Source organism: Pedobacter kyungheensis, from assembly GCF_000812965.1.
GTDB lineage: Bacteria > Bacteroidota > Bacteroidia > Sphingobacteriales > Sphingobacteriaceae > Pedobacter > Pedobacter kyungheensis.
Map to the genome: position 1 here is coordinate 113,767 of NZ_JSYN01000015.1, position 115,343 is coordinate 229,109.

Below are 115,343 nucleotides of genomic sequence, written 5' to 3' on the forward strand. Positions count from 1 at the left end.
AAACCATTAGTGTACTGGTGCTATCTGCTGCGGGTCATTATGATGATAAATAAGGCCACACTTAAATTTTCTTTAGTTATGAATTGTTATATTGGCTTTTCTATAGGATGTATCCGTAGCTAATTAATATTATTAATAATAAATGAGGAAATTTATATCCTCCTCCATATTTTTTCTATCTTTGGTTTTTAATGAATTTCCTGTATCCGGGCTTTCTTTTCGCACTAATATCGGTTGCTATTCCGGTCATCATTCATTTATTCAATTTCCGTAAGTTTAAAAAGGTTTATTTTTCTAACGTTCAGCTTTTAAAAGAGGTAGAACAGCAAAATTCTTCGAAAGAAAAACTTAAAAATCTGCTCATCCTGCTTTCGCGGATTTTAGCTTTAATTTTTTTAGTATTAGCCTTTGCTCAGCCCTATATTCCTGCTGATAAAGCTAAAACCAATACGGTAGGCAACATCGCCAGCATTTATATCGATAATTCGTACAGTATGGAAGCCATTAACAAAGATGGTAACCTGCTTGATGAAGCCAAACGCAGAGCGAAAGAACTGGTTAAAGGTTTCGGTATAAATGATCGCTTTCAGTTATTAACAAACGATTTTGAAGGTAAGCACCAGCGTTTACTCAATGCCGACGAATTTTTAAAAGCGCTCGATGAAGTAAAAATCTCGGCGGTTAACCGCAACCTGCAGCAAATTTTAAACCGGCAGGGCAATATGTTAACCGGCCCTGAAAATAAGTATAGCTTTGTAATTTCCGATTTCCAGCAAAATATTTCTGTTGGCAAAAAGCCTGAAACCAAAGCAGATATTCAATATTCGTTTTTAAAATTAAATGCTACAGCGCTGCCTAATGTGGCGGTAGATAGCGTTTGGGTACTCTCGCCTAATCACCAACCCGGTGCTAACGAACGTCTGGTGGTTCAGCTGAAAAATTACTCGGCAGAAGAAGCGAAAAATATTCCTTTAAAGCTAAGCATCAACAATCAGCAAAAAGGTCTTGGTTCCGTAACTATTCCTGCCGAAAAGGTTATCCGCGATACTTTGAACTTTTCGGGATTAAAAGCTGGCTGGCAGAAAGGAATAATCAGCATTAAAGATTTTCCGGTTACGTTTGATGATACCCTTTCGTTCAGTTTTAAAGTAGAAGAAAGTTTTCCGGTTTTGAGCATTAACGGTCCTAATGCCGGTAATTACATCAAAGCTCTCTTTGCAGCCGATAGTTATTATAAACTTACCGAAAATTCAGAAAATAATGTGAATTACAGCGGTTTTGCCAATTATGGGCTTATTGTGTTAAACGGATTAAAAAATCCATCGAGCGGTTTAGCCCAACAGCTTAAAACTTATATCAATGCGGGCGGAACGATTGTGTTGTTTCCCGATCTGGATGTTGATATTAAAGCCTACAATGCTTTTCTAAATACGTTATCGCTGCCATCCATTTTGACATTAAATACCGGCGAAACCAAAATCGATAAAATCGAATTGCAGCATCCTGTTTTTAAAACTGTTTTCGAAGAAATTCCAAAGAATCTGGATCTGCCCGCAGTGAACCGCTATTTTACTTTTGCAGAAACGGCTTCGGCCAATAAAGAAAATATTTTATCGCTGCCGGGCGGTAAAATGTTTTTTGCCAAATACGGTATTGGTAACGGATCAGCTTATCTGTCGGCCAGTAGCTTAAATGCAGCTGATGGAAACCTGGCGCGCCACCCGGTTTTTGTACCTTTAATGTACCGCCTGGCCTTAAGCGGAGGCGCCGAAGTGCCTTTGTATTATAATCTGGGTAATGATAATGCACTGGCCAGCAAAAAAATAACTTTGGGTAAAAACCAAAGCCTGAGCATTACCGCCAATAATTTCGAAGCTACACCAGAAGTTAGACAGGCTGATGGCAAGACATGGATTTATGTAGCCGACCAGATTAAACGGGCAGGTTTTTACAACCTGAAACTTGGCGATTCTGTTCTGGCTGTTTATGCTTTTAACAATGGCAGGTCAGAGTCTGATATGCATTACCTGGATAAAGCCGGGTTAGATCAATTGGCTGGAAAAAGCAATGTAAAAGTATTCGACACCGATAAAGATGCCGTTAAATTAATTGCCGGCGCTAATAAAATCGGGCAGACTTTATGGAAACTTTGTCTAATTTTGTCGCTGGTTTTTATTGCAGCCGAAATCCTGCTCATCCGATTTTTTAATAACACAAAAAAAACAATATGAATATCCTGGTTAAAAATGTAACCATTGCCGATCCGCAAAGTAAATTCAATAATCAACAATGTGATGTTCGGGTAGAAAATGGTAAAATTAAGAACATAGGTAAATTAACTGCCGATAAAAATGAAACGATTTTCGAAGGGCAGGGCGCTTTTTTAAGTCCGGGATTTTTCGATTTAAATTGTGCAGCAGGCGATCCGGGTTTTGAAACCAAAGAAGATATACAAACCCTTACCGCTACTGCACAGGCTGGTGGTTTCACAGGCCTGGCACTTTTGCCTCAAACCAGCCCGGTAATACAGTCAAAATCGCAGGTAGAGTACATTGTAAACAAAGCGAAAAACAATCTGGTTGATGTATTGCCTGTTGGTGCCATTAGTCAGAACCGCGAGGCTAAAGAACTTGCTGAGCTGTTTGATATGCAACAGGCAGGAGCTGTGGCTTTTTCTGATGGAGATAAAGCTTTGCAGGATGATGGTTTCATGAGCCGTGCCCTGCAATATGCCAAAGGTTTCGATGCTTTATTGATGGTTTACCCAGAAAATAAATCTATTGCCGGTAAATCGCAGATTAACGAAAGTAAAAACTCGGTTCTTTTGGGTATGAAAGGCCTGCCCGCTTTAGCAGAAGAAATGCACATCGCCCGCGATCTTTTTTTAGCAGGTTATAACGAAACTAAAATCCACATCAGTAATATTTCTACCGCGGGTTCGGTTGCACTTATCCGCAAGGCTAAGAAAGATGGTATTTGGGTTTCTTGCGATGTAACCGCTCACCACCTGGTTTTTACTGAAGAATTGCTGGGCGATTTTGACAGTAATTATAAAGTTAAACCACCATTACGTGGCAAGGCCGATGTTAAAGCTTTAATTGCGGGCTTAAAAGACGGAACAATCGATGCCATTACTTCACAACACCGCCCCGAAGAAATCGAATTCAAAAATGTAGAATTCGAAATCGCGCATTATGGTATCATTGCTTTGCAAACTGTAGTGCCTTTATTGTTAAAAGCTGGTCTGGATATCGGTCTTATTGCAGAGAAGTTGGCGATTAATCCGCGTAAATTGTTAAATTTAGCTGTTCCGGTAATTGAAGAAGGGGCAGAGGCTAACTTTACAGTTGTTAATGCAGGCGAAAAATGGTTATACAATGCCGCAAGTAACTATTCAAAATCAGCCAATAATCCTTTAATGGGTACGGAGCTTACTGGTAAAGTAAAACTGGTTTATAACAATAATCAATACTGGGGAAGCTAAAAGACCAAAGCCGAAAGTTAAAAGCGTAAAATGTAATATGGATGATGGAAAAGTTCTTGTAACCCAATAATCCTTTTAAAAACATAAGAAAACTAACTATGGACAATAGAGTAAAACAGGCGTTAAGCGCTTCAATCAATAAATATGCTGAAGTTTCGGCAACCAATGTAGCAGGTTTTGAAACAGAATTAGTGGCCGCTTTTGAGCTGGACGTAAATTTTCTGGATAAAGTAACCGCTTTCGATGCTGTTTTTGATTCGCATCCAAAATTCGAAGAACTGCGCGAAGTATTTTTCGATTTGCTGATGGTGAATTTCTTCAGCAACGATGTGCAGAAACTGGAAGACGATTATCTGGAGAGCGATGAATGGGCTAACATTGAAGAAGAGACCATTGAGCGCGGAACTGAGTTATTAAACTTATTGCTTTATATCAAAGAATGTAAAGATGAAGATCTGGATCCTGAACTGGGCGATTTCCTGAAAGAATTCTTATTGGTAGAAGATGATGAGTTTCAGGACGAGTTCGAGATTTACGAAGAGCTGATCAGCAACCAGCAACTGGCCGAAAGCAGCGTAGAGGAAATTTGCAAAACAGCTGCTAAATTAAACATTAGTGAAGAGATGCAGGAGCTGTTTGTGCCGTTTATGGTTTTCTTCCTGGATGTTGAAGGCAGCAGGGAAACTGAAAAAGAATTAATTCAGTTTAGCAGTAACAAAGCTTTCGATGCTGCATCTTATACATTGATCACAACAATCAATAACTAAAATTATAATGGAACAGCAGATACTTCAGGAAGAAAAGAAGCCTAACGCACTGGCGTTTAAAGTAGCTTTGGGTTTTGCCTTATATACTTTGGCAATGATCTATATTTTTAAACTTATAGGAATTGATACTACCAGTGCCGATATCCCAGTGTTTAATAAAATTATAGTTTTTGTCTTGTCGTATGGGATTTTCATACTGGCTATATATTTTACCCAGGCTACACACAAAAAGGAACTTGGCGATTATATTACTTACGGAAGGGCGTTTTCAACTGGTTTTAAGGTTGCCGCATACGCAGGCCTGTTTATTGGTATTTTATATGCGATATATTTTAAGGTATTAGATACATCAGCTATTGATAAAATTGCCGATGCCGCAATAGAAAAGGCAGGAGATAACGAGCAGCAGGTTAAAGGAATTGAAACCATGAAACCTTACATGTGGATTTTTGCAACCTTTACAGCAGCAATAAGCTATACTGTATTTGGTTTAATCGTGAGTTTAATTACTTCATTGGTCTTAAAAAAAGAGCGTAAATTCTAAACTTATTACAAAAATTTTGAACGTGCAGGTTTTATCATTATTTTGATGAAATCTGCACGTTTTAGTTTAAATATACTCCTAATGCGTTCAGACGGTGAGTTGCAATTTATAGCAGAAGGAAATTTGACAGATGAAATAACTATCTTTGAAAAAAATACTTGGTTAAAATTTAATTTTTTACCGAATGGAAAATAAGAATAATGTTGAATTGAGAGATAAAATTCGTTTAGGCCTCAGCATAGCATTTAAAAAACTAGTTGCATATAAAGCTAAAAACGATGGTGTTTTGGTTTTTTCCAATCAGGGAAAGATTGTAAAAGTTAAAGCTAAAGACATAAAATTATAATTAAGATCAAAAATTTTGAACGTGCAGGTTTTATCATTTAATTTGATGAAATTTGCACGTTTTAATTTAAACAAACCTCGCAGGTTTTAAAAACCTACGAGGTTTATGCTTAAAAAATGGATATATCAGTTGTAGTACCCTTATTTAATGAAGATGAATCGCTGCCCGAGTTAACGGCATGGATTGATAAAGTGATGATCGAAAATAATTTCAGCTATGAAATTATACTCGTTGATGATGGTAGTACAGATAAATCCTGGTCGGTAATTGAGGATTTAAGACTTCAGAATCCGGCTATTAAAGGAATTAAATTCAGACGCAACTACGGTAAATCAGCAGCCTTAAACGTAGGTTTCGAAGCTACACAGGGCGATGTAGTCATTACCATGGATGCCGACTTGCAGGATAGCCCGGATGAAATTCCGGAGTTATATCGCCGCATTAAAGAAGAAAAACTCGATCTGATTTCGGGCTGGAAAAAGAAACGTTACGATCCAATTACGAAAACCATCCCAACCAAGTTATTCAATGCCGCTACCCGTAAAATGAGCGGTATTGAGCTCAACGATTTTAACTGTGGTTTAAAAGCTTACCGCAACGATGTCATTAAAACCATCGAAGTGTATGGCGAGATGCACCGTTATATCCCGGTTATTGCCAAATGGGCCGGTTTTAATAAAATTTCGGAGCAGGTGGTAGAGCACCGCGCCCGTAAATATGGTACTACCAAATTCGGTTTCAGCCGGTTTATAAATGGCTTTTTAGATTTACTATCCATATTTTTTGTCGGTAAATTTGGCAAACGCCCCATGCACTTTTTCGGCTCATTGGGTGTGCTAAGCTTTTTTATCGGGATCATCATGGCCTTGTATATTCTGTTCGAAAAGAAATATTTAATCTGGCAGGGATTACCTTATCGCGACGTAACCGACCAGCCATTATTTTATTTATCGCTGGTAGCCATTGTTGTTGGCTCACAAATGTTCCTCGCAGGCTTCATCGCCGAACTTTTATCGCGCAATGCACCAGAAAGAAATCAATATTTAATCGAAAAAGAACTTAAATAAGCTAAAAGACTAAAGCTTAAAGCACAAAGCTTTGGTCTTTAGTCTTTCTGCTTTCAGCTTCAAGACATGTTTTTCTCCATCATAATTCCGCTTTACAATCGTCCGCAAGAGATAGACGAACTGTTGAATACCCTGACCAAACAAACTTATTTACAGTTTGAGGTTTTGGTAATCGAAGATGGTTCTAAAAACAATGCCAAGGCTATTGTCGATACTTATGCAGATAAGCTCGATATCAAGTATTATTTCAAAGAAAACGCCGGACAAGGTTTTGCACGTAATTTCGGTTTCGAACGGGCCAAAGGCGATTACTTTGTTATTTTTGATTCCGATATCCTGGTTCCGGCCAATTACCTCGAAATTGTTAAAAATTACCTCTACGAGCATCATTTAGATGCTTACGGTGGTCCGGATGCGGCACATGATAGCTTTACACCCGTGCAAAAGGCCATTAGCTATGCCATGACCTCTCCTTTTACCACAGGGGGCATTCGGGGCAATAAAAAACATGTAGGGCAGTTTCACCCACGCAGTTTTAACATGGGGGTTTCGCGCCAGGCCTGGGAAAAGGTTGGCGGGTTTATTCTAACCCGTTTAGGCGAAGATATTGAATACAGTATCCGTATTCACGAAAATGGCTTTAAGATAGGATTGATTCCCGATGCCAAAGTTTACCATAAACGCCGCACCAGCTTTAGTCAGTTTTACAAACAGCTGCACTTTTTTGGCAGGGCGCGGATCAATATTTATAAACATTTTCCTAAAGAATTAAAACCGGTACACTTTTTTCCGGCCATATTTACACTGGGTTTTGGTTTCACTATTTTGTGTAACTTTATATATCCTCCATTGGCATATGTTTGTAACTTCTTGTTATTGATTTACTTTATGTTGATATTTTTTCATTCATGGTCAGTAAATAAATCGTTAAAAGTTGCATTTTTGAGTATTATATCGTCCTTTATCCAATTAACTGCTTATGGTTTAGGATTTATACAGGATTTATTTAAACGTGTGCTATTAAAACAACAATGATAAACTATTTAAAAGAAAGTACATTCGCCGTTAATGATGTGATCCAGAAAGCCTGGAGCATTACTAGGAAGCATTATTTCTCTATTGCAACGCTGTGCTTTTTGATGTTCATTACAGCAAGTGCATCGAGTTTGATGGCCTTTTTTATCAAAGATGTAAGTAAAGCTTTGAGCATCATTATGGTTATCATTTTTGTATTGCTGTACTTTACCATTAACCTTTCGCTGTTTAAGTATATTTTCCATTTAATGGATGATGAAGAAGGCGATGTTAAAATTGTAGATACCCTGCCAACCCGTCAGCAGATTATTCGTTTTCTGGTGGCTACCCTTTACTTTGTAGCTTGTATTTTTGGTGTATATCTGGTGGTAATTCTGGTGGCTTTTCCCTTTATTTACACTGGTATTAATGTAGCAATAGTTAAAAATGTGGCGGTTTCGGTAGGTATCATTGCAATTTTTATCACCTGGCTAAGAATTTCTTTCTTTCCGTTTTTTATCATCGATAAAAATGCAACTCCTTTCGATTCTATTAAATTAAGCCTGGCTACTACCAAAGGTAATTTCACTAAAATTTTATTGTTACTGGTGGTTTTGGGGGGTGGTTATTTAATTTATTTGTTATTGAACTACTTGCAATGGCCTTTAGTGGCATTTATCGTAAATATATTGAGCTCTTTTATCATTGTTCCGCTATCGAGTGTAGCCTTGACGGTTGCTTACCGCAAAATTTCGAGCGAGTATAAGGGGGATGAACACCCTGATATTTTACATAATATTGTTTAAACTGAGAAATATGCTAATAGATAAAATACTAAGTAATCTAAATAATTTTGCGGATTTAGGTAGGCAAAAAGCATTTGAACTTGGTAATCCATATTATTATCAAGCGGCTAACGACAATGAATACTGGAGAAAGGAAATGCCTACTGGAGAAATTTTTTTAGTACTTTTCGAAGTTAAATACGATCAGGATGGGCATCCAATTAAAATCGTAGATACTTTTCAGGAAAGAATCTCTTAACTATGCTTCATCCTGAGTTTTTTGTAATTACCGGACCAAATGCAGCTGGAAAATCTAGTTTTATACGATCCAGATTGAATGATTTTGCAGGTTTTGAGGTAATTATGACTGATGTTTATAAAGACAGAACTAAGAGTATATTCGATCAGGCGATCGTTGAACGTAAAAATATTGTATTCGAAACGGTATTTAATAACTCTTCATTCAAAAATGATAGATTAAGTGAAGAGGCGTATCAGATTATTATTAACAATACCAACTTTAAAACTGGTAACTAGAAATGGGATTAAAAGCAGCATTAAGTAAACCCTTTGCAGCATTTGCAGTCTGGCAAATTAACAAGTGGAAGTATAATGCCGTAAATGCCCAAAATAAAATATTTAGAAGACTAATTGATGAGGCTAAACATACCGCATTTGGTAAAGACCATCGTTTTGCTCAAATCAAAAGTTACGATGATTTTAAAAAGTATGTTCCTGTTCAGGATTATGAAGGGCTAAAGCCTTATGTAGATCGTGTGGTTGCCGGAGAAGCCGACGTGCTTTGGAAGGGCAAACCTCTTTACTTTGCTAAAACTTCGGGTACTACATCTGGCGTAAAATACATTCCACTTTCTAAAGAATCGATGCCCGAGCACATTAAAGCTGCCCGTAATGCCATTTTAACCTATATTAACGAAACAGGAAAGGCTGGCTTTGTAAATGGTAAAATGATCTTTTTACAGGGAAGTCCTGTTTTGAGTGTAAAGCATGGCATAAATGTAGGACGTTTATCGGGCATTGTAGCGCATCATGTGCCTGCTTATCTGCAGAAAAACCGTTTGCCCTCTTACCAAACCAATATTATCGAAGATTGGGAGCAAAAGGTTGATGCCATTGTTGAGGAAACCATTAACGAAGACATGACCCTGATTTCGGGTATTCCGCCATGGGTACAAATGTATTTCGATAAACTTTCAGAGAAAACAGGAGGCAAAAAAATTGCGGAGATTTTTAAAAATTTTAGCCTGTTTATTTATGGAGGGGTAAATTTCGAACCTTACCGGGCTAAAATTGAGCAAAGCATCGGCAAAAAGATAGATGCTATTGAAACTTATCCGGCTTCAGAAGGATTTATTGCCTACCAGGATTCGCAAAAGGATAAAGGTTTGTTGTTATTGGCCGATGCAGGTATTTTTTATGAGTTTATCCCGGTAGACGAGTATCACAAACAGCAGCCTAAACGTTTATCGTTAGGAGAAGTTAAACTGGATACCAACTATGCCTTGGTTTTAAATACCAATGCCGGTTTATGGGGCTATAGCATTGGCGATACGATTAAATTTGTGTCTAAAAACCCATATAAAATTGTAGTTACCGGGCGTATTAAACATTTTATTTCGGCATTTGGTGAGCATGTAATTGGCGAGGAAGTAGAACACGCCCTGTTAAGTGTGGCCAACGAAGAAAAGGTAGAAATTACTGAATTTACAGTTGCACCGCAGGTTAATCCAAAAGCAGGAGAACTGCCTTACCATGAGTGGTTTATCGAGTTTTCATCGCCGCCTAAAGATATGGCTACTTTTAGTAAAAAGGTAGATTTGGCCTTGCAAAAGAAAAATATTTATTACTTTGACCTGATTGAAGGCAATATTTTGCAACCTTTAATTATCCGACCTTTGCAAAAAGATGCTTTTGTAAATTACATGAAAAGCCAGGGTAAGCTGGGCGGACAAAATAAAGTGCCGCGCCTGAGCAATGACCGGAAACTGGCAGAGGAGTTGGAACGGTATATTGTTTAAACAATTCGTCATTGCGAAGAGGAACGACGAAGCAATCTCATTAAACAAGTCAGATTGCTTCAGCTCGCTCAGGTTCAGCTTCGCAATGACGGAGCGATACTAGATGTGAATAATAAAGCTTAATCAATTTAAGCGTTACGATATTAAAAGATTTGAAAAGAATAACCATATTAGGTTCTACAGGAAGCGTGGGTACACAGGCATTAGAAGTTGTAAGAGACCATCCTGCAGCCTTTAAAGTTAACGTGCTTTCCGCACTCAAGAACGCCGAATTACTCATTCAGCAAGCGCTCGAATTTAAGCCTGCCGTGGTGGTCATTTGCGATGAAAGTAAGTACAGCGAAGTTAAAAATGCCTTGTCTGCCGTTAACATTAAAGTTTTAGCCGGCGAAGCAGCTTTGGCCGAAGTTGCGGCTTACGATGATAGCGATATTGTGCTCACCGCCTTAATGGGATCGGTAGGGTTAAAGCCTACTATTGCGGCCATAAAAGCGGGTAAAAATATTGCTTTGGCCAATAAAGAAACTTTGGTAGTAGCTGGCGAACTGATTACTCAACTGGCTTCCGAGCATCAGGTTAAAATTTTACCGGTAGATTCTGAACATTCGGCTATATTTCAATGCCTGGTAGGTGAGGAACATAACCCGATCGAGAAAATTTACCTTACTGCATCGGGCGGGCCATTTTTAGGCAAAACAAAAGATTTCTTGTCTGCCGTAAAGAAAGAGCAGGCTTTAAAACACCCCAACTGGGTTATGGGTGCTAAAATCACCATTGACTCTGCTTCGTTAATGAATAAAGGACTTGAAGTGATCGAAGCCAAATGGTTGTTTAACCTCGAGGCCGATCAGGTTGATGTAATTGTGCATCCGCAGTCTATCATTCATTCACTGGTGCAGTTTACCGATGGATCGATGAAGGCGCAAATGGGCGTGCCCGATATGAAATTGCCCATTCAGTACGCCATCAATTATCCCGACAGGCTAAAAAACAATTTTAAACGTTTTAATTTTCTGGATTATCCAAACTTTAGCTTTCAGCAAGCCGATATGGAAACCTTCAGGAATTTAGGCTTGGCTTATCAATCGTTAAGAAAAGGCGGTAATATGCCTTGTATTTTAAATGCAGCAAATGAAATTGTGGTTGCAGCATTTCTGGAAGATAAAATTGGCTTTCTGGAGATGAGCGATGTGATTGAGCAATGTATGGAGGAGATTGGTTTTATTGAAAAACCGCAATTGAGCGATTATTTAGAAACTGATAAACATAGCCGTATCTTAGCCGGCGAATTAGTAACAAAAAGTATAGTTTAACATCTAACCTAAAAATTTTATAAAAAAATATGAATGGATTGATTATGGCGGGGCAGTTGCTGCTCGGATTGTCTTTATTGGTTATTTTACACGAATTAGGACATTTTCTGGCAGCCAGGGCATTTGGTATTAAGGTAGAGAAATTTTATTTGTTCTTTGATGCCTGGGGTTTTAAACTTTTCAGCTTCAAAAAAGGAGATGTTGAATACGGTGTGGGATGGTTGCCTCTAGGTGGCTATGTAAAAATTGCCGGTATGATTGATGAAAGCATGGATACCGAGCAAATGGCTCAACCGGCACAACCCTGGGAGTTCCGTTCTAAACCGGCCTGGCAACGTTTAATTGTAATGCTGGGTGGTATTATCGTGAATGTAATAGTAGGTATCGTTATTTTTTGGATGCTTACCTTTAAATATGGTCAAAGTTATACGGTTAATGGTAAACTTACTGATGGTATTTCTGTAGGTACCCTGGGTAAAGAAATAGGTCTTAAAAACGGCGACCGTATTCTGGCCATTAATGGAAATAAATTAATCCGTTTCGAAGATGCCATTTCGAGTAAAGTATTGTTTGATGGTGCACAATTAACCGTTTTAAGGGGGAATCAAACCCTGTATGTATCTATTCCGGATACCATTTTGAACAAGCTTTCTAAAAACGATAAAGAGAATTTTATCACGCCAAGATACCACATGGCTAGTGTGGCTACTGTTTTGGCACCTGATGAAAAAGCAGATCAACCTTCATTTTTTGATAAGCTTTTCAAAAGGAAATTCGAAAAACCAGTTTATCCGGCTTATGCAGCAGGCATAAAACCTGGTGATAGTATTTTATCGGTTAATGGTAAGCCTGTTACCTTCTTCGATCAGTTTAAAGAAGAAGTTTCTGGCAATAAAAACAAACAGATTTCAATTCAGGCTCTACGTAAAGGAAAAGCAGTTGAATTTAATTTAAAGGTTGGCAAAGATGGTACCATTGGCGTTGGCCCTAACTTTAAAATGCCCGAAACTGCACATGTTGATTTTGGCTTTATAGAATCGTTACCGGTGGGTGCCGGCATGGCCTGGAGTACCTTTGTTGATAATGCAAAAGGTATTGGTAAAATGATAACCGGTAAATTAAGTGCACGTAACATCAGCAGCCCGATTGGTATTGCCAAAGTATATGGAAGTACATTTGATTGGGTTAAATTCTGGACATTAACCGGATTAATTTCGATGGCGCTGGCATTTATGAATTTATTGCCTATTCCGGGCTTAGACGGAGGCCACGTAGTGTTTTTGTTGATCGAAATGGTACAACGTAAGCCGGTGAGCGAAAAAGTGCTTGAGCGTGCCCAGATTGTAGGTTTCGTAATTCTGATTTGTTTAATGGTATTTGCTTTTGGTAATGATATTTTAAAATCATTCGGTAAGTAAAACCTCATTGATCATATAGCCACAGCTATGCAACTCTTTAAGAAAGCATATCTGTAGCTTTTTAATTAAATATCCGGCATGAGTACACAACATCAACCCGATTATTTTGAGTTTTACGGGCTTCCCATACAGTTTAATCCCGATCAGCAGGAAGTGAAAGCTAAGTTTTATGCTTTCAGCAAGCAATATCATCCTGATTTTTATGCTAACGAGAGCGAAGAAAAGCAGGAGGAGGTTTTGGCACTTTCTACACTTAATAATAAAGCCTACCAAACTTTAAGCAATGCAAAGAAGCGTTTAAAATATGTTTTGGAGTTGAAGGGCATTGTAGAGACCGATGAAGGTTATCAGTTACCGCAATCATTTTTAATGGAAATGATGGATATTAACGAGGCTTTGATGGATTTGCAGTTTGAACCCGATGCCGAAAAACTAGCTGAAGTAAGCAATAACATCAGTACAGTTGAAAAAGAACTTAAAGAAGAGCTACAAAGCCTGATGAATCAGTTTGATAGTAATCCAACGGCTGCATCGGAAGTTTTATTTGCTTCGATAAAGGATAATTTTTATCGTCAGAAATATATAGACCGGATCAGGGAAAAGCTCGCGTAACAAATATTTACGCGGGCTTACGCTTTAGTCTTTGTGCTTTAAGCTTTGGTCTTTAAAACACCCGATTGTAAAATCATTTCTTTGTTTTTGAAGGCTAAATACTTTGTTTTACTTTCGGAGCAAACAATCAGATACATGAACAGTTCACTTTCTATTTTTCGTAAGGTAGCCGTGGCCGAAGGGATTTCTTACCTGCTTTTATTATTTGTAGCCATGCCTTTAAAGTATTTCGCTAATATGCCATTGTATGTAAAATATACAGGCTGGGCACATGGTTTGCTGTTTGTGCTGTATGCAGCTACGTTGGTGATGGCCTGGCAAGAGCAAAAGTGGAAATTTGGTAAAACAGTACTTATTTTTGTAGCCTCATTACTGCCTTTTGCGCCTTTTATTGTAGATCGGAAGCTGAAAGACGAAAGGCCTGAAAACGCAAGCCGCATACTGTAAGTCAGTTGCAGGTTATTTTAAAATATTTTTTGCATTTTAAGTTACATTATCTACATTTGCAACCCCGTCCAATAAGAATGCCCGGATGGCGGAATTGGTAGACGCGCTGGTCTCAAACACCTGTGGGAAACCGTGCCGGTTCGACTCCGGCTCCGGGTACTGAATAAGCCTTAACAATCTAATTGTTGAGGCTTTATTTTTTTATGTCATACTTGAATGGCGTTCCCACTTATGTAATTAAAAATTTACAGCCAGTTGCAATGCTGTTTTGGCCAGATCGTTTTGCAGCAAAATATAATACCTTATGTTTGTGCTGCACATTAAAATCGAAATGAGACTTCGGTTGAAAATGCGAAATACAGGTAAATTTCGGATAGCTCAACGCTGTTTTACAATTTTTACTGTTCCGTTTAACCTTCAATCCGTTCTACCATCCGTTTGAAATTTAAATGTGCTTTGACCCGTTTCCCGGTCAGTTTATAGCTTTAGTAATTGAATCAAAAAAGATAGTCAAATGCACTTAAACCGAATTTTTTATATTAGTCTTCTTGTACTGGTGATTAGTGGTTGTGGAACCAACAAAAATGTTAGTCGCCAGCAAACCTCGTTTGATAAGGGAATTCAACAGATTAACCATGTGGTGGTTATCTACATGGAGAACCATAGTTTTGATAACTTGTATGGAGAGTTTAAAGGGGCAAATGGTATAGAAAATGCTAGAAAGGGAAATTATATTCAGGTAGATAAGGATGGGAATCCCTATAAATTCCTTCCCGAAATTCCAAGAAACAATTCTTTCCCAACCAATCTGCCCAATAATTTCTTTAACATAGATCAGTATGTGTCTGCAGATAAGGCCAGCCCTGATGCCACCCACCGTTTTTATCACAACCAAATGCAGATTAATGGAGGCAAGATGGATAAGTTTGCGTTGTATAATGATTCCAAAGGCCTGGCAATGGGTTACTACAATACAGAGAAACTGCCTCTGTATCCTTTTGCAAAGCAGTATACGCTATGTGATAATTTTTTTCAAAGCGGTTTTGGTGGTTCCTATTTTAACCATGTTTATTTAATCTCGGCTGGCGTAGCGGTTTGGCCTGATGCACCAAAATCAATGGTTGCACAAGTCGACGCATCGGGCAAACTGATTAAAGATGGTGCTGTTACCCCTGATGGTTATGCTATTAATACTGTGTTATCCAGAAATAAGCCTTATCCTGCAAAATCAGACACTACTCAGTTAATGCCTGCTCAAACCATACCAACTATAGGCGAGGGTATGACCGAGAAAGGTGTTTCATGGGCCTGGTATTCTGAAGGATGGGATGATGCTGTTGCCGGTAGAAAAAATAACTTTGCTTATAACCATGAACCTTTTCTGTATTTTGCTAAATATAAGGAAGGAACAGAAGGGCGGAAGCATTTAAAAGACCAGAATGATTTCCTTAAGGCTGCAAAGGAAGGAAACCTGCCAAACGTTTCCTTTGTGAAACCAGGTGGTGGTAATGATGAGCATCCGGGTAGTTCGGCAGTATATTCTTCAGAACAATTGGCTGTAAAATTAATCAATGCCGTACTCGAAGGCCCTAATGCAAAAGATGCATTGGTTATTTTAACCTATGATGAGTTTGGTGGGTTCTATGATCACGTACTGCCGCCAAAAATTGATAGATGGGGACCGGGAAGCCGCATTCCGGCAATTGTTATCGGGCCATTTGCTAAAAAAGGTGTAGTAGATCATACGCAATATGAAACTGTAAGTATCCTCTCTTTTATCGAACACAGATGGGGCATTAAGCCTTTGGCTGAACGGGATAAAAATGCAAACCCGTTCCGGAATGCCCTTGTGTTCAAATAATCAGGGCCTGTTAGTCCGGTGATGGTGTTATGTTGAATAAGGTTGGAATTATAGCGTTACTGTTTGTAGCAGTGTTTGCCACCAGTTTTAGCTCGGTCGATTCCGGCTATACTCCACAAAAACCGGCCAGCCAGCGTGAGCTAAAAGTTCAAAAACAGGTTTTAAGTGAGATGCTATCCTTTCGCAACTATCTAAGGGATACCCTTTTTTTTGAAGTTAACAAAGCGCAGCCTGATGAACAAAAGCTTAAGCAGGCCTTCCTGCAATCCAGGTTATTGTATAAAAAATTCGAATGGGCGGCAGCATATTTTAGTGCCGACCTTAATAAAAGATTAAATGGCCCTCCTGTAAATGAGGTCGAAAATGCCGATTTATTAGATGCTTCCTTCATCCGTAGCGTAGATCCGATGGGGCTGCAAGTGGTCGAAGGATTTATCTACCCCGGTTACGATGTTGCCAGAAAAAATGAGCTGATTAGCGAAATAAAGCATTTAATAACCAATACAGAATATGTAATGTCTTATTTTTCTGCCCTTTCACTGGCAGATTGGCGGATTTTAGATGCCGCAAAATTAGAAGTATTCCGGATTATTACTTTAGGGATTACCGGCTATGATAATGCACTTTCGTTAAAAAGTATGGAAGAATCTTCCATGTCCTTAAAAAGCTTACGTCCTATAATCGGCCTTTACCTCAAAGACAAAAACAGCACTCTATTAACTGATCTCGACGGCTCGGTCAGCTATCTTGATACCCATGTTGATTTTGATTCCTTTGACAGGGCTGTGTTCATTAAACAATTTGGCAATAAGATTAGTGCCGGGATTACCGAGTTGGAACAAGCATTGCCCGGGCCTAAGATTAAATATAACCGGATGCTGAACCAGGAGGCTGCAACATTATTTGATGTAGATGCTTTTAATGTAAATGCATTTGCTCCCGGCCCTGAATTTCAGGCTACACCAGCGAAAGTAGCATTGGGGGAAAAACTTTTTTACGATGTCTCACTCTCCGGAACCCTGAAAAGAAGTTGTGCTTCCTGCCATCAGCCTGATCTGGCTTTTACAGATGGGCTCACCAGGAATACAGATATTCACCATGCTTCCAAATTATTAAGCAGAAATGTACCAACCTTGCTCAATGCAGCCTTACAATCAAATTATTTTTATGATAACAGGTCTTTAACTTTGGAAGACCAGGCCCTCGAAGTAATTAAAAGTAAGCAGGAAATGGATGGCTCGATGGAAGCTATCCTGAAATATCTTTCCGCCAATAAATCATATCAGCTATTATTTTCAAAGGCTTTTTTTATAAAAGATAAACAAGCAATTGATGCCGGACAGGTAACGAATGCGCTTGCCAGCTATGTGCGTAGCCTGACTCAAATCAACAGCCGGTTTGATGATTATATGCGTGGCACAGAGAACGCACTATCTGCACAGGAAGTGGATGGTTTTAATTTGTTTATGGGGAAAGCAAAGTGTGCAACCTGTCATTTTATGCCTTTGTTTAATGGGGTAACCCCGCCAAAGTATGTGCAGAGCGAGGTAGAAGTGCTTGGTGTACCAGTTTCGCTAACAGACTCCACTTTGGATGCTGATTTAGGTTATTACAATGTAGTTGGAGTAGATAGTTATAAAAACGGTTTTAAAATTCCCACGATAAGGAATATCAAAAAAACTGCACCTTACATGCATAACGGGATATACCAGACTTTAGATCAGGTTATGGATTTTTATGATAATGGCGGAGGTGCTGGCTTGGGGATGAAACTGCCTAACCAAACCCTTTCGAGTGAGCCCCTTCACCTTACAGTGAAAGAAAAAGCAGCAATCATCGCTTTTATGGAAAGCTTGGAAAGTAAGCCCATTACCCAAAGTAAGGGAGCAGCCTCCATTTTACCAGAAAGATAGCACCATTGATCTTAAGTTTTCCTTTGTTTTTTACCGCAGTATACCAGTTATTAATCGTTTCCCCGAAAATCGAAAATTACACTAAAGTGTAACCGATATTTAAAATGCGATAATGAACTTTACAACTGGAAGTCAAATAAATTAACCAGTTAAATAAAGGTCATTATGGAAACGAAAAAAGCACTTAAATTTACTTTAGCAATTGTAGCCATCATTGTTGGTGTAACCTTGTTTAAACAATTCGATTTTCAGTATTTAAAATTTGAAAAGCCTGCGCTGGCAGCCGTATATTCGATTACATTTATTGGTGCTGTTTATTTTTTGTTTAAAGGCGAAAAGCGTAAGTAAAACTGCTGAAAACAATATAACTGCTCAGGCTGAGTAAGTCATACTATAAATATATTCAAACAGCCAAAAAAAAGACCGATATTGGGCTTACTAAGTGCCAATGAGATTATGCTCCTGTGCTTGCTACTCAGTACTTAATACTTCAGTACCTACAAGCACTACTTTCAACTTACTACCCAATCACCTCTATAATCCCATCTCTTTCCCTTATCTTTGCGGCAATTCAATATTTTCATACTGTGATTAATGTAAATAACATCTCCGTTTCATTTGGCGGAACCACTTTGTTTAGCGATGTAACCTTTTCGATAAACGAAAACGATAAGATTGCCCTGATGGGTAAAAACGGTGCAGGTAAATCGACCATTTTAAAAATTATTGCCGATGTAGCCAAGCCTACCACTGGTAATGTAACTGGTCCGAAAGAGGCGGTAATTGCTTATTTGCCCCAGCATTTGCTTACCCAGGATCATGTTACCGTTTTTGAAGAAACGATGAAGGCTTTTGCAGAGGTTAACCAGATGCAAAAAGAGCTTGATGAGCTGAATGAGCAACTGACCATTCGTACAGATTACGAAAGTGATGACTACATGAAACTGATTGAGCGTGTATCGGAGCTGAGCGAGAAGTTTTACTCGATTGAAGAAACCAATTATGACGCAGAGGTAGAGAAGGTATTGAAAGGCCTGGGTTTTGAACGTAAAGATTTTACGCGTCAAACTTCCGAGTTTTCGGGTGGATGGCGTATGCGTATTGAGCTGGCTAAAATCCTTTTAAAGAAACCTGATTTAATTTTACTGGATGAGCCTACCAACCACATGGATATTGAAAGTATTCAATGGCTGGAAGATTTTTTAATCAACTCGGCAAAAGCGGTGATGGTTATCTCGCACGACCGTGCCTTTGTTGATAACATTACCAACCGTACCATTGAAGTAACCATGGGCCGGATATACGATTATAAGGCTAAATACAGTCATTATTTGCAGTTGCGTGCCGATCGTCGTGTACATCAGCTAAAAGCCTATGAAGAGCAACAACGTTTTATTGCCGATAACCAGGAATTTATTGACCGTTTCAGGGGAACTTATTCTAAAACCCTACAGGTACAATCGCGGGTAAAAATGCTCGAGAAGCTCGAAATTATTGAAATTGATGAGGTAGATACTTCGGCATTGCGCTTAAAATTTCCTCCATCGCCACGTTCAGGGCAATACCCGGTAATGGTCGAAGAATTAACCAAAACCTATGGCGATCATGTAGTGTTTCAAAAAGCATCGATGGTAATTGAAAGGGGAGAGAAAATCGCTTTCGTGGGTAAAAACGGCGAAGGTAAATCGACCATGATTAAAGCCATCATGAACGAAATTGATTTTGAAGGCAGTTTAAAAGTTGGTCACAATGCCAAAATAGGTTATTTTGCCCAAAATCAGGCTGCATTGTTAGATGAAAATTTAACCGTATTCGAAACCATCGATCAGATCCCACTAACGGATGGTACCATCAAAATTAAAGACCTTTTAGGTGCATTTATGTTTAGTGGCGATGATACCACTAAAAAGGTTAAAGTACTATCTGGAGGTGAAAAAACCCGTTTAGCTATGATTAAGTTGTTGCTTGAACCCGTGAATGTGTTAATTCTGGATGAGCCGACCAACCACCTGGATATGAAAACCAAAGACATTATTAAAGATGCCCTGAAAGATTTCGACGGAACTTTAATTCTGGTTTCTCACGACCGTGATTTCTTAGATGGATTGGCAGAAAAAGTATTCGAATTTGGCAATAAACGCGTACGAGAGCACTTTTCAGATATTAAAGGCTTCCTGGCTTATAAGAAAATGGACAGCCTTAAAGAAATAGAACAAAATTAATCTAAAATTGCAGGCTGTAATGTGTATACCTTACAGCCTGCATAACTTATACCTTTGCTATTTTAATACGGCCCTGGTACCTGCCTTGTAATATAATTCTGCCAGTGCCTTCTGGTAACCCGCAACCATACTTTCCTGCTTAATTTTCATCTCTATCAACTTGGTTTCGCGACTGTTGATTAAAAAAAGCGTGCTTTCGCCTAAATTAAACTTCTGGTTTTCGCCATTTACAAGCACCTGCTGGTTTTCGATACTTTTTAACTGTACCGCAAGCTGTGCAGCGTAGGCCGACAGGTCATTGTAAGAAGCCATTACCTGGTTTCTGATTTCCCTGCCCGATTGCTGAAGGTCGTAATTCAGTTCCTGCTGTTTAATTTTTACCTCGCGAAGCTTACCGCGTTCAGCCCTTAAAAAAAGTGGGAAGGCCAGTTCGACACCAACTTTGTAGTTGCTCCAGTTAAAATCGTAATAGCCTGGCACATTGCTGTTAATGCCGGTTCGGCTGGAGATGAGGTTGCCAATAACATTCAGTTTAGGCTTCAGCATTTCCTGACGGTAACTTTTTTCAACGGCCAGTTGCTCACCCTTACTGCGTAATTTTAAAATTTCAGGGTGCTGGTTGGCAGCCTGGCCCAATAAGCTATCCAGTAACTGTGCGTTGGGGCGAGCTGCTTTGTTAACCATACTTTGGGGCAGTGCATCTGCAGGCAGTTCCATCGGGTTGCCCGCTTCGTTCCACAAATGATTGGAAAGTACCAGTCTGGCATTTTGCAGTTCGATAGCTGTTTTTTCCTTCTGGATAATCCGCTCCTGTACGGTAATATAAGCCTCGACTGAGTCTATCCCCGGTTTATCGCCTATTAGCGTTTGCGCACTGAGTGCTTTAAACCGGCGTTGCGCCAGATCAAGCCCTTCGTTAACCAGTTCAAACTGCTTGTGGGTATAGTACCAGTTCCAGTAATCTTTAACAATACCATACCAGGCGCCGTTAATCTGTTTCAGCTGGTCGGCCTCTGCATATTGCACCATGATTTTCGATTGGCGCAGCGTGCTTCTCCGCGCATCAATAATTAAACCTTGCCCCAAAGGGATGCTCAGACCAACGGCCGATAAACCTTCTCCATTTGTACGGCTTTCGGGATTAACATAAGTACCCACATTGCGTTCGTAACCCACTTTTAAGTCGGCGCCAGCAAGCCAGAGCGGTATCTTTAATTCATTGTTCCACCGGTTGTAATACTCGGTGTTGCCAAATAATTTGCGGCTAAACCCGGCTTTTAATTCAGGATCGAAGTAGCCGAGCGATTGCAGCACTTTTGCCCGGGCCGATTCGCTGAGCAATGCCGCCTGCTTAATAATGGGATGGTACCTGAAAACCATCAGCTGCAGATCATCAAGCGCGAAAACTTTAGTGCTATCTGTATGCTTTGATACAGGTAGCGTGATTGCTTTTTGCGCAAAAATTACCTCAGCTGATAGTACGAAAAGTAGGAGTACGCCAGATATTTTTTTCAAAAGAATATTCATAATCTTCCTCCCAATCTATTTCTTATCCTTAGCAAGGCCTGCAGGCTCTTTCTCCAAACTAGGCGGAAAACCATTAAGCTGACGCCATATTTCATACCAAAGGGGAACAGAGCGTAAAATGATGCGGCCATAAACCCCCGAACCCTGCCTCAACTGTGCTGGCCATGGTTCGTCTTTTGATGGAACCGGATTGGTTTGACTCACCAGTAAACGGTATTTCCCGCCTGTGCTGCTCATGCGATCGATAGAAAAAACCTTGCCTGCAAAGGTACCCACTGCTACTGATGGCCAACCAGAGAACTGTACCGATGGCCAGCCTTCAAACTGCAGGCGTACATCGCTGGTATCCAATATTAGGGGCACATCCATAGCACTTACATACAATTCTGCAGCTACCATAGGCGATTTTGGCTGCAAAGTAGCTACCGACTCACCCTCCTTAATGTTTTCGCCAATACCGGCCTTTAAAGTTTTAACAATAAATCCGCTTTGTGGCGCACGCACCACATACAGGCCGCGCCTGATACTTACATTCGAAATATCGTTGCGCAATTTGGCGATATCGCCCTGCGCACTGGCTTTACTCGATATGGCCGAACTCATATCTGATTGTGCTTTCGACATCGATTCCTGGTACTTCGCCCTGATATTATCGAGCTCAATTGAAGCATTTAATAAGCTCTGTGCCGAATTGTTTAGCTTATTGCGTTGGCTAATTACCTTGGCATTGTCTTCCTGCAATTTAAGCCTGCGGGTTTCAATATCTGTTAAAGAGAATAGACCATTTTTATAACCGGTTTCGTATCGTTCTAAACGCACCCTGGTTGTCTCATAAAACTTTTGAACCGCCAGCAGCTCCGCGCTATCAATGCTTACATAGTTTTTAGCCTGTAGCACCTTATTTTCGGCGGCTTTCATCTGAAAGCGTAAGCCGTCACTCAAGGCCTTCATCTGGGCTTTGGTGGCATCAATCTTTTGTACTGCAGCAGTTTCGCTACCGCGCTTGGCATCCAACTGTTCGTTCAGTCTTGTGGGTAATTCAGGGTCGAAATAAGATTGACTGGTTTCTGAAATTACCAGAATAGTATCGCCCTTTTTTACTTCCTGCCCTTCGCGTACGGCCCAATGCTCTATACGGCCACCAATCTGGTTTTGCACGGTTTGTGGCCGGTCTTCAGGTCGAAGTGCGGTAACCCTACCACGACCCGGAATGGTTTGGCGGTAGGGGAGAAAAAGCAACAGTACAAAAAAAGCCATAATAAACAGGAGGATTCTACCCAATCGCTTGGTTCCCCGTGCATCGATAATTTTGCTGTTGGCATGTACCGAAAGTGTTTCCCAGTTTTGTAATTCAGTCAGATTATTGCTATTGAGCTTACCCATGGTTAAAATCTCCTTCCTCCAACTCCAGGTCGGTTACTACGGCAAGTTTCTCGCTACCGGTTATCATATCGAACACCGTATTTAAATTGGTCATCAGTTTTTCGATGGCATAACTAATCTGTACAATAATTACCTCGGCAGCTACAAACTGGCCAAAAGTCATTTGTCTTTCTACGACGAAATAAGAGCCTAAAAGCAGCAGGGCACCCATCAGCATGGTACGCATGGCCACTGCACTAATAAAAAACTTTTTAAGTATACCGAAATGATCATTACGGGCCTGGATATAGTTGGCCGTAATTTTATCCGTACGCTCGATAATTTCCTTACGCTTTGCGGAACTGTTTCTATAGGTATCCAGATCAGAAGCAATATCTTCCAGATAGCCGACCACTTCGTATTTATAGCCCGATTCTTCAATACTGGTTCGCACAGCCTGACGATAATACAACATCAGGATTAAGGCGATTACAATCAGCACAAAAGTGCCGAAAGCCATAAAAACCGGATGATAAAATGAAAGGAGAATTACACTGAAGAAGATCAGTACCGCTGCGGCAATAATATCAACCAAAAGTTTGGTCAGGCCTTTCTGAATGGTAAGGATATCGAAGAAGCGGTTGACAAGCTCAGTAGGGTTTTCGCCTTCGAGCGCTTTCTTTTTAATTCTGGGCAGGCGAAATGCGAACTCCAGCGCTGCTTTGGTAAAAATCTTTTGCTCCAGAAACTCAACCAGGGTAAGCTGGCCAATCAGCAACAGGCCACCCACAACAATGCCGACCAAAATTACGGCGATAAGAATGTAGGTTGAGCTGTACATTGCCCCGTTGGATAACAGGTTGAAAACGGCACTGGTACCCAGGGGCAGAGAAAGGCCGATTAAGCCAATAAGTATGGCATAAATATAAATATAATTGATGGTTTTACGCTCTAAATGGAGCATACGTACCAATCTTTGCCAGGGCGAAGGCGCACCGGCAACATGATGATTTTTCATTTTTTTATTTTAAAATCAGGCACAAAACAGGTTGCAGGGCAACATTATGGGCCTGGGGTAAATTTGAATGTGATTTTTAAAGGCAATAACTAATCTTCAGACTGGCTTAAAGACATTAGTGTATTAGATGGTGTTTATCTAAAATTAAGCAGCCAGATCCGGAGGCGGCGTGGGTACATTTTTAGCCGGCGAATTGCATGGACGCAAGCCATAAAGGTATTGGTTAAGGTTCTGGCAGTTGGTTGGAATTGGGTTTAAACAAGCCGGAGCAGAAGATTCGTAAAGCATGAGTTTCTTCTTTAGCTTTTCGAAAGATTCTTCTTCCTTGGCCTTATTTTCTTCGCTGCTTTTTTCAATGGCATAAACGCAACCCGGAGACAACAAGATGGTTATTGCACTGGTAAAAAATTTAGTAGCAAACAGGACCAATACCAGCATGCCAAAAATCTTTTTCAATAAGTTTTTTCTTAATAACCTCATCATCTGGATACAAATATAGGGTCAGAAAAACCTTCATGAGGCATCTGGAAGCTAAAATCAGGTACTTTTTTAAAAGCCTGACACAAATGTTATACTAGCATTAGAACGGGATTAGAAAATGCCGAAAAACAGATTTTTTTAAAATAGGTATGCTTAATGTGGTGTAAAAAGGAAAGCGTCTGTTAGCATTCAGCAATAAATGAGCTGCATGCCAACAAACGCTAACAGAGGACGTTAATTGGTGTAAGTTTAATTTGGAATAATATCCAGTATCTGCATCAAATGATCGATTACCGCATTTGGTTTGGCGTTTTGCAATTGCTCGCGGGTATGTGCACCTGTTGTGATACCAATGCTCAGGCTGCAACCGGCATTCTGGCCTTCTTCAATGTCGACGCTCGAATCGCCAACTTTCATCACTGCGCTGCCATCGGCAATTTCATATTGTTTCATGGCAAGTAAGATCATATCCGGTTCGGGCCTGTTCTGGCTAACTTCTGAGGCGGTAATCAGGGCGTCAAAATCTTTACCAGGTGTCCATCCAAGCCGGTTAAGTATGGCTTCGGCAGTAGGGCGGTCGTAACCCGTATTCAATACTGTGCGGATGTTTTTTGCTTTAAGTTTTTCGAAAAGATCGGTAGCACCTGGTTGTGGCAAAATAGGTTCAACCTCATAAGCCAGTTTTAACTGTTTAATAAATTTTTCGTAAATATTGTCTACCAGTGTTTCGTTAAAGTCTGCTCCGTATGTTTTAAGTACCGATCTGATGGCCGCTTTCTTTTCTTTTCCGGCAGCTACCGCTAAAACCTGGTCAAGATTGTAAGCAAAACCTGCCGCGTTAATGGCATTCATCAGGGTTTTATAAACCAGGTTATCTTCATTTACTGTGGTGCCGGCCATATCAAACACGACCATTTTAATTTCAGGGTGCATCGCTATTGTTAAATAGAGTTAATTAAATAAGATTGTAAATTCAACTTGCTAAAAGTATTTCGGCAGCAAATATAATCATGTTAGTAATGCTAAACAAATGTTTAGTAAAAGTTAACATTTAAATTAACATTTGTTTACCTTTGTTAAACATTAGATGTTCACTTTTGTAGCGTTGGCCTTAAAAAGGCAGGTAGTGCTAAATTAGTGTAAATAAAATAGCGCTAAGAATAAATTGTTTATGGATAAAGCAACACTTATTGTCTTCAATGGAGCTGGTAAAGCCCTCGAAGAAATAAAAACTGATATCCCTGATTTAAATCCGGGAGAAATACTTGTTAAAAACCTGTATACCACCATTTGCGGGAGCGATTTGCATACCTATTGTGGCTTAAGGCAGGAGACTGTGCCAACTGTTTTAGGACATGAAATTGTTGGCGAGATTGCAGGTTTTCATCCCGGTCACACCAGGAAAGATTATGCAGGTACAGTACTTGAAATTGGCGACAGGGTTACCTGGAGTATTTTTGCTTCTGATGCAGATTCGGTAAAAGCAAAGGCCGGAATGCCGCAGAAAGCTGAAGGCCTTTTTAAATATGGTCATGCGCAGGTTACGGCTACTGATGCCTTGCATGGAGGCCTTTCTACCCATTGTGTGTTAAAACCGGGTACAACTGTTTTAAAGCTCAGTAAAAAAATTCCACTCAAGGTTGCGGCTACTATTAATTGCGCCGTGGCTACTGTTGCAGGTGCTGTGCGCCTGTCAGGAAGTTTGCAGGGTAAAAAAGTTTTAATTTCTGGCGTGGGTTTATTGGGCCTGGTTTGTGCCGCAATGTGTAGCGCAGATGGAGCAACCGAAATTCATGTAGCGGATTTAAACAGCGACCGGCTAAAACTGGCTGAGTCATTTGGTGCCAATGTACAGCATTTGCTGAATCAAAATCCGGTTTTGCCGACTAACATTGATGTAGCTTTTGATATGAGTGGCTCGCCTGATGCGATGGAGATGGGGCTGGAGGCATTAACTGTGGGTGGCATAGCGGTTTGGGTAGGTGCGGTATTTAAAACCCGTAGTGTGGCTGTTAATGCCGAACAGGTGGTAAGGAAACTGAATACCATTAAGGGGCTTCACAATTATAACTATGATGATTTTTTGCAGGCCGTAAAATTTATAGAAACAAATTATTTAAAGTTTCCTTTCGAAGAACTGGTTTCGGCTGAGTTTGCATTGGAAGATGCCGAAAGTGCCTTTAATTTTGCCGTGGCCGATAAGCCCGTGCGTGTTGGTGTTAATATAGCTCATGATCTGTAATGAATAAAGAAAAGGCAATTAGCCAAAAATGGAAGATGTTATTGGTAACCATGCTGTGTTACCTCTTCTTTTATACCGGCCGGCATAACTTTGGCTGGGCCGTAAAGGGAATGGTAGCTTCGCTGAATATTCCTTACAGCACCATTGGCTGGATTAGTTTTTGTATGCTTATCGGTTATGCAATCGGGCAGTTCATTAATGGTAATCTGGCCGATAGGTTAAGCCCAAAACTCATGGTGGTATCTGGTGCTTATCTTTCCATCATAACCAATGTGGCTATTAGTTTTTCGAACAGTGCAACGGTAATTATGATATTATGGGGGCTTAACGGTTTTTTTCAATCGATGGCCTGGGCGCCAGGTGCAAAACTGATTAATAACTGGTGGGATGAGCATGAACGCGGTAAGGCTTTTGGTTTTTATACCATGGCTGCAGGACTTTCGTCGGCAGTGACCTATTTAATCTCAATCATTCTATTACAGCGGGGAATTGAATGGCGTATGCTTTTCAGGTTACCTGTACTTTTATTGCTGGTATCGGCAACTATTTTCCTCATTATTGCTAAAGATAAACCTGAAGCAGAAGCTAATGAAGTTAAAGCGCTAAATACTGAACCAGAGGTTGATTGGCTCGATCGCTACAAAGAAGCGTTTAAAAACCGTAAATTTCTTTTTACCTCACTAGCCTTTGGTTTTGAGAGCATGGCCCGTTATGGATTAATTTTCTGGGTGCCCGTACATTTTCTGGGTAAAAACTGGAAAGATAATCCCGGAAACATTTGGGTAACGTTCCTGCTTCCCATTGGTATGGGAATTGGTGCACTCTGTTTTGGAATTCTTTCTGATACTTTTTTTAAAGGAAACCGTTTAAAAGCCATCGTAGTGGGCATGTCGGCAAGTGCCGTTTTATCGCTGCTTATTTTCTTTGTTCCTGCTCAGCAGCTTGTACTAAGCGGGATTTTGATGCTGTTAACCGGTTTCTTTGTTTATGGACCTCAGGCTTGTTTCTGGCCTTTAAGTCCTGATATGTTGGGCAGCAAGCTAACCGGTACGGGCGTTGGAATTATGAATATGTGCGGCTATCTTTTTGCTGCGGTAGGCGAACCTTTTTTGGGATATGTAATAGACATTACAGGCGATAGCAATAACATTTTTATTGTAACTGCATTGGCTTGTCTGCTGTCGGCAACCATTACATTCTTTGTTTCGCGAACAAGTAAAACCGTTGTCCATAAATTACCTGGAGTAATGGAAGCGGTGTAATCGTAAAGATCATTATGAGTTTAAAAGGAATAAATAAACGTACAGTTTCAAATTTATTGGGTTTGCTCGATCAGTTGGAAGAGCTCGACCGCGCATTAGGGGCCAGTGAAGAAGAGTGCAATCAGGTCAGGGTATTTAGGCAAGATCTGAAAGAAGCCTACCTGCGGTATGAACGTATGCTTACCGAAATAGCGGTGCATGTGGGCATTTGTCAGGATATTTACAATAAAATAAGGTTAAGGTTTGTTCCCGAAAAACTAAAAAGATTGCGGCGCGAAGTTCCGGAAGATAGTTTTGAGTTTATTCTGCTTAGAGAAAGTATCAGGAAAAGCCATTTGTAAAAAATTGAATATTTTTCATTGTATTAAAAGAGTCTGAAATTTATTTTTCAGGCTCTTTTTTATTTAATTTAAATTGCCTAGCTTCATATCAGCCACAAAAAAAAAACATATTTGAGTGAAAGTGTATTGTTGCTCATAACCAGTAAATTAATTTAAATCCAAACTGTTTAAAACTGGATGAGTAGAAATGCGTAGGTACTAATTTTTAGAAAAATGCTCTCTTTGTGGTTCGCATCTGCGATACAAAACGTTTATTCCGAATTAACTATCCTTTCCTTCCATGAATTTTACCTATACCTGGACGATCTCAAAGAAAATATTACTCCTGTTTTTGATCCTCACCATTATTTCTGCCGGGGCTGCTTTCTTTGTGCTTAACAGCATAACAGGTAAACTGGGGAATGTTTCTAAGCTGGCCACCAATATTGAACATGGCCAGTCTGAACCAGAGCAGATTTTGTTGCTCATTCACCATGCCGAAGGCGATTTTCAGGAATCGATGCTCAATTCAGGCAGTAAAAAGTATACCGCTTATAATACTAAAATATCAAAAGTATTCCTGATGATTGATACTTTGCTGAAGGCGCAGGCCGATACGTCGCAACTTACAGCATTGCAAATCAAAAAGGTTAAATTCTGGTATAACAAGAAATCGGCCTTGTCCAATCAGCTTTATTCGCTTAAACACAGTTTCGATTCGCTCTTAACGCTTTACGCCGATTATAACAGGGCCGCCACCCAAGTGGGGCAGGGCACAACAGTAACAGAACACAACTTTGACCGGAATGTAAAAGTAAAGATGGATACCGTGCTTAAAGCCAAACCTGTGGCTAAAAAAGGTTTCTTTAAACGGTTAAAAGATGCCATAAATAATAAAAATGAAGTATCAACTGTCGAAATCACCAAGAAAGAAAGTACGCAGACAGCCACAGTAAGTAAGGAAAAAGAAACGACCAGCAACGACCGTAAAGTTTACTTGAATAAGCTTAAGCTTTTGCAGCGTGAAAATGAAAAACTGTTGGGTATGCAGCATGAGCTGATTGTATTAAATAGTCATATCAGCAATGAGCTGGAAAATATTATCAACAATATGAAAGACATCAATTACCGGATGATTGATGAATTCAAAGTACTTGCCCTTAAAAATTACCAGGAAACGACTGCGCTGTTTAACAAGTTTTATTTGACAGCACTTGTTATTATTGTGGCATTTGCGATACTGTTGATTGTTTTCATTGTTAAGTTAAATAAAGCCGAACTGTTGTTGCGCGCAGAAAATGAAGAAGAAGTAAATAAAGCAAAGCAAAAAATTGACGAACTGGTTAAAAAAATCGAGTTAAATGAGCAAGACCGTTCGCCGGTAAAAATGGAGGAGTTAAAAGAGATTGTACAGCTCGCAGTAGAAAACAACCCTGGCTTTTTGGTTAAGTTTAATGAGTTTGATGCCGATTTCGGTAAAAAATTGCTTGAAAGGGCACCAACATTGGTTGCTGCAGAAATTGAATTTTGTGTATTACTCAGACTGAATTTCGAAACCAAAGAAATTGCCCGCTACACCAAAACTTCGGTAAGGTCGGTAGAAAGCCGTAAATACCGGATCAGGAAAAAGCTGGATATTCCATCAACCGCAGATATCAATGTCTGGATGAGCCAGATTTAAGTGCTAATATCATCTTTTTCTGATTTAATTTATAATTATTATATTTGTAGTATAATGACACTTAAGACATTACATATCGATAACCCGTCGAACAAGGTTTTAGACTTTGTGAGAAAACTGCAATCAGATAAGGAAGCAAAATTAAAGCAACTTGATGCTGAGAGAGAAAAGTATTTCGCAAAAAAGAAATAATCTGAATGGGTGAAAAGCGAATTATCAATGATGAGGTAGATCATTATATTCATCTCATCTCTGCGGCACATAACCTGGCAGATATTGAATTACTCCAAAAAGAAGTGTTGAATAATAAATAACGAGGCTATTTCTAACAATAGTTTGTCATCCTGAACCTGTCGAAGGAGCTTTCTAAAGCGTTTCGACAGGCTCAACGTGACAACCTCGTTAATACTTATTTATTTAACTCAATGGCTTACAGTTGTTAATTGCTTGTTTTTATGCATATACCAAACCCTGCACATTTGCAGGCCGAGCGAGGTAAGGATCAAAAACAAACCGATGTAAAAACTGGTTGAGAGTACCTTGTTTTCTTTATAAATAACAATAGCCAATAAGATAGTATAAAGCGGTTCGAGGTTAAAGGTGAGGCTTACTGTAAACGATGAAATGTGCTTTAAGGCATTGATGATGAGCAGATACATCACCACTGTACACAGGATTGCCAAAACCAAAAGCCAGCCAAAATCGTGTAGCGAAGGTAGTAGCGATGTGGTAGGGGTAAAATATAAAAATAACGGCATAATCAGCGTGAGGGCAATAACGCCACCTATCATTTGATAAAGGATAATGGTTTCGCCACGGTAATTGCCGGCCAATCGTTCGTTATAAACCGTATACAATGCCGAAAATATCGATGATATAATGCCCAGTATAATACCTGTTCTAAAGCTGATATCCATCCCAAATATTAAGGCAATGCCACAAAGGGTAAGGCCGCTTAACAGCAGTTCCTGGATAGATAGCTTCTTTTTGTTAATGGCAGGTTCGAACAGGGCATTGAAAAAACTGGTGAGCGCAAAACAAACTACACCAACTGATATATTTGAGTATTTGATACTGCCATAAAAGAACAACCAGTGAAAGCCCAGGATCGCTCCGGCAGCGCCCATCTTAATTTTTTCGGATAAAGTTATTTTTTGGAACTTGCCGGTTAGTGTTAAAATAATGAGGATAAATACTGCTGAAATAAATGTCCGGTACCAGCTAATTAAGCCCTCGTTTAATGTAATTAAGCGGCCAAATATGCCTGTAAAACCTGCAAGTACCAATGCCAGGTGAAGTTGTATATATGCTTTTTTCATTTTGTTAAGAAAGTAATCTACCCAGCGCAGGTAGTAATTGATAATGTGTTAAAGCTCCTTTAAGAACTTTTGTAAGCTGGATGTTAACCGTAGCTTTTCAGCCCGATATTATTCCATATCCGGTAAAATTGATTGAAAATAAGGTTATTGCAGAGATTGATGCCTTTGCTTGGGCAAAGCACATCGTGGCAATAAATTTTTAACTAAGGCGCTGGAGGCGAAATTACTTTTCTATTCATCATGTTTAGCATTATTTGCCGGTTTAACGGCTTGCTGCAAGCGAAAGTAATCAATTCAGGTTTCGTATCAAAATTAAAATGCGAAAAGGGGAGTGAAGGGGAATCTGCAGATGATGTTAACAATAGATGCAATTTGAAAAAAAGTAGCCTGTCGATAACGCTTTAAAATGGTTAACTAGCGTCCTTCGACAGGATGATAATCATTTAAGTAAGGTAGTAGTTATTTGCTTTTAAACCCTTAACGAACCACGGAAACCACGGGCGGCATAATAAGATTCAGCACCATTGTGGTATACAAAAACCGTATTGTAGCGGCAATCGCAGAAAAGCGCACCACCTAGTTTTCTGATCTCGGCAGGAGTTTGCACCCAACTCGAGGTTTTAGTGTCAAATTTCCCCAGTTGCTGCAAAGCCCGGTATTCGGTTTCGGTTAAAAGTGTAATCCCCATGGCTGCGGCCATATTTAGGGCGCTATCAGCTGGCTTATGCTCCTTTCGGGATTCCAGCGCTTCGCGATCGTAGCAAATGCTGCGGCGGCCTTTCGGGCTCTCGGCTGCACAATCGTAAAAAATATATTCACCTGTTTTTTCATCGTAGCCAACCACATCCGGTTCGCCACCGGTTTGCTCCATATCATCCAATATCCATAATTTGGCATCGTTAGCTTCAAGTTTTGCTTTTACTTGCTCCCATTTAATGGATTTATGACGGTTCGTGTTCTTTTCAAAACGGGTTTGTAAAATGCTTAGCAGTGCTTCTTTCTGTTCGGGCAGTAAGGCTTGTTTTTTCATATTGGCAGATAATTGATAAATGTTTAGTCGTCTAGTCCTTTTCCGTTCATAATTTGCGGCATGTATTTTTCTACCCTGGCTTCGCGGGTTTTGGCCTGCTTAGCTTGCGAAAAGTAGAAAAGATAACCCCGTTGCCGGCCTGGTGTTAAGGCTTCAAAAGCGGCTTTTAATTCCGGAATGCTATCTAATTTATGTTGAAACTCTGCAGGAACTGTAAAATCCTCGGTTTTTTTTAATTCTACTTTCAGGCCTGCCTTTTCAACTTCGATGGCCTGGTAAATGTAGCTTTTCAGGGTAGCCGTCATTTCTACAATATCAAGTGCATTGGTAAAGCGGATTTGACGTGCCGATTGTACATGTTCGGTTTGCTGAATCAAAATGCCTTCCGGATCGCTCAATAAAGCTCCTTTAGAAAACAAAAAAGCGCAATATTCTTTAAATACATGGATTAAAACAACATTGCCTTGCTTGTAGCTATAGCATGGACAGCCCCATTTTAATTCTTCAGTAAGACCACAGTCCAGGGCAATTGTTCTCAGTTGTTCTGTTGCTGTTTGCCAGTTTCCGGCTTTGTTAAAGTAAAAATCAACTTTAGGGTTCATGCTGTACAATTTTAAGTTCTGTTAAAAATTAGACTCTTGGGTAAAATGGCCTGTTTATGGATTAAAATTAGCAATAATAATTTTTCTGCCGGCAGGTCTGAAATACCACGATACCGCTGTAAGTACAATGAGTAATACCGGGCCAAAAAGATCTTTAGCTGCATCGCCCACTGCCAGGTGAGAGAAAACAGCGCCCGACATGGCAAAGAAAAAGCCTGCATAAGCCCATTCTTTTAGCAATGGGAATTTGGGGATCAGGATAGCAATTACACCTAAAATTTTCCAGATACCCAGTAAGGTTAGAAAATAAAGCGGATAGCCCAAATGTGCCATCATAACGGTTTCTTCTTTCATTTTCATCAATTGCACTATTCCGGTCGAAGTCATGCCCAATACCAGCCAAACCGTGGCAATCCAATAGATAATTTTGTTTCTTTTTGTCATGGTTGGTTATTTTAATTGATTAACGATTTGTTGTAATCTGTTATGTGCCATGTTAATACCCTGAGCAAAAGGCATGGCCAGGATCTGATCGCGTACCTCAACTGAAGGGTAGATTACGTGCATGGTGAGTTTGCTGGTATCATCGCTAAGTTTTTCAAATTGTAAATACTCCAGTTGTACACCAAATGGGGTGTTTTCCATTTCGAATGTGCGGGTAATGTGTTGGTCGGGTGTAAATTCGTGAATTACCCCGTTAAAGCCATGTTTGTTACCACGGGGATCGGTAGTTTCGAACTGATAACCGCCGTGTTTCCTGCATTCGAGTTTCAGCACTTTGGTACCCATCCACTGTTCTACAATTTCGGGTTCTACGTAGGCTTTAAAAAGGAGTTCAACCGGAAGGTCAAATGTTCTGGTAATGTGTATTTCCTGTTTGCCGTTTTGGGCATCAATCTTTGTTTTTTGTTCCATGTTAGTCTTTCTTTTTGGCTTGATAAGCTTTCATTACTGATTCGAGTTTGTTAAAGCGCTCGTCCCACATCTGGCGGAAAGGTTCAATAAAATCGGCTACTTCTTTCATTTTTTTTGCATTAATGTAATAGAAAATTTCTCTGCCGTTTTGCTTTTGCTCCAGCAGTTCGCATTCGGTGAGGATTTGCAGGTGTTTAGAAACCGTTGGGCGTGCAGTATCGAAATTTGCTGCAATGGCGCCGGCTGTCATAGCCTGTGAAGCCACCAGCAAGAGTATTGCCCTGCGGGTTGGTTCTGCTATGGCCTGGAAAACATCTCTTCGTAAATTCATTATGTAGCTATTTAACTACAAATATATATGTAGCTATTTAACTACGCAAATTTTTGTTCATTTATTTTTAGTAATGTGCGTTTGCTGTCGTTAAATAAGGATTTTTTGGTTGTTAATAATAGTGGTGTATTGCGCAACAATATCTTTAATGACAGATAATTGTTTGAATTTTATAATCAATTATTTGAATTGCGTAATTTTAAGAAACAAGTCTGCCTTAAATTTGTAGAAGGATAATACTTTAAAATTTAAACTTATGATAGCAACAAAAGGATATGCGGCGCAAAGCCCAACAACAGATCTTGCACCATGGCACTTCGAACGCAGGGAAGTTGGGCCACATGATGTGCAGTTCGAAATACTTTTTTGTGGTGTTTGCCACTCCGATTTGCACCAGATTAAAAACGACTGGTTTCCGGGTATCTTTCCAATGGTCCCGGGGCACGAAATTGTGGGGCGCGTGGTTAAAGTTGGCGACCATGTTAAAAACTTCAAGGTTGGCGATTTAGCCGGAACCGGATGTATGGTAGATGCCTGCATGGTTTGCGAAAACTGTAAACAGGATTTGGAACAGTATTGTCTTGAAGGTAACACCCAAACTTATAACGGTTTGGAACGCGATGGTAAAACGCCTACTTATGGTGGTTACTCAGATAGTATTGTGGTTAGAGAGGAGTTTGTGCTTAAAATTGCCGATAACTTAAACCTGGCTGCAGTTGCACCTTTGTTGTGTGCAGGTATTACTACTTATTCGCCTTTGCGCCATTGGAAAGTGGGTAAAGGACATAAACTGGCGGTTTTAGGCTTAGGCGGATTGGGGCACATGGCCGTTAAATTTGGTGTCGCCTTTGGTGCTGAAGTAACGGTGTTGAGTACTTCGCCTAAAAAAGAAGCAGATGCTAAAAAATTAGGTGCACATCATTTTGTGGTAACTACAGATCCGGAACAAGTTAAAGCTGCAACAGGTACTTTTGATTTTATTCTGGATACCGTTTCGGCAGAGCACGATTTTAACATGTACCTTTCGTTGTTAAGAACCAACGGAACACATATTTGTGTAGGTGTACCACCGAAACCGGCAGAAATTGCTGCATTTAGTTTATTGGGTGGTAGAAAAAGCCTTGCCGGTTCGGGAATTGGCGGGATTAAAGAAACCCAGGAAATGCTTGATTTCTGCGCTGCAAATAATATCGTTTCTGATATCGAGATGATCGATATGAAAGATATCCATAAAGCATACGAACGCATGGAAAAAGGTGATGTACGTTACCGTTTTGTAATTGATATGGCTACACTGTAGGAAGCTTTGATACTTAAAGAAAAACCGGAGCATTAATGTTCCGGTTTTTTTGTTTTTTGCCCTTTGATAAACTATCAAATCGTCATTGCGAGGAGGAACGACGAAGCAATCTTTCATGCAGGGGATCTTTTACTATAAAGATTGCCTGTCTGCTGCAGGCAGGCTTCGTCGGCTGAAAAAGCCTTCTCGCAATCACGATCGGATTACTTTTGCCATTCGACTCCACTACCATTGATAGACCCCATAGAAAAACCGTCATTTCGACTGGAGCCGGCCGGTTCTTCACCGGTGGCGGAATGGAGAAATCTATCTAGACAGATTTCTCGGCTTCGTTGCTCCAGATAGCTATCGGGGCCGCTCGAAATGACGATTAACTAGTGACCAATGAACCAATGACTAATAAACCAGTGGCCTAAAGCGCATAAGCTGTCTCTGCCTTTGATTGCGAAAGCACCAAAAAACTCTGAATATTGCCTACATAAGCCAGGGTACCAATATTATCCCTCAAAAAATTATTATAAGAAACCATATCGGGCATAGCCACTTTGAGCATAAAATCGAAATGACCGGTAAGATGGTAACATTCCATCACTTCAGGGTATTTTTCCATTTCGGCTTTAAAAGCCCTGATCACATCTTCCGAGTGGTGATTAAGCTGGATGTGGGGAAAAGCTATAAAATGCGATCTCAGTTTGTCAATATCTACCAGCGCAACAGTCGATTTGATGTAGCCGTTTGTTCTCAGTTTTTTAATGCGCTCTACAATGTGCGTCATGCTTTTTCTGAGTTTCCCCGAAACTTCCTTGTAGGTTAATAATCCATCACGTTGTAAAAGGTTCAGGATTTCAATATCGGTCTGATCAACTTTTGGTAGCTGCATGTAAATACTTAGTGTATAATTGTATATTTTTTGTTCGCTTTTGTGAAGCCTAAAAATAGGTAAAATAATTATATTTAAGTTAATATATTGCCGATGCTTGATGCTTTGCTTAGTGTATTTATTACAATAATATGCGCTTTTTACTCCAACCAATAAGAATTATATTCTGTTAAGCTCTTTTTAGAATTAGATAAACCAAATTTTTAGGATGTAAGACGGTTTGAAAAAAATAATTTTTACCAAAAAAAATGCTTGTTGCTTTATAATTTGCTTAACTACTGATCTTTATAGCATAAATTATTTCACCAAATATTGTTTCTCTTATGCTTAAAAAACACAACTTCGGCGCCGGTCCGTGCATATTGCCATCGGCTGTAATGGAACAAGCTGCGCAGGCTGTTATCAACTGGAATGGCATGGGCTTGTCTATTTTAGAGGTTTCGCACCGCTCGCCAGAATTTGAGGAAGTAGTGCTTAAAACGCAGCTCCTGGTGCGCGAGTTACTTTCGGTTTCTGATAACTATTCGGTGCTTTTTTTACAAGGTGGGGCCAGCACGCAATTTGCCATGGTTGCGATGAATTTTTTGAGTGAAGGGAAAAAGGCAGCTTACCTGGATACCGGTTATTTTGCCCTGAAAGCGATTAAAGAAGCTAAATTATTTGGTGAAGTGGATGTTGTAGCGACTTCGAAAGATAAAGACTATGCCTATATCCCTGATAACTTTAAGGTGGATGCCGGATCTGCCTACCTGCATTTAACCTCAAACAATACGATAGAAGGAACAGAGATTTTTGATTTTTCGGCCACTGGCGTGCCATTGGTATGCGATATGTCGTCAGATATTTTCTCAAGAAAAATTGAGGTAAAAGATTTTGATCTGATTTATGCAGGTGCGCAAAAAAACATGGGGCCTGCCGGCATGACCCTGGTGATTGCCAAAAACGAATTTCTCGAAAAAGGCAAAAAGGAAATCCCTTCCATGATGGATTACCGCATTTTTCGCGATAACATGAGCATGTACAATACACCACCTGTGTTTTCTATTTATGTTGCTATGCTTAATCTTTTATGGCTTAAAGACCAGGGTGGGGTTAGCGGCATTGAGCGCAGCAATATCGAGAAGGCAAAATTATTATACGCCGAAATAGACCGTAATCCGCTTTTTTATGGTACTGCAGAGGTTGCGCACCGTTCGCGGATGAATGTTACTTTTCAGGCTATTGATAAAGGGGTAGAGCAGGCATTCTTAAAATTTGCCGCGGAAAAAGGCATTGTGGGAATAAAAGGCTACCGCACGGTTGGTGGTTTCAGGGCCTCACTTTACAATGCACTTCCTTTATCAAGTGTAGCCGTATTGGTAGAGGCTATGGTAAGTTTCGAAAAAATATACACTGATAAAACAGTTCTTGAACTCGAATAAATTGATAAGAAGATGATAAAAATTTCTCCTCTAAAGGCATTAAGGCCTGGGAAAGGCATTTTTGATCTGATGATTTCTGACCAGGTTAATGGTAAGGGACATAAAAATGAACAGCTTTCTTTTGAAGATATCATTAATCTGTTTGGATGTGCTTTGGACGATCAGCCAGCCATCTACGTTTATGAAGTTCGTGGCGATGCCGGCCTAATGCGAGGTGTTTGGGCCACTATCGATCTTTCTGAAACCAACGCAGAAGCCATTAAGCGCCACGAGGAAACGGTATCATCGAAAGTTGAATCGCTTAAAGCAGACAGGAGAAGTAAGACAACTGAAAAGTCGCCTATTTTACTGGTGCACAAAAAGGATAAAGCTTTGGATGCACTGATTGATTATGTGGTGCGTACGCGCAAACCTTTGGCTACTGAGTGGTCGCAAATGGGGCATTTTCTTTATCAGGTACTGGAAGCAGAGCTGATTGAAAAATTTATTCACCAGTTTAAAGCTATTGAAGCCGTGTACCTGGCAGATGGACACCACCGGCTGGAGGCTGCCTGTTCGCTCCAAAAAAATATTCCACAGCAAATCAGCTCGCTTTTTGTTTCTGCTGATGTAATTTCTATAGCGCCTTTTCACAGGATGGTTTCGGCTACCGATATCTCCTGGCCTATGCTGATGGAAAAACTTGGTCAGTATTATTACATTTCTAAAATCCCGAATAATAAACCTTATAAACCCGACCAAAAAAACAGGCTTGGGCTTTGTTTTCAGGGAGAGTGGTACCAGCTCGATTTAAATAAAACCTTGGGAGCACTGTCGGCCAAACCCGATACTGTGGTTTTGCAGGATATGATCCTTTCAGAAGTGCTAGGCATACACCAACCCAAGGTAGATGAAAGATTAACCTGCTTTCCGGATTGCAAATGGTCGCAGTTTGTAAGTGAATTAAACAATGATACCCAGGCTATAGGGTTTTCACTTTTTGCGATGACGGCTGATGCTTTTATTGCTGCAGCAGAAAAAGCTGAGTTTTTACCCCCTAAATCTACCTGGATTGCCCCTAAAGTTCCTCAGGGTTTTATGGCAAGCAGTCCGGTAGCCATTACGGCAAAAGGCGAACAAATACGCATAAATTAACATTTAAAACCAGAAATAAACACAATGTTCGATCTCGATTTAGAAAGCATAGGACAGGTAAGCGCCACTGTATTAATTGTTGGCTTTTTTGTAGTGGCCTGGTACAAAAGGAAATATTAAACCTGCTGATTTAATTTTCCCCACAGATTGAAACGCAGATTCATAATGCCAAGTAACATGGATTAACAATGGCCACATACATTTCAATCCGGGTTAAAAATGTATCAATGCGGTTGAAATTGAGTAACAACTGGACTGATTACCGGTAAAATTTATACTTTTGGTTTCTAATCAACCCTTTTTTATGAAATTACTTTTTAGATTTTGCATAGCGGGACTTTTAACTGCTTCATCAGTCGTGGCCAGTGCGCAAACCGTTACACTCGATTATTTTTTTAACCGCGAAACCCGTAAGGATAAACAAGGCAAAGAAATCCGTTTCCATTACCTGTGGAGCGAGCGTGCAAGCAGTGGCTTCTCTATTTTTGGCAATACTTTTAAGAAAGAGGGCTTCAAATTAGATTCGCTCGAAACAGCGCCTACCCTGGCAAATTTAAAAGGCAGCGATGTTTATTTAATTGTAGACCCAGACAGGCCAAAAGAAAACCCGAAACCTAATTATATAGAACAAGAGCACATCAAAGCCATATCTGCCTGGGTAAAGGAGGGTGGAGTATTGGTGATGTTTGCCAACGATAGCGCCAATGTAGAACTGCCACATTTTAATAAACTGGCCAATACATTTGGCATGCATTTTACCAATGAAATGCAAAACCATGTAATAGATGATGCGCATTTTGAAGATGGTGCTATTGTAACCAAAAATAATCCGGTATTTAAAACCGCTTCAAAAATCTTTATGAAAGACGTTTGTGCCATCGAAACAAAGGGGACAGCTAAACCAGTGTTAAAAAACAGTGCCGGTGCAACAGTTATTGCTACTGCTAAGTATGGCAAGGGTAATGTTGTGGCCATTGCCGATCCATGGTTGTACGATGAATATGTAAATGGCCGTTTGCCAAAAGAAATGGGTTTTGAAAACGATAAAGCAGCTGTTGACCTTGTTAAATGGTTAAAAAGCCTTGCCCGTAAATAGTTAAAGCTTATCCAGCCTGAAATAACCTAAATGAATCTCATCTTCAGGTAAGCCTGAAGATGGTTTTATTTCGATGTGGTATCTTTGTTTCGACTCCTCGGTTAAAATATCTTCTATTTTATAGATATCATCAACATCAATACCATACTTTTCGTCAATATGCGAGTTGGCCCCTTTAATTGAATTGGTTTTAAAGAAAACCGTTTTCTTGGCATCTTGTATTGCTTTGGCACGCTCTTCATGTACCGATAACACAATGTAATGCTGCTCACTTAACTTGCCTGCCTGGTAACCCCCAAGGTTGATGAAAAACAACTTTGACAAGGAGGGGGGAATATGGCTATCTCTCATTTTAATGCTGATTTCGTAATCGCCAACCTTGTTCACCTCACGCCAGGCATCAATGTGCAGGCTTGTGCCTGTACCGGGCCAGAATGCTTTAATTTCCGGAACAAGTGCTTTAAGTGATGAGGCAATCCCAAAAAAATAATCGTGCTGTTCTACATTTCTCTTGGGTGCTTTCGATCCCAGTAAAATCATATATAGTTTTAAATCGTTCATGGTTGATAATTGGTCATTAGTTCATTAGTCATTGGTTTGGACAATAGTCAGTAGCTCATAGCCAAATCCAACTGAAAATTGGTTTTTGGTAATTGAATATTGGTCATTCATTAAACAGCAACCACTAAAATTGGTTCTTGCTATTTTAGATTTGTGCCTTGCACTATATCTTCTGACTCCGGACTCCTGACCTCCGACTTTTTCTACCAATTCAAAACAATTTCTGTTTTTTCAGATTATATCCATTATCAATGAAGACTGGAACAACAAAAAAGAAGATCGCAATAATAGGTGGTGGACCCTGTGCCCTGTTTATGTACAAAAGATTGGTTGAAGCAGGAGGAAAAAACCTGCAAATCGATATTTTTGAGCGCAAGAATAAACTTGGTGCCGGCATGCCTTACAGTGCCGAAGGGGCAAATGAAGAACACATTACCAATGTTTCGGATAATGAAATTCCGGTTATTTTTAATTCAATTGCCGATTGGGTTAAAACTGCTCCAAAATCTTTGTTGAAAAAGTATAACATTAGCGCCGAAAATTTTAATGAATATAAAGTGCTTCCACGCTTATTTTTTGGCGAGTACCTTTCTGCACAATTCGATTTGCTAAAGAAATTTGCGGACAAAAAAGGGATTACTACCAATATTCATTTCGGGGTTGTAGTTGAAGATGTAACCGATCATCCGCGCAAAAAGCGGGTATCGGTAAAGGTGCAGGAACAGGCTGCGCAAGAATTTGATAAGCTGGTTATTTGTACAGGCCACAACTGGCCTAAAAAGTATGAAGGTAAAATTCCGGGTTATTTCGATTCCCCTTATCCGCCTAAAAAAATGTTGTTAACGCTCAACAGTCCGGTTGGTTTAATGGGCTCATCGTTAACAGCCATCGATGCGGTTAGAACACTAGCTAAAGCAAACGGTAAATTTGTTGAAAATGCAAATGGTAAGCTCTGTTATGTGCTTAAGCCTGGAAGCGAGGGCTTTAAATTGGTTATGCACTCGCGTAATGGTCTCTTACCTGCCATTCGTTTTCACCTGGAAGACCCGCATTTAGGTAAGGGCGGAACCTTAATTAAAGCTGAAATTCAAAAACACATTAAAGAGAATGGTGGTTTTGTAAGTCTTGACTTTTTATTTGATGAGAATTTCAAGGCCAGGTTCAAAAAAGAAGATCCTGATTTTTACCAGAAGATAAAGGGGCTGACATTAGAAGAATTTGTGGCTCGTATGATGGCCAGTCGGGAAAGAATAGAGCCTTTTGAGTTATTTAAGCGCGAATACATCGAGGCAGAAAAATCTATCCGCAAAAAAGAGTCTGTGTATTGGAAAGAAGCATTGGCCATTTTAAGTTTTACCCTGAATTATCCTGCCAAATATTTATCGGCAGAAGACATGGAGCGTTTGCAAAAAGTACTAATGCCGCTTATTTCTATTGTTATTGCATTTGTTCCGCAAAGCTCGTGCAGGGTTTTGTTTGCCTTACATGATGCAGGTATTTTAGATATTATTGAAGTTGGCGACAATAGTTGGGTTAAACCACTTAAAAAAGGCGGAGTAAATTACCATTATTACAACAACAAACAGAAAAAAGTAGTTAGCCACTTCAATACTTTTGTAGATTGCATTGGTCAGCCTCATCTTTCGGTTAAAGACTTTCCTTTTAAAAGCCTGGTTAAAAGCGGTAAAATTAATCAAGCCAGACTGGCTTTTCGATCAGACGAAGCAGGTTATGCAGCCAAACAGGCCGGCAATAAACAAGTGAGGGAAATAGGTGGCAAATATTTTTTAAATGTGCCCGGTGTTACCATAAACGATTATTTTCAGCCGGTTGATAAAAAGGGAAATAACTGCGAAAGAATTTATCTGATGGCGGTTCCCTACATGGGCGGTTATAACCCTGATTATTCGGGCCTTGATTTTTGTGAGGCGGCATCGTTAGTAGTTAAAAACCAAATTTTAGGCTAAAATTTTTGATGTTTTTAACTAAAAATGTAGATTGAAATGTACACCGTTTTAGGTATATGGGATATTCTTTTTTTGTTTTTTAAAAAATTTAATTATCTGATTTTCAGTTAGTTGTTTTATTATTTTTGTTGTTTGTCTCACTAAAAACAAACGTTTGCGCTCATTTTGTGCGTAGTGAAATTTATTCAGTTTTTTTTCGCGATCACAGCGGGATCAAAAATCTATAAATTAGCTAATTATCTTTAAGTTGCTCGTCCTTCTCAACTAAATTACATTGTTATTTTAACGTTTATTAATTTTTATCCTTTGCTAAAAGGGTAACTCATTAAAAATCGACAAAATTTATAGGGTATTGTTTCGAGCTTCAAAGCTTTAATAGTGCTTTAATCTATTTTAAAGGCATTTTTTAAGCAAACGTTTGCGTTAAGAAAAATAAAAATCGGGTTTTCTTAATCTATATCTTGCATTAACAAAATTAAAACGAGCCAAATATTTTATTAGTACAACCAGCTAATTATGTTTCCTGCTAACCACCTGAAACACGATTAGTAAAAGCAAGTATATAAGCCTCTACCGGGGAATAACAGCAAACAAACAATAACTATGGTTTTTGTTACAGCATTTCTGTAACAACGATCAATAAATTAATCCTAATTAAATTCTATGGTCAAAAATTTTACACTTTGTCTCCAGCTACGCTTTTAAACTAACAAACAACAACTAATTGTTCTTGCTGCAGCTATTTGCGGTTAAGAATTATAACTAATCATCCTAATTCCCATACTATGTTCAAAAAAATTACACTTTGTCCCCAGGCATTGTTGTGCCCAAAATTTTCAGCCAGTACCAATCTGTTACCGGTCTTTTAGCTATTGCATTTTCATTTAAACAAAAAATCTAATAAAAACTATTCAAATGGTTAAAATTTACACAAGCATTTGTTTTGCCTTGTTTTTATCTGTTTTTGGATCTCAAACTTTACATGCCAATACGGTAGTGGTAAAGGGAGCTAACAGTATGTATTTCGCTTTTCAGCAGGATACCACAAAAGCTAAAAAAGAGCCGGCAACATTTTCCGTAAAAACAGATACAATCGGGCAAATGATTAAGGCGTTGCAGAAATTTAAGACTGTGCGCGATACGATTAACATCCGTTCGGCAACACCGGTTCCCAATTTGTCGTTACAACAGGTTATTAAAGGAAATTTAGCCGGCGTTTATGTACAGGAACCCAATGGTGAGCCCGGAACCGAGCAAAGTATTATAGTACAAGGTGCATCAGGTTTATTATTTACAAAAAAAGATATGTATGCGTTGCAACCTGCTGTTTATTTAAATGGGGTGCCTTTGGTTGCCGATAATCCTTTTGCTTTTGATGTACAGAAGTATGATTATAACAGGATTGGTCCGGCAACGAACTTATTGTCTCAGATCAGTATAGATAATATTCAGTCTATATCGGTAATTAAAGATCCGTTTGAGTTGGCTAAACTAGGGCCAAATGCTGCAAATGGTGCTATATATGTTACAACAAAGAATGCAAGGGCCGGATTAAGGGATATTAGTTTAAATTCTTATTTTGGTTTTGTTACCCCGCCGGCTGTGAATACGGTGAATGGTGTTTATGAAAATAATTTCAGAAAACCATTTTACCAAAAATATGCTACTGCCGAAAATTATGCCAATTACGCCTCTTATTTGAGGGATTCGACCAATACGGCATACTATGGCCCATCTAACTGGAATGATATTTACTACAAAACTACGCCTACGTTTTCTGCCGATTTAGGTATTACAGGAGGAGGAGATCGTGCAAATTTCAGGTTCTTTGGTTCAGGTACTAAAAACGCAGGTAATGCCGATGATACGAATATTAATAAGTATAATCTGTTTTTTGGTATCAATATGGCACCTTTTAAATGGTTTACGGTATCGAGTAGTGTTAATGCAGCCCGTTTAGATCGTACCAGAAACAGAAGCTTGCGCGATCGTTTTGCCGAAACCAGGTATATTCCAGATTTAAGTAGCCCCTTATCTCCAAACGCATCTATTTATGAAGGCTTTTTACAAGAAAATGCCAAAAATGTAGACAATAATCGCAATACCATTTTAAATGGTAACCTTACCCTGAGTGCTAAAATTAACAAGATCACGATTTCTTCAAGTTTAATTTTTGATTATAACGAAGGCGTAAGGGATTATTTTACTCCTTCAACTTTAATGGATGGTGTAAGTTACGTATCCAACTATTTTGGCTACAGCCAGCGCTTAATGCTTAACAATAGTGCTTCATATAAATATGAGATTAATAAAAAGCATACCATCGATTTCGAAATTGGTCAAAGCTTTCAGGGCGATACGTATAAATACAATTATGCACGTGCCTACAATGGTCCTAATGATTACGTAAAATTAAACCTGGTTGATGGAAATTCTGGAAATGACGATTATTTAAATACCCTTGCAGCGGGTGGTTTTTATGTATTTAGATATATTGATAAAGAAAAAAACAACCTGATGTCGTTTTACGGATCGGCAAAATACAGCTATAAAAACTTATTGGATCTTAGTGCATTGGTACGTAGAGATGGTTCATCAAATGGTCAACCAGATAGTCGCTGGGTTACTACGCCAGCTTTTAGTGCCACTTTTAACCTTAAAGAGCAATTCTTAAAAAACAATACTTTGTTCAATAGTTTGCACCTAAGTGCCGGATGGGGAAGAAATTTAAGAATCTTTTTGGATGACCGGTATGCTGCAGGCCCTCAGTACCGCTCAGAAAACGGTTGGTTTGAAGAACCCACAATTCCTGGTTATGGTGGTAGATTAGGAATTAATCGTCCTTATGGAAGTGGTTTTATCGGTTACGGTATCAAATTACCTTATGCGGATAGAACCAACATCACTTTAGATGCTTCGTTTTTGAATAGCAGACTTAATGCTGCGATTACTGCTTATAACCGCGATAACAAAAACCAGGTTATTGGCGTGCCGGTACCTTTCGAAACAGGCTATAGCCTGAATTATCAGACTGGTATGGATATCAACAACAAAGGACTTGAATTAATGTTAAATGGGGTTGTAATCCGTAATACTAAGGGATTAAACTGGAATACTACTGTCAATTTTAACTACAACAGAAACAAACTTACTGCTTTACCAAATGGCTTAACAGAGTTGATCAGTGGTGATGATAAATTGGTAGTAGGCAAACCGGTTGGCAGTTTCTGGTTATACAGCAACAATGGCATTTATAATACTAATGCCGAAGTTCCTGCGGGCAGAACATTTAATGGTATTCCATTAAAGGCCGGCGATCCAAACTGGGTTGATTACAATGGTGATAACCGTATTGATAATAAAGATAAAGTGTCAACAGGAGACAGGTTACCAAAATTTGTAGGCGGATGGAACAACACATTAGCTTACAAAAACTTCGACCTGAATTTCAATTTCATTTTTGCGCTTGGTCAGAAAGCTATTAACCAATATGAAGCTACCCGTTATGGCTTCATTAACCGCGAAGCTGGTAACGATATCAATTCGGTTAAAGAGGTTTCTTCCTGGCAGGTATTCGACAACGAAAAAACTTATCCGATTTACAATCCATGGAGTGATGTAGATGCCTATAGGGTAGATCAGGATTTATTCCTTGAAAATGCATCTTATGTAAAATTAAGATCGGTAACACTGGGTTACGATTTTGGTAAAACCTCACTTTTCAGAAGGAGTGGAACAGGTGTAAGAAGAGCATACTTATATGCTACCGCAATGAACCTGTTTACCATTACCAAATTTACAGGTGTAGACCCGGAGTTAGTAAACTACAATGGATATTATGATGGAGCCAATTTAACTATTCCAAGAACATTTGTATTGGGCTTTAAACTGGATTTATAAAATAATTATAGCATTAACATGAATTATATAATCAATAAAAGGAATAGCTTATACAAAATCTCTTTTGCGGTTTTTGTATTGCTGATTGGTTTGGGAAACTTTTCTTGTAAAAAGATTGACGATGTACAATCGACAAGGTTAGCCACCGAAGAAACCAACTGGAAAACGCTTGAGGATGCTAAAGCCAACTTGCTATCCGTATATGGCTTACTTCGTTCGGCTACTGTTGCAGATAATGCGCACTGGTTAATGGGCGATTTAAGACAAGGCGATTTTACCATCACCAACCGTGCAGATTTAAAGGCGATAGTAAATGGCCAGCTAAATGCCTCATATCCGGTAATTAACCGGATTACCAACTGGAGACCATATTATGCAGCTATTAATGCTGCTAGTCTTTTCATCGAAAGATCGAAAGAAATACAGGCGCTTGATCCACGTTACACCAAAATAAACAACGATGTAGACGTAGCACAAGCAAGAATGCTTAGAGCCTTTGCTTATTTTTATATGAGCAGAATCTGGGGTGATGTGCCATTACTGACCTCATCGCACGATGGCGAATTTGTTAAATTAGGCAGAACTTCGCAACAAAAAGTTTTGGCATTTGCCACTAACGAATTATTGGCTGCGGCAAAGGTAGTACCTTTCAGGTATGGCGGTACCGACCCAATTATGCCGGGTTTATATTATGGTGCCAACTGGCCTTCGTGGAATGGTATTGTATTTACCCGTTTATCAGCTTATATCATTTTAGCACATATTGCTGCATGGCAAGGTAATTATATTGATGCGGCAAACTATTCTAAATTCGTATTGGATAATCAATCTACCCAATATTTTGTAGACGGGGCTAACCCGCTGGATTATATTGATATGAATGCCCTAACTGAAAATCAGAACAACTATAGTCCATTTGCATACAAAAGAGCAAACCTAATGGTTGGTTTTCCTTTCGAAGCAGGTAATGGCTTATCAACTGCGAATGGGCATATCGAACAGTTAACACTTGCATATCCCTTTATTCCGAAAACCAGACCGGAAATGTTTGTATCAAAGGATACCATCATTAAAGCATTTACAGTTCCATCTGATTTACGTTTCAGTATAAACCCTCAAACAGGATTGTACAGGACCAACTATTTTTATGGTGTTGAATCTGAACAACCTATTTTCAATAAAATTAAGGTAATCTATCCATCCAATACTTCAGGAAATGTTACCTTATTCAGTTCGTCGATGGTATTTAGCCGCATGGAAGAAATTACCCTGTTAAGAGCTGAGGCCCTTGCTGTATTGGGCCAAAAAGACGATGCACTTAATGCATTAAACAGAGCTTGTGCTTTAAGAGGCTTCAGTTTTACTACTGCTACACCTGATCTGGTAGCTGCAATTTTTCAGGAACGCAGGAGAGAGTTAATGGCCGAAGGCTGGAGATGGTATGATATTGTGCGTTACAACAGAATTAAAAATCCACAAACAGTTTTTGCTACCAAAGGTGGTAAATCAATGACTTTTAAGGAATTTGAAGCTGCCGGTGGTATTTACTGGCCGGTATCACAAGATGTAATTAATGCCAATTCATTAATTACCCAAAATCCATATTGGCAATAATTAACCTAATCAGATTTAGCATGAAAAATTTATTATATCAAAAAAGCACATTTTTTCTATTAGGGTTTATTTGCTTATGCTTTGGAGCGTGTAAAAAAAGCGATTCTCCTTATCATGATTATGTGAATACCCAGCAAACCTTTAATGGTTCGGCGCTCGATTACCTTAAGGCGCAACCCAAAGGTACATTCGATTCTTTGCTATTGGTTTTGGATCGTTATCCTTTCCTGAAAGACTCGTTAACAAATCAAAAAGTAACCCTTTTTGCACCGGTAAACAAGAATTTTGAGGCGGCAGTAAAGTATTTAAACGTGAGGCGTAAAAATTTTGGTAAAACACCAATTTACCTGGCAACTGCAGATTATGACGAGCTAGGCTATATGCTTTGCAAATATATTATCAGGGGTAACAGAACCACCGATGCTTATGTTAATAGTGTAGATGGTGTATTGCTTAAAAACATCGTTATCGACTATCAAATGCATATTAGGTATGTGAAACAGAGCTCATCAGGCTATGTTGGTGGCGGGGCAGCTACTTTAAATTTTAGCGATACCTATGGTTCTATTTTTACCGACTACTGGGTAACTACCACTACAAATGCAGTAAATATTAAAACCAATAATGCTACAATTAACATCCTAACCCCGATACACAATTTTGGTTTTGATGAATTTACCGCACGATTGGATAAATAGACAGGAATGATGAAAAATATTCAATATATATTTAAAGTATGCTTAACCTTAATGATAGGTGGCATTGTAATATCTTCTTGCAGGAAGAACCTGCCCGATGAGCGCTTATCGATCGCTAACGATTCGCAGTATACCCAGTACCTGTACCAACCCGTATTGGGCCGAAATACCTTGTTTGCCAATAATTTTCAATATGGTAACTCCAGTCGTCCCCTCGATTTTAAAATTGTAAACATGCGTACGTTTAACGGTGAGCCAGCTCCTGAGTTAACTACCAATTATCCGGTTACAGTTTGGAAAACCGCTTACGATGGTACCGAAAAATCGATAGCAGAGATTGAAGCGAAACGCACAACTGAAAATCATCCGTTGTTCGAGGTAAGACCACACTCTGGTGAGTTTCTGATGTGGGCTGCGGCGAATTCGAATATGGTTAAGGCACAGCCAGATTCTGGTTATGTTTTCGATGTCGAAATGTCGAACTCCGGCGGTAGAAAATACTATCAGAATTTCCGCTTACGCCCTTTACGCGAGCGTCCTTACGAACCATCTAATTTAGATCCTATTACTGGTCAGGGAACCTCGGTGTCTGTAAACCCTACCAGTTTAAATATTACTGGTATGCGTGGGCAGCCACTTAACACCAGAGATGACGTTCAGGTTCTATTTAAAAAAGCAGGAAATGGTAATAGCATTACTTTCAAGTTTGTAGATACCTTATCTAATCCGATTGATCCGAATAAGTTTGCCGCTACTGATTGGGCTAATCTGGTGCACGGTTTTAACATGGTTAAAGATGCAACCAAAGTAAAATATGAGGTTGCCTATCCAATACCATGCAGTGCATACCCAACCAAGTATACTACTTTATCTGGCGATCAGGCCAGGGTTGTTTTCAGGTTTAACAGACAGTCATTTGGTAATGTACTGCAACAGTGTTTCCTGGCTTTCAATTTTAATATTTACCAAAAAGGAGACTGGGAGATAACCTTCTGGTTTAAGCGCGACAAACCAAAATTTGATAATGATTAATGGAACAGTATAAACTAAAACAAAATATATTTCCGATGAAGTATTTTTACACCATAGTTATTTTATTGATTTTTGGTTTCCAGAATCTAGCTGTTGCCCAGGAACGCATTGTTGTAACCGGGACAGTTATTGATGGTTCATCAAAATCAAAAGAAACCATGCCCGGAGTTAGTGTTACCAGCGGGGGCAGCTCATTGGGCATTACCGATATGAACGGTAAATTTAGGGTAACAGTTGCCAGTAATGCCTCTTTAACTTTTAGTTATGTGGGTTACGAATCTACTACTATAAAAGTAAACAACCGTACCAATATCTCTGTTACTTTAAGTACCGATAGTAAAACCTTACAAGAGGTAAAGGTAACGGCAGGTTACCAGACCAAAAGCCGTACCTTAACTACCGGTTCGGTAGTAACCATTTCGGGTAAGGATATTCAGGGACAACCTTCGGGTGATGCAATCTCTCTTTTACAGGGAAAGGTTGCTGGTTTAAATATCCAGAACAATACCGGTGCTCCTGGTTTCAGGGGGAGTGTAACCTTACGCGGTATTTCCAATATTAATGTATCCGGATCAGGAAACTCTTCATTCTTAACACCAACTTCTCCATTATATGTAATTGATGGGGTACCAGTTGATGATAATACCAATTACTCTTACGGTTTTCAGCAGGCAGGGCCTGGTATTTCGCCTGCTTCTCAAATTCCGGCAGAGGATATTGAAGACATTTCTGTATTAAAGGATGCTGCCGCAACATCATTGTACGGTTCAAGAGGTGCTTACGGTGTAATTTTGATCACTACCAAACGTGGTAACTCTAAGGTGCCGGTAATTCGTTATAACGGTATGGCATTTATGTCAACTGTGCCTCAATTGCGTTCTGTAATTGGTGGTAAAGGCGAGCGTTTGTTAAGAATTGATCAGATTTTACGTTACGACACGGCTTATAACCATGCTATCGATTTAATTAACTCTACTCCGTTTTTATCAGATAGCTTAAATGCATATTACAATAACTCTACCGATTGGCAGTCTTATTTTTATCGTCCGACATTTAACCAGAGTCATACTTTAAACATTTCTGGTGGTGATCAGCAGTTTAACTATAAGGTTGCATTAGCAGCTTATGATGAAAAAGGTGTTCAGGAAAATACCGGTTTATCCCGTTATAACCTTAACATGAACATGATTTATGCTCCTAGCCGTAAGTTCAGGCTTACCGGACAGTTAAACAATTCGATACAAAAGGTGCAAACAGGTAGTGGAAACGGGCTTCAAAATGCCGGGGTAGCCACGGGCGGTAGTTCATCTTCCTTATTGCCTTCACCTTCACTATATTCGTCAGTTAACTCAGTATTAGGTGCACTAACAACCGATAACGACAATAAAATATTAATTACCAGTGCCAATTTAAATGCGGACTATGAAATTCTACCGAATTTAAAACTTGGTACCACTTTGAATTATACCGGCCAGTCGAGTACAAAAGATAATTTTTCACCGGCAGCACTGAATTCAAATCAATCTCAATATTATACTTATACTGATAGGGCTACAACCCTGTATAACCGTAACCAGCTTACCTACGTATACTCAATTAAAGAGGGAGGAGAAGATGCGCACAACTTCAACTTATTTGCATTCTCGGAGTTAAGGGCATCGTTTTTTAAAGCAGATGCAATACTGAATGATAGGGGAGTAAACGATCAGTTAAGAGGTCCGTTAACCAACATGACCGATTATCTGACCTCAAGAGGTGGAACAACCGATTATACTGATTTAAGAACAGTTGGTTTTGCCGGACAGTTTTCTTATAACTACAAACAGAAGTATGTATTGGATTTAAACTACCGTATTGACGGACTTTCGACTAACGGACCTAATGCAGGTTACAAAAAGAACCCGGCTATTGCGTTTAAATGGAATTTTAACAGAGAACGCTTCATGGAGAATTTTAGCTGGCTGGATTTTGGAGCTATCCGTTTAAGCTATGGTTCAAATATCACCCCTAATGGTAACATTTATCAGGCTTATGGTAAATATTATGGGGGCGACCGTTACAACAACAGTAACACAGTTATTGCAGATTTGAGTTATTTACCAAACTTAACTTTAGAACCAACCAAAGCTACTACTTATAACGCTGGTTTTGATATTGGGATTTTGAACGGTAAGTTCTCTATGTCGATGGATACTTATTACAAACAGAACGATAACATATTTCAGGAGAAAGCATTATCAAGCTCAAATTCATTTGCCACAATCGGTTCTACTGAGATCAGTAACGTTAATTACGGATGGGAGTTTCAGGCAACAGCCCGTCCGCTCAGTACCAATAGTCCATTTAAATTATCTTTAACAGGTACACTGGCTATTAACCGTGAGGTACTTGCTGCACTGCCAGATGGCTTGCGCGAAAAGATATATACTGATGCGGCTTTAGGCCAGGATATTTACTACCGTTTGGGTATTAACTCATTATCTAACTATTTGTACAATACCAAAGGTGTTTACAGTACTAACGCTCAGGTTCCGGTTGATCCGCTTACAGGCTTACCATACCGTGTAGGTACCAATGCCAAACTTAACTATTTCAGAGCAGGCGATCCGATATTTACCGATTTAGATGGTAACTATGTATTAAATGAGTACGATAGGGTAATTGCTGGTAACTCACAGCCGCAAATTACCGGTGGTTTTACATCATTACTCCAATACAAAAACTGGAGTATAGAGATCAACACTTCATTTACTTTAAAAAGAGATATTTTAAACAATAGTTTGGCACAGCAGTTTGCCTCTTTTGGTAACCCTACTGCATTGGGCAATATTGTTCCTTTATCAGAGTATAGCTACTGGGCTGCACCAGGCGATATCGCTAAATATGGTAATCCATTAGATTTTGTAAGATCTTCAATTCTTAACCCTTTCAGGTTTAACCAAACTATGTTCCAGGAAGATGGCTCTTATTTTAAGCTTAACTCGGTAAAAGTTTACTACAACTTTAATCAGAGTTTTACCCGCAAATTCGGGATGAACAGGGTAAGTATTAATGCAACTGCTGCCAACTTAGGCTTTATTACACGTTATTCAGGTCCAAACCCCGAAAACGTAACCGCTTTAGGTAGAGATTATGCAGGAGGGTATCCAATATCTAAACAGTTTGCTTTGGGCTTAAACATAGAATTTTAATTTTTTAACAGGATGAAAATGAAAAATATAAAATATTTACTCGTGGCGATGGGCCTGTTATTTATCGGTACCGGTTGTAAAAAGTTCCTCAACGTGGTACCTATCGATGCCCTATCGGGAAATAATTTCTGGCAAACCAGAAATGATGTTGAAGGTTTTACCAATGGTATTTATGCCAGATTACGCAATAAAGTAGGTGGTGGCGTATTAATGCCTGCACTTGATGTGAGGGGTAACTTTGTTAAAACCGTAGGTACCATCGATAATAGTGGTAATAACGTTTTTAACAATTTAATTGCCAATAACTTAAAGTCGGTTACTACAGCTACCACTACGTACGACAATAGATTAAAAGCGATCATGGACTGGAAAGCCTGGTACGATATTATTGCAGCCAGTAATATCCTGTACTATGAGGTAGATAATGTTCCGGCTGGTAATTTATCAGATACGGAGAGAAGAAGATATAAAGCTGAAGCGGTTTTTATGCGTAACTTAAGCTATATGTTTATCTGTAAATTATTTGGCGATGCCATTTATTATACAGAGGCCTACAACAGCAAATCGTTACCACGTACCCCACAGGTAGAGGTAATGAAAAAGTGTATTGCCGATATGAGTGCTGCAAAAAATGATTTGCCAACTGCTTATACTGATGTTTCGTATACTGGTTTCAGGCCTACAAGGGCTAGTGCTGTAGCATTGTTAATGCACTTAAATATGTGGGCAGCCGCATGGGATAATGGCGATAAAACAGGCTATTATAAGTCGGTTTTAACATTGGCCGAAGAAATGGCTACTTATACTAATTATGCTTTGTTGCCAATTAATGAGCAAAATACAAGGCTGATTTTTAAAGGGCGTACTTCAGAAAACCTGTTTGGTGTTTTACAAGATTATAACTACGGCGAAACATTTGTAAATTATTCTAATTATTCATATTTCTTTTCGCATTTCCCTATTCAGGGGGCAACAACTAAAACTACCAGTTTTATGGCTTATGAGAAAGATTATATTGGTAAACTGTTTCCGGCAGGTATACCTGATGCGCGACTAAGCACATGGTTCGAAAATGCCACTTCTGATAACAATACCTTCCAGTTCAAAAAATTCACCAATACCTATCCAACCGGATCGGGTACTTCTTTAACTGCAAATAGTGATGATAGCGCTATTATTTTCAGATTACCTGATGCTTTGTTACTGGCTGCAGAAGCTGCCGCCGAACTTAACGATGATGCTACAGCACGTAGTTATGTGAATCAGGTAAGATTGGCAGCTACTGCACCGGCATTAATTTCTAATGGCAGTGAACTGAAGGACGATATTTACAAGGAACGTTGCAGGGAGTTAATTGGTGAAGGACAGTTTTTCTTTGATCTGGTTAGAACTAAAAGAGCTATTAATACCGAATATTCAAAAGCAGTAATTAGTGTAGGTAATTTTAACGCAGGTGCATGGACCTGGCCATTAATTATCAGTGCCACTGAGCGCAGTGCAAATCCTTATTTAATTGGTAATAATTTTTGGAATTAAGAAGATGAAAATACAAAACAAAAATATAGCATGTTTATTGGTATTAGCCAGTGTGCTCTTCATGTTTGCAAGTTGCAAAAAGTACTATTTTGATACAGGTGTGCATGATCCAAAATATAATGGAAGTAGTTTGCAGTATATGAAATCGAAGAAACCTTTCTTTGATAGTACTTTAACCGTGATTAATCTGGCCGGCATGAATGATGTGTTGGATAAAGAAAATGTAACATTTTTTGCCCCACCCAGTGGTTCAGTTTTCAAGAGTATTAAAAGATTGAACCAGTATTTAAGAAATACCGGAAAGGATACTGTATCTCAACTTAGCCAGATAAAACCTGAGGTTTGGAGAAATACCCTTTCTCAATACATTTTTAAAGGTTCTAACCTGCTAAAAGATTATCCGCAAAGAGATACGCTTTCTTATCTTGCTTATCCAGGGCAGAATTATACTTCTTATTCGGGTCGCATTATGAATGTGGGAGCAATTTTTAGTGATGCGGCAGGGGTTAAATATGCTGGTTACCGTCAGTTGTTCCTGGCGTATATCCCCGACTTGTCTAACCCGCAGGTAGCGTTACAGAATAACCCCGTAGCAACATCTGATATCCAGACCACAAACGGTGTAATCCACGTACTTACTAAAATTAAGCATAACCTGGGTTTTAATACCGATACGTTTATCGATCAGGTAGTTGCATCGGGCATTTTGCCACCAACGCCGTAGCAAATATTTATTAATATAAATGAACTGATATATGTTAACAAACATAAAATATAGAATAAGCTTATTGGTTGCAATGGCGGTTTGCCTTGCCAGCTTAATGGTTGCTTGCAAAAAAAGTAAGGGATTAACCGATGATCCTTATGCAGGTGGTAAACAGGTTTTAGGCATTACTTTTATCTCTAAAACTACCGATCCTGATATTGTAACTGCAGGTACAACTTTAAACCTTCAGGTAAATGGCTTAATGAAATATAAAGATAATTTTAAGCTTTATGTAAACGAGATCGAAGCCGAGGTATTAAACTATACCGATAGTACCATACAATTTAAAGTGCCACTGGTGGCCAGCACTGGCAGTGTTTGGATCACCTCTCAGGGGCAAAGCTTTTTCGGCCCTATTGTTAAAATTGGCGGAAAGGTAAGTGTAGATGCGGCATTTAAAATTGTAAATGGCGCGAGTGCAGTTGGTGGCTCGGGCGGTACAACTGTTTATGATGCAGAAAAATTGCCAACAGGTCTTTTCTGGTTGGGAGGTTCATTTAGCAGTTTTGAGCAAAAAGGTACTACCGCACTACCGAATGGAGGGATAGTGCAGGTTGATGCTGATGGAGCTTATTCTACTTCCGGGATTAATTTTGGAAAGGGTGCAGTAGGAGGAAGCCGGACAATTTATTCTATTAACAGGATTTCTACTGGGTCGCAAAATGGTAAGTTTATAGTTGCGGGTAGTTTTACCGCTTATAACTCTACACGCTCTAACAGGCAAACACTCAATAACATTACCAGGTTAAATGCAAATGGTAGTTTAGATACCATTAAAACTGCCGATAAAGATGCCTTGGGTAACTCATTGGTACCCATTGTTAACCCTAAACCAGAGCAGACATGGAAAAATGGTGATACCGTTGCTGCATTTAATGCTGGTGTTGACGGTGCAGTTAGAAAAACTTTTGTATTTGGCGAACAAATTTACATTGTAGGTAACTTTCAGAATTTCAAACGGATTTATTATCCAAATTCTACTTACGACGAAAAGGTATACGATATCACCAGAATGAGGCAAATGGTACGTGTAAATGCCGATGGATCGATGGATTCGACTTTCCACTACAACAAAACGACAAGACAAAGTGCTATAGGAGGTAATGGAGCCATTATTGATGCTACCATGCAGAGCGATGGCAAGCTGATTTTGGTTGGTAGTTTCAGCACATTTAATGGTGTTGCTGCAAACAGGATTGTAAGGTTAAATTTAGATGGTTCTGTAGATCCCACATTTAGCGCAGGTTCTGGCGCTGATGGTGATATTTATTCGATCAGATACAATGCTACAACCGATAAAATTGTAATCAGCGGTAACTTTTCTACCTATAACGGAAAAGCCTCTTCAGGAGTTGCTTTGTTAAATGCAAACGGATCAGTAGTCACTACTTTTAACGGCTCGCTTATTACCGGAGGTATTGCCACTTTCGCGGGCCAGCTTAACAATGGTAAAATAATCGTTGCGGGTTCTTTTAACAGATATGGCGATTACCTGCGTCAGGGTTTTATGATCCTGGATACTAACGGTCAGCTGGCAGTTGGTTACAACAATACAGGCGGTTTTCAGGGCAGAGTATATGATATGATTGAAACTGGAGTATCAAACGGTTCTCAGGTCGTGTTAGTGGGCGATATTTACCGGTTTAATTCGATATTACCCCATAATGTATTACGACTAATTATTGCTAATTAACTGACTTAATTTATAAGGATATGAAAAAAATTACAAGTTTAGTTTTTGAAATTAAAACTTTAAGTATAACGGCGGTTTTGGGCATTATTTTGCTTGTATCATCTTGCAACAAAAATTTCGATAATGTATTGCCAACTTCGTTCAGAAACGATACACTCGGCTTGGGTAACAATTCGAAAAAAGTATTGTACATTATTTTGGATGGGGTAAAAGGTTCGGTAGTAAGCAGCCTGGCGCCGGCTAACCTGACACAAATTACCACCAACTCAATTTACTCTTATGATGGTGTTGCTGATTACCAAAGAAATGCAATTACCAATGCCGCATCATGGACTACCATGCTTACCGGTGTTGATTATACCAAACATAATGTTACTACAGAGGCTTTTACTGGAATAAATTTACAAACCACACCAACCCTATTTACCGGAATTAAATCTAATTTGGGGAATGTACGCACGGTATCTCTGGCTTCAACAGCCGCATTTAACGATAATCTGGCAGCCGATGCTACCGTTAAGCAAACCCTGGCAGACGATGCTGCGGTTAAAACTGCAGTTGTTGCAGAGTTAACAACCAATAATCCAGCATTATTGGTGGCACAATTTCATAGTGCAGAGGTGGCAGGTTTAGCAAACGGCTATACTGCATCAACTGCAGCATATACAACTGCTATTAATACTTTAGATGCTTATGTAGGAGAAATTTTGGCAGCCTTAAAAGCGAGAAAAACCTACGCTCTGGAAAATTGGCTGGTAGTTGTGGCCGCCAACAAAGGTGGTGCAGCTACTTCTGGTGGTGCCCCGGGTTCAAATATCTATGCTGATGATTCGCGCAATACTTTTGTAGCTTTTTACAATCCGAAATTTCAAACCAATGCCGTTATCAAACCTGATGTAAGTAACCTGCCATATTCTGGCATCGGGGCTAAATTTAACGCAACCAATGGGGCTGTACAAAGCGATGCTAATTTTTTAAATTTAGGTACCAATATCGAGGCTACCATCCGTTTTAATATCCGTTGGGATGGAAGTACAGGCAATTCAGGTTACCCTGCAATTCTCCAAAAAAGGGGGGTTACCGGCGGAATAACTCCAGGAATACCCGGTTGGGCCTTTATCAAAGACGATGGCGGCATTATTAGTTTTAATGCAAGCTTCAGCGGTGCAACCGGAAATACTCAGGCAAAAGGACCAGCTTCTCAAAAACTGGATGATGGAAAATGGCACTCTGTTGCGGTAAGATTTTATAACAGCGGTACTACCCATACCGCCAGTATGTTTGTTGATGGTATTGCTGCGCAACAGCCTAATTTATCATTAACCGTAAGTGGTGGAGCCAATGGAAATTTAAATACCACATCACCTTTAACTTTTGGAAAATACAGTAATGTGGATTGTTTTATTACCGAATTTGCGGTTTACAATATCGCCATTCCAAATGCTGATATTATTGCTGCCAGTAAAAAAACGCCGCTAACACCGATTACAGATCCGTACTATAATAATTTGGTAGCTTACTACAGAACAAATGAAGGTGTTGGAAGTGTACTGAATGATGCTTTAGGGAAATCGCCGGTAATGAATCTGGTAGGGGCAGCCAACTGGACAAATTATGCCGATATCTCTCCAAACCTGTCGCCAGCTATATCGGAGGCAGCTTTTAAAGTGGTACCAAATGGGGTTGATATTCCGGTATTTATTTATAACTGGATGAATATTACCATTCCGGCTCAATGGGGCTTAATGGGTAAATTTTATAACCCTACTGTTAATTTACCTAAAAACTAATTAAACATTAGAAACATGAAACTCAATCATTTCACCATATTATGTGCTGTTACCTTGGTGTTAGGCACAACAGCATGTAAAAAATACGGCTACAATATTCCGGATGGTTATCCTGATAATTCTGAAAATGTTGCAGGTGGCAGTATCGATACCAACATGAAAGTAATCGATAAATCGATGTACGCGAAAGCGAGGGTATTTCCAGGCCTGGTAGATCAGTCTGAGCCTCGCGTTCAAAATGCCAAATTTACTTTAGATTTAAACTTTACCGATCAAACAGCCGATAATTTGAGGATACAGGTAGCCCCTGAACCCCAATATAGTACAGGCTATTATGCAGCACCGGGAGAGCTGATCAAAATTGATGTACCGGCCGGTATTGAAGGTTTAACTGTTCAGATTGGTGGGCATACCGATAATCTTTCAGGTAAATCTCCGTTATTGCGCGATCCGGTTATTTACATGCGCCAGCAACTGTATGCAGGTGCAAACTATGTACGTAATTTATATGGCGGTACCATTTATATCCGTGCAGGCAGGGCTTATCCAAACCCCGTAGAATTTACCATTACGAATGCCTGTGTGTCTCCCGATTTTATTCTGGGCCAAACTGTTGATGCAGATTGGGTAAACAAAGTAAAAGCTTCGCAGGTACCCTGGTTAGAGTTGCGTAGCAAGCGCGTAATTTTCCTGGTACCAAGAGATAAAATTGTGGCTACATTTAGCTCATCTGAGCCCTATACTAATCCAACAGTGGCTTTCGGCAAATGGAACGATGTATTCGATTTAGATTACAATGCCTGGATGGGTTTATCAGATAATGCACCAGATGTAAAAGACAGAAGCCCGCAAGGTCCCTGGAGAGGAGTATTAGATATTCAGTTATCAGCAGGTTATGGTCACAGTGGTTTCCCTTTTGTGGGTTTAAACGACAGTGAGTGGTTTAAAGGTTTTACAAGCTTAACAAACATTACCACCAGTAACGGGATGTGGGGTTCTTATCACGAATTTGGCCACAACTGTCAGCAAACTAAAGTATGGAGCTGGAGTACTTTGGGCGAAACCACCAACAACTTGTTCAGCTTTAAAGTTGCCAACAGGATAGGAGCAAATTATAACATCCTGCACCCTTCGGTTTCAAGCGGTTTCCCGCAAGCTATTACTTATGCATCTGGAACAGGAACCAAAAATTTTGATACAGATGCAGCTATGAACGATCCATTTAAGCGAATGACACCTTTTGTACAGATCTTTGAAAAATATGGTTATGGAGCTATGACGTATCTGTATTCGCAAGCCCGTCATGCCGATCGTTTAAATAGCAGTGATATTACCATGCATAATTTCGTATACGAAAAATTATCAGATTACACACAAACAGATCTGGCTCCGTTTTTCGATGCCTGGGGTATTTCTATCAGCGATGCCGTAGCGGCTAAATTAACAGCCAAATATCCGCTTTTAACTACCCAGATTTGGGGCTATAATCCATTAAATAAAACTGGTGGTACAGCGGCTATTTCTTTTGCGCCAGGCGTAACTGTAAGTTCTAATCAATCAAATGAAGGTAGTCCGGCAGCAATGCTCGATAATAATACCGCAACCTACTGGCACTCACAATACAGCCCTGCACCAAGTGCAGCACAGGGTTACCCATACACCATTGTGTACAGCGAAAATAAAAGAATGACAGTGAAGGGAATGTATTTTGTGCCAAGGAATTCTACAGCTCAACGGGTTAAGAACATCGAAATATTAGTGAGTAGCGATAATGTTAATTTTACCAGCGTGGCCACAACTCAAATTCCTAATGCGTTTTCACGTTACGACTTTACTTTTCCAAACGGACCTGTTTTCGGTAAGTTTTTTAAGGTTTTGTTGAAAGATGGGTGGAATACACCTGTAGCGTCATTCCCGTATGCAGCTATGGCTGAGTTAGGTGTAATTAAATAACCTCTAAATTTAAAGAAGATGAAGAATTCAAATAAATTTAAATATATTCTTGGTGCTGCTTTGCTTATTCCAATAGCTTTTGCAGCTTGTAAAAAGTACGACAATCCTCCACCGGTTTACGAAGAATTAAAACGTGCCACGAACCTGCAACGCAAGGTGTTAATAATCAGCATTGATGGCTTAACCGGTTCTGAATTACAGATCGTTGCGCCAACTAATTTGACCCAGTTACAGAAAAATTCAAAATACTCTTATAATACGTTGAAAACGGCTTCTGATGCGGGAGGTTGGGCATCAATGGTCACCGGTACAGGATTTTCGAAACATCAGATTAGCAATGATAATTTCGAAAGAACTCAGGATACCAATGGCGATGATCACGCTCCTATTGTATCATATAGAAATGTGCTTGATTATGTAACACAATATAAAGCTGTAAAAACTGCAATGGTAACTACCTGGCCTAGTTTACGTAATTATATGCGTAACGCCGATTTTTCTCCTGTTGTTACAACCGATTTAGCAGTAAAAGACAGTACAGTTAATCTCTTAAATAATCAGGCTGGTTTAGGAACTATGTTTGTTAACTTTAGAGATGTTGAGGCTGCAGGTGCTAATGGAGGATTTTTAGCCTCAAATGCCAGTTATAAAAATGCAATTATTAAAGCTGACGAATATGTAGGCAATATTTTAACGGCCTTAAAAGCCAGGAAAAGTTATGCCAATGAAGATTGGTTAGTTATAATTACCACTAACCATGGCGGAAGCAGTGCAAACCCAACCAATGGTTTTACATTGGTCTATAATCCAGCATTTAAACCATTTGAATTAAAGAAATCCGGATTCAATCCTGTACTTTTCTCTACAACATCATCAAGGGCTATCGTACCTAATGATAAAGGGCTTTTTGATATTGGTGATAACAAAAGTTTTACGGTACAGATGGATGTGAAATTTAATGCCGTTCCTGGTGGATATGCAAGCTTCTTTGGTAAGAGTACCAACCTGAGCGGTCAGGTGATTACAGGTTGGCAATGGGCACTCTATCCTGGTGGTAAGTGGGTAGTAACCGTTGGGGGAAGTTTAAATGGTGGAGATGGTAAACAGGAAACATCCTCAACAGATGCGCCGGGTACAGTATGGCGTACATTAACTATGAGTGTCGAATACATCAATTCTACTACCAGAAACTTAATTATGTATATTGATGGTAACCGCCAGAACGCAACAGCTGTAAATATCAGTACTAGAAAAAGTTTAAATACAACAGAACCTTTAAGGGTGGGCCATAGAACCGGAGATAACGACACTCCAACCTCATTTTATGGCGCTAATTTAACTTATTTCAATACAGCGTTAAGTGAAGCTACGATTAAAAGCAATATTGGGTTAAAAGACATTACTCAACACCCGAATTATGCTAACATAGTTGGGTTTTGGCCTATGGATGAAGGTACAGAAGGTACATTTTTTAACAAAGCTCCTCTTGGCTATAATATGCTACTTTCCGGTACTTACAGTTGGGCTAATTTAGGTACGTCTTATCCCCCCGGAACAACACCTGAGCCAATAACATCAACATTGTCAATTCCAACAACAGCAAGTGATGTTGCTGCTTTAACTTTATACTGGATGAATATTAATATACTCTCAGATTTTGGTTTTGACGGTAAGCCTTACCTTAAAAACTTCGAAATCGAATTCTTAAAATAGTAGTTAGTTTAGTTAGTGAAACCCTTGCCTCCGGAGGAGGCAAAGGGTTTTTTGTCGATTTTTTTTAAGCCATACCGCAGGGATTACAATCTCATTCCATTTTGTCATTTTAAATAAAAATTATTCTACAAAAAATATTATTTTTAATTCAATCTTAATAACGCAAAACTTATGAAAATTAAAACATTAAAAGACTTGGAAGATAACTTTGAAGTGTTATCTCACTCAGAAGAAAAACAAACTTTAGGAGGTGTTAACATGATTTCTGCCTACGATGGCAATATTTATGATGTGGTTATGCCTAACATGGGTTACACAACAGGAGTATTTGTTGATACCGACTCTTCTTGGGGTGGAAGTTTCTCTTATCACTTAGATGATGATGGCTATGGTTCGCCTGTAACCATTAATGTAAATGAAACAGATTATGGTATGGGTACATCATCATGGGATCGATTTACGTTACTTTATGTGGGAATGGATTTCGATTCCAATGCCTCCTCTGAAAAAGTTTATTATGATAACTTAACTGGATATACTTTCTCCACTAATAGTTTATATAGAGAGACCAACGGTGGATATAACTATGAAAGCCTACCCGATTTAATAGTTTCTGATAATGATATGGGATCCTTTAGTGGCTATACTATTTTTCAAATTCAGTTACAGGAATATGTGGTGCTGGATGAGTTAACAGGTGCATATCAAGATTTTTCTCAAATTATATCAACTTCAACTCATTATGATGCTGATTATGTTGGAATGATGGCAGCCGGATATCAACAACAAGCTATTGATGCTCAGATTGCTCGTGATAATGCTTCTAGAGCTGATGGGAATTTTATCTCTAGCTTAATGAATAATTTAAATGGATCTAAATTAGCGGCAGCAAAAAGTGCATGGGCAGCGGATCCAAATAACTATGGTCAAGATTTTAATTATGGTACATATAATCAAAATACCATGGCTACACCGGTGCTTAATGTTGGCAGTTCGGCATACGCACTAAAAGATTCTTATGGCTATATTAAGGAACAATTGGCAGCAATGGGGCTTAACTACACCATTAATTTGGTTGTAAACTGGTTTGGATAATTATGATAGAAAGCAATTTTTACTTGTTAACAGGCTATTTAAATAATAGCCTGTTAACAAGTAACTCCTATGAATTGCATGTTAAATTAGCTAATCCTAAGCTTTTCATTAAAGAGATATTTTATTTTTTTGAATATGCTGCAATAAGTCAAAATGAATATTATAATCATCTGGCCTTTTCGTACATAGAAGAATTAATACTTTCGGTTAACAAGGCTAAGGTTGAGCGATCTAATTGGAACGTGGTATTAATTAGCCTCTTTTTAACCAAATTTAATCAATTGGGGTACTTTAATCTGGCTATTCCCAAAATTTACGAAAAGGCTGATGAAATTTGTATTTTAATTGCTAATAATAAACTATTGAAACAAGAACAGCTTGTTTTAATATTAATTTATCTGGAGCAACGGGTAAGGGAAAACAAATCATTGTTGCCTGTTCTAAAAAAGATGAAGAAGAAGCTGTCAAAGGAAAAATTGTTCGATCATGCTTTTTTGTATGATGAATGGCTTAGAAATGCTACATTATTAAAGCTATTAAGTTTCGAAAGTAATGAAACAGCTTATGAGGATAGTATTGATTTTGGTTTGAAACTGTTAGGTGACAAATTTGAAGATGAGGAACGAAATGGAATTGTGTTTAGAAAAATGCTCTTCCTCTTTGAGGATGAATTGAAATTTGTTAGTGATAAATTTTTAATTGATTTTATAGATAAAAATCGGAAATCTATTAAAGAATGCTTTTTATTCTCAGAAGCAATAATGAATAAAAATTTGGGAAGGGAATTTAAAAATCCTGCAGATGAGAAAAAAGTTTCTCTTACAATGGAAAAGGATCTTAATACGATTGATTTTAGTAGTAAGTTAGACCTGGGGTTTGATATTTTGATGGCAGCACAAGAGAGCACTTCAGGAAAGAGGGCTTATTATTCCTTTTTAAATTAAATATTTTGTCAAATATATTTTATTTTGAAACACCATCCGAAGCCTTTGGCCACGGGGTGGGTAGTTATACTGGTAACCTGCTTGGGGCCGTTGAAAGGTTAAATGCACCTTGTAATCTTTATTTTGTACGCTTAAGTTTTGGAAAGAAAACAGGATTTTCTTCCAGAAAAATTAATCATAAGCGCACTGATATTGATATTGTTTTAAACGAAGCAGGCATAAAAAAAGGCCAATCAGAAGTAGGACTAAAGCCCATGATGGCCCGTGCAATTATCTGCCTTTTATCTGGTTTTTTTGATGAAAAAATTAAAACGGTTTTTCATCTGAATACTGTTTTACAATTGCCACTGGCCGATCTGGCTAATGAGTACGACTTCAAGGTAGTGTATACTAACCATGTTTCATTGTGGCGTGTATTTTACAGTAATGATATCAATGCTTTTAAAAAAGACTGGAAAAGTACTGATCCAAAAGAAAAAAAGAATATTTTTTTTCAGTCTATAATTTTCGAAAAGAAGCTTTGCCAGCAAGCCAATCATATTATCAGTTTGAGTAGTGATAGCAGTAGGTTCATGCAGAAATATTATGAACTTTCCGATCAAAATCAGGTACATTTAATTCCTAACGGACTAATATCTGAAGTGTATAATCGTAACCTAAACAAAGAAATTATTAAGTCTAGTTTAGGTTTCAATGAAAATGATTTTATATTTCTTTATGTGGGAAGATTGTCTGAACAAAAAGGAGTCGATATATTAATCAAATCGTTTTCAAAAAAGTTAAAGTCTATGCCAAATGCCCGGCTACTGATTGTTGGTAAAGGAAATATGGAGCATTATCTTAGCATTAGCGCTTCGGTATGTGGCAGGGTTTCGTTTACAGGATATGCAGATAAAGAAAATATTAAACGCTATTATACCATTGCTGATGCAGGATTAATTCCCTCAATGACAGAGCAAAGTAGTTTTACCGCTCTTGAAATGCTAAGCTCGGGTGTTCCCTTAATCGTTTCAGATATACCCGCCTTTGCAAAACCTTTTGAAGATAAGCTAAACGTAATCAAGGTTAAAACAGATATTTTTGACCGTGTAGATGAGAAAAACCTTTCTGCTCAAATGTTAGGTTTGTATCAGAATCAGCAGCTAAGGGCGAAACTAAGCGAAAACGGACAGCTTTTATTTAATATGCATTTTACAGCCAAGCAAATGGCCGAAAAAACGTTGCAACTTTACTTAAGCTAATTCTATTTATTTACCACATATTTCAGGTTATCAAATAATCTTTGAATCAATTTCCGGTCATTGGTAATGATTTCGGCACTACCTTTAGCTTCGGCCTTAAAGTCTAACTGCTTTCCATAATTGGTTTTAAGGCCATTATCAAATTTTACCGAGGCCAGGTAGGTTTCTGTATTACCTTGCTCGGTTTTTTCAGTGTTGCTGGTTAAAGAAATGGAAGCAATATGCCCCTTTATGCTGCCATATTCCATATAAGGGTAGTTGTCTAATTTAACAATTACTTCCTGTCCAATCTTTACCTTACCCGATCCGTTTGCCGGTAATACAACTTGTCCAATGGCTTCTTCATTATTGGGTATAATGGTAAAAACCTGTTCTCCGCTTTGTAAAAACTGATTTTCATGGTAAAATTTTAAGAACTGTACCTTTCCTTTAAACGGCGCACGGAATACATAATGTTGTTCCCAGCTTTTAATATTGTCGATAAGATCGTTATATGCAGAGATGAGCTGTATGTTTAATTCACTGTTTTTTTCGGGTTTTTGAATGCCCAGTTCCTGTATTTTTCCTTCAGTTTGCTGGCTGCTTTGTTTGTTTTGTACCAGGTTGTTTATTGCAGCCTGCAGCGCATCTTTGTTGGAGATATAGTTCATCTCTGTTTTATCCAGTTCGGCTTCACTGATTACTTTATTTTTAAAAAGTGTAGAATCACGCTGGTAAAATTTATGTGCAAAAATCAACGATTTTTTAGCCATTTCAACTCTGTTGGTCGCGCTTACAATCGCTTTTTTTTGCTCCGATAATAAATCTAAAAGGTTTTGTGCCTGTTTATCAAATAACTTATCCTGTTTATAATTGGTATACTCTTGCAGGCTATTTACAAAGGCATAATATTTTCCGTTTAATTCGCCCAAAGATAAATTACCTGGTAATTTATTCTTGAGCATCAGAATTGATTCATGAGAAGGGTTAAAGCCTTTAAGTATACTGTCTATGTAGAAAACAATATCCGGATTGGTAGGGTTTTCAATATAGGCGATAATTTGGCCTTCCTTAACTTCCTCCATCGATTTAATGCTGTTGAGTTTTAATTTTCCATTGCTATTGGCAATAAGTTTTATTGGCGAAATATTTGAATTAACTACAATTTGACCAGGAACAACATCCGGATAACGGACAAGCCAGCCGAAGACAAAAATTAAAATGAAAATAAAACCTACAATTATACTCACCCAAAAGCCAAAACGGGTAGGCATACGCTCAATGATATGTTGTACCTGTTCGGTACGTTGTTTATGATGATATATTTCAGAATCTTGTTGCATTTTACTTTAATTGAGATTAATTTAAAGTCTCTACAGTTTCGGTGATCTCTAATTGCGATTGTACCAGCTGAAAGTATTTTCCCTTTTGAGCCATTAAAGATTGATGATTTCCCATTTCTACAATGGTACCGCCTTGCATTACCACAATCTGATCGGCTTTGCGTATGGTACTTAACCGGTGTGCTATAACAATTACAGTTTTTTCTTTGAAAACGTGGTCGAGAGCATCTACAATCTTTTTTTCGTTTAAGGTATCTAAACTATTGGTTGCTTCGTCGAAGAATAAATAATCAGGGTTTTTATAGAGCGCCCTGGCAATTAAAATGCGTTGTTTTTGTCCGCCACTCAAACCCCTGCCTTGTTCGCCCATCATGGTTTGGTAACCCAGAGGGAGAGCTTCAATTTCTGCTGCAATGTTTGCGGTATCCAGGGCCTTTTTAAGTCGTCCGTAATCAATTTTTTCGTCGTCTAAAACCACATTGTTCAGGATGGTATCATTAAAAATTTTTCCGTCCTGCATCACCGCTCCGCATTTATCCCGCCATTGTTTCAAGCTGATGTTATTAACATTCATATTGCCGATTTTAATGTCGCCATAGCTGGGCTTATATAACCGGAGCAGTAATTTTAACAGGGTCGATTTCCCACTTCCACTATCGCCTACAATAGCCGTTACTTTACCTTCGGGGATAATTAACCTTACGCCCCTGAGTACGGGATTGGAAGTTGGCGTATATTGAAAACCAAGGTTGTTAATGATCAGGCTTTTGTTTTCAGGTAAATCAATGGGGTTGGTACCTACATTTTCGGTTTCATCCTCCAGCTGGTGGATTTCATTTAAACGCAGAAACGAAATCTGTGCAAACTGAAAAGAAATGATGAATTGTATAAATTGCACAACCGGAGCATTCAGCATTCCGATAATGAACTGTGTGGAGATCATTACCCCAAAAGTCATCTCTCCATTAATTACCGCCTTGGCACAAAAGAACGTAATGAAAAGGTTTTTAAGGTTGTCGATAAACTGGGCGCCCAGATTTTGCGTATTGGTTACACTTAAAACCCTTAAGTTAACCTGATAGAGCCTGGCCTGGATATCTTCCCATTTCCATCTTTTGGGTTTTTCGTAATTATTAATCTTAATGTCCTGTATGCTGGCAATGGTTTCTACCCAATAACTTTGGTTTTTACTTACCAGTTCAAAGTATTCCCAATCTAATTTTTTTCTCAGTTTTAAAAAGGCCATCACCCAGGCTACGTAAATAATACTACCCACCAGAAAAATCCAGAATATAACCGTATTGTAAACGAGTAAAATAGCGCCAAATACCAGAAAAGTTAAAGTCGAGAAGATCATATTCAGGGAGTTGTTCATGATAAAACTCCTGATACGTTCATGGTCCTGCGCACGCTGTAAAATATCACCGGTCATTTTATTCTCAAAGAAGGTGATGGGCAGCAACATTAACTTGATTAAATAATCCGAAATTAAGGCAATATTAACCCGCGAGGTAACATGTAATAGGATCCAGTCGCGGGCCATGTTACTTAATAAAATGCTTAAGTAAATGGCAATATTGGCAATAAGTACAATATTGATAAAGTTGATGTCGTGTGTTTGAATGCCCACATCAATAACTGCCTTGCTGATAAAGGGGAGGAGCCCTTGCAAGACAGTGACCAGCAGCATAATCACAAACAAATTGATAAAGCTTTTTTTATAAGGCCTGAAGTAATTGAGGAAATTATAAAAGGTTTTACGTTTATCCAGCTTTTCGTTTGTTTGTCTTTCATAAAAATCGGCCTGTGGCTCAATCGCCATTAAAACCAGTTTTTCAGCCTCACCGTTGTGCGTTTTTTTTATGGTTTTTGAAGCAAACTCTTCGGCTTTATAGCTAACATAGCCTTTAGCCGGATCGGCGACATAAATAGTGCCCTGATTTAGCTCTTTTCCTTTTTTTGCCCTGGTTTTGTAAACTACAACAAAGTGACTGTTATCCCAATGTACTATGGCTGGCAAAGGTATTTTATGCAACAAATCTTCAACAGTACACTTTAACGATAACGTACGAAGTCCGATTGTTTCGCTGGCATGGCTTAAATCAAGAAATGAAACACCCTCCTTTGTGATCCCACATTTGTCGCGCATGTACTGCAAGGAGTAAAATTTGCCATAATATTTGGCTATCATTTTTAAGCACGCAGGACCACAGTCCATCATGTCCATTTGTCTGTCTAATGGAAATCTCGAGATTGGCATTAATCTGGTTGTATAATTTGTTTAGCTTACTAACATAACCAAAAAAGAGACTAAACTCTTCCTATATTTTAGCGCAAACGTTTGTGTGTTTTGGCATGTTAAATGCGGTTTTTGATTCTTAAATTTCATAATTCGAAACAATCAGAGCTATTTTTATATTAAGGGGCTAATATTAAAGTTTAAATGAATGTCAGACCGCCAAAACTGATCTCAGTTAGCTTCATTTCCTATTTAATTTGGGTTTGTAATTAGCGTCCTGCATCTCTTTTTTACCCGTTAAAAATGATGGGTTTTAAGGTGAAACGGCCAAAATTTAAGTTTGCAAAGGATAAAGGCCACTATTTTATTCTTTGTTTAATAAGTAGCTGAGCTTTTATGTTGTTTTTGTCAAATTAGGAAGCAAATACACTAAACTTCCGGCAATGGTAACATATTTAAAACTCAAACGTTTGCGCTAAAACAATTTTACCATTATCACCCAATCATCAGTAATTTGGGGCCACAAAACCTAATATTATAAATACACACAATGAAGAGAAAATTAACCATTTTTTTTACCTCATTATGGGTAGCCGGGCAAGTGAGTGCGCAGCAGCTGCCATCCGAACTGCAAACTCCTGAAGTAGTTTCGGTAAACCGTTTACCCATGCGAGCTTCGGCCTTTGCCTTCGAAAACCAGGAGCTGGCCGCCAAACGAGCCAAAGAAAAATCGGCTTACTTTTTATCCTTAAACGGAACCTGGAAATTTAACTGGGTAAAAGATCCGCGCAAGCGCCCAACAGATTTTTATAAAGTAGATTTCGACGATAAAGCCTGGGATAACTTTAAAGTTCCTGCCAACTGGGAAGTTAACGGTTATGGCCTACCCATTTATGTAAACCAGCCTTACGAGTTTGCCGGCCGTCAGCTTACCGGTAACCGCATGAACCCGCCTTTCGATATTCCCGAAGACAACAATCCGGTAGGTTCTTACCGTAAAAAAATCAATATTCCCGCTAACTGGGGGGATAAACAGGTATTTATTAGCCTGGGTGCAGTTAAATCGGCATTTTACATTTGGGTAAACGGCAAAAAAGTAGGTTACAGCGAAGATAGCAAGCTGGCAGCCGAATTTGATATCACCAAATATGTAAAACCGGGCGAAAATACCATTGCGCTACAGGTATACAGGTGGAGCGATGGTAGTTATTTGGAATGCCAGGATATGTGGCGCATTTCGGGTATTGAGCGCGAGGTGTACTTATATGCCACGCCAAAACTCGATATCCGCGATTTTAAAGTGGCTGGAACACTCGATGCAAGCTATACCAACGGACTTTTAAATGTTGACTTAGCTGTACAGGACTACAGAATAGACCAACGCACCAACCACAGCCGTCCTGATAGTTTTTATGTAGCACTCGATCTGGTTGATGCCAAAGGCAATAATGTTTGGAAAGAAGCTACCAAACTGCAAAAAGTATTGGGTAATTATAAAACCAATCTGAATTTCAAAACGCAGATTAATAATGTTAAAAACTGGTCGGCAGAAGTACCTTACCTGTACACCTTGTACATTACTTTAAAAGATAAAAACGAGAAAATAATTGAAGTGATTCCTCAACGCGTAGGTTTCCGTTCGGTAGAAATTAAGGGTAGCGATTTACTGGTTAACGGTAGACGTGTGTTTTTAAAAGGCGTGAACAGGCACGAACACAATGCTACTCAAGGCCATACCTTAACCCATGCCGATATGGAAAAAGATATGGAAATGATGAAAAAGCTGAATGTTAATGCAGTGCGTCATTCTCATTATCCTCCTGATCCTTATTGGATGGAACTGTGCGACGAATATGGTTTATACGTAGTTGACGAAGCCAATATCGAATCGCATGGTCGTTATTACAGCCTGGAAACCACTTTTGCAAACGATAAACAATGGCGTGTACCCCATTTGGAACGTATAACCCGTATGTATGAGCGCGATAAAAACCACACTTCGGTAATTACCTGGTCGTTGGGTAACGAAGCGGGTAACGGTGTTAACTTTTACGAAGGTTACGAGTGGTTAAAAGCAAAAGATTTCCGTCCGGTACAGTACGAAAGGGCAGAAAATGATTTCAATACCGACATGATTGTACCGCAGTATCCTTCACCAAATTACCTCCCACGCTATTCCAAACAGGAAAAAGAAACCCGCCCATTCATCATGAGCGAGTATGCGCACATTATGGGCAACAGTTTGGGTAATTTTAAAGAATACTGGGATGCCATCGAGAACAATCCAAAACTGCAGGGTGGTTTTGTGTGGGAATGGATCGATCAGGCCATCGATACGGTTAAAAATGGTAAGCGCATTATGGCTTATGGTGGCGATTTCCCGCTAAGTGGCCCGGTTGACGAAAACTTTAGCGATAACGATTTTTGTGTTAAAGGTGTAGTTACAGCATATCGCGGAATGACCCCAATGGCGGTTGAGCTTAAAAAAGTGCATCAGTATATTAAAACTACTTTTAGCGGTACCAACCAGATTAATGTAAACAACAGCTATTTCTTTAAAGATATTAGTAATGTGCAGTTAAACTGGGAGCTGGTTGAAGATGGCAAAGTGGTTCAAACCGGTGTGGTAAACAACCTGAATGTTGGACCACGCCAAACAGAAACCCTAACCGTTCCGTTTAATACCAAATATGTTGCAGGTAAAGAATACTTCTTAAACGTTCGCTACCGCTTAAAAAATGCAGAGCCGTTTTTGGAAAAAGGTTACGAAATTGCTTACGAGCAGATTGCCCTGGCTGGAACACCAAAGGCCAACACTTTTACTGCTGGTAAAAAAGCATTAAAGGTTGAGCAAACTGCAGATCGTGCAATTGTGAAAGGCAGTGATTTTACCATTACTTTCGATCTGAAAAAAGGTACTTTAATCAGTTACCTGTCTAAAGGCCGCGAATTATTGGCTGCCGGACCACAACCGGGCTTTTACAGAGCACCAACCGATAATGATATTGGTGCTGGTTTAAATACCAGATTAAGGATGTGGCGCAATGTATATCAGGATAATGATGCCGAAAATATCAAATCGACTGTAAATTCAACGGCTGATGGCTTTACCTTAACCGTTAAATCATCATTGTTAAAAGGCGATGCGGAAACTAATCAACAGTTTACTGTTTTGGCCGATGGTACAGTTAAAGTCGACAATCAGTTTAAAGCGGTTAACGGCAACTACAAAAGTTTAATGCGTATCGGTAACGATTTACAGCTGAAAAACGAATACAGCAATATCCAGTGGTATGGCCGTGGTCCAGGCGAAAACTACGCAGACAGAAAAACGGCATCATTAATAGGTACTTATAAATCTACCGTTGCCGATCAGTATTTCCCTTACGCCCGTCCGCAGGAAAGCGGTAATAAAACCGAAGTGCGCTGGGTAAATTTTACCGATAAAGCGGGTAAAGGTTTACGTTTCGAATTTGCCGATCAGTTATTGAGTTTTAACGCATTGCCTTACGCGGTTGAAGATTTGGATCCGGAGGCAGAGAAAAAACAATACCACTCAGGCGAACTGGTAAAACGTAACCAGATTTATGTACACATGGATTTGCAGCAACTGGGTGTGCAGGGGATTGATAGCTGGGGGTCTATGCCATTAATCCAGTACCAAATTCCTTTCAAAGATTACCAGTACAGTTATTACATCAAACCAATTAAATAGCGGATCATGTAAAACGGATGATTTAATTACTCAAATCATCCGTTTTACTTTTTTATAAAGTGTGATCGTCATTCCCAACTTGATCCGATAGCTATCGGATGGGAATCCTAAGCTCATAAATTACGATTCACACCTGCAAAGGCAAGAGGAGATTATTTTAAGTATTCCTCATTATTAAAATAGAAACTAACCAAAACAAAAATGAGACTAATCAAAATATGCATGGCACTGTTGTTATTCACTCAGGCGGCATTGGCACAAGAATCCAAATTAGCCGTAACGCCATCAATGGGCTGGATGAGCTGGAACATCATGTCCGAAAATCCGAACGAGAAAGATATTAAAGAAATGGCCGATGCCATGATTAGCAGCGGCATGGTAAAGGCCGGATATCAGTATATTTTTTTAGATGATTGCTGGCAAGGTGGTCGCGACAATAAAAATAACATCATTGCCGATCCTAAGAAATTCCCTTCAGGCATTAAGGCACTAGCCGATTATTTGCACAGTAAAGGCATGAAACTGGGGATTTACTCAGATGCCGCACCTTTAACCTGTGGTGGTTACACGGCAAGCCTAAACTTCGAAGATCAGGATGCCAAAACCTTCGCCTCGTGGGGGATTGATTATCTGAAATACGATTATTGTAACGCACCAGAAGATGTAGAAACTGCTAAAAAAAGATATGGCAAAATAGCCCAGGCCTTGCGCAAATCGGGTAGGGATATTGTTTTGGGCATTTGCGAATGGGGACCGCGCGAACCCTGGAACTGGGGTGCACAGGTTGGCGGACAAAGCTGGCGCACCACTTACGATATCAGGGATAAATGGCTGGATACAGAAGGTAAAGGAGGTGTTGGTATTTACAATGTGGTTGATAAAATGGCCGGATTGGCCAGTTTTTCTGGTCCGGGTAAATGGAACGATGGCGATATGCTGGTAGCAGGTTTGCATGGCACCAAAGGCCCTTCTTCTGCTTTTAAAGGCGTAGGTTGTACAAAAGCCGAATACCAAAGTCAGATGAGTTTATACAGCATGCTCAATTCACCACTGTATGCCAGCTGCGATATCCGTAAAATGGACGATGAAGCCAGAACCATTTTTACCAATGCCGAAGTTATTGCCTTAAATCAGGATGCTTTGGGCAAGCAAGCCGAACGCAAAATTAAAACCGATATCTGGGATGTTTTTGTACGCCCATTGGCTAACGGCGATTTTGCCATAGCCATCTTAAATAAATCGGGTTCAACACAAAATGCCAATGTAAACTTTGCAGATCTGGGCTTGACCGGTAAATACGAGTTAAAAGATTTATGGCAACACAAGATTGTTGGCAAAAACAATAAGTGGAACGGTGAGGTAACTGCTCACGAAACCAAAGTTTTCCGCTTGAAAAAAGTGTAATACAATCAAAAAACTAAAACCATACAAATTAAACACCATGAACCAAACATCAATTAAATCAGCATTAACACTCGCTCTTGTGGCAGGTGGGCTGATTACCTTTGCTCAGGATGTTGCTAAAGATCCGGCAACTATTGTCATTTCGCCCGAACATACGCTTTCTAAAACAGATACTGAATTTAGAAAAGCGATAGCCAAATGGAGTGATGAAACCTTGAAAAGTACCGATTATAAAAGCATTAAGGCACAGCCATCGGCCAATATCTTCCCGGGAACAGTAAAAGAGGGCTTTCAGTTTATTAATAAAACGGTAAGCATCGAACATAAAAAAATGGCCGATAGTCTGGTAACAATTGTATCAACCCTCGGCTATTCTGGTTACGATAATGCCACCATGTACAGCACGGGTTTATATGCTAAAGCTGGCGAGTACATCGAAATTGATGTACCAAAAAATGCCGATGTAAACGAGCTTGAAGTGCAGATTGGTGCACACAGCGACCGTTTGAACTACTGGGTAGCTGGTAAAGAAGATTGGCGCAGGATGCCAATTATTACCAAAAAACAAAAGCTGGTAGTGGGTAAAAACAGGCTGGCTTCGCCTTTTGGTGGTTTAATTTACATTGATGTTAAGCCACAGGCAGCTAGCAGAAAAATTGATTTCAAAATTAGCCATGCTGTAGCCGCACCACTCTTTGTTTTGGGCAAGAGCACGCAAAGCGATTGGGAAAACCAGCTGAAAAACAATAAAGCACCCTGGGGCGAGATGGCAACTGAAAATGTGATTTTAACCCTGCCTGATAGTGTATTACAAACCATTAAAAAGCCTGAAGAAGTGCTTAAACTCTGGGATCTGGTTGTATTGGGTGAGCTCGATCTGGCCAATATGCCTGCTCCGTTTTATCGTGCGCAACGCATGGTACCCGATGAGCATATCGGAGGTGGTTACATGCACAGCGGTTACCCGATCATGATTCACCATTCGCCCTCAAAACACATGCTTTCTAACGAAATTATGGCTAACCCTGAGTTGTTGATGAAACCGAGTAAAGGTGGGGCAAACTGGGGCTTTTTCCACGAAATTGGGCACAACATGCAAAACCTGAACTGGGTTTTTGGTGGAACAACTGAGGTGAGTAACAACTTTTTTTCGCTGTACATGTTCGATAGGTTAATGGGTGGAAGAGATGATTCGCATACGGGCGTATCAAGCGCCAATACGCAGAAAATGATGAAAAAATATTTTGCAGAAGGTGCTGATTACGAAAAATGGAAAAAGGATCCTTTCCTGGGACTCATTATGTTTCGTCAGATGCAGGAAGGATTTGGATGGGAGAGCTTTAAAACTTTCTTTAAAGAATATCAGAAAATTGGTCCTTCTATTGGTGAACTTAACGACCAACAAAAACGCGATTTGTGGGCAAAAACCTATTCGAATATTGTGAAACGTAACCTTGCACCTTTTTTTATTACCTGGGGCGTAGGTATCAGCGAACAAACGCAAAAGGAACTGGCAGGTTTGCCTGCCTGGAAGCCTTTCAATTTTCCGCCGGTAAACTAGTTTAAGTGCTATTTAATCAAAAACAATTAAGATTATGGCATCAGGCGAAAAAAGAACAACAAAAGCAAAGGAGCTCAATATTTATGAGGTTAATCCCATTATTTTCTATTCTGGCGAAGCCGATGAATTGAATATAGAACTGCTTGAATTTAATTATGGCGAATTGATCATCAAATCGTTATCAACAGCTATTTTCGAGGTGAAATCGCTGGTTATGGCCGACGAAGATTTTATCATCAAGTGGAAACAGGATGCTAAAGGATTGAGAATTAGCTTGCCAGATGGCCTAACTAATGACGAAAACAGGGAGAAATGTGTCTTAAAAATTAAGTTTTAAGCCTATTCTAAAAAGCGGACCTATGAGGTTTTAATGGGCATATTGCTTATAAACCTCATAGGTCTATTATTATTAAGAGGTTTAATGGGCATGTCGCTTAGAAATCTCATAGGTCTTTTATTTATCAGCTATAAAAATTATTTCAAACCTATGAGGTTTAATGTGCATATTGCTTATAAACCTCATAGGTCTTTTGTAATAATAGGTTTAATGGGGAAACCACCTGGAAACCTTATAGGTCTTTTATATTAATAGGCCCTATTACTCACCTCATTTAACATATTCTTTAATAAACACCTGCGGATTGTAAAACCGCTCATTGAGCTGTGCCTTGGTAAAGGTTAACCAGCTTGCGCAGCCATAATCATCAAATTTCTTTCTGATTTCGAGATGCAGGTGATGGTAATCGCCACCATATTTTTTGCTTTCCTGTGGGGTAAACAAGCGGGCTAGTTTGGTGTTCTGATCAACGTTTTGGCCATTGCTTACATACACTTCTTTTAAATGTTTATAGGTAGTAAACATGGTTGTGCCATTGGCTAATTTATGCTTTACCACAACCGTACGCTGGTTTTCACCTAAATGTACCGAGCAAACAGTGCCGTTGGCCATGGCATAGACACCAACCAGTTTGCTTTTGGGTTGAGCAGGGTTAATATCAATCGCCGTGTGAATATGCCCTTTAACATAACTATCGCGATGATCGCCAAAAATGCTGATGATTTTAATGTTATTTACCTTTTTGCGGTTGGCTACCTCGAAGGGCAGGTACCATTGATCAGCTGTTTTTGCCGGACTAACCTCACTGTAATAGGGTTTCCAGCGATCGCGGTCTTTTTCAATGGTTGGCGTTTCAAATAACAGGGCCGATAAAATGATCAGTAATAATGCTTTCATAATTGATGGGAATTGGTAAAGCAAGATAAGATTATTTTAAGAAATTAACTATTTTTATAGTTTTAATAGATCGTCATCTCGACTGAAGCGCAGTCCCAATATTAAGTCGGGAGAGAGATCTATCCCGATAGATTTCTCGGCTGCGTTGCACTTCGCTCGAAATGACGATCCTATCAGTGGTGTCAGATGTTAGCATCTGACACTCAATAGAACATTTTTTAATACAGCCAGATGGTAACATCTGACTGCACAGGATTAAGCTATACTAAAACATCCTCTTTCAAAGCTTCAGCCGCAGGGTTCACCAGCGTGCCAATCAATTCCGGTACCGGAACATCGGTGCTTTCGCTGTAACCATGGGTAAGTAACCTCACGCGGTTAATGCATACGCGTGTAAACTCTGGAACAAACAGGTCGAATTTTTCAAATTTTGAAGCTAGTTCAGGATTTTCCTGCTGGAAAGCCAAAATCACATCGGCCACCTGACGCCAGAACTGTTTTTCATCCAAACCTACATAGCTATGGAAAATATTGCCCAGGTACCTGAATACGGCATCAAAAATGCCTGAAAGGATAAAAAGGGGAGCCAACTCGTCGTTAATTTCCCTTAAAACATCAACCAGCTCTTCGGGTAATTTAGCTTTCGATTCTTCTGTAAGTACAATTTCTTCCACAAAATCTTTGATGATAATTCTTTCCGGAGCCCCGTTTTTCATCACCAATATGGTATTTTCGCCATGCGGACTAAAGAAAAAGGCATGTTTGTAAAATATGCGTAGCACCGGCTTTAAGTATGCCGATAAATAAGCATTTAACCAACTCGCGGCATCTAATCCCGATTTTTCGATCAGTGCCTGTACCATGCTTTTGCCCGGATCATCTACATAAAGCAAGCTGGCCATTGTCATGATGTTTTCGCCTTCAAGTAAATAGTTTTCAGCACTCTCGCGCCAAATGGCCCCTAAAAACTCCTGGTACTGGTATGGTGACCCTGGAATTTCGCTGTATTGTGGATGCGTGTAGGCTACTGTTGCCACCTCGCCCAAAAGCACTACGCGGGTCTGCTTTAAATATTCGTCGCCTTGCAGCATATCTTTTGCCCATTGTGTTACCCTTGGTGCTATAGCCAGTTTTTTAGGCGATAAACCCCTGAATATTGAAGTGTTTAAAATAGAAATAGCAGTTTTTACATAATGCTTTTTAGGCTCGCTTACATTAAAAAAGGTGCGGATACTGTTTTGGCACATGTATTCATCAGCACCAAGTCCGACAGGTACAATTAACTGATGGGCAATATCATGCGCCAATTGCAGCACAATTTTATTGTTCCACTGCCATTCGTGCACAGGTATAAAGAAATAATCAGCCGGCTGTAGCTGCTGTTCTAAAAGTACCTGGTTAAAATCGTGTACCTGTTTTAAGCTAAGCTCCTCATTGTAGAACGAAAAGGCCGAAATGCTTTCAATACTTTTAAACGATGCCCTGCTTTGGTGTACCGCCAGCCAGGCCAAACGCGTTTTTTGTGCAGCTTCGGGTGCATATTTACCCTGATCGCTGTGGTTAAAACCTATGCGGCCTTTGTTAATGGTAGCCCACGGGTGCCCATCCATCTGGTGCTCAATGGTCTGGTAATCTGCATTGGCCAGTTCATCAGCAGTTAACCGGCCTTTTTCGTGGATGTAGGCATCAGCATAAAGCGTATTTAAGGTTTCTTCTATAAAATGGGCCAGCGTAAAGGGTTTAATACCGAAAGTTTGTTGCAGCTCGGTATAAAATGCAGGTGCATTGTTTACTGCTACACTTTCGCCGTTAACAAACTTTTTAATGCTCTTTTTATCAATATGCAGGTAATCCAGCGCCCGTTCCTGACCCGAAAAGGTGTAGTAAATATCGGCACTGTCAGTAGCTAAATGGTAATCGGTCCAGGCTGGTTTATGGTTACCAATCTGTTCCGGTTCGGCAAGTTTCTCGTGCATCAGTTCTACAATCGATTTGGCAATATAATTGAGATTTACCTTATCCCAGATTTCTTTTTTTAATGGTTTTATTTGATCGAAGTCGTTGTAATTCATGGTTTTGTTTTCAGTTATAAGTTAGTCCGGATTTGTAATCCGGCTCTCAATTATAGATCTGTCATCCTGAGCCTGTCGAAGGATCTTCTAAATATTTACCTGGCGTTTCGACAAGCTCAACGTGACAGTGTTGGATTTCAAATCCGTTTTTCAGTGATCGGGATTACAAATCCCGACCAACTGTAAATTGTATTTGCTCCTCAGCTAATTCAGGCTCTTGTTTTTCTGTTATACTAAATTGCTGGAAAGCGATGCGTTTTTCTATTTTATAGATTTCGAAACCCAGCACGGCATTGATAATGGAAGCATTGCGGTAAGCGCCCATACCCAAATCTGGAGTTACGAAACCGTGGGTATGCAATTCGGCATTCTGAACAAAAATTTCATCTCCGTTTACATCAATGGCATAATTGCGGTGCACCTGAAAAAGTCCGTCGGTATTGCGGCCAATGCGATCTTGTATTGGGGTTAAAAACTGAGGCTCATTGTATTTGTAACCCGTGGCCAGTATCACAAAATCAGTAGCTACGCTGAAATCTTTTTCGCTCTCTGTATGGTAAAAATCGAGTTGATAAGAACCGTCGTTTTCGATTAAATTGTTTAGCTGGCAGTTGGGCATCAATTCTGCATTTATTTTTTCGCCATCTACGCTTAACTCATACAGTTTATCAAAAATCTGGTTAATCAGATCGAAATTAATGCCTTTGAACAACGAGTTTTGCTTGCTTAACAGTTGTTTCCGTTTCGCATCAGTCAGGTTGTAAAAGTGGTCTACATACTCTGGCGAGGTCAGTTCCAATGTCAGTTTCGAATATTCCATTGGGAAAAACCGGTCAGGGCGCGTAAACCATTTTAACTGTAGTCCGTTTTCTGTTTCAGGTAAAAGGTCGTAAAAAATCTCTGCTGCACTTTGTCCTGAACCTACTATCGTTACCGTTTTTTGCTGTAAAATACTTTGTTTAAACCGGAGGTACTCCGAAGAATGTATTGCATTTTTATGCAAAGCCGGTTTAACAAAATCCGGCACCTTTGGACCAGTTCCGGTACCCAGCACAATTTTTTTTGTGAAAATTGTTTCGGTAGTTCCGGTGTTTTGGTTAATTCGCTCGATCTCGTAAATACCATCTTTGTAATGTATAGCGGTAACTTTTTGCTCAAACTGGCAGTTAGGCAAGTGGCTAATCGCCCATCTGCAATAAGCATTATATTCTTTGCGCAGTACAAAGAAATCTTCCCTGATGTAAAATTTATACAAACGATCTGTTTGTTTCAGGTAATTTAAAAAGCTGTATGAGCTGGTTGGATCGGCTAAAGTAACCAAATCTGCCATAAAAGGTACCTGCAGGGTGGCATCGCTTAGCATCATACCCGGGTGCCAGTTAAATTCGCTGGCCTGATCTAAAAACAGAGTCGATAAACCGTTAATTGGTGCACATAAAGCGGCCAGCCCCAGGTTAAAAGGGCCAATGCCAATGCCTACTATGTCGTATATTTTCTGGTTTTGCATTAGGCTTCCTCCGTTTCAAATGGTGCTAATTTGGCCTGAGCGTAGGCTTTGGCTTCGGGGAATTTTTCCCAGTACCAATCGCGGTAGCAAAAGGTTAGATTTGCTTTTTTATAAGGCATTTGAATTACTTTTTCGAGTTTAAAGCCAAGGCGGGTTACGAAAATATGCATGGCGCGACTTTCAACTGCGGCTTCGCCAATGCATTTACCCACTTCTTTCTGTTCAAAAATAAAGTCCATTAGCGCCTGACCGGTTTCAAAACTGTATTTTTTGTCTTTATCGGTTGGTGCAATGAGCAGGTGTGCGCCGTAATCAGTCGTTAATGCCTCATAGCAGGCGCCAACGCCATCGCGCATGGGCCAGTAAGGCTCAATGGTAAAGGTGGGTTCGCCGTTTATCTCGCCAATAAAGCTGTGCGAGGCATCGTTAGGCAATAAGGTCCGGTAAAAAAGTTCAAGCCCTTTAATTGGCCCGTCCATTTTCCAGATGGGCTTCGCATGTTCCTGATTAAACCAGTCGTGTACCATTTCCAGATCGCGGTCGATATCAAAAGGCCGGATGTTAATCGTTACGTCTTCTTTAGGGAAATACCTGCTGTAAAGCACTTCTTTGGTTTGTGGTTTAATCAGGTTCTCGGCAAAAAGATACTTAGAGAGCGGATTTGGAAATTCGCGGTAAATGGCTGGATTATCAATCGGGGCGCTCGCTTCATCAATATTGCAAAGGTTGGTAAGCAGATTGCCTTTTACTTCCCAGCTACGGCGGTTAATGATGTAATCAACCAGGCCAGTGGTATCGCTGTTTTCGAATTGTTTAAATTCTAGATAAACCAGGTCGATCAATGTTTTTTCATCGGCAAGACCATTGCTTGCCAAAGCGTTTACAACACCTAAAATATTATTGATAAGCAAATAGTAGGTCAGTTTCGGAATAATGTATTCATTCGGTACTATCGAACCGCTTTCTGCCGCAATTTCCGGATATGCCTTTTGCAGTGCTTCAGCTTTACTATCGCTAAAGAAATAACCCTGGTTATCCCTGAAATACAGTTTTGCCGGATAGAAGTCCTTATCCAGCTCTACCATTACATTTTGCTGGTGAAATTCAAAAGCCATTCCGTAATGATTGTACAGGCCAACAATAGGTGCTACGCAAAGGTGCAGGTATTGTTTAAACCAGTTTACGGCAGTATGGGCAAGGCTTTTGTTTTTATTGATCGAGGCCTCTTCAATTACATGTACCAATCTCGGTTTTTGGCCAAGTAATCCATCCTGACATAAAGCAGCAAGGAGGGTTACATTTTTCTCAGCTTCTTCACCTTTAAACGGATTGTGCCTGATGCTGATGTTAAAACCATCGATGTTTTGACCCTGATAATTCACCGTAATAAAAGCCGGGTCGGTGATGAATTCGATTTCGGGGAATTCAGCTTTGGCCGCTTTGCCTAAAGTAGTTTTTAATAGTTTACTTACATCGTAACCCCGGTGCAGTTCTCTAACCAGGTTAACCCGTTGCGAGTTGGTGATTTTAACATGCAACGAAAATTTAAGCATCCAATCGCTCGCCACATTATATACCGTTCTTACTGATGAGGTAGGGGTGTAAGCTTCGCCAAATTGCCCCAAGTAAAACAGTAACTTTTCGGCTTGCATGGCTTGTACAGCAGACTGATTTAACAGATAACCAGCTTCCCAGGGATGCATAGGCACTACTTTATGGTCGGGATATTGATCCAGCAAAGCGATGGTTTCCGCATTGGCAGATTCTGAAAGTTCAATTCTGAATAAATCGGTAATATCAAAACCTTCAGCATTTTTCTCGGTAATGTTAGCTGGGGCAATTAAAAAATAACTGAGCTGAAAACTACCTTTTGTTTCGGGTGAATATTTAAAAAGCTCTTCATCGCTATTAAATCCTGAACGGCCTTTGGGTAGGGGGTGGGCATTGTGACCTAAAAACAGCGATTGTTCTGCTGCTATAAAATTCATTTTGGCAAAGTTTACCGGCTTACCGTTTTGCTGAAAAAAGGAAAGGAATTTTTGGAGGTTTTCTACGCTATTGCTTAAGCGTTCTTTTACCACATCAGCAGCTGCATCCGGAAATTCAGCTGCACTAAATTGTACAGCCAGTTCCATAAAACGATAAATATCAATGCTTGCAATTGCGTCCGTTTCAATATTTCGTGCTATAACCGGAAAATTAAATATATGTCGGCCGCTATCCGCATAAAACTTTAATGGGGCATAAACTTCATAGCCAATGTTGCTAAAATCGAACCTGATGTGTAGGCGATCAGTTGCTGTTACCAGATAATCAGCTAGCGGAGCATCATACTTCGGGATGCCTGCATAGCGGGTCCAGTTGGTAAATTCGCGGCAATAGCTGTTTAGGAGCGCATTGAAGTTAGTTTCTTCTGAAATCTGCTGAAGCTTGATTGAGTCTAACGTATTCGTTTCCATGTTTTTTAATGATTTTAATGATGTTTTCAATATCGCTGATGGTAGTAAGCGGGTTTAGTAGGGTAAATTTGAGGTAGAATTGTTGGTTAATCTTGGTGCCGGCCACCAGGGCTTTACCTTGATTAAACATGGCCTTTTTGATGTATTGGTTCATTGCACATACATCCAGTTGTGCATTTTTAGGGCGGTACCTGAAAACCAATGCGCTGATATCCGATTCGTTCATCAGCTCAATATCATTGTCGGCATTCAATAGGCTGGCTATTTCGGCGGCGGTTTCAATAATGGTATCAAAATAGCCACCCAGTTTATCGCGACCCATCATGCGCAGCGTAAACCAGAGTTTTAGTGCATCGAAGCGGCGGGTAGTCTGGATCGATTTGTTTACCTGGTTGGGTAGGCCGTCTTCGTCGTGGTCTTTAGGGTTTAAATAATCGGCATGGTGCGTAATCAGGTTAAAAAAGTGTTTGTCGCGCACCAGAAAACCACTGCTGCTTACCGGCTGGAAGAAGGATTTATGATAATCAACAGTAACCGAATGGGCCAGCTCAATGCCATTAAGCAGGCTGCGGTATTTATCTGTCAGCAATAAACCACAGCCGTAAGCTGCATCAATGTGGAACCAGGTATTGTATTTCTGGCTAAGCGTTGCCAGTTCTTTCAATGGGTCTACATTTCCAAAATCGGTAGTGCCTGCTGTGCCAACTATGGCAATCGGGATGTTGCCCTGTGCCAGTTCTCGTTTTATGGCATCTTCAAGCAGTACCGTATTCATCCTGAAACTACGGTCGGTTTTAATTTTGATCACCGCTTTTTCGCCCAGACCTAATAGGGAAGCATTCTTCTGGATGCTGAAATGTGCTTTTTCGGAAACAAAAATCCTGAAACGTGATGCTTCTGCAGGTAAGCCATTCACTTTAATGTTGTGATTCAGCGCTGTGATGGCATAATGATCGCGGGCCAGTAAAAGCCCCATTAAATTACTCTGCGTACCGCCACTGGTAAAAATACCATCAGCTTTTTTGCTGTAGCCAATTTGGTCGCAGGTCCATTCAATTAGTTTTTGTTCAATTAAGGTACCGCCGGCGCTTTGGTCCCAGGTATCAATGGAGGAGTTGATGGCCGAAATCATTACTTCGGCGGCAACGGCCGGAATAACAATAGGGCAATTTAAGTGCGCAATGTAGGCCGGATGATGGAAAGCAACAGCATGATTGGTGTACAACTGTTCTACTTCTTTCAGTAGCGCATCGTAGTTGTCGTGGGTTTTTTCAAACTCAATGGCATCGAACAAAGGCTTCAGTTGGGCTGGCGATACCCCACTAAAGGGCTGTTGGTTGTGGTTCAGGAATTTTTTTACCGCCTGGGTAACTTTGCCGACAGCATGCAGGTATTCTGCTTCGTTTTCGTGGTGAAAGATTTCCCTGGCCGGACTTTCGGTAAGGAAATCTAATAATTCGGGTTTTTCTAGGGCTGATGTAAACATTAGTTTTTCAATTTTTCAAAATCATTTAAGGTCAATTAGGTATTACAGTACCAGGCTTAAAAGCCGGTAATTTTTTTACTGATAAATTGGTTAGTTGGGTACTTAAAATAAGCGTGTATTGTAGACTATAATCTCGACTGCTAAGGTATATTTTTATTTAGATTGATTAAAAATAATATTTAAAATAGTTTTAAATATTTGTTAATAAGTGAGTTAAGATGGTATTTTAGTCTAGTTTATGAGGTTTTTCTAAAATATTTGCTTCATTTTATTTGGATTTAATCCAAATAAAATGATTGTTTTGCGGAAAAAATAAATCATTGAATGAAAAATCTATACTTAATTGCAATCCTGATCTGTGGATGTATCCTTACAGGTAAAGCCCAGACCATAACCGGTAAGGTTGTGGGCGAAACAGCCCCCTTAAGCGGTGCGAATATTAAAGCGCAGGGGAAAAATACTGCGGTAACTACTGGTGCCGATGGCAGCTTCGAACTTGCACTAACCGAAGGTGCCCATCAGCTACAGGTTAGTTATGTGGGTTATGTTACCGTATTACAAAAAGTAAACCTTGCTAAAGGGCAAACCCTTAATTTAATTATTAATTTAAGCCCTACTGCCAATATGCAGGAAGTGGTAGTGGTATCGGCCCGTAAACCAACCAAAATTAGCGAAATACCCGGTACGGTTTGGGTAGTTGATGGCGCAAAAGTACAGGAGCAGGTTAAGGCCGGAGTACCGTTTAAACAAGCTTTGGCACAATTGATTCCGAGTTTAGATGCCGGACCCGAAGGCCGCACCAACTACGGACAGAACCAGCGCGGCAGAGATGCCCTGGTGATGATTGATGGGGTATCACTTAACAGTACGCGTGGTGTAAGCCGTCAGTTCGAATCAATTGATCCGTTTAATATCGAAAGAATTGAGGTGTTATCGGGTGCGAGTGCTGTTTACGGTGGCGGTGCTACGGGTGGTATCATCAATATCATTACTAAAAAAGGACAAGACAGTCAGCCAAGTTTTACCACGCAATTGGGTGTACGTAGCGGACTGAAAGAAAAAAGCGATCACGATGTTCGCGTAGCGCAGGCCATTTCGGGTGGTAGCAAAGACTGGAATGGCCGGATTGGTATTGCATTCCAGAAAAACAATGCGGCTTATGGTGCCGATGGAAAACAGATTTTTACCGATATTACCCAAACCGATTTGCAGTACAACCAGTCGTTCGATTTTTTTGGTAGTACTGAATTTAAGTTAACTGATTATCAAAAGTTAACGGTAAACGCTCAATATTACAATTCGGGTTACCGTGGCAGCAAGGACCTATTTTTAGGAACCAATTATGCCGGCTTATTGTCTAATGCTTCGTTGTTAGAGATGAGAAATGGTTATTCATCGGATGTTGATCCTAAAACAAGCCGTGCCAATATCAATGCGAATTATCAGGCCAGCGATATTTTAGGTGGGCAAACGCTTTACGTACAGGCTGCTGCCAGAAATGAGCAGTTTAGTTTTCACCCTTTTCCGGGGCAAGCTGCAATACCAGGCGTATTGTATAGTGGTTCATCAATCCAAAATACAAATTACAGTGCTTTAAAACTGGTATTAAATAAAGACTGGAATAAATTAAACCTTACTTATGGTATTGATGCCGATAACGAGAATTTTAATGCGCAGCAAGCCCTTTATGATCGTGTAAAAGCTGCTACATCGGGCGGATTAATCAATACCACAGTTGCTACTATTGCCCGCTACCCGAATTTCAGGGTAAATGGCTTATCTGGTTTTTTACAGGCACAGTTTAAACTGGCCGATTTCTTAACCCTATCGGGTGGGGTTCGTCAGCAGCGCATGTTTGTAAAAGTTGGCGATTTTGTAGGTATCGCAGCAGCTGTGCCTTTGGCTTATGGTGTTGGCCGTACAGCTGCCACAATTGCCGGTGGAAGCAACCACTACGATGTAAATCTGCTCAACGGTGGTTTGGTGTTTAAAATCAATGCTCCTCAACAGGCCTGGTTTAATTATTCGCAAGGATTTAACCTGGCCGATCCAGCAAAATATTATGGTCAGGGAACTTATACTTTGGCTGGTACCAACTGGAATTTAGGTAATTCGATCAATGTGGGCAGTTCTCCATTAACGGGTATTAAAACTGATCAATATGAGGCCGGTTACCGCTATCGCACAGGCGTATTTAATGCTCAGCTTGCTGCTTTTTATGCTTTATCTGATAAAAACGTGAAAACCAACAGCACTTTCAATATCGAAGTGTATGATGAGCACGTTAGAAATATTGGCCTTGAAGGTTCATTATCGTTAAACCTGAAAAATGGTTTCGAGGCTGGTGCCAACGGTTTGTACATCAAAACCCAGAAACAAAATGCTGACGGAACCTGGTCATTGCAGGATGTAACGGTATCTAGTCCGTCTAAATTGGCAGGTTATTTGGGTTATAACGGAAAAGTATTTGGATTAAAAGCGCAGGTTTTCCACTCGTTTGATTCGAAAGGAATTGCCACTAACTTAAAAGAATACGAACTTAAAGGATATACTACAGTTGATTTATTGGGCTCGGTTAAAGTATTTACCGGGAGCCTGTCTATCGGTGTTCAAAACCTGCTGAATAAAAATTACCAGACAGTTTGGAGTCAGCGTTCATCAATTTTATATGCTGCTTTAGCTAAACCTGAAACCTTTTATTATGCTGGTCGCGGCCGCACGTATAATGTAACCTATACGCTTAATTATTAGAAAATCATATTAGACGGTCGTCATTTCGACTGAAACGCAGTGAAACGGAGAAATCTATCTAAGCAGATTTTTCGACTCCGTTGCCCCGGATAGCTATCGGGGCCGCTCGAAATGACGATCGTTTATAAAAAGCCTTCTAGGAATGACGATTTCTTATCCTTAGTTGCTCTAAGGTGGTAAAAAACAATAAGTGTTACTTCCGCTTCAACTCAATCACTGTAACCTCCGGCCAGATCCCAATCCGTCCGGAAAAGCCTAAGAAACCAAAACCCCGGTTTACATTTAAATACCTGCCATTCTCGGTTTTAATCCCGGCCCAATGTTTATAGCGGTACTTCACCGGACTCCATTTAATGCCAAAAGCCTCAATACCAAACTGCATACCGTGGGTATGGCCTGCCAGCGACAATTGTATGTTGGAAGGATAATTCTTTACCTGTGCATCCCAGTGCGAGGGATCGTGCGATAACAGAATTTTGAAATCATCTGTAGCGGTATTAGCCAAAGCTTTATTTAAATTGCCACGTTCGCCAAAACCAATTCCCCAGTTTTCTATTCCGGCCAGGATAATTTTTTCGCCGTTTTTATGCAGTTCTACGTGTTCATCCAGCAGTAGTTTAAAACCAAGTGTATTGTGGTAAGCTTTTAGCTGATCCAGATTTTTAATCTTTTCCGCTTCGCTGGGCCATTTTGCATAATCGCCGTAATCGTGATTACCTAAAACCGAAAATTGCCCGAATGGGGCTTTAATTTGCGAAAAATGACCAATGTAGGGGACAATCTCAGAAGCAACGTTGTTAACCAGATCGCCAGTGAACACAAACAGATCGCTTTTTTGTGCGTTAATTAAATCAATACCCTTTTGTACCGCTTTGGGGTTGGTAAAACTGCCTGCGTGCACATCCGAAATTTGGGTTAAAGTAAAACCATCGAAAGCCTTTGGCAAATCGTCGAAATACAAGGTGTGTTTAATTACCCTATATGCATATTTACCCTGGGTAATGCCGTAAGCAAACAGGGCAATGGTTAAGCAAAACATCGCAAAAGCAAAATAAACCCAATTGTTACTGCGCGCTAAAAGATGAAAACCATTGCCATTGAAGCTCCCGGTTACACTGAACAGGAAACGATACACATCGCCCAACAGTAAAACAATTGCGAAAACAACCTCTGCAGTAAAAATGATCAGAAAAGTGTGACTTACAATCTGAAAAAATCGGTTAATACCCTGTATGCGCATTTGTTGTATCGCATAAAACAGTGCAAAGGTTAAACCTACTATAAACACCCAGAAAACCGGGCTAAGCCAGGTAGATTGATTTAAGGTGCCCAGACCCGATAAAACGTAGCCATTTAAGGCAAAAAACATAAATGCTACAATAAGGAGCGGTATAATATTGAGTTTTCTTTTCATTACAAATTGATAGGAGGCATAAGTTAAATGTAGGGCTTAAACGCAGATAAATTGCCTGCAGTTTGCAACTTGGATTATTTTTACGCTTCTTTGATTAATTGTATCCTAAAAGATTGAGTTTCTAATTTAAGATAAACTGCTTGCAGGTTGAAAACCAAAACCTGCTGAACGGCGTATTTTAATAATTTACTTTCTTTTATTAGCTTTGTGCGAATATGCTGTCGAAAAAAACAAAATACGCCATAAAGGCACTTGTTGCGCTTGGTAAAAATTTAGATAAACCACCTATGCAAATCTCAAAAATTGCAGAGGAGGAGCATATCCCAAAAAAATTCCTGGAACAAATTCTCCTCGATTTGCGTAACGCCGGCTTTTTATACAGTAAAAAAGGAGCCGGAGGTGGTTACAGCCTGAATAAAAAGCCAGAAGAAATCCTTTTGGTGCACATCATGCGGGTTACCGATGGCCCTATAGCAATGGTGCCGTGTGCGAGTTTAAACTTCTATCATAAATGCGATGAGTGCGAGGACGAAAAAACCTGCGGAATCAGAAGTGCATTTATCGATGTAAGGGATGCTACACTGAAGGTTTTAAGCGAAACCAGCATTGCTGATGTAATTAGCCGTGAGGATACGCTGAAACTGGCAATCGAAAAATTGTAAGAAATTATTTTAATCATATTGTGGAAAGGTTGGTGTCTGCACCAACCTTTTTTTATTGCCCCTTTAATTTGGTGAGGAACCAACCGATAGTGTATTTCTATCATTTAAGCAGATCTTTTCCCCCTTTGATGGGGGCAGGGGGATGAAACGGGTGATGTAAACCAAGAAAAAACTAATTTCATTAAAAGCATAGTTATCATTTTCCGGTCTAATTGTGTAAATTAATTAGATGAACAACAATAATTATAACATTAAACTGAAATCTTTTGCCCGCACAAATCGAAAGGATGGTACGAAAGCAGAAGTAAAAATCTGGTGTGAATTATTGCGGAATAAAAAAATGTTAGGATATCCTTTTTTAAGGCAGCGACCAATTGGAAATTACATCGCAGATTTTCTTTCGAAAGATTTGAAATTAATAATAGAAGTCGATGGACTTACTCACGAATGGGAAACGCAGTTTGAGAAAGATAAGCAAAGGGAACTCGCATTGAATAAAATGGGGTTTCAAGTCATACGCTTTAATGATGAGGGGATAATGCATGATATTGAGAACGTGGAGCGGACAATTCAGGCTTATATTGAGGGGTGGGAAAAAAATCATCCCCCGGCCCTTCAAAGGGGGATGAGATTATCTCAAAGGGAAATAAAAACTTTTGAATCTTCGCTGGAGATATCAACCGATAACGTATTTCTTTTCATCTAAAGCTGATCTTTCCCCCTTTGAAGGGGGTAGGGGGATGAAATTATATCATTCTACTGGTTGGTGTCATCACCAACCAGCTTAGTCTTTACTCAGTCGATGAAATGCTAGGCACATTCTTCAAAAATAAATTTTCACTCATCAAAATATTTTAACAAACGATTGCGCAGTATAATGAAGGCTTAAAATCAATAAAAAACTGTCGCTAAGCGTTTACAGATTAACACCCTATCGTAATTTTTTTCAAGAAAAATTACGACTATTCCTATATACTTTATATATTTGACGGATGAACCTAAATTTTATACTTAACAGAACCGCTATCAGGATGATGCGCTATTGTTGCAAACAACAGTAACAGGGAGCCTATAGATAATTTAAGTATAAAATATTAGATGCTTCCCGGTAAAGGGGAGCATTTTTTGAATAAAGCTAACAACACATATGCAAACTTTCAGAACAGAACTCGAAAACAATATTGTCGAGCAGGACATTATCGATTTAGAGAATAAAATTAAAGCCTTTCGGGATGGTACCATCCACGACGAAAAGTTTAGGAGCCTGCGTTTAGCACGCGGTGTTTACGGACAAAGACAGCCAGGCGTACAAATGATCCGCATTAAACTGCCTTTCGGAAAAGTTACTTTTAAGCAACTATTGCGCATTGCCGATATTGCCGATGAGTATGGAAGCGGCAATTTGCACTTAACTACTCGTCAGGATATTCAGTTGCACTATGTGAGCTTAGACCGCACACCGGAGCTTTGGGCTAAATTGGAGCAAGATGATATTACCTTGCGCGAAGCTTGTGGTAACACGGTGCGTAACGTAACAGCATCGCCAAATTCGGGTATTGATAAAGATGAGCCATTTGATGTTTCACCCTATGCTCATGCTGTTTTTAAATACTTCTTGCGTAACCCGATCTGTCAGGAAATGGGGCGTAAAATTAAAATTTCATTCTCTTCGAGTGATAAGGACACTGCATTTAGCTACATTCACGATTTAGGTTTCATTCCAAAAATTAACGAGCAGGGCGAACGTGGCTTTAAAGTTTTGTTTGCCGGTGGTTTAGGTGCACAACCTTTTTTAGCCAGTGCCGTTCACGAATTTTTACACGAAGATCAGATTATTCCTTTTACCGAATCGGTGCTCCGCGTTTTCGACCGTTATGGCGAGCGTACCAACCGTAATAAAGCCCGTTTAAAATATCTTGTGCAAAAACTAGGTTTAGATGAGGTTTTACGCCTGGTAGCCGAAGAGCGCGTTGCCAATAAAGTAAAAAGCTTTAAAATAGATTTAAATACCATCGCTGAACCTGTTTTGCCAGCTGAGCAAGATTATCCGGCGGTAGAGATATTAAATGAAACCCACTATAAACACTGGTCGGCTACTAACGTGGTAGAACAAAAACAGGCTGGTTTTTATTCGGTTTACGTAAAAGTACAGGTAGGCGATATTAAAACAGATCGGGCAAGAGCCTTTGTTGATGCTATCAGACCTTATGTCGCCGACGAAATCAGGGTTACACAAAACCAGGGTTTATTGTTAAAGTATGTACGTAAAGAAGCTTTACCTGCTTTATATGCTGCCTTAAATAAAATTGGTTTTACAACTGCCGGTTTCGATAGTGTTGCCGATATTACTACATGCCCCGGAACAGATACCTGTAATTTAGGTATTGCCAACTCTATGACTTTGGCCGAGGTTTTGGAAGAGGTAATTTATACCGATTTCCCTGAGTTGATTTACGAGAAAAACATCAACATTAAAATCAGTGGTTGTATGAACTCTTGCGGTCAGCATGGTTTAGCCGAAATTGGTTTTCACGGCAGTTCGGTAAAAGCCGAAGGAAAAGTGGTACCGGCTGTACAGGTAATGTTAGGTGGTGGTACGGTTGGTGATGGTGTTGGTCGTGTGGCCGAACGCGTTATTAAGGTGCCATCTAAAAGAGCAACAAGCGTTTTACATTACATTCTGAACGATTTTAAAGCCAATAACCTGGCTGACGAGAATTTTCACCAGTATTACGATAGAAAAGGTAAAGATCACTTTTATCAGTTATTAAAGCCACTGGCTGATTTAACCAACCTGCAAACCGAAGAATTTGTAGACTGGGGTCACGTAGAGCCTTTTGCTACGGCAATCGGAGTAGGCGAGTGTGCCGGTGTGGTAATTGATTTGGTTGCTACTTTATTGTTAGAAGCTGATGAGAAATTTGACTGGGCAAAACAAAACTTAGAAAAAGGTGCTTACGCCGATGCGATTTACCATACCTACAGTACGTTTGTAAGTGCAGCCAAATCACTATTGTTAGATAAAGGCGTAAACAGCAGCACGCAGGTTGGCGTAATCCGCGAGTTTGACAATCATTATGTTGAAACCGGCGAATTTAACCTGACTACTAATTTTTCTGATTTGGTTTTGCAAATCAATAAAAACGAACCAAGTGCTGAATTCGCTCAAAAATATTTTGAACAGGCCAGTGAGTTTTTAAATCAGATTAAGGAAAAAAGAGCTGTATTGGTAAAATGAGATTGGAGACAATAGATTTGAGAACTGCAAGGCTAAACGTCACGCACCAAACAACTCTTTATCCAGTCATTCAAAATTCAATAATTAAAAAGAAACATGGTTAATCAAAATAAAGAATCAAAAATAACCCTTCTGGGTGCAGGTCCAGGCGATCCTGACTTGTTAACTTTAAAAGGGGTAAAGGCTTTACAAACTGCAGATGTGGTGTTGTATGATGCATTAACCAATGAAGCTTTATTGGAGCATGCGCCTGAAGAAGCCATTAAAGTATATGTAGGTAAACGTTCAGGCGAGCATTCTTATCCGCAGGATACAATCAATAAATTAATGATCGATTATGCTTTAAACTATGGGCACGTGGTGCGCTTAAAAGGTGGCGATCCATTTGTATTTGGCAGAGGATATGAAGAGTTGGATTATGCGGCATCGTACAGTATTCCGGTAAGCGTTATCCCAGGCATTTCGAGTTCAATCGGTGTACCAGGTTTACAACAAATTCCGGTTACACACCGTGGCTTGAGCGAAAGTTTTTGGGTAATTACCGGTACAACCACTTCGGGTGAGGTATCGGCAGATATTTACCAGGCAGCACAATCGAATGCTACGGTAGTGGTGTTGATGGGACTTAAAAAACTATCAAAAATTGTAGAGATTTTTAAAGCTGCCGGAAAGCATAACTTACCGACCGCTGTGGTGCAAAATGGCTCGGCAGAGGATGAAAAGTTAGTTGTTGGGGTGGTAGAAACTATAGAAAGTTTAGTGCAGCACGAAAATATTAAGGCTCCGGCATTGTTAATATTTGGAGAAGTTGTATCATTACATCCGTCATTTAAAAACATCATTAAACAATATGCAAGTATTGCCTAACCAACCCAATAATGCAGAATATTTTTCTGAACAGGAAAAAGGTAACCAGCTGTTTCCGGTTTTTGTGAAGCTGAATAAGCTGCGTACATTATTAATTGGTGCGGGTAATATTGGCCTCGAAAAATTAACGGCGATTGTGAACAACAGTCACCAGGCTAACATAACCATTGTAGCCGAAGTTGTCTCTCCTGAGGTTTATACCTTAATTGCTAACTATCCGTTGGTTAAGGTGAAGCAAAAAAGTTTTGATGTTTCTGATTTACAGGATATCGATATCGTTTTTGCGGCCACAAACAACAATATTTTAAACGAAGAGATCAGAAGAGTAACCAACGAGAAAGGTTTACTGATCAATGTGGCCGATAAACCCGAACTTTGCGACTTTTATTTAGGTTCTATCGTTCAAAAAGGCGATTTAAAAATTGCGATTTCTACCAATGGGAAATCGCCTACTATAGCCAAACGTTTAAAACAAATTCTGAATGAAGGTCTACCAGCTGAGCTGGACGAAACTTTACAGAACATGAGCGCTTTGCGCCAAACCTTAAACGGCGATTTCTCTGCAAAAGTTAAAAAGCTGAATAAAGTTACCCAAAGCTTAATTAACCCTAAAAAGAGTTTTGCCGAGCGCAATATCAAATGGTTAATCTGGGTGGCTTCGGTTTTATTAATCGTGGCCATAGGCTTTTCATTATGGAATACCGAGCCCGAGTTTCAGGCTTTCCTGATCAATATTGATCCTTTGTTCTACTGGTTTTTAGGTGCAGGATTTGTATTTGCCTTGATTGATGGGGCAATTGGTATGTCGTATGGTGTAACCACGGCCTCTTTCTCGCTGGCTATGGGTTTACCTCCGGCTTCGGCCAGTATGGCTATCCACATTTCGGAAGTAATGAGCAACGGAATTGCCGGCTGGATGCATTACCGCATGGGCAATGTAAACTGGAAACTGTTTAAAATATTAATCCTGCCTGCCATTGTTGGTGCGGTGTTAGGTGCTTATATTTTATCATCTTTAGAGCATTATAGCGCTTATGTTAAACCAATCGTAGCCGTATATACCTTGTTTTTAGGGGGGATTATTTTAATGAAAGCCTTTAATATCAAGCGAAAAAAAGCAGATCAGAAAATTAAAAAAATTGGTTTACTGGGCTTCGGAGGCGGTTTTATCGATGCTGCTTTCGGTGGTGGCTGGGGGTCAATTGTACTTTCGAGTTTAATTGCCGGTGGCAGGCACCCATTGTTTTCTTTAGGCACAGTAAAAATCAGCCGTTTCTTTATTGCCACACTCAGCTCGCTAACCTTTTTTACCATGTTGGGTGGTAAACACTGGGAAGCTGTTTTAGGTTTAATTATTGGTAGTGCAATTGCATCGCCAATTGCTGCAAAAGTATCCAACAAAATTTCGGCGAAGACCATTATGGTTGCCGTTGGTATTATTGTAATGCTGGTAAGCTTGCGCAGTGTAATTATGTTTATTTTAAAATTAATTTAGTGATGGAACGTGTAGAAGAGATAAAAGAAGCACTAAAAGGCTTAAATACCATTGAAAAATTAAGATTTTTAGCCGATCGTTATGCAGATCGCATTATTTTTTCAACCAGTTTTGGATGGGAAGATCAGGCCATTACACACCTTATTTTTGCCAATAATATTCCAATCAAGGTTTTTACTTTAGAAACAGGGCGCTTATTCCCCGAAACCTATTACGTGTGGAACCGTACACTCGAGATCTATAACAAGCCTATTTATGCCTATTATCCGCAAAATGAACTTTTACAGGATATGGTAAACAGTAAAGGTCCGAGCAGTTTTTACGAATCGGTTGAAAACAGGAAAGAGTGCTGCTACATTCGTAAAATAGAACCTTTAAAAAGAGCCTTAAAAGATAACGAAATCTGGATTACAGGTATCAGGGCCGATCAAAGTGCCAATCGCGAAGATATGCACGATGTAGAATGGGATGAAGGTAACCAGCTCGTTAAATTCCACCCGATTTTCGACTGGACTTTAGATGATGTTAAAGCCTATATTAAAGAGAACAACATTGTTTACAATACCCTGCACGACAAAGGTTTTCCGAGTATCGGTTGCGCTCCGTGTACAAGGGCCGTACAACCAGGCGAAGATTTCAGGGCCGGAAGATGGTGGTGGGAAGACCAAAGCAAAAAAGAATGTGGTTTACACGCAACTGAGGCGGAAGTGAAGTAGCTAAGTAAGAAGTGAGCTTGTAAAATGGAACGAAAACGTTTCAACTTTACAACATTAAACTTTGCAATAATTTAACAACACAAAAAACAAATATAAGCAGTTGAAAAAAGGAACAGCGCTGGCAGGCAACCTTCCAACATTTCAACAATCAATCATTTCAACATATTATAATGAGTACATATAATTTTGATTATTTAGATGAACTGGAGGCAGAGGCCATTCACATTTTACGTGAGGTTGCAGGGCAGTTTGAGAAGCCAGCCTTATTGTTTTCTGGTGGGAAAGACTCGATTACCTTAGTACGTTTAGCTGAAAAAGCTTTCCGCCCGGGTAAATTCCCTTTTCCATTGGTACACATCGATACCGGACATAATTTTGAAGAAACCATTACCTACCGTGATAAAATGGTAGAAAGAATTGGCGAAAAACTCATTATTGGCTCTGTTCAGGAATCTATTGATCAAGGTAAAGTGGTAGAGCAAACGGGTAAAAACGCAAGCAGAAATGCTTTGCAAACCGTAACCTTATTAGATACTATTGCCAAACACCAGTTCGATGCCTGTATAGGAGGTGCGCGCAGGGATGAAGAAAAAGCACGTGCAAAGGAACGTATTTTCTCCGTTCGCGATGAGTTTGGCCAGTGGGACCCTAAACGTCAACGACCAGAACTTTGGAACATTTATAACGGTAAAATCCATAAAGGCGAAAACATTCGCGTATTCCCGATCAGCAACTGGACTGAGCTTGATGTTTGGAACTATATCCGTCGCGAAAAAATCGAATTGCCAAGCATTTACTTCTCGCATGAGCGCGATGTAATTACCCGTAACGGACAGCTAATGGCTGCATCGCCGTTTTTAAATATGGACGATGAAGATGTTGTATTCCGCAAGCAAGTGCGTTTCCGTACCGTTGGCGATATGTCTTGTACCGCTGCGGTTGAGTCGGAAGCAACACTGATTGACGATATTATTGCTGAAATCAGCGCATCTAAAATTTCAGAGCGTGGCGCCCGTTTAGACGATAAAGTTTCGGAAGCAGCAATGGAAGACAGGAAAAAGGGAGGATATTTTTAAGAAGTAGAAAGTATTTAGTATCAAGACTGGATGCAAATTATAAATACAAATCTTCTAAATCGAAATAAGTTTGAGTTGAATGTGATAGACTTCAATATGTCTTGATACTTGATACTTTATCTTAATACTTAAAAACATGAACATATTAAAATTCTTTACAGCAGGCAGTGTAGATGATGGTAAAAGTACCTTAATTGGCCGTTTGTTATACGATACAGATTCTATTTTAGCCGATCAGCTGGAAGCTTTACAAAGCTCGAACCGTAAAAATGACGACGGAACTATTGACCTGGCTATTTTAACCGATGGTTTAAGGGCAGAACGCGAGCAGGGCATTACCATTGATGTGGCTTACAAATACTTTCAAACCGAAAAACGTAAATTCATTATAGCCGATACTCCGGGGCACATTCAGTACACCCGCAACATGGTTACCGGTGCATCAACCGCTAATCTGGCCATTATTTTAATCGATGCCCGGAACAGCGTAGTAGAGCAAACGATTCGTCACTCGTACATTGTTTCGTTACTGGGTATTAAGCATGTTGTAGTTTGTATCAATAAAATGGATATGGTTGATTATAGCGAAACGGTTTATAATTCCATCATCGAAAAATATAAAGTACTGGCTCAGCAGCTTAAGCTGGAAGACGTAACTTATATTCCGGTTAGTGCCTTAAAAGGCGATAACGTGGTGCAAAACTCTGGTAATATGGAGTGGTACGAAGGCGAAAGTTTATTACATTTCTTAGAGCAGGTAGATACCGATCATTTAGACCGTTCGCAACTGGCACGCATGCCGGTTCAATGGGTAGTACGCCCACAAACCGACGAGTTGCACGATTACCGCGGCTATGCAGGCCGTGTATTGAGCGGAACTTTTAACCTGAACGATAAAGTAAATGTATTGCCTTCAGGAGCAAGCTCAACTATTGAGAAAATCGAATTTTTTGATGAAGAACTGGATGCTGCACACGCGGGCGAATCAGTAATTATCCACCTGAAAGATGATGTAGACATTAGTCGTGGCGATACTATTGTTAATGCTGCTGCATTGCCACAGGAATCGAAACTGATTGAAGCCGATTTATGCTGGATGGATGCACGTGCGCTGGATACCTCGATTATGTATAACATTCAGCATAACAGTAAGGTAACCAAGTGCAAAATCAGCGAAATTCTGCACAAAGTAGATATCAATACGCTTGAAAAACATGCTGCTGATGAATTTAAACTGAACGATATAGGTCGCGTAATTGTTAAAACAGCAGATGCTTTGGCTTTTGATCTTTATGATGATAATCGGGCCAATGGCTCAGCCATTTTGGTTGATAGCCGTACCAATTTAACCGTGGGTGCTTTGATGTTCAGGGCGGCAGTAGAATAAAATAAAGGGTGATGTGAGGTGGATGAATGATATAAAAATCCGGCAAAACCACAACCAAATATAAGATGAAGACGCTATGCCGAAAGGTATAGTGTGAAAGCAATTTCAGCGGGGCATCGTTTTACGGTAGCCCCGCTTTTCATTAATAAACGATTGTTTTATTTAGCTATTAATCGTATTTTCATTGTGGAAATAATTAAAACTTTTCATCTTATTCTTACATTATTATCAGAAAATTTAATCGCAAACAATATGAAAAGAAATCTTTTGTATCTCGCATTTACTGTTATCCCATTTGTTTTTGCCTGTAACTCATCCGAAAAGAAGGCCGAAGCCGAAAAAAAGGATTCATTGATTAACCAAAACTGTTATGCAGCAGCATTTGAAAAAGATAGTGCAGCCATTATTGTTCAAACAATGGCTTCGGGTAAGGTAGCTGGTTCATTATTGATTAAGTACGCCAATAAACCGCAGAATAACGGTAAAATTGACGGTAAATTTAGTGGCGATACCTTATATGTAGATTATCGCTTTAATACTGGGAAAGATAGCACCCGGGTATTTACCAATCCGCTGGCTTTCTTAAAAAAAGATGGTAAACTGATTATGGGAGTAGGGCAGATTGAAACCACACTGGGCCGTTCTTATTTTGTAAAAGGAAAACCGATTAATTACGAAGCCGGAAAATTTATTTTTACAGAAGTGAACTGTAAATAAGTTTATTTAAATGACTACTCTGTAGCCTACTGTGAGGTCAGATGTTCCCATCTGACCTTATTTCCTCAATTTCTTGTACTGTTAGATAGTAATATCTGACAGCACTATTATTTTGCCACGGATGTGCAGAAAACACGGAGGTATTTTTCTTTTTGTTTGTCATCCTGAATACAAATCGTCATCCTGAACTTGTTTCAGGATCTATCGTAGTATCAACCAATGAAGTTCCTAAGCTAATAGCATGTTGCGAATTTGAAGACTTTTTTCGAGGGAGGTGCTTCGTTTTTAGAGATTCTTCACTTCGTTCAGCATGACACGAAAAATTATTTTAAAATAAATTACTACAATTCCTATAGACTTTATATATTTGTAATAATTAACGAATGTGAACCAGCATAAATTTGGTGTTATGATTTTAAATAAAGTAGAAAAAGCGAACATTGAACCACGAATTACTTTAATAGGTGCAGGTCCTGGCGACCCGGATTTATTTAGTTTAAAAGGTGTTAAAGCATTAAAAACAGCTGATGTTGTTTTGTACGATGCAAATGTGAACGAAGCTTTACTATGTCATGCGCCAGATGGTATTCCAAAAGTTTATGTGGGTAAACGCAGTGATGATGAAGATTTCTCGCAAGAGGCGGTAAATAAACTGATTGTTGATTATGCTTTAAACTACGGTCACGTGGTGCGTTTAAAAAGCGGCGACCCGTTTTTCTTTGCCAAAGGTTACGAGGAAATTGATGCAGCCGAATCTTACAGCATTCCAACTGAAATTATCCCGGGTATTTCGAGTGCTACAGGTGCACCAAGTTTACAAAAGATCCCGATGATTTATAAAGACCTGAGCGAAAGCTTCTGGGCAGTAACCGGAACCAACTCCAGGGGCGAAATTTCAGAAGATTTATACATCGCAGCCAAAACCAAAGCTACCATTGTGGTTTTAAACGGAATTGAGAAAGTAAAAGAAATTGCGGCCATATTTCAGGCCGAAAGCAAAAATCTTTTACCGGTAGCTGTAATCCAGAATGGATCGACGCCGCAAGAGAAAATTGCAGTAGGTATTGTTGATACCATTGCCGAAATTGTTGAGGATAAAAAAATCACTGCACCAGCCTTATTGGTGTTTGGCGATGTGGTTTCCTTGCACCCCCAGTTTCAACCTATCCGCGATTTTTACGAAAATTTAGCGGAAGAGTATTAAGTTATTTTTGAACCAAAAATATATTTGTTTTGTTGTTAAAACCGCATGGGCGAGCCAGGCGGTTTTTTTTGTTCCTTGCATCTGCATGTATCAGCGCAATCCACGGGGAACAATCATAAATTCTCCCGCAGATTAAATATGATCATCGCAGATTAAATCCCTGATTTTTATTACCACCACTCCGCATTTACTGCTGTTTAAACCGCTTTCTAATACTTCCTTTTTTTAACGCGAAACATGCTTGCGTACTTTTGCGTAGTTATGGGAAATCAGCTAAAATACTGCCTTTCAGTGCGAAAATAAATGCACTAAACAGGAGATACCTGAGCTCCGAATATTCACCTAAAAATATAATTTACATTATTTGCAATGCTCAAAACAATTAGTAACTTACTTAGGTTATCTACACCAAATATTTGATGGAAATTATACATATAAGTGCCGAGTGTTACCCTGTTGCAAAAGTTGGTGGTTTAGCCGATGTAGTAGGGGCATTGCCCAAGTATCAAAATAAATTAGGTCACATTGCCAAGGTGGTTGTTCCGGCGTACGACACAAAATTCATTCGCGAAAGCGAGTTCGAAGTCACTTACGATGCCTGGTCTAACTATGGCAACCACCATTTTCAATACCGTATATTAAAAGAAAGAACTAATAAACTGGGGTTCGATGTTTATGTAATTCATATTAAAGGGCTTACCGACAGACCCAATGTTTACGGCTATGGCGATGATACCGAACGCTTTGTCGCTTTTCAGATTGCTACTTTAGATTGGATTGCTCAATGGGAACACCGCCCGGATGTAATCCATTGTCACGATCACCATACGGGTTTAATCCCTTTCATGGCATCCAATTGTTTAAAATACGAAAGCATTAAACACGTACCTACAGTTTTAACCATTCACAACGCCCAATACCAGGGGCAGTTTGGCTGGGATAAATTATACTATTTGCCGGCCTTCGATTTATGGAAAGGTGGTTTACTGGGCTGGGATGATGCCATAAACCCTTTGGCATCGGCCATAAAATGTGCGTGGCGCGTAACTACAGTTTCGCCAAGCTATCTGGAAGAGATGATGAACAATGCCCGTGGCTTAGAAAGTTTGTTGAGACAGGAGCGCTGGAAATCGGTAGGGATTTTAAATGGTATTGACAGTGAAGTCTGGAATCCGGAAACCGACCCAATGTTGGGCAAAGGTTACAATATAAAGACCGTTGAAGCTGGTAAGCAGGCAAACAAAACTGCCCTGTGCAATGTTTTTCAGTTAGATGCGTCTAAACCCCTCTTTACTTTTATTGGTCGGCTGGTTGACGAAAAAGGAGCCGATTTGCTGCCAGATATATTTTATACAGCTTTGCAGCAGCATGGCGATAACATCAATATATTGGTTTTAGGATCGGGTGATAATTGGGTGGAAGGGCGTTTAAACCAGTTAAAAGATATTTTTCCGGGTAAGTATAATGCTTATATCGGCTATAACGAGCAGGTTTCGCACGAAATTTATGCCGGTGCCGATTTCCTGATTATGCCTTCGCGTGTTGAGCCCTGTGGTTTAAACCAGCTGTATGCTTTAAGGTATGGTACAGTGCCCATGGTACGGCGTATAGGTGGGTTAAAAGATACCGTGATTGATATTGGCGATGGAGGTTTTGGTATTTGCCACGACCAAACCAGTATTTGGGATGTTACTCACGCCATTAACCGCGCAGTAGAACTGTATAACAATAAAAAGGCTTTTAAAGCAGTGCGTAAAACAATGATGAAGCTAGACCACTCGTGGGATAATGCGGCATTAAATTATATAGAATTGTACCAATTATTAAATTAAGCTTAAACATGACTGACAAAGTTTTAGGCGTTATCCTTGGCGGTGGCCAGGGCTCTAGATTATCGCCACTTACACAAACACGTTCTAAACCGGCAGTTCCAATTGCAGGGAAGTACCGGTTGGTAGACATTCCGATTTCTAACTGCCTTAACTCGGGCATCCACCGTATGTTTGTACTTACGCAGTTTAATTCGGCATCGTTAAATAAGCACATTAAGAATACCTATCACTTTAGTCATTTCAGTAAGGCTTTTGTTGATATTCTGGCAGCAGAGCAAACGGTACAAAATGCAGGCTGGTTTCAGGGTACTGCCGATGCGGTACGTCAGTGCATGCACCACATTGTTTCACATGAGTTTGATTATATTTTAATCCTTTCGGGCGATCAGTTGTACCAGATGGATTTTAAAGATATGATTGAAAAGCACATTGAAGCTGAAGCAGAAATTACCATTGCCACCATTCCGGTTACAGCCAAAGATGCTACCGATTTCGGTATTTTGAAAACCGATGAAGAAAATATGATTACCTCTTTTATCGAAAAACCAAAAACCGGATTGGAAGATTGGATTTCGGATACTGGTGAGGAGATGCAGGGTGAAGGCCGTAATTTTCTGGCATCGATGGGTATTTATGTATTCAACCGCGAATATCTTATCAATATCTTAAACGAAAACGAAGAGGAGAAAGATTTTGGTAAAGAAATTTTACCGCGTGCCATTACCCAAAGCAGGGTTTTAAGCTATCAATATGAAGGCTATTGGACTGATATCGGTAACATTTCGTCGTTTTTTGAGGCCAATCTGGGTCTTACAGACGAAATTCCGAAATTTAACATGTTCGATAGTAACCACGCTATTTTTACCAGGGCACGGATGTTACCGCCTTCTAAAATTTCGGGTACCACTTTAAATAAGGCCATTATTGCCGAAGGCTGTATTGTACAGGCGAGTAAGGTAGAACATGCCGTTTTGGGTATCAGGGCAAGAATAGGGAAGAATACGGTTATTACCAATTCTTACATTATGGGTAGCGACAGGTACCAGACTTTCGAAGAAATACAGGAAGAAACAAGCAAAGGAAATTCGCTGATTGGTATTGGTGACAGGTGTTACATTAACAATGCCATTATCGACAAAAACTGCCGTATTGGTAACGATGTGAAAATTAATGGCGGCGATCATTTGGAAGATGGCGACTTTGAACTCTATGCCGTTAAAGATGGTATAGTGGTAATTAAAAAAGGAGTGGCTTTGCCTAGTGGAACTGTAATTTAGCAATCATTATCATTAACTATAGGCCAGTTTAGTTTACCTAGGCTGGCTTTTTATTTTGTATTTAAATGCTGTTGGGATAGGTTTTTTACATTCCTGCCAACATTTTGGGTACAGGCTTGTTAATTTATAAACACATAAAAACAGCTTATGCCCGAACAGCATTTATATCAAACCGGAATAATAGGAAATTGCGCTTTTTTAGCCCACGTAAATAAAAACACCGATATATCATGGCTATGCTGGCCACGTTTCGATAGTTCATTTGTTTTTGGGAGTTTATTGGATAAACAAAAAGGAGGCGAGTTTTCTATCAGGCCACAAGGCGAATTTTCTTCAAACCAGTACTATGTAGAAAATACGAATGTACTGAGAACCGAAATTACTGCCGAAGATGGTACTTACCGGGTAACCGATTTTGCCCCCCGTTTTCACCTTTACGAAAGGTATTTTAAACCCTTAATGCTAATCCGAAAAATTGAACCGCTGGAAGGAAATCCGAGGATCAGCATTAAGTGTAAGCCGGTATGCAATTACGGCAAAAATGTAATGACTGTAAGTCGCGGCAGTAACCATATCGATTATTTAGGTTGCGATGAAAATATCCGTTTGAGTACCAATGTTTCGTTGACTTATATTATCGATGAAAAAGCATTTGTGCTGAACGAAACTAAATACCTGGTAATGACCTATGGCCAAAACCTCGAAGCTCCGATTGTAAGTACTTCAGAAAATTTCCTTCGCGAAACGATTGCCTATTGGCGCTTGTGGATTAAACATTCTTCAATAGCAGGTTTTTACCAGCCTTTTGTAATCCGCTCGGCATTGGTGCTTAAAATTCACCAGTATGAGGATACAGGTGCAATTATTGCTGCCAGTACCACCAGTTTACCCGAATCGCCCGGTAGTACACGCAACTGGGATTACCGCTATTGCTGGCTGCGCGATTCGCACTATGTGCTCACTTCACTCAATCACATTGGTCACTTTGAAGAGATGGAAAAGTATTTCAATTACCTCTCTGATATTTCGCATGCAGAAGATACCCGCTATCAACCTTTGTACGGCATTGCGGGCGAAAGAAAAATTACCGAAAATACTCTAGATCATTTAGTGGGATATCGGGGCGAGCAACCAATCAGGATTGGAAATCAGGCTTATGAACACATTCAGAATGATATTTATGGTCAGGTTTTAATTTCGATGCTGCCGCTATATACCGATCACCGCTTTGTGTTTTCGGAGCGGAGCGATTCAGTAAAATGGATAGAAAGTGTTTTATCTAAAATTGAAAGTACCATTGATGAAAAGGATGCCGGAATATGGGAGTTCAGGAATATTGCTAATGTGCATTGTTACAGCAATCTTTTTCAATGGGCAGGGGCACAGGCCGCATTAAAAATGGCTAAAACAATTGGAAACAAGAACTTTGAATACCGCGCTCAGGTTTTGATTGATAAAGCTGCAGCACATATCGAAGCCTGTTACGATCCGGAAAGGAGAGTATATACCAATGCTGTGGGTAGCAGGCATTTGGATGCGAGTACGTTGCAGTTGATTATGATGAATTACCTCGATCCGGCATCTGATAAGGCCAAAGATCATTTAAAAGCACTGGAAGCAGAGCTTAAAACCGAGGATGGTTTATTTTATCGGTATCTGCATGCTGATGATTTTGGGAAACCAAAAACTACTTTTTTAATCTGCGCTTTCTGGTATGTGGAGGCATTGGCCTGTGTGGGGCGTACCGATGAAGCCATTAAAGAATTCGAAAACATCATTAAATATTGCAATCACCTCTTACTTTTCAGTGAGGATGTTGATGCCAAAACAGGGAGTCAGTGGGGAAACTTTCCGCAGGCTTATAGCCATGTTGGTTTAATGAATGCTGCATACCGCATTGCCATTAAACTGGATAGACCTATATTTTTGTAGGTGTGGATTAAAAAAAAACGACATTCGCAAGAAGTTCATTTTCGTTGATCGTCATTCCCAGCTTGACTGGGAATCCTAATGTTTCAGCTATGCCATTATTTCGCTTTAAGATTCCCGTTTTCACGGGAATAACGGATCGTATATTGGATTCCTATCGGTCGGTGCCTCACCGACCGAAAAAAACAGCTTAACATCCTTTGTTTTCTTTGATCGTCATTCTGAGCTTGATCCGATAGTCATCGGATGGGAATCCTCACACACTTTATTGCTGCCTGTATTTCGCTTTAAGATTCCCGTTTTCACGGGAATGACGGGTTGGATATTGGATTAGCTAAACAGATTTACTTAGAATGCGACTTTTTATAAGCGTGTGGATTAAAAATCCACAGTTCGAAAGGCCGGGATTATAAATCCCGACCAACGCATGAGCAATCCTATCGGTCGGGTGTCTCACCGACCGACTAGATTAACTCCTTTCCGCAAATTCTTCCTTAACCAGGCTCCATAACAGTTTTCTCACCTCTTTATAATCATTCAGGTAATATTTTGCTTCCGAAATATTATTGCCAACCTTAATGGTAAAAGCATCATTAGGTAATGCCTTAAAAATATCTTCGTCTGTATGGTCATCGCCCAGGGCCAGTATAAAATCAGGATGTTTATCGTAAAGCCAGTTTAAGGCAGCCTTTCCTTTGTTTACTTCCATGTTTTTAAACTCAATAACTTTGTTGCCCGGCATCAGTTGCAAACCTTTGTCGGCAGCCAAAATCCTTAAATGACTTACAATTTCATTTGCCCTTAACTCGCCCAGGCCTTCATCCGCTTTGCGGTAATGCCATACCAATGAATAACTTTTTTCTTCAATAAACGAACCCGGAGTACGGTCGGTGTAAGTCTCCAGAATAGTTTTCATTTCCTGTTTCCATTGGTCGGTTAATAGGGGCAGGCAATTCCATTTTTCGCCATTTGTTTTCTGCCAGGCACCATGTTCGGCAATCATATCAACCTTTAGGTGACCAAACCATTTTTCGAGTGTTTCATTTCTTCTGCCACTAATAATCACCACCTGATTGCTTTCGTCTTCCGTTAGTTTTTTAATCAGTGCGTACAATTCCTCATCTGGCGATGCATCATCGATGTTTCCGGTAAAATCAACCAGGGTTCCGTCGTAATCCAGAAATAAAACGCGGTTAGTGCTTTGCTGGTAATGCCGGGTAATATTTTCATTAATCAGGTTTACGGCATGTTTGGTTAATAAGGATTGTTGAGAATCTTTCACTTCGTTTAGTCTTAAAATAAAATTGTTGACCCAGTGTTTCACGTTAAACTTTTCTACAATGCCACGCATGGCTTTCATGCGGCTTTGCTGCTCTTCAAGCGGCATTTTCAGGGCAAGAACAATGGCTTCCATAATGTCGCCTACGTTGTTGGGGTTTACAATTACTGCATCAGTTAATTCTTTAGAGGCGCCGGCCATTTCGCTCAGAATGAGCACGCCATCATTGTTTTGCCTGCTGGCCACGTATTCTTTGCTTACCAGGTTCATGCCATCGCGCATGGGCGTAACCAGGCAAATATCGGCTGCTGAATATAGGGCCGATAGTACTTCGATAGGGAAAGAGCGGTAAAAATAATTAACCGGAATCCAGTTAATGGACCGGTAGCGTGCATTCAGATTGCCTACAAACTGATCAATCTGTTCTTTTAAATCGCGGTATTGTGGAACGGTATCTCGCGAGGGAACGACCACCATATACAGTTCTATTTTGCCAATATATTCGGGGTGTAGTTGCAAAAGGAGCTCGAGTGCTTTTAAACGTTCCAAAATTCCTTTGCTGTAGTCGAGCCTGTCGATAGAAAGAATGAGTTTTAAACCTTCTTTACCCTTACGAAAGTATTCCATTTCTTTTTGTACTTCATCACGTGCGGTAAGTCCGGAAAATTTATCAAAATCAATCCCCATGGGGAAAGCTTCAACGACAATTTGCCTTTCATTGCTGTTTAAAACATTGGCTGATGAGTTTACCGGGAGTAAGCGCGTGGCGGTGCTTAAAAAGTGGCGTACATCATCGTAGGTATGGAAACCCACCAAATCGGCACCAAGCACTCCATTTAACAGCTCATCGCGCCAGGGAATGAGCCTGAAAATTTCGTATGAAGGGAAGGGGATATGCTGAAAAAAACCAATAGTTGATTGTGGCAGCTCACTGCGTAATATCCCAGGTAAAAGTAATAGCTGGTAATCCTGTATCCATATTTTATCTTTTTTGTGCAGTACTTTTAAAGCGGCACTGGCAAATTTTTGATTAACTGATTGATAGCAATCCCAATAGCTTTGCTCGTAATGCGCGTAGGTAACCAGGTAGTGAAAAACCGGCCATAAAACTTCGTTTGAGAAGCCTTCGTAGTAGAGGTTAATTTCATCCTGGGTTAAAAAAACGGGGTAAAGGTTAAGTTTGGCAAGTTTGTCGGTTACTTCCTGTTGCCTTTCTTCGGGCACATCAATTCCGGGCCAGCCAATCCACACCGAATTACCTGACTGGTAAACGTCACCCAGGCCTGTGGCTAAGCCGCCTTCGCTGGGTATAAAGGTGTAATGACCATTTTCTTCAATAATTTTAACGGGTAGTCTGTTCGATATTATAACTGTCTTCATGCTTGTATTTAATGTATCTATACTAATAGAAGACAATCAAAACCATTTTTGTTTTGAATTTTTAAGTTACAAACATTCAGATGATTTAACTCAGGCAGATCTTTCAGGTTTTTAATTGGATATAGGCTGTTAAATGTAATTGAATACCAGCGAAAAAGTGGTCAGTTTATCCGGCTCAGATACCACTTCGATACTGCCGCGGTGCATTTTCATGATGTTGCGGCTAATGGTAAGGCCAATACCCGAACCATTTTTCCGCGTGGTATAAAACGGCACAAATATTTTTTCGAGATCTGCCGCCTCAATACCTTTTCCATTATCGCTTACATCGATATACAATTTGGTGTGCTCTAATCTGTAGCTAACTGAAATTTGTGGGTTTTCCTTTTCTTCAACCGAATAAATGCTATTGGTAATCAGGTTAATGAGCACTTGTTCTATTAATTTTAAATCGAGCTGGACTGTAATTTTAGAAGAAGTTTGTTCTACATCTAAAACCACATTTTTAACACGGGCAAAAGGTTGCATCAACACTTTAATGTGCTTCAGGATTTCACCAATGGTGTGCGATTCGAGGTTTGGTGTGGGCAGTTCGGCAATTAAACGGTAGTCTTTTACGAAATCGAGCAAACCGGCAGAACGCCTTTTAATGGTTTGCAAGGCCGTTTTAAGGTCATCCATTTCAGATACATCGAGGTTTTCTTTATCGCTTACCATGCTGTTAATGGTGTCGGATAAAGAACTAATAGGGGTAATAGAATTGAGAATTTCGTGCGAAATAACCCCGATTAAGCGGTTCCAGGCTTCGGTTTCCTTCTGCTCAATTTCATCTTTTATATTTTGGAAACTGATGATGGTATAGTTTTTACCGTATAGATTTAGCGGGATAACTTCGGTTGAAAGCTGGATGAGCTTATCCTGAATCTTTAACTCTAAAAACCGCTTACCACCCTGTAAAATTTGCGCTATTTCGCTGGCAAAAGCGGGTAAGTGCTGTTTTAATCTATGCCAGTATTTATAGGCCGGTATGCCCAGGAGGTTGGATGCGGCCTGGTTAAAAAAGGCAATTTCCTCGCTTTCTTCGGCCGTTTCCGTATTGTTGATCACGATTACCCCCACGGGCACTTGTTCCAGTATGGTTTTAATCAGTTGAAACATGGCTTCCTGTTCGAGCCTGATCTGTTTATGTACCTGCAGGATTTCGCCAAAAGACTCGTATAATTCCGGGAAACTGCCTTTTGTAGCTTTGTTTTTAAAATTTAAGGTATGATCGCGCGTTTTTACCGCCAGTATGAATCGTTTAATATCTGAACGGATTTCGTTTATGTAGTAATAAAGCGAAATAATTGCGCCCAGCAGTAAAAATGCTGTGCCGGCAATGGTAAACCAAAGCTGGGTATTGCTGATGAGATAATACAATAGGTAGCCCAGCAGGTTAATTACCAGTAAGCGGAATATTAAACGAAAGGTAAAGCGTTTGTAGAACATATTTTAAGGTTTAAGGCTTAAGGCTTAAGGTTTAGGGCTTGGAGTTCGTTAACCATACACCTTTTACCTTATACCTCAAACCTCTCTCAGATTCCAAATTTCTCAATTCTCCTGTACAGCGCAGCACGGGTTAGCCCCAGCTCGGCAGCTGCTTTTGATATATTGCCTTTATGTTTGTCGATAGCTTTCTGCACCATCATTTTCTCCATATCTTCTAAGGCCATTTCATCAGGTAAAGTATTGTTCTGGGCAAAACGCTGCGGACTTAATTGCAAATCGGCTTCAGAAATTTCGGAACCATCGCTCATAATTACTGCACGTTCTAAAACATGTTGCAGCTCACGTACATTACCCGGCCATTTATAATTGAGTAGTACCTCTTGTGCCTTAGCACTTAAATTACGGATTTCTTTGTGGTATTTAGAACTGAAAACCTGCATAAAATGATTGGCCAGCAATAAAATATCTTCTCCGCGTTTGCGTAGAGGAGGTAGTAATAATTCAACGGTGTTAATCCTGAACAATAAATCCTGCCTGAAAGTATTTTTAGCTACCATTTCATCAAGCGGCATATTGGTAGCCGTAATTAAGCGCACGTTTACTTTGCGTTCTTTACTCTCGCCTAAACGGGTAACGGTTCTGTTTTGTAAAACGCTCAATAACTTGGCCTGTAGCGGTAAGCTTAAATTCCCGATTTCATCTAAAAAAATGGTTCCGCCATCGGCCAGTTCAAAACGGCCTGGTTTATCCTCTCTGGCATCAGTGAAAGCACCTTTGGCATAGCCAAAAAGCTCACTTTCAAATAAATTTTCATTTAGCGAGCCCAGATCCACGTGCATAAATACCTGGTTTTTACGTTGCGAATTTCCATGTATTTCGTAAGCAAAAACCTGTTTTCCGGTGCCATTTTCGCCCAAAATAAGCACATTTGCATCGGTTGGCGCTACTTTTAGCAGTGTATTTTGCAATTGCTTAATTCCTTCTGCCTGACCAACGATGTTATCAAAACCACGGGTCATATCTTTTTGCAACGAAGAATGTATTTTCTCGAGTTTCTTCACCTTGCGGGTCGATGCGCGAAGTTTTGATGCTGCTGAGATTGTAGCAAAGAGCTTTTCATTTTCCCAGGGTTTAAGGATAAAATCAGTAGCCCCGTTTTTAATTGCTTTTACGGCAAGTTCAACATTACCGAAGGCAGTCATTAAAATCACAACATAATCTTTATCAATAGACAGGATATGCTCCAGCCAATACAATCCCTCGCGACCATCGCTGGCACCTTTCTGATAATTCATGTCCAAAAGAATAATGTCAACTTCGTTTTTACTCAGTAAAACATTGATCTCTTTGGGTGATTTACAGGTAATAACCTGCTTAATCTGCTGCTTTAAAAATAAACGCGCACTCAATAGAATGTCGTCGTCGTCATCGATAATTAAAACTGTAGCGTCTAACATAAATAAATTCTTAGTACGAATGTAGCTAAACTGTCCGTTCGCGCACATAAACTGTCCGATAATGAACATGTTAAATTAATAAAAATATATAAATATTTGATTTTTAGTTGTTTAAATGTGTTTAGTGCTTTTGGCACAAGCTTGGTTATTAGAGAAACCGAACAGTACAACCGAACACATGGACAAAAAAATAGAGAAAAAAAGATTTAACAGAAAAACCCTTTTGATGATAGGCGGAGCCCTTGCTTTTGTAGCCATTGTGATTTATGGCTACACCTTATCGCTAAAGAAAGTATACAGTGCTGATGCAGATAAATTAACCATCAGCAAAGTAGAGTTTGGCGATTTTGAAGATGTTGTTTTGTTAAATGCCAGTGTGGTTCCCTTAACTTCGGTAATTGTAAGTTCATCGGAAGGTGGTACCGTGGCCGAAATTTTTACCGAAAATGGTGCTTCGGTAGTAAAAGGAACTCCATTATTGCGGATAGCTAATTCGAATGCGATGTTAAGCTACACTTCCAGCCAAACAGCAGCCACTGAGCAAATTAATCAATTGCGTAAATCGCGATTAGACTTAGAACAAAACCAGAGAGTGCTTAACCAGGATTTGCTTGATGTGGAAAATAACCTGCGTACAGCTGCAAGACAGTTTCGTTTGGATAGTAACCTGTTCAGTAAAAAAGTAATTACGCTGCAGGAGTTCAATAAATCAAGTCAGGATTACGAATATTACCAGGGTAAACGTAAGATTGTCAGACAGGCTATTGCCCAGGAAAACCAGAGCAGAAAAATGCAGCTGGCACAAATCGATCAATCGATGGCACAAATGAACGAGAGTTTGGAAATGATTCGCAAAAACATCGAAAATATGACCATTAAGGCACCTGTTTCAGGTAAATTATCTTCTTATGATCCGGTAATTGGTAAATCATACAATTCGAACGAAATGATTGGAAAGATTGACGTTTTACAAGGCTACAAACTGCAGGCTGGTGTAGATGAATATTACATTAACCGGGTAAAAGAGGGGCAAACAGCTACCTGCGAGTTTAATGGTAAAACTTATAACCTGACGGTAAGTAAAGTGATCCCTGAGGTTACTGCCGGACAGTTTCAGGTGGAGATGGTTTTTAAAACTGCTGCACCCGAAGGTTTACGCCGCGGTTTATCGCTGCAAACCAAGCTAACTTTGTCTGATAACAGCAAATCGTTGCTTTTGGCTCAGGGCCAGTTTTTTCAAAGTACAGGCGGCTCCTGGGTGTTTGTGGTAAACAATGGTAAGGCTACTAAGAAAAATGTTAAAATAGGACGTAAAAATTACCTCTACTATGAAATATTGGATGGTTTACAGAAAGGCGATGAAGTAATTACGTCTTCTTACGATCAGTTTAACCAGTACGACCAGGTAGAGATCAGTAAATAAGATAAGCGCCTTGCGATGAGCGTTTGGCGGAAATTTAAAAAATAACTTAAAAATATAATCAGGTCTGGCTACTAAATACTTGCTACTAAATACTCGCTACTTAATACTTGCTACTTAATACTTGCTACTTAATACTTGCTACTAAATACCTGCTACTAGTTCCCAACACCTGATACTCAATACTCAAAAGCTATGATTAAAATAGAAAAACTGGAAAAAGTTTACAAAACCGAAGAAGTAGAAACCACGGCACTTAACGGGATCAATCTTTACGTAAAAGAAGGGGAATTTGTATCCATCATGGGCCCGTCGGGTTGTGGTAAATCTACTTTGTTAAACGTAATGGGCTTATTGGATAAACCTGAAAGCGGAAGCTACAAGTTTATCGATACCGAGCTTTTAACGCTTAACGACAGAGAACGTTCTAATTTTCGTAAGCGGAATATGGGCTTCGTTTTCCAGAATTTTAATCTGATTGATGAGCTGACCGTATTCGAAAACATTGAGCTGCCACTAATCTACAATAAAGTGCCGGCAACCGAGCGTAAGAAACTGGTTAACGAAATTATTGAGCGGATGAATATCGTAAACCGTAGCGGGCACTTTCCGCAACAGTTATCGGGTGGACAACAGCAACGTGTAGCTGTAGCCCGGGCATTGGTAACCAAACCTAAACTGGTTTTGGCCGATGAGCCTACCGGAAACCTGGATAGCTCCCATGGTAACGAAGTGATGGAACTGCTTTGTGAGTTAAACGAAACCGGAACTACCATTGTGATGGTAACACACTCAAGTCACGATGCCAGTTTCTCTAACCGGATTATCAACCTTAAAGATGGCCATGTTATTTCTGAAAAGGTAAATAAAAGCCGTAATGAGGAACTGATATAGAGGTTTAAGGTAAAAGTCGTAAGGTATAAGGTTATAGTATGCACACCTTAAACCTTCAGCCCTAAACCTTACACCTTATATAAAGATTTTAGTTTAGTTTAATGAGAGCCACCCAACAATCTTCCCGGATGGGGAGATTGGGGAAGGCAAAAAGCGGAAAGCTAAACGACCAAAGACCAAAGCAAATATTTGCAGTTGTTATACTTGATTCTTAATACTTGCTACTAATAAAAGTTAACCACTTAATACACGAGAGATGTTCAAATTAAACCTCAAAATAGCCTTACGCAACCTTTGGAAAAACAAGGGATTCTCGCTCATTAATATCGGAGGATTGGCCATTGGCTTGGCCAGTTGCATGATTTTGCTTTTATACGTGGCTTACGAATGGGGCTATGATAAGCAGTTTAAAAATAGCGATAAAACCTATGTGGTGTATCAAAGTGTAGTGGCAAACGGTAAAACTTTTAGCTGGTCGTGGACACCAAATGCTATGGCAGCAGATATTCAGGAAAAATTTCCCGGTGTTAAATATGCCTCACATTCAACGTATCCACGCCTAAATTTACTAACTGTTGGCGATAAAAAAATTAGTAGTAAAGTAGTATTCGCAAATCCAAATTTTCTAAAAATACTGGATTATACTTTTATTAAAGGTAATGCCGCAGCAGCTTTGAAAAACGTAAACAGCATCATTTTAACCAAATCGATGGCTGAGAAATTATTTGGAAATGAAGACCCTTTAAATAAAACAGTAAAATTCGAAAATCAGGATGTGTTGAAAGTTGAAGGCGTAATAGAGGATACTCCGGCCAATAGCAGTATCCATTTTGAATGCGTAATGCCATGGGAATTATTCGTAAAAAGAGAAACCTGGGCTAAAGAAGACAATTGGGGTAATAATATGTGTCTTACCCTTGTACAGTTAAAAGATAATAATGCATTTGCAACAGCTAACACAGAAATAAAGAACATTTATAAAAGACACGACAAAGAAATTGCTGCAGTAGCTTTACTTCATCCCTTAACCAAATGGCATTTGTATGGCGATTTTGAAAATGGAAAATCAATAGGCGGTAAGATAGATCAGCTTAAAATATTTTTACTGCTTGCCTTTTGTATTCTGTTAATTGCCTGCGTAAACTTCATGAATTTATCGACAGCCCGTTCAGAGCGAAGGGCAAAAGAAGTCGGTGTACGTAAAGCCATCGGATCAACACGTAAATCATTGGTTAGTCAGTTTTTTTTAGAATCACTGTTGATCACATTTATTTCTACGGCTTTAGCATTTATTCTGATTGAAGTTAGTTTACCCTACTTTAATAATTTATTGAATATCAAATTAAACATCGACTATTACAATGTTTCGTTTTGGCTTGCCTTATTTGGCTTGATGATTTTTACAGGTTTTGTTGCGGGTAGCTATCCGGCACTCTATTTATCATCTTTCGAACCGGTTAAAGTGCTTAAGGGATTAAGATTAAAAACAGATTCGTCAGTTCCCGTAAGGAAAGTACTGGTAGTTGGGCAATTTGTTTTTGCATCATGCTTAATTGTTTGTACGGCGGTAATTTATCAGCAACTTAATTATGTTAGAAACAAGCCTATTGGTTACAATCAATCCAATTTGGTGCAGATCGCAATTGATGGAAAACTACGTGATCAGAGCAAGCTGGAAGTGCTTAAAACTCAAATGATCAAATCTGGCGCAGCCACGAATGTAACTTTTTTTAATTCTGACTTTACAGAGGGCGGAAACAATACAACGAATATTGAATGGGAAGGTAAAAATCCAAAAGAACTTATTTCATTTAACCATAGGGGAATAGGTTATGATTTTACTGAAACTATTGGCACGGAAATAATCAGTGGAAGAGAATTTTCTGCAAAATTTCCGAACGATACCAGCAGTGTTATGCTTAACGAAGCAGCCGTGAGAATGATGAATTTAAAAAATCCTATTGGTGCCGTAATCACCTTTTGGGGTACGAGGTTAACCAATGTTGGTGTGGTAAAAGATTTTGTAGTAGAAAGTGCTTATCAGAAAGTAGCACCTATGATTTTTTACTTAAACACCAAGGATAACGCGACCATGATCATCGCCCGGTTAAATCCCAATCAAAATATCAGTGCATCATTAGGCAAAATTGAAGCCTTAGTGAAGGAGATGGAGCCTAATTATCCTGTCAACCTTAAGTTCGTAAACGAGTCATTTGAAGTAAAATTTCAGGATGAAAAACTATTGGGCACACTCTCCAACTGGTTTGGTGGTTTTGCCATCTTTATTTCCTGTCTGGGTTTATTAGGGCTGGCTTTATTCATGGCCGAGCAGCGTAAAAAAGAAATCAGTATCCGCAAGGTTTTGGGTGCCAGTACGGCCAATATCCTCACTTTATTGAATAAAGATTTTATTAA

General features: G+C 39.7%; 89 protein-coding genes and 1 tRNA gene (2 of these 90 only partly in view). 66 read left to right on the forward strand and 24 right to left on the reverse strand.

Annotated elements, in window-relative coordinates; translation table 11 throughout:
* The 22 genes from OC25_RS13285 to OC25_RS13380 form a co-directional block, all read left to right on the forward strand.
* Nucleotides 1-53: the end of a Txe/YoeB family addiction module toxin gene (locus OC25_RS13285; protein ID WP_209435592.1), read on the forward strand. Its footprint begins 220 nt before the window's first position; the window shows 53 of its 273 coding nt (coding positions 221-273); its start codon lies beyond the left edge, outside the window; the stop codon is at nucleotides 51-53.
* A 138-nt stretch (nucleotides 54-191) separates the two neighbouring features.
* The gene (locus OC25_RS13290) at nucleotides 192-2,231 is read left to right on the forward strand and encodes a BatA domain-containing protein (RefSeq protein WP_039476788.1); all 2,040 of its coding nucleotides are present in this window, start codon (nucleotides 192-194) and stop codon (nucleotides 2,229-2,231) included.
* Complete coding sequence (locus OC25_RS13295; protein ID WP_039476791.1) at nucleotides 2,228-3,484, forward strand: dihydroorotase; 1,257 nt, start codon at nucleotides 2,228-2,230, stop codon at nucleotides 3,482-3,484. Before OC25_RS13290 ends, OC25_RS13295 begins: the two co-directional genes overlap by 4 nt.
* Before the next feature lie 98 nt (nucleotides 3,485-3,582).
* Nucleotides 3,583-4,251 (forward strand): hypothetical protein, encoded by a 669-nt coding sequence (locus tag OC25_RS13300; RefSeq protein ID WP_039476793.1) that lies wholly within the window; start codon nucleotides 3,583-3,585, stop codon nucleotides 4,249-4,251.
* Nucleotides 4,252-4,258: 7 nt separating this feature from the next.
* Nucleotides 4,259-4,795 (forward strand): DUF4199 domain-containing protein, encoded by a 537-nt coding sequence (locus OC25_RS13305; RefSeq protein WP_039476795.1) that lies wholly within the window; start codon nucleotides 4,259-4,261, stop codon nucleotides 4,793-4,795.
* Between the two features lie 45 nt (nucleotides 4,796-4,840).
* Nucleotides 4,841-4,990 carry a hypothetical protein gene (locus OC25_RS27920; RefSeq protein ID WP_156131471.1) on the forward strand — a complete coding sequence of 50 codons (150 nt, stop codon included), beginning with the start codon at nucleotides 4,841-4,843 and terminating at the stop codon, nucleotides 4,988-4,990.
* Nucleotides 4,980-5,141, forward strand: a complete 162-nt coding sequence (locus OC25_RS28140; RefSeq protein ID WP_167335400.1) for a hypothetical protein — start codon at nucleotides 4,980-4,982, stop codon at nucleotides 5,139-5,141. The genes OC25_RS27920 and OC25_RS28140 overlap by 11 nt, the downstream gene beginning before the upstream one ends.
* Before the next feature lie 116 nt (nucleotides 5,142-5,257).
* Entirely contained in the window at nucleotides 5,258-6,208 is a 951-nt protein-coding gene (locus OC25_RS13310; RefSeq protein ID WP_039476797.1) for a glycosyltransferase family 2 protein, read from the forward strand.
* Nucleotides 6,209-6,274: 66 nt separating this feature from the next.
* A complete protein-coding gene (locus OC25_RS13315) occupies nucleotides 6,275-7,243 on the forward strand; it encodes a glycosyltransferase family 2 protein (protein WP_039476799.1) in 969 nt (322 codons plus the stop codon).
* The gene (locus OC25_RS13320; protein WP_039476802.1) at nucleotides 7,240-8,028 is read left to right on the forward strand and encodes a hypothetical protein; all 789 of its coding nucleotides are present in this window, start codon (nucleotides 7,240-7,242) and stop codon (nucleotides 8,026-8,028) included. Before OC25_RS13315 ends, OC25_RS13320 begins: the two co-directional genes overlap by 4 nt.
* Nucleotides 8,029-8,038: 10 nt before the next feature.
* Complete coding sequence (locus OC25_RS13325; protein ID WP_039476803.1) at nucleotides 8,039-8,266, forward strand: hypothetical protein; 228 nt, start codon at nucleotides 8,039-8,041, stop codon at nucleotides 8,264-8,266.
* Between the two features lie 2 nt (nucleotides 8,267-8,268).
* The gene (locus tag OC25_RS13330; protein WP_039476805.1) at nucleotides 8,269-8,544 is read left to right on the forward strand and encodes a MutS family DNA mismatch repair protein; all 276 of its coding nucleotides are present in this window, start codon (nucleotides 8,269-8,271) and stop codon (nucleotides 8,542-8,544) included.
* A 2-nt stretch (nucleotides 8,545-8,546) separates the two neighbouring features.
* The gene (locus OC25_RS13335; RefSeq protein WP_039476808.1) at nucleotides 8,547-10,046 is read left to right on the forward strand and encodes a GH3 auxin-responsive promoter family protein; all 1,500 of its coding nucleotides are present in this window, start codon (nucleotides 8,547-8,549) and stop codon (nucleotides 10,044-10,046) included.
* A gap of 152 nt (nucleotides 10,047-10,198) precedes the next feature.
* Complete coding sequence (locus tag OC25_RS13340) at nucleotides 10,199-11,359, forward strand: 1-deoxy-D-xylulose-5-phosphate reductoisomerase (protein WP_082018597.1); 1,161 nt, start codon at nucleotides 10,199-10,201, stop codon at nucleotides 11,357-11,359.
* Between the two features lie 29 nt (nucleotides 11,360-11,388).
* Entirely contained in the window at nucleotides 11,389-12,777 is a 1,389-nt protein-coding gene (rseP, locus tag OC25_RS13345; RefSeq protein WP_039476812.1) for an RIP metalloprotease RseP, read from the forward strand.
* Between the two features lie 78 nt (nucleotides 12,778-12,855).
* Nucleotides 12,856-13,389 carry a Fe-S protein assembly co-chaperone HscB gene (gene hscB, locus OC25_RS13350; RefSeq protein WP_039476813.1) on the forward strand — a complete coding sequence of 178 codons (534 nt, stop codon included), beginning with the start codon at nucleotides 12,856-12,858 and terminating at the stop codon, nucleotides 13,387-13,389.
* 135 nt (nucleotides 13,390-13,524) lie between these two features.
* Nucleotides 13,525-13,836 carry a DUF3817 domain-containing protein gene (locus OC25_RS13355; protein ID WP_039476816.1) on the forward strand — a complete coding sequence of 104 codons (312 nt, stop codon included), beginning with the start codon at nucleotides 13,525-13,527 and terminating at the stop codon, nucleotides 13,834-13,836.
* A gap of 79 nt (nucleotides 13,837-13,915) precedes the next feature.
* Nucleotides 13,916-13,995: transfer RNA gene (locus OC25_RS13360), tRNA-Leu, on the forward strand.
* Nucleotides 13,996-14,350: 355 nt separating this feature from the next.
* Nucleotides 14,351-15,697 carry an acid phosphatase gene (gene acpA / locus OC25_RS13365; RefSeq protein WP_039476817.1) on the forward strand — a complete coding sequence of 449 codons (1,347 nt, stop codon included), beginning with the start codon at nucleotides 14,351-14,353 and terminating at the stop codon, nucleotides 15,695-15,697.
* A 29-nt stretch (nucleotides 15,698-15,726) separates the two neighbouring features.
* Nucleotides 15,727-17,610 (forward strand): cytochrome-c peroxidase, encoded by a 1,884-nt coding sequence (locus OC25_RS13370; RefSeq protein WP_052266195.1) that lies wholly within the window; start codon nucleotides 15,727-15,729, stop codon nucleotides 17,608-17,610.
* Nucleotides 17,611-17,775: 165 nt separating this feature from the next.
* A complete protein-coding gene (locus OC25_RS13375) occupies nucleotides 17,776-17,958 on the forward strand; it encodes a hypothetical protein (RefSeq protein ID WP_039476819.1) in 183 nt (60 codons plus the stop codon).
* Between the two features lie 239 nt (nucleotides 17,959-18,197).
* Nucleotides 18,198-19,832 (forward strand): ABC-F family ATP-binding cassette domain-containing protein, encoded by a 1,635-nt coding sequence (locus OC25_RS13380; RefSeq protein WP_039476821.1) that lies wholly within the window; start codon nucleotides 18,198-18,200, stop codon nucleotides 19,830-19,832.
* Between the two features lie 57 nt (nucleotides 19,833-19,889).
* Here the strand turns inward: OC25_RS13380 and OC25_RS13385 are convergent, their stop codons facing one another.
* The 5 genes from OC25_RS13385 to OC25_RS13405 all read right to left on the reverse strand — a co-directional run bounded on the left by OC25_RS13385 (nucleotide 19,890) and on the right by OC25_RS13405 (nucleotide 25,152).
* Entirely contained in the window at nucleotides 19,890-21,347 is a 1,458-nt protein-coding gene (locus tag OC25_RS13385) for a TolC family protein (protein WP_245221997.1), read from the reverse strand.
* A gap of 27 nt (nucleotides 21,348-21,374) precedes the next feature.
* The gene (locus tag OC25_RS13390) at nucleotides 21,375-22,742 is read right to left on the reverse strand and encodes an HlyD family secretion protein (protein ID WP_039476825.1); all 1,368 of its coding nucleotides are present in this window, start codon (nucleotides 22,740-22,742) and stop codon (nucleotides 21,375-21,377) included.
* Nucleotides 22,735-23,739, reverse strand: a complete 1,005-nt coding sequence (locus OC25_RS13395; protein ID WP_039476827.1) for an ABC transporter transmembrane domain-containing protein — start codon at nucleotides 23,737-23,739, stop codon at nucleotides 22,735-22,737. The genes OC25_RS13390 and OC25_RS13395 overlap by 8 nt, the downstream gene beginning before the upstream one ends.
* A 144-nt stretch (nucleotides 23,740-23,883) precedes the next feature.
* Nucleotides 23,884-24,222 carry a hypothetical protein gene (locus OC25_RS13400; RefSeq protein ID WP_209435593.1) on the reverse strand — a complete coding sequence of 113 codons (339 nt, stop codon included), beginning with the start codon at nucleotides 24,220-24,222 and terminating at the stop codon, nucleotides 23,884-23,886.
* A gap of 246 nt (nucleotides 24,223-24,468) precedes the next feature.
* The gene (locus OC25_RS13405; protein ID WP_039476832.1) at nucleotides 24,469-25,152 is read right to left on the reverse strand and encodes a phosphonatase-like hydrolase; all 684 of its coding nucleotides are present in this window, start codon (nucleotides 25,150-25,152) and stop codon (nucleotides 24,469-24,471) included.
* Nucleotides 25,153-25,390: 238 nt separating this feature from the next.
* Between OC25_RS13405 and OC25_RS13410 the strand changes: the two genes are divergently transcribed.
* The 4 genes from OC25_RS13410 to OC25_RS13425 all read left to right on the forward strand — a co-directional run bounded on the left by OC25_RS13410 (nucleotide 25,391) and on the right by OC25_RS13425 (nucleotide 29,724).
* Entirely contained in the window at nucleotides 25,391-26,461 is a 1,071-nt protein-coding gene (locus tag OC25_RS13410; RefSeq protein WP_039476834.1) for a zinc-binding dehydrogenase, read from the forward strand.
* Nucleotides 26,461-27,723 (forward strand): MFS transporter, encoded by a 1,263-nt coding sequence (locus OC25_RS13415; RefSeq protein WP_245221999.1) that lies wholly within the window; start codon nucleotides 26,461-26,463, stop codon nucleotides 27,721-27,723. The genes OC25_RS13410 and OC25_RS13415 overlap by 1 nt, the downstream gene beginning before the upstream one ends.
* Before the next feature lie 14 nt (nucleotides 27,724-27,737).
* Nucleotides 27,738-28,064, forward strand: coding sequence for a hypothetical protein (locus tag OC25_RS13420; RefSeq protein ID WP_156131472.1), 327 nt, complete (start codon nucleotides 27,738-27,740; stop codon nucleotides 28,062-28,064).
* 280 nt (nucleotides 28,065-28,344) lie between these two features.
* The gene (locus OC25_RS13425; RefSeq protein ID WP_039476837.1) at nucleotides 28,345-29,724 is read left to right on the forward strand and encodes a helix-turn-helix transcriptional regulator; all 1,380 of its coding nucleotides are present in this window, start codon (nucleotides 28,345-28,347) and stop codon (nucleotides 29,722-29,724) included.
* A 422-nt stretch (nucleotides 29,725-30,146) separates the two neighbouring features.
* Here OC25_RS13425 and OC25_RS13430 read toward each other — a convergent pair whose 3' ends face one another.
* The 6 genes from OC25_RS13430 to OC25_RS13455 form a co-directional block, all read right to left on the reverse strand.
* Nucleotides 30,147-31,043, reverse strand: coding sequence for a DMT family transporter (locus tag OC25_RS13430; protein ID WP_039476839.1), 897 nt, complete (start codon nucleotides 31,041-31,043; stop codon nucleotides 30,147-30,149).
* Nucleotides 31,044-31,512: 469 nt separating this feature from the next.
* Nucleotides 31,513-32,073, reverse strand: a complete 561-nt coding sequence (locus OC25_RS13435; protein WP_039476841.1) for a DUF4256 domain-containing protein — start codon at nucleotides 32,071-32,073, stop codon at nucleotides 31,513-31,515.
* A gap of 23 nt (nucleotides 32,074-32,096) precedes the next feature.
* Nucleotides 32,097-32,675 carry a YdeI/OmpD-associated family protein gene (locus tag OC25_RS13440; RefSeq protein ID WP_039476842.1) on the reverse strand — a complete coding sequence of 193 codons (579 nt, stop codon included), beginning with the start codon at nucleotides 32,673-32,675 and terminating at the stop codon, nucleotides 32,097-32,099.
* A 54-nt stretch (nucleotides 32,676-32,729) separates the two neighbouring features.
* A complete protein-coding gene (locus OC25_RS13445; protein ID WP_039476844.1) occupies nucleotides 32,730-33,119 on the reverse strand; it encodes a DoxX family protein in 390 nt (129 codons plus the stop codon).
* Nucleotides 33,120-33,125: 6 nt separating this feature from the next.
* Nucleotides 33,126-33,590 (reverse strand): SRPBCC domain-containing protein, encoded by a 465-nt coding sequence (locus OC25_RS13450; RefSeq protein ID WP_039476846.1) that lies wholly within the window; start codon nucleotides 33,588-33,590, stop codon nucleotides 33,126-33,128.
* 1 nt (nucleotide 33,591) lies between these two features.
* Nucleotides 33,592-33,921, reverse strand: coding sequence for an ArsR/SmtB family transcription factor (locus OC25_RS13455; RefSeq protein ID WP_039476848.1), 330 nt, complete (start codon nucleotides 33,919-33,921; stop codon nucleotides 33,592-33,594).
* Between the two features lie 256 nt (nucleotides 33,922-34,177).
* Here OC25_RS13455 and OC25_RS13460 point away from each other — a divergent pair, with 256 nt between their 5' ends.
* A complete protein-coding gene (locus OC25_RS13460) occupies nucleotides 34,178-35,221 on the forward strand; it encodes an NAD(P)-dependent alcohol dehydrogenase (RefSeq protein ID WP_039476851.1) in 1,044 nt (347 codons plus the stop codon).
* A gap of 412 nt (nucleotides 35,222-35,633) precedes the next feature.
* Here the strand turns inward: OC25_RS13460 and OC25_RS13465 are convergent, their stop codons facing one another.
* Nucleotides 35,634-36,101, reverse strand: coding sequence for an Lrp/AsnC family transcriptional regulator (locus OC25_RS13465; RefSeq protein ID WP_039476853.1), 468 nt, complete (start codon nucleotides 36,099-36,101; stop codon nucleotides 35,634-35,636).
* A gap of 323 nt (nucleotides 36,102-36,424) precedes the next feature.
* On the opposite strand from OC25_RS13465, the gene serC reads away from it, so the two are divergent.
* The 3 genes from serC to OC25_RS13480 all read left to right on the forward strand — a co-directional run bounded on the left by serC (nucleotide 36,425) and on the right by OC25_RS13480 (nucleotide 39,752).
* A complete protein-coding gene (gene serC, locus OC25_RS13470) occupies nucleotides 36,425-37,522 on the forward strand; it encodes a 3-phosphoserine/phosphohydroxythreonine transaminase (protein ID WP_039476854.1) in 1,098 nt (365 codons plus the stop codon).
* A 12-nt stretch (nucleotides 37,523-37,534) separates the two neighbouring features.
* Nucleotides 37,535-38,656: a DUF1015 family protein gene (locus tag OC25_RS13475; RefSeq protein ID WP_039476856.1), complete on the forward strand. Its 1,122-nt coding sequence runs from the start codon at nucleotides 37,535-37,537 to the stop codon at nucleotides 38,654-38,656.
* Between the two features lie 304 nt (nucleotides 38,657-38,960).
* Nucleotides 38,961-39,752 carry a lacto-N-biose phosphorylase central domain-containing protein gene (locus tag OC25_RS13480; RefSeq protein WP_039476858.1) on the forward strand — a complete coding sequence of 264 codons (792 nt, stop codon included), beginning with the start codon at nucleotides 38,961-38,963 and terminating at the stop codon, nucleotides 39,750-39,752.
* On the opposite strand, the gene OC25_RS13485 is transcribed toward OC25_RS13480, so the two are convergent.
* Nucleotides 39,753-40,313 (reverse strand): DUF1543 domain-containing protein, encoded by a 561-nt coding sequence (locus OC25_RS13485; RefSeq protein WP_039476860.1) that lies wholly within the window; start codon nucleotides 40,311-40,313, stop codon nucleotides 39,753-39,755.
* A gap of 251 nt (nucleotides 40,314-40,564) precedes the next feature.
* On the opposite strand from OC25_RS13485, the gene OC25_RS13490 reads away from it, so the two are divergent.
* The 15 genes from OC25_RS13490 (at nucleotide 40,565) to OC25_RS13560 (ending at nucleotide 65,446) form a co-directional block, all read left to right on the forward strand.
* A complete protein-coding gene (locus OC25_RS13490) occupies nucleotides 40,565-42,280 on the forward strand; it encodes an FAD/NAD(P)-binding protein (RefSeq protein WP_039476863.1) in 1,716 nt (571 codons plus the stop codon).
* Between the two features lie 915 nt (nucleotides 42,281-43,195).
* Nucleotides 43,196-46,180 carry a SusC/RagA family TonB-linked outer membrane protein gene (locus OC25_RS13495; protein WP_052266196.1) on the forward strand — a complete coding sequence of 995 codons (2,985 nt, stop codon included), beginning with the start codon at nucleotides 43,196-43,198 and terminating at the stop codon, nucleotides 46,178-46,180.
* An 18-nt stretch (nucleotides 46,181-46,198) separates the two neighbouring features.
* The gene (locus OC25_RS13500; protein WP_039476866.1) at nucleotides 46,199-47,794 is read left to right on the forward strand and encodes a RagB/SusD family nutrient uptake outer membrane protein; all 1,596 of its coding nucleotides are present in this window, start codon (nucleotides 46,199-46,201) and stop codon (nucleotides 47,792-47,794) included.
* A gap of 20 nt (nucleotides 47,795-47,814) precedes the next feature.
* Entirely contained in the window at nucleotides 47,815-48,492 is a 678-nt protein-coding gene (locus tag OC25_RS13505; protein WP_052266197.1) for a hypothetical protein, read from the forward strand.
* Nucleotides 48,493-48,498: 6 nt separating this feature from the next.
* The gene (locus tag OC25_RS13510) at nucleotides 48,499-49,524 is read left to right on the forward strand and encodes a DUF5007 domain-containing protein (RefSeq protein WP_039476867.1); all 1,026 of its coding nucleotides are present in this window, start codon (nucleotides 48,499-48,501) and stop codon (nucleotides 49,522-49,524) included.
* A 35-nt stretch (nucleotides 49,525-49,559) separates the two neighbouring features.
* Nucleotides 49,560-52,715, forward strand: a complete 3,156-nt coding sequence (locus tag OC25_RS13515; protein ID WP_039476994.1) for a SusC/RagA family TonB-linked outer membrane protein — start codon at nucleotides 49,560-49,562, stop codon at nucleotides 52,713-52,715.
* Nucleotides 52,716-52,733: 18 nt separating this feature from the next.
* Nucleotides 52,734-54,251: a RagB/SusD family nutrient uptake outer membrane protein gene (locus tag OC25_RS13520; RefSeq protein ID WP_039476996.1), complete on the forward strand. Its 1,518-nt coding sequence runs from the start codon at nucleotides 52,734-52,736 to the stop codon at nucleotides 54,249-54,251.
* Between the two features lie 4 nt (nucleotides 54,252-54,255).
* Complete coding sequence (locus OC25_RS13525; RefSeq protein WP_039476869.1) at nucleotides 54,256-54,975, forward strand: fasciclin domain-containing protein; 720 nt, start codon at nucleotides 54,256-54,258, stop codon at nucleotides 54,973-54,975.
* A gap of 31 nt (nucleotides 54,976-55,006) precedes the next feature.
* Nucleotides 55,007-56,710, forward strand: a complete 1,704-nt coding sequence (locus OC25_RS13530; RefSeq protein ID WP_039476871.1) for a DUF5008 domain-containing protein — start codon at nucleotides 55,007-55,009, stop codon at nucleotides 56,708-56,710.
* Between the two features lie 20 nt (nucleotides 56,711-56,730).
* Nucleotides 56,731-58,500: a LamG domain-containing protein gene (locus OC25_RS13535; protein ID WP_039476873.1), complete on the forward strand. Its 1,770-nt coding sequence runs from the start codon at nucleotides 56,731-56,733 to the stop codon at nucleotides 58,498-58,500.
* 15 nt (nucleotides 58,501-58,515) lie between these two features.
* A complete protein-coding gene (locus tag OC25_RS13540) occupies nucleotides 58,516-60,453 on the forward strand; it encodes a M60 family metallopeptidase (protein ID WP_052266201.1) in 1,938 nt (645 codons plus the stop codon).
* A gap of 18 nt (nucleotides 60,454-60,471) precedes the next feature.
* On the forward strand, nucleotides 60,472-62,166 hold the full coding sequence (locus OC25_RS13545) for an alkaline phosphatase family protein (protein WP_039476875.1): 1,695 nt from the start codon (nucleotides 60,472-60,474) through the stop codon (nucleotides 62,164-62,166).
* Nucleotides 62,167-62,337: 171 nt separating this feature from the next.
* Nucleotides 62,338-63,261, forward strand: a complete 924-nt coding sequence (locus OC25_RS13550) for a hypothetical protein (RefSeq protein ID WP_039476877.1) — start codon at nucleotides 62,338-62,340, stop codon at nucleotides 63,259-63,261.
* A 2-nt stretch (nucleotides 63,262-63,263) separates the two neighbouring features.
* Nucleotides 63,264-64,205, forward strand: a complete 942-nt coding sequence (locus OC25_RS13555) for a hypothetical protein (RefSeq protein ID WP_039476878.1) — start codon at nucleotides 63,264-63,266, stop codon at nucleotides 64,203-64,205.
* A 5-nt stretch (nucleotides 64,206-64,210) separates the two neighbouring features.
* Nucleotides 64,211-65,446, forward strand: a complete 1,236-nt coding sequence (locus tag OC25_RS13560; protein WP_039476880.1) for a glycosyltransferase family 4 protein — start codon at nucleotides 64,211-64,213, stop codon at nucleotides 65,444-65,446.
* A 2-nt stretch (nucleotides 65,447-65,448) separates the two neighbouring features.
* Here OC25_RS13560 and OC25_RS13565 read toward each other — a convergent pair whose 3' ends face one another.
* Both OC25_RS13565 and OC25_RS13570 read right to left on the reverse strand, forming a co-directional pair.
* Nucleotides 65,449-66,768, reverse strand: coding sequence for an HlyD family secretion protein (locus OC25_RS13565; RefSeq protein WP_039476883.1), 1,320 nt, complete (start codon nucleotides 66,766-66,768; stop codon nucleotides 65,449-65,451).
* Nucleotides 66,769-66,784: 16 nt separating this feature from the next.
* Nucleotides 66,785-69,028: a peptidase domain-containing ABC transporter gene (locus OC25_RS13570; protein ID WP_039476885.1), complete on the reverse strand. Its 2,244-nt coding sequence runs from the start codon at nucleotides 69,026-69,028 to the stop codon at nucleotides 66,785-66,787.
* A 529-nt stretch (nucleotides 69,029-69,557) separates the two neighbouring features.
* Here OC25_RS13570 and lacZ point away from each other — a divergent pair.
* From lacZ to OC25_RS13590, 4 genes are all read left to right on the forward strand, one after another.
* On the forward strand, nucleotides 69,558-72,722 hold the full coding sequence (lacZ, locus tag OC25_RS13575; RefSeq protein ID WP_039476887.1) for a beta-galactosidase, LacZ type: 3,165 nt from the start codon (nucleotides 69,558-69,560) through the stop codon (nucleotides 72,720-72,722).
* Nucleotides 72,723-72,923: 201 nt separating this feature from the next.
* Nucleotides 72,924-74,126 (forward strand): glycoside hydrolase family 27 protein, encoded by a 1,203-nt coding sequence (locus OC25_RS13580; RefSeq protein WP_052266202.1) that lies wholly within the window; start codon nucleotides 72,924-72,926, stop codon nucleotides 74,124-74,126.
* Nucleotides 74,127-74,163: 37 nt separating this feature from the next.
* Complete coding sequence (locus OC25_RS13585; protein WP_039476890.1) at nucleotides 74,164-75,687, forward strand: M60 family metallopeptidase; 1,524 nt, start codon at nucleotides 74,164-74,166, stop codon at nucleotides 75,685-75,687.
* Between the two features lie 34 nt (nucleotides 75,688-75,721).
* On the forward strand, nucleotides 75,722-76,024 hold the full coding sequence (locus tag OC25_RS13590) for a hypothetical protein (protein WP_039476892.1): 303 nt from the start codon (nucleotides 75,722-75,724) through the stop codon (nucleotides 76,022-76,024).
* A 270-nt stretch (nucleotides 76,025-76,294) separates the two neighbouring features.
* On the opposite strand, the gene OC25_RS13600 is transcribed toward OC25_RS13590, so the two are convergent.
* From OC25_RS13600 to OC25_RS13620, 5 genes are all read right to left on the reverse strand, one after another.
* Complete coding sequence (locus OC25_RS13600) at nucleotides 76,295-76,921, reverse strand: M23 family metallopeptidase (RefSeq protein ID WP_039476896.1); 627 nt, start codon at nucleotides 76,919-76,921, stop codon at nucleotides 76,295-76,297.
* Nucleotides 76,922-77,181: 260 nt separating this feature from the next.
* Nucleotides 77,182-78,993, reverse strand: a complete 1,812-nt coding sequence (locus tag OC25_RS13605; protein WP_052266203.1) for an IucA/IucC family protein — start codon at nucleotides 78,991-78,993, stop codon at nucleotides 77,182-77,184.
* 163 nt (nucleotides 78,994-79,156) lie between these two features.
* Nucleotides 79,157-80,500, reverse strand: a complete 1,344-nt coding sequence (locus OC25_RS13610) for a lysine N(6)-hydroxylase/L-ornithine N(5)-oxygenase family protein (RefSeq protein WP_039476898.1) — start codon at nucleotides 80,498-80,500, stop codon at nucleotides 79,157-79,159.
* Nucleotides 80,500-82,959, reverse strand: coding sequence for a GNAT family N-acetyltransferase (locus OC25_RS13615; RefSeq protein WP_039476900.1), 2,460 nt, complete (start codon nucleotides 82,957-82,959; stop codon nucleotides 80,500-80,502). Before OC25_RS13615 ends, OC25_RS13610 begins: the two co-directional genes overlap by 1 nt.
* Nucleotides 82,904-84,445 carry a pyridoxal phosphate-dependent decarboxylase family protein gene (locus OC25_RS13620; RefSeq protein ID WP_052266204.1) on the reverse strand — a complete coding sequence of 514 codons (1,542 nt, stop codon included), beginning with the start codon at nucleotides 84,443-84,445 and terminating at the stop codon, nucleotides 82,904-82,906. The genes OC25_RS13615 and OC25_RS13620 overlap by 56 nt, the downstream gene beginning before the upstream one ends.
* 324 nt (nucleotides 84,446-84,769) lie before the next feature.
* On the opposite strand from OC25_RS13620, the gene OC25_RS13625 reads away from it, so the two are divergent.
* Complete coding sequence (locus OC25_RS13625) at nucleotides 84,770-87,196, forward strand: TonB-dependent receptor (protein WP_039476902.1); 2,427 nt, start codon at nucleotides 84,770-84,772, stop codon at nucleotides 87,194-87,196.
* A 193-nt stretch (nucleotides 87,197-87,389) separates the two neighbouring features.
* Here the strand turns inward: OC25_RS13625 and OC25_RS13630 are convergent, their stop codons facing one another.
* Nucleotides 87,390-88,610, reverse strand: coding sequence for a metallophosphoesterase (locus tag OC25_RS13630; protein ID WP_039476904.1), 1,221 nt, complete (start codon nucleotides 88,608-88,610; stop codon nucleotides 87,390-87,392).
* A gap of 215 nt (nucleotides 88,611-88,825) precedes the next feature.
* On the opposite strand from OC25_RS13630, the gene OC25_RS13635 reads away from it, so the two are divergent.
* The 13 genes from OC25_RS13635 (at nucleotide 88,826) to OC25_RS13695 (ending at nucleotide 105,013) form a co-directional block, all read left to right on the forward strand.
* Nucleotides 88,826-89,272 carry an RrF2 family transcriptional regulator gene (locus OC25_RS13635; RefSeq protein ID WP_039476907.1) on the forward strand — a complete coding sequence of 149 codons (447 nt, stop codon included), beginning with the start codon at nucleotides 88,826-88,828 and terminating at the stop codon, nucleotides 89,270-89,272.
* A gap of 229 nt (nucleotides 89,273-89,501) precedes the next feature.
* Complete coding sequence (locus OC25_RS13640; RefSeq protein ID WP_052266205.1) at nucleotides 89,502-89,978, forward strand: endonuclease domain-containing protein; 477 nt, start codon at nucleotides 89,502-89,504, stop codon at nucleotides 89,976-89,978.
* Nucleotides 89,979-90,419: 441 nt separating this feature from the next.
* The gene (locus OC25_RS13645) at nucleotides 90,420-92,510 is read left to right on the forward strand and encodes a HEPN domain-containing protein (protein WP_039476909.1); all 2,091 of its coding nucleotides are present in this window, start codon (nucleotides 90,420-90,422) and stop codon (nucleotides 92,508-92,510) included.
* Between the two features lie 96 nt (nucleotides 92,511-92,606).
* Nucleotides 92,607-93,377 carry a uroporphyrinogen-III C-methyltransferase gene (cobA, locus tag OC25_RS13650; protein WP_039476911.1) on the forward strand — a complete coding sequence of 257 codons (771 nt, stop codon included), beginning with the start codon at nucleotides 92,607-92,609 and terminating at the stop codon, nucleotides 93,375-93,377.
* Nucleotides 93,361-94,872, forward strand: coding sequence for a TSUP family transporter (locus tag OC25_RS13655; protein WP_052266206.1), 1,512 nt, complete (start codon nucleotides 93,361-93,363; stop codon nucleotides 94,870-94,872). The genes cobA (OC25_RS13650) and OC25_RS13655 overlap by 17 nt, the downstream gene beginning before the upstream one ends.
* 2 nt (nucleotides 94,873-94,874) lie before the next feature.
* Entirely contained in the window at nucleotides 94,875-95,588 is a 714-nt protein-coding gene (locus OC25_RS13660; RefSeq protein WP_039476912.1) for a phosphoadenylyl-sulfate reductase, read from the forward strand.
* Between the two features lie 170 nt (nucleotides 95,589-95,758).
* Nucleotides 95,759-96,664 carry a sulfate adenylyltransferase subunit CysD gene (gene cysD / locus OC25_RS13665; protein WP_039476915.1) on the forward strand — a complete coding sequence of 302 codons (906 nt, stop codon included), beginning with the start codon at nucleotides 95,759-95,761 and terminating at the stop codon, nucleotides 96,662-96,664.
* Nucleotides 96,665-96,800: 136 nt separating this feature from the next.
* Complete coding sequence (locus tag OC25_RS13670) at nucleotides 96,801-98,051, forward strand: sulfate adenylyltransferase subunit 1 (protein ID WP_039476917.1); 1,251 nt, start codon at nucleotides 96,801-96,803, stop codon at nucleotides 98,049-98,051.
* A 252-nt stretch (nucleotides 98,052-98,303) separates the two neighbouring features.
* Nucleotides 98,304-98,768, forward strand: coding sequence for a hypothetical protein (locus tag OC25_RS13675; protein WP_039477004.1), 465 nt, complete (start codon nucleotides 98,304-98,306; stop codon nucleotides 98,766-98,768).
* 409 nt (nucleotides 98,769-99,177) lie between these two features.
* On the forward strand, nucleotides 99,178-99,972 hold the full coding sequence (cobA, locus tag OC25_RS13680) for a uroporphyrinogen-III C-methyltransferase (protein ID WP_039477006.1): 795 nt from the start codon (nucleotides 99,178-99,180) through the stop codon (nucleotides 99,970-99,972).
* Nucleotides 99,973-100,391: 419 nt separating this feature from the next.
* On the forward strand, nucleotides 100,392-101,804 hold the full coding sequence (locus tag OC25_RS13685) for a glycogen synthase (protein WP_039476919.1): 1,413 nt from the start codon (nucleotides 100,392-100,394) through the stop codon (nucleotides 101,802-101,804).
* An 8-nt stretch (nucleotides 101,805-101,812) separates the two neighbouring features.
* Complete coding sequence (locus tag OC25_RS13690; protein ID WP_039476921.1) at nucleotides 101,813-103,081, forward strand: glucose-1-phosphate adenylyltransferase; 1,269 nt, start codon at nucleotides 101,813-101,815, stop codon at nucleotides 103,079-103,081.
* A 147-nt stretch (nucleotides 103,082-103,228) separates the two neighbouring features.
* Nucleotides 103,229-105,013 (forward strand): glycoside hydrolase family 15 protein, encoded by a 1,785-nt coding sequence (locus OC25_RS13695; protein WP_039476923.1) that lies wholly within the window; start codon nucleotides 103,229-103,231, stop codon nucleotides 105,011-105,013.
* 466 nt (nucleotides 105,014-105,479) lie between these two features.
* On the opposite strand, the gene OC25_RS13700 is transcribed toward OC25_RS13695, so the two are convergent.
* The 3 genes from OC25_RS13700 to OC25_RS13710 all read right to left on the reverse strand — a co-directional run bounded on the left by OC25_RS13700 (nucleotide 105,480) and on the right by OC25_RS13710 (nucleotide 110,614).
* Complete coding sequence (locus tag OC25_RS13700; RefSeq protein ID WP_039476925.1) at nucleotides 105,480-107,669, reverse strand: bifunctional alpha,alpha-trehalose-phosphate synthase (UDP-forming)/trehalose-phosphatase; 2,190 nt, start codon at nucleotides 107,667-107,669, stop codon at nucleotides 105,480-105,482.
* Between the two features lie 129 nt (nucleotides 107,670-107,798).
* Nucleotides 107,799-109,157: a sensor histidine kinase gene (locus OC25_RS13705; protein ID WP_039476928.1), complete on the reverse strand. Its 1,359-nt coding sequence runs from the start codon at nucleotides 109,155-109,157 to the stop codon at nucleotides 107,799-107,801.
* An 86-nt stretch (nucleotides 109,158-109,243) separates the two neighbouring features.
* Nucleotides 109,244-110,614, reverse strand: coding sequence for a sigma-54-dependent transcriptional regulator (locus OC25_RS13710; RefSeq protein ID WP_039476930.1), 1,371 nt, complete (start codon nucleotides 110,612-110,614; stop codon nucleotides 109,244-109,246).
* A 178-nt stretch (nucleotides 110,615-110,792) separates the two neighbouring features.
* Here OC25_RS13710 and OC25_RS13715 point away from each other — a divergent pair, with 178 nt between their 5' ends.
* The 3 genes from OC25_RS13715 to OC25_RS13725 form a co-directional block, all read left to right on the forward strand.
* Nucleotides 110,793-112,037, forward strand: a complete 1,245-nt coding sequence (locus OC25_RS13715) for an efflux RND transporter periplasmic adaptor subunit (protein WP_039477008.1) — start codon at nucleotides 110,793-110,795, stop codon at nucleotides 112,035-112,037.
* 192 nt (nucleotides 112,038-112,229) lie between these two features.
* Nucleotides 112,230-112,928: an ABC transporter ATP-binding protein gene (locus tag OC25_RS13720; protein WP_039476932.1), complete on the forward strand. Its 699-nt coding sequence runs from the start codon at nucleotides 112,230-112,232 to the stop codon at nucleotides 112,926-112,928.
* Between the two features lie 256 nt (nucleotides 112,929-113,184).
* On the forward strand, nucleotides 113,185-115,343 hold the 5' portion of the coding sequence (locus tag OC25_RS13725; RefSeq protein ID WP_039476934.1) for an ABC transporter permease. It continues 211 nt past the right edge of the window; 2,159 of the gene's 2,370 nt are visible here — the first part of the coding sequence; its start codon is at nucleotides 113,185-113,187; its stop codon lies beyond the right edge, outside the window.

What these genes read in the sequence shown, in the direction of transcription:
- OC25_RS13615 (WP_039476900.1), bottom strand. Translation starts at nt 82,959, where the DNA reads ATGGAAACGAATACGTTAGACTCAATCAAGCTTCAGCAGATTTCAGAA.
- OC25_RS13620 (WP_052266204.1), bottom strand. Translation starts at nt 84,445, where the DNA reads ATGTTTACATCAGCCCTAGAAAAACCCGAATTATTAGATTTCCTTACC.
- OC25_RS13295 (WP_039476791.1), top strand. Translation starts at nt 2,228, where the DNA reads ATGAATATCCTGGTTAAAAATGTAACCATTGCCGATCCGCAAAGTAAA.
- OC25_RS13600 (WP_039476896.1), bottom strand. Translation starts at nt 76,921, where the DNA reads ATGAAAGCATTATTACTGATCATTTTATCGGCCCTGTTATTTGAAACG.
- cobA (WP_039476911.1), top strand. Translation starts at nt 92,607, where the DNA reads ATGGTTAATCAAAATAAAGAATCAAAAATAACCCTTCTGGGTGCAGGT.
- OC25_RS13695 (WP_039476923.1), top strand. Translation starts at nt 103,229, where the DNA reads ATGCCCGAACAGCATTTATATCAAACCGGAATAATAGGAAATTGCGCT.
- OC25_RS13605 (WP_052266203.1), bottom strand. Translation starts at nt 78,993, where the DNA reads ATGAATTACAACGACTTCGATCAAATAAAACCATTAAAAAAAGAAATC.
- OC25_RS13585 (WP_039476890.1), top strand. Translation starts at nt 74,164, where the DNA reads ATGAACCAAACATCAATTAAATCAGCATTAACACTCGCTCTTGTGGCA.
- rseP (WP_039476812.1), top strand. Translation starts at nt 11,389, where the DNA reads ATGAATGGATTGATTATGGCGGGGCAGTTGCTGCTCGGATTGTCTTTA.
- OC25_RS13690 (WP_039476921.1), top strand. Translation starts at nt 101,813, where the DNA reads ATGACTGACAAAGTTTTAGGCGTTATCCTTGGCGGTGGCCAGGGCTCT.
- OC25_RS13520 (WP_039476996.1), top strand. Translation starts at nt 52,734, where the DNA reads ATGAAAAATATAAAATATTTACTCGTGGCGATGGGCCTGTTATTTATC.
- OC25_RS13475 (WP_039476856.1), top strand. Translation starts at nt 37,535, where the DNA reads ATGATAAAAATTTCTCCTCTAAAGGCATTAAGGCCTGGGAAAGGCATT.
- OC25_RS13660 (WP_039476912.1), top strand. Translation starts at nt 94,875, where the DNA reads ATGGAACGTGTAGAAGAGATAAAAGAAGCACTAAAAGGCTTAAATACC.
- OC25_RS13355 (WP_039476816.1), top strand. Translation starts at nt 13,525, where the DNA reads ATGAACAGTTCACTTTCTATTTTTCGTAAGGTAGCCGTGGCCGAAGGG.
- OC25_RS13330 (WP_039476805.1), top strand. Translation starts at nt 8,269, where the DNA reads ATGCTTCATCCTGAGTTTTTTGTAATTACCGGACCAAATGCAGCTGGA.
- OC25_RS13460 (WP_039476851.1), top strand. Translation starts at nt 34,178, where the DNA reads ATGATAGCAACAAAAGGATATGCGGCGCAAAGCCCAACAACAGATCTT.
- OC25_RS13400 (WP_209435593.1), bottom strand. Translation starts at nt 24,222, where the DNA reads ATGATGAGGTTATTAAGAAAAAACTTATTGAAAAAGATTTTTGGCATG.
- OC25_RS13580 (WP_052266202.1), top strand. Translation starts at nt 72,924, where the DNA reads ATGAGACTAATCAAAATATGCATGGCACTGTTGTTATTCACTCAGGCG.
- OC25_RS13495 (WP_052266196.1), top strand. Translation starts at nt 43,196, where the DNA reads ATGGTTAAAATTTACACAAGCATTTGTTTTGCCTTGTTTTTATCTGTT.
- OC25_RS13525 (WP_039476869.1), top strand. Translation starts at nt 54,256, where the DNA reads ATGAAAATACAAAACAAAAATATAGCATGTTTATTGGTATTAGCCAGT.
- OC25_RS13430 (WP_039476839.1), bottom strand. Translation starts at nt 31,043, where the DNA reads ATGAAAAAAGCATATATACAACTTCACCTGGCATTGGTACTTGCAGGT.
- OC25_RS13440 (WP_039476842.1), bottom strand. Translation starts at nt 32,675, where the DNA reads ATGAACCCTAAAGTTGATTTTTACTTTAACAAAGCCGGAAACTGGCAA.
- OC25_RS13610 (WP_039476898.1), bottom strand. Translation starts at nt 80,500, where the DNA reads ATGCAAAACCAGAAAATATACGACATAGTAGGCATTGGCATTGGCCCT.
- OC25_RS13570 (WP_039476885.1), bottom strand. Translation starts at nt 69,028, where the DNA reads ATGCCAATCTCGAGATTTCCATTAGACAGACAAATGGACATGATGGAC.
- OC25_RS13425 (WP_039476837.1), top strand. Translation starts at nt 28,345, where the DNA reads ATGAATTTTACCTATACCTGGACGATCTCAAAGAAAATATTACTCCTG.
- OC25_RS13320 (WP_039476802.1), top strand. Translation starts at nt 7,240, where the DNA reads ATGATAAACTATTTAAAAGAAAGTACATTCGCCGTTAATGATGTGATC.
- lacZ (WP_039476887.1), top strand. Translation starts at nt 69,558, where the DNA reads ATGAAGAGAAAATTAACCATTTTTTTTACCTCATTATGGGTAGCCGGG.
- OC25_RS13705 (WP_039476928.1), bottom strand. Translation starts at nt 109,157, where the DNA reads ATGTTCTACAAACGCTTTACCTTTCGTTTAATATTCCGCTTACTGGTA.
- acpA (WP_039476817.1), top strand. Translation starts at nt 14,351, where the DNA reads ATGCACTTAAACCGAATTTTTTATATTAGTCTTCTTGTACTGGTGATT.
- OC25_RS13645 (WP_039476909.1), top strand. Translation starts at nt 90,420, where the DNA reads ATGCAAACTTTCAGAACAGAACTCGAAAACAATATTGTCGAGCAGGAC.
- OC25_RS13315 (WP_039476799.1), top strand. Translation starts at nt 6,275, where the DNA reads ATGTTTTTCTCCATCATAATTCCGCTTTACAATCGTCCGCAAGAGATA.
- OC25_RS13305 (WP_039476795.1), top strand. Translation starts at nt 4,259, where the DNA reads ATGGAACAGCAGATACTTCAGGAAGAAAAGAAGCCTAACGCACTGGCG.
- OC25_RS13530 (WP_039476871.1), top strand. Translation starts at nt 55,007, where the DNA reads ATGTTAACAAACATAAAATATAGAATAAGCTTATTGGTTGCAATGGCG.
- OC25_RS13405 (WP_039476832.1), bottom strand. Translation starts at nt 25,152, where the DNA reads ATGCACCCTGAAATTAAAATGGTCGTGTTTGATATGGCCGGCACCACA.
- OC25_RS13370 (WP_052266195.1), top strand. Translation starts at nt 15,727, where the DNA reads ATGTTGAATAAGGTTGGAATTATAGCGTTACTGTTTGTAGCAGTGTTT.
- OC25_RS13395 (WP_039476827.1), bottom strand. Translation starts at nt 23,739, where the DNA reads ATGAAAAATCATCATGTTGCCGGTGCGCCTTCGCCCTGGCAAAGATTG.
- cysD (WP_039476915.1), top strand. Translation starts at nt 95,759, where the DNA reads ATGAGTACATATAATTTTGATTATTTAGATGAACTGGAGGCAGAGGCC.
- OC25_RS13325 (WP_039476803.1), top strand. Translation starts at nt 8,039, where the DNA reads ATGCTAATAGATAAAATACTAAGTAATCTAAATAATTTTGCGGATTTA.
- OC25_RS13490 (WP_039476863.1), top strand. Translation starts at nt 40,565, where the DNA reads ATGAAGACTGGAACAACAAAAAAGAAGATCGCAATAATAGGTGGTGGA.
- OC25_RS13635 (WP_039476907.1), top strand. Translation starts at nt 88,826, where the DNA reads ATGCTGTCGAAAAAAACAAAATACGCCATAAAGGCACTTGTTGCGCTT.
- OC25_RS13410 (WP_039476834.1), top strand. Translation starts at nt 25,391, where the DNA reads ATGGATAAAGCAACACTTATTGTCTTCAATGGAGCTGGTAAAGCCCTC.
- OC25_RS13550 (WP_039476877.1), top strand. Translation starts at nt 62,338, where the DNA reads ATGAAAATTAAAACATTAAAAGACTTGGAAGATAACTTTGAAGTGTTA.
- OC25_RS13640 (WP_052266205.1), top strand. Translation starts at nt 89,502, where the DNA reads ATGAACAACAATAATTATAACATTAAACTGAAATCTTTTGCCCGCACA.
- OC25_RS13710 (WP_039476930.1), bottom strand. Translation starts at nt 110,614, where the DNA reads ATGTTAGACGCTACAGTTTTAATTATCGATGACGACGACGACATTCTA.
- OC25_RS13510 (WP_039476867.1), top strand. Translation starts at nt 48,499, where the DNA reads ATGATGAAAAATATTCAATATATATTTAAAGTATGCTTAACCTTAATG.
- OC25_RS13590 (WP_039476892.1), top strand. Translation starts at nt 75,722, where the DNA reads ATGGCATCAGGCGAAAAAAGAACAACAAAAGCAAAGGAGCTCAATATT.
- OC25_RS27920 (WP_156131471.1), top strand. Translation starts at nt 4,841, where the DNA reads ATGAAATCTGCACGTTTTAGTTTAAATATACTCCTAATGCGTTCAGAC.
- OC25_RS13700 (WP_039476925.1), bottom strand. Translation starts at nt 107,669, where the DNA reads ATGAAGACAGTTATAATATCGAACAGACTACCCGTTAAAATTATTGAA.
- OC25_RS13715 (WP_039477008.1), top strand. Translation starts at nt 110,793, where the DNA reads ATGGACAAAAAAATAGAGAAAAAAAGATTTAACAGAAAAACCCTTTTG.
- OC25_RS13630 (WP_039476904.1), bottom strand. Translation starts at nt 88,610, where the DNA reads ATGAAAAGAAAACTCAATATTATACCGCTCCTTATTGTAGCATTTATG.
- OC25_RS13455 (WP_039476848.1), bottom strand. Translation starts at nt 33,921, where the DNA reads ATGAATTTACGAAGAGATGTTTTCCAGGCCATAGCAGAACCAACCCGC.
- OC25_RS13565 (WP_039476883.1), bottom strand. Translation starts at nt 66,768, where the DNA reads ATGCAACAAGATTCTGAAATATATCATCATAAACAACGTACCGAACAG.
- OC25_RS13335 (WP_039476808.1), top strand. Translation starts at nt 8,547, where the DNA reads ATGGGATTAAAAGCAGCATTAAGTAAACCCTTTGCAGCATTTGCAGTC.
- OC25_RS28140 (WP_167335400.1), top strand. Translation starts at nt 4,980, where the DNA reads ATGGAAAATAAGAATAATGTTGAATTGAGAGATAAAATTCGTTTAGGC.
- OC25_RS13480 (WP_039476858.1), top strand. Translation starts at nt 38,961, where the DNA reads ATGAAATTACTTTTTAGATTTTGCATAGCGGGACTTTTAACTGCTTCA.
- OC25_RS13655 (WP_052266206.1), top strand. Translation starts at nt 93,361, where the DNA reads ATGCAAGTATTGCCTAACCAACCCAATAATGCAGAATATTTTTCTGAA.
- OC25_RS13310 (WP_039476797.1), top strand. Translation starts at nt 5,258, where the DNA reads ATGGATATATCAGTTGTAGTACCCTTATTTAATGAAGATGAATCGCTG.
- OC25_RS13720 (WP_039476932.1), top strand. Translation starts at nt 112,230, where the DNA reads ATGATTAAAATAGAAAAACTGGAAAAAGTTTACAAAACCGAAGAAGTA.
- OC25_RS13670 (WP_039476917.1), top strand. Translation starts at nt 96,801, where the DNA reads ATGAACATATTAAAATTCTTTACAGCAGGCAGTGTAGATGATGGTAAA.
- OC25_RS13390 (WP_039476825.1), bottom strand. Translation starts at nt 22,742, where the DNA reads ATGGGTAAGCTCAATAGCAATAATCTGACTGAATTACAAAACTGGGAA.
- OC25_RS13445 (WP_039476844.1), bottom strand. Translation starts at nt 33,119, where the DNA reads ATGACAAAAAGAAACAAAATTATCTATTGGATTGCCACGGTTTGGCTG.
- OC25_RS13450 (WP_039476846.1), bottom strand. Translation starts at nt 33,590, where the DNA reads ATGGAACAAAAAACAAAGATTGATGCCCAAAACGGCAAACAGGAAATA.
- OC25_RS13375 (WP_039476819.1), top strand. Translation starts at nt 17,776, where the DNA reads ATGGAAACGAAAAAAGCACTTAAATTTACTTTAGCAATTGTAGCCATC.
- OC25_RS13685 (WP_039476919.1), top strand. Translation starts at nt 100,392, where the DNA reads ATGGAAATTATACATATAAGTGCCGAGTGTTACCCTGTTGCAAAAGTT.
- OC25_RS13485 (WP_039476860.1), bottom strand. Translation starts at nt 40,313, where the DNA reads ATGAACGATTTAAAACTATATATGATTTTACTGGGATCGAAAGCACCC.
- OC25_RS13290 (WP_039476788.1), top strand. Translation starts at nt 192, where the DNA reads ATGAATTTCCTGTATCCGGGCTTTCTTTTCGCACTAATATCGGTTGCT.
- OC25_RS13545 (WP_039476875.1), top strand. Translation starts at nt 60,472, where the DNA reads ATGAAGAATTCAAATAAATTTAAATATATTCTTGGTGCTGCTTTGCTT.
- cobA (WP_039477006.1), top strand. Translation starts at nt 99,178, where the DNA reads ATGATTTTAAATAAAGTAGAAAAAGCGAACATTGAACCACGAATTACT.
- OC25_RS13625 (WP_039476902.1), top strand. Translation starts at nt 84,770, where the DNA reads ATGAAAAATCTATACTTAATTGCAATCCTGATCTGTGGATGTATCCTT.
- OC25_RS13675 (WP_039477004.1), top strand. Translation starts at nt 98,304, where the DNA reads ATGAAAAGAAATCTTTTGTATCTCGCATTTACTGTTATCCCATTTGTT.
- OC25_RS13465 (WP_039476853.1), bottom strand. Translation starts at nt 36,101, where the DNA reads ATGCAGCTACCAAAAGTTGATCAGACCGATATTGAAATCCTGAACCTT.
- OC25_RS13415 (WP_245221999.1), top strand. Translation starts at nt 26,461, where the DNA reads ATGAATAAAGAAAAGGCAATTAGCCAAAAATGGAAGATGTTATTGGTA.
- OC25_RS13540 (WP_052266201.1), top strand. Translation starts at nt 58,516, where the DNA reads ATGAAACTCAATCATTTCACCATATTATGTGCTGTTACCTTGGTGTTA.
- serC (WP_039476854.1), top strand. Translation starts at nt 36,425, where the DNA reads ATGCTTAAAAAACACAACTTCGGCGCCGGTCCGTGCATATTGCCATCG.
- OC25_RS13500 (WP_039476866.1), top strand. Translation starts at nt 46,199, where the DNA reads ATGAATTATATAATCAATAAAAGGAATAGCTTATACAAAATCTCTTTT.
- OC25_RS13535 (WP_039476873.1), top strand. Translation starts at nt 56,731, where the DNA reads ATGAAAAAAATTACAAGTTTAGTTTTTGAAATTAAAACTTTAAGTATA.
- OC25_RS13435 (WP_039476841.1), bottom strand. Translation starts at nt 32,073, where the DNA reads ATGAAAAAACAAGCCTTACTGCCCGAACAGAAAGAAGCACTGCTAAGC.
- OC25_RS13300 (WP_039476793.1), top strand. Translation starts at nt 3,583, where the DNA reads ATGGACAATAGAGTAAAACAGGCGTTAAGCGCTTCAATCAATAAATAT.
- hscB (WP_039476813.1), top strand. Translation starts at nt 12,856, where the DNA reads ATGAGTACACAACATCAACCCGATTATTTTGAGTTTTACGGGCTTCCC.
- OC25_RS13555 (WP_039476878.1), top strand. Translation starts at nt 63,264, where the DNA reads ATGATAGAAAGCAATTTTTACTTGTTAACAGGCTATTTAAATAATAGC.
- OC25_RS13505 (WP_052266197.1), top strand. Translation starts at nt 47,815, where the DNA reads ATGAAAAATTTATTATATCAAAAAAGCACATTTTTTCTATTAGGGTTT.
- OC25_RS13515 (WP_039476994.1), top strand. Translation starts at nt 49,560, where the DNA reads ATGAAGTATTTTTACACCATAGTTATTTTATTGATTTTTGGTTTCCAG.
- OC25_RS13420 (WP_156131472.1), top strand. Translation starts at nt 27,738, where the DNA reads ATGAGTTTAAAAGGAATAAATAAACGTACAGTTTCAAATTTATTGGGT.